At 38.6% G+C, this 90673-nt stretch carries 94 protein-coding genes, 1 other RNA gene and 2 riboswitches; of the genes, 82 read left to right on the top strand and 13 right to left on the bottom strand.

All coding sequences use genetic code 11. From position 1 onward, the window contains the following. Positions 1-240 precede the first annotated feature (240 nt). From CD126_RS06125 to gcvPB, 18 genes are all read left to right on the top strand, one after another. Positions 241-2289 (top strand): peptidoglycan D,D-transpeptidase FtsI family protein, encoded by a 2049-nt coding sequence (locus tag CD126_RS06125; protein ID WP_049405263.1) that lies wholly within the window; start codon positions 241-243, stop codon positions 2287-2289. Positions 2290-2410: 121 nt separating this feature from the next. Then, a complete protein-coding gene (gene rpmG, locus CD126_RS06120) occupies positions 2411-2560 on the top strand; it encodes a 50S ribosomal protein L33 (protein WP_002472489.1) in 150 nt (49 codons plus the stop codon). 461 nt (positions 2561-3021) lie between these two features. Then, a complete protein-coding gene (locus CD126_RS06115; protein WP_103370191.1) occupies positions 3022-3558 on the top strand; it encodes a 5-formyltetrahydrofolate cyclo-ligase in 537 nt (178 codons plus the stop codon). 12 nt (positions 3559-3570) lie between these two features. Beyond that, entirely contained in the window at positions 3571-5010 is a 1440-nt protein-coding gene (locus CD126_RS06110) for a rhomboid family intramembrane serine protease (protein WP_103370190.1), read from the top strand. 1 nt (position 5011) lies between these two features. Then, positions 5012-5206, top strand: coding sequence for a YqgQ family protein (locus tag CD126_RS06105; protein ID WP_049405258.1), 195 nt, complete (start codon positions 5012-5014; stop codon positions 5204-5206). Between the two features lie 4 nt (positions 5207-5210). Then, a complete protein-coding gene (locus CD126_RS06100) occupies positions 5211-6197 on the top strand; it encodes an ROK family glucokinase (RefSeq protein WP_049405257.1) in 987 nt (328 codons plus the stop codon). Next, positions 6197-6523, top strand: a complete 327-nt coding sequence (locus tag CD126_RS06095) for an MTH1187 family thiamine-binding protein (protein WP_002472477.1) — start codon at positions 6197-6199, stop codon at positions 6521-6523. The genes CD126_RS06100 and CD126_RS06095 overlap by 1 nt, the downstream gene beginning before the upstream one ends. After that, entirely contained in the window at positions 6523-7149 is a 627-nt protein-coding gene (locus tag CD126_RS06090; protein WP_049405255.1) for an MBL fold metallo-hydrolase, read from the top strand. Before CD126_RS06095 ends, CD126_RS06090 begins: the two co-directional genes overlap by 1 nt. 66 nt (positions 7150-7215) lie before the next feature. Beyond that, positions 7216-8190 (top strand): competence type IV pilus ATPase ComGA, encoded by a 975-nt coding sequence (gene comGA / locus CD126_RS06085; RefSeq protein ID WP_049405253.1) that lies wholly within the window; start codon positions 7216-7218, stop codon positions 8188-8190. Next, on the top strand, positions 8162-9229 hold the full coding sequence (gene comGB, locus CD126_RS06080; protein ID WP_049405252.1) for a competence type IV pilus assembly protein ComGB: 1068 nt from the start codon (positions 8162-8164) through the stop codon (positions 9227-9229). The genes comGA and comGB overlap by 29 nt, the downstream gene beginning before the upstream one ends. Positions 9230-9242: 13 nt before the next feature. Then, positions 9243-9560, top strand: coding sequence for a competence type IV pilus major pilin ComGC (comGC, locus tag CD126_RS06075; protein ID WP_002472491.1), 318 nt, complete (start codon positions 9243-9245; stop codon positions 9558-9560). Beyond that, complete coding sequence (gene comGD / locus CD126_RS06070; protein WP_103370189.1) at positions 9550-9990, top strand: competence type IV pilus minor pilin ComGD; 441 nt, start codon at positions 9550-9552, stop codon at positions 9988-9990. Before comGC ends, comGD begins: the two co-directional genes overlap by 11 nt. Further along, positions 9977-10264: a hypothetical protein gene (locus tag CD126_RS12120; RefSeq protein WP_088606290.1), complete on the top strand. Its 288-nt coding sequence runs from the start codon at positions 9977-9979 to the stop codon at positions 10262-10264. The genes comGD and CD126_RS12120 overlap by 14 nt, the downstream gene beginning before the upstream one ends. 25 nt (positions 10265-10289) lie before the next feature. After that, positions 10290-10679, top strand: a complete 390-nt coding sequence (locus CD126_RS06060; RefSeq protein WP_169931256.1) for a ComGF family competence protein — start codon at positions 10290-10292, stop codon at positions 10677-10679. Between the two features lie 206 nt (positions 10680-10885). After that, a complete protein-coding gene (locus CD126_RS06055) occupies positions 10886-11359 on the top strand; it encodes a shikimate kinase (RefSeq protein WP_049405250.1) in 474 nt (157 codons plus the stop codon). Then, a riboswitch (glycine riboswitch) is annotated at positions 11356-11459 on the top strand. Its footprint overlaps the gene before it by 4 nt. Positions 11460-11537: 78 nt before the next feature. Further along, entirely contained in the window at positions 11538-12629 is a 1092-nt protein-coding gene (gcvT, locus tag CD126_RS06050) for a glycine cleavage system aminomethyltransferase GcvT (RefSeq protein ID WP_002472490.1), read from the top strand. Between the two features lie 16 nt (positions 12630-12645). After that, positions 12646-13998 carry an aminomethyl-transferring glycine dehydrogenase subunit GcvPA gene (gcvPA, locus tag CD126_RS06045; protein ID WP_002472479.1) on the top strand — a complete coding sequence of 451 codons (1353 nt, stop codon included), beginning with the start codon at positions 12646-12648 and terminating at the stop codon, positions 13996-13998. Further along, entirely contained in the window at positions 13985-15463 is a 1479-nt protein-coding gene (gene gcvPB / locus CD126_RS06040; protein ID WP_103370187.1) for an aminomethyl-transferring glycine dehydrogenase subunit GcvPB, read from the top strand. Before gcvPA ends, gcvPB begins: the two co-directional genes overlap by 14 nt. 64 nt (positions 15464-15527) lie before the next feature. Here gcvPB and CD126_RS06035 read toward each other — a convergent pair whose 3' ends face one another. Next, entirely contained in the window at positions 15528-15914 is a 387-nt protein-coding gene (locus tag CD126_RS06035) for a rhodanese-like domain-containing protein (protein ID WP_049405247.1), read from the bottom strand. A 144-nt stretch (positions 15915-16058) separates the two neighbouring features. Here CD126_RS06035 and CD126_RS06030 point away from each other — a divergent pair, with 144 nt between their 5' ends. Next, positions 16059-16889: a lipoate--protein ligase family protein gene (locus CD126_RS06030; RefSeq protein WP_049405245.1), complete on the top strand. Its 831-nt coding sequence runs from the start codon at positions 16059-16061 to the stop codon at positions 16887-16889. A gap of 54 nt (positions 16890-16943) precedes the next feature. On the opposite strand, the gene CD126_RS06025 is transcribed toward CD126_RS06030, so the two are convergent. Together CD126_RS06025 and CD126_RS06020 are read right to left on the bottom strand one after the other, a co-directional pair. Beyond that, positions 16944-17159: an SA1362 family protein gene (locus CD126_RS06025; protein WP_049405244.1), complete on the bottom strand. Its 216-nt coding sequence runs from the start codon at positions 17157-17159 to the stop codon at positions 16944-16946. A 44-nt stretch (positions 17160-17203) separates the two neighbouring features. Continuing rightward, positions 17204-17782 (bottom strand): hypothetical protein, encoded by a 579-nt coding sequence (locus CD126_RS06020; RefSeq protein ID WP_049405243.1) that lies wholly within the window; start codon positions 17780-17782, stop codon positions 17204-17206. 108 nt (positions 17783-17890) lie between these two features. Here CD126_RS06020 and CD126_RS06015 point away from each other — a divergent pair, with 108 nt between their 5' ends. The 16 genes from CD126_RS06015 to CD126_RS05940 all read left to right on the top strand — a co-directional run bounded on the left by CD126_RS06015 (position 17891) and on the right by CD126_RS05940 (position 33540). Then, on the top strand, positions 17891-18949 hold the full coding sequence (locus tag CD126_RS06015) for a M24 family metallopeptidase (protein WP_103370186.1): 1059 nt from the start codon (positions 17891-17893) through the stop codon (positions 18947-18949). A 27-nt stretch (positions 18950-18976) separates the two neighbouring features. Next, positions 18977-19540: an elongation factor P gene (efp, locus tag CD126_RS06010; protein WP_002472500.1), complete on the top strand. Its 564-nt coding sequence runs from the start codon at positions 18977-18979 to the stop codon at positions 19538-19540. Between the two features lie 303 nt (positions 19541-19843). After that, positions 19844-20317, top strand: coding sequence for an acetyl-CoA carboxylase biotin carboxyl carrier protein (accB, locus tag CD126_RS06005; protein WP_049405241.1), 474 nt, complete (start codon positions 19844-19846; stop codon positions 20315-20317). Position 20318: 1 nt separating this feature from the next. Beyond that, positions 20319-21683 carry an acetyl-CoA carboxylase biotin carboxylase subunit gene (gene accC, locus CD126_RS06000; protein ID WP_103370185.1) on the top strand — a complete coding sequence of 455 codons (1365 nt, stop codon included), beginning with the start codon at positions 20319-20321 and terminating at the stop codon, positions 21681-21683. A gap of 33 nt (positions 21684-21716) precedes the next feature. Further along, a complete protein-coding gene (gene nusB, locus CD126_RS05995; protein WP_002473162.1) occupies positions 21717-22109 on the top strand; it encodes a transcription antitermination factor NusB in 393 nt (130 codons plus the stop codon). A gap of 14 nt (positions 22110-22123) precedes the next feature. Then, positions 22124-23461 carry an exodeoxyribonuclease VII large subunit gene (xseA, locus tag CD126_RS05990; RefSeq protein WP_049405239.1) on the top strand — a complete coding sequence of 446 codons (1338 nt, stop codon included), beginning with the start codon at positions 22124-22126 and terminating at the stop codon, positions 23459-23461. Then, positions 23454-23693: an exodeoxyribonuclease VII small subunit gene (locus tag CD126_RS05985; RefSeq protein ID WP_002473176.1), complete on the top strand. Its 240-nt coding sequence runs from the start codon at positions 23454-23456 to the stop codon at positions 23691-23693. Before xseA ends, CD126_RS05985 begins: the two co-directional genes overlap by 8 nt. Beyond that, complete coding sequence (locus CD126_RS05980) at positions 23674-24552, top strand: polyprenyl synthetase family protein (RefSeq protein WP_103370184.1); 879 nt, start codon at positions 23674-23676, stop codon at positions 24550-24552. Before CD126_RS05985 ends, CD126_RS05980 begins: the two co-directional genes overlap by 20 nt. A gap of 344 nt (positions 24553-24896) precedes the next feature. Continuing rightward, positions 24897-25349, top strand: coding sequence for a transcriptional regulator AhrC/ArgR (gene ahrC, locus CD126_RS05975; protein ID WP_103370183.1), 453 nt, complete (start codon positions 24897-24899; stop codon positions 25347-25349). 20 nt (positions 25350-25369) lie between these two features. Beyond that, the gene (gene recN, locus CD126_RS05970) at positions 25370-27049 is read left to right on the top strand and encodes a DNA repair protein RecN (RefSeq protein WP_049405237.1); all 1680 of its coding nucleotides are present in this window, start codon (positions 25370-25372) and stop codon (positions 27047-27049) included. Positions 27050-27270: 221 nt separating this feature from the next. Further along, positions 27271-28695, top strand: a complete 1425-nt coding sequence (gene lpdA / locus CD126_RS05965) for a dihydrolipoyl dehydrogenase (protein ID WP_103370182.1) — start codon at positions 27271-27273, stop codon at positions 28693-28695. A gap of 15 nt (positions 28696-28710) precedes the next feature. After that, the gene (locus CD126_RS05960; protein WP_049405234.1) at positions 28711-29706 is read left to right on the top strand and encodes a thiamine pyrophosphate-dependent dehydrogenase E1 component subunit alpha; all 996 of its coding nucleotides are present in this window, start codon (positions 28711-28713) and stop codon (positions 29704-29706) included. Beyond that, the gene (locus tag CD126_RS05955; protein ID WP_049405232.1) at positions 29703-30686 is read left to right on the top strand and encodes an alpha-ketoacid dehydrogenase subunit beta; all 984 of its coding nucleotides are present in this window, start codon (positions 29703-29705) and stop codon (positions 30684-30686) included. The genes CD126_RS05960 and CD126_RS05955 overlap by 4 nt, the downstream gene beginning before the upstream one ends. Positions 30687-30698: 12 nt before the next feature. Beyond that, positions 30699-32018: a dihydrolipoamide acetyltransferase family protein gene (locus tag CD126_RS05950; RefSeq protein ID WP_049405229.1), complete on the top strand. Its 1320-nt coding sequence runs from the start codon at positions 30699-30701 to the stop codon at positions 32016-32018. A gap of 76 nt (positions 32019-32094) precedes the next feature. Next, entirely contained in the window at positions 32095-32532 is a 438-nt protein-coding gene (brxB, locus tag CD126_RS05945) for a bacilliredoxin BrxB (RefSeq protein WP_049405228.1), read from the top strand. A gap of 12 nt (positions 32533-32544) precedes the next feature. After that, positions 32545-33540: an aromatic acid exporter family protein gene (locus CD126_RS05940; protein WP_049405227.1), complete on the top strand. Its 996-nt coding sequence runs from the start codon at positions 32545-32547 to the stop codon at positions 33538-33540. A gap of 102 nt (positions 33541-33642) precedes the next feature. Here CD126_RS05940 and prli42 read toward each other — a convergent pair whose 3' ends face one another. Further along, positions 33643-33741 carry a stressosome-associated protein Prli42 gene (gene prli42 / locus CD126_RS12115; protein WP_169931254.1) on the bottom strand — a complete coding sequence of 33 codons (99 nt, stop codon included), beginning with the start codon at positions 33739-33741 and terminating at the stop codon, positions 33643-33645. Positions 33742-34009: 268 nt separating this feature from the next. Between prli42 and CD126_RS05935 the strand changes: the two genes are divergently transcribed. Together CD126_RS05935 and gndA are read left to right on the top strand one after the other, a co-directional pair. Beyond that, entirely contained in the window at positions 34010-35134 is a 1125-nt protein-coding gene (locus CD126_RS05935) for a M20/M25/M40 family metallo-hydrolase (RefSeq protein WP_103370181.1), read from the top strand. 74 nt (positions 35135-35208) lie between these two features. After that, positions 35209-36618 carry an NADP-dependent phosphogluconate dehydrogenase gene (gndA, locus tag CD126_RS05930; protein ID WP_103370180.1) on the top strand — a complete coding sequence of 470 codons (1410 nt, stop codon included), beginning with the start codon at positions 35209-35211 and terminating at the stop codon, positions 36616-36618. Positions 36619-36878: 260 nt separating this feature from the next. Here the strand turns inward: gndA and CD126_RS05925 are convergent, their stop codons facing one another. Together CD126_RS05925 and zwf are read right to left on the bottom strand one after the other, a co-directional pair. Next, positions 36879-37748 (bottom strand): AraC family transcriptional regulator, encoded by an 870-nt coding sequence (locus tag CD126_RS05925; RefSeq protein ID WP_049405222.1) that lies wholly within the window; start codon positions 37746-37748, stop codon positions 36879-36881. A 312-nt stretch (positions 37749-38060) separates the two neighbouring features. Next, positions 38061-39545, bottom strand: a complete 1485-nt coding sequence (gene zwf, locus CD126_RS05920; protein WP_049405221.1) for a glucose-6-phosphate dehydrogenase — start codon at positions 39543-39545, stop codon at positions 38061-38063. A gap of 147 nt (positions 39546-39692) precedes the next feature. On the opposite strand from zwf, the gene rnz reads away from it, so the two are divergent. Beyond that, the gene (rnz, locus tag CD126_RS05915) at positions 39693-40613 is read left to right on the top strand and encodes a ribonuclease Z (protein ID WP_049405219.1); all 921 of its coding nucleotides are present in this window, start codon (positions 39693-39695) and stop codon (positions 40611-40613) included. Positions 40614-40775: 162 nt separating this feature from the next. On the opposite strand, the gene proC is transcribed toward rnz, so the two are convergent. After that, positions 40776-41606 carry a pyrroline-5-carboxylate reductase gene (gene proC / locus CD126_RS05910; protein WP_049405217.1) on the bottom strand — a complete coding sequence of 277 codons (831 nt, stop codon included), beginning with the start codon at positions 41604-41606 and terminating at the stop codon, positions 40776-40778. A 227-nt stretch (positions 41607-41833) separates the two neighbouring features. Here proC and CD126_RS05905 point away from each other — a divergent pair, with 227 nt between their 5' ends. Further along, positions 41834-42604 (top strand): SDR family NAD(P)-dependent oxidoreductase, encoded by a 771-nt coding sequence (locus CD126_RS05905; protein WP_103370179.1) that lies wholly within the window; start codon positions 41834-41836, stop codon positions 42602-42604. Between the two features lie 204 nt (positions 42605-42808). Here CD126_RS05905 and CD126_RS05900 read toward each other — a convergent pair whose 3' ends face one another. Further along, on the bottom strand, positions 42809-43723 hold the full coding sequence (locus CD126_RS05900) for an aldo/keto reductase (RefSeq protein WP_049405213.1): 915 nt from the start codon (positions 43721-43723) through the stop codon (positions 42809-42811). 263 nt (positions 43724-43986) lie between these two features. On the opposite strand from CD126_RS05900, the gene CD126_RS05895 reads away from it, so the two are divergent. The 3 genes from CD126_RS05895 (at position 43987) to xerD (ending at position 45997) form a co-directional block, all read left to right on the top strand. Beyond that, positions 43987-44529, top strand: a complete 543-nt coding sequence (locus CD126_RS05895; protein ID WP_103370178.1) for an NUDIX hydrolase — start codon at positions 43987-43989, stop codon at positions 44527-44529. A gap of 112 nt (positions 44530-44641) precedes the next feature. Beyond that, complete coding sequence (gene fur / locus CD126_RS05890) at positions 44642-45088, top strand: ferric iron uptake transcriptional regulator (RefSeq protein ID WP_002473178.1); 447 nt, start codon at positions 44642-44644, stop codon at positions 45086-45088. 21 nt (positions 45089-45109) lie between these two features. After that, on the top strand, positions 45110-45997 hold the full coding sequence (gene xerD, locus CD126_RS05885; RefSeq protein ID WP_049405210.1) for a site-specific tyrosine recombinase XerD: 888 nt from the start codon (positions 45110-45112) through the stop codon (positions 45995-45997). Positions 45998-46164: 167 nt separating this feature from the next. On the opposite strand, the gene CD126_RS05880 is transcribed toward xerD, so the two are convergent. Next, on the bottom strand, positions 46165-46695 hold the full coding sequence (locus CD126_RS05880; RefSeq protein WP_049405208.1) for a DUF309 domain-containing protein: 531 nt from the start codon (positions 46693-46695) through the stop codon (positions 46165-46167). Between the two features lie 93 nt (positions 46696-46788). Here CD126_RS05880 and CD126_RS05875 point away from each other — a divergent pair, with 93 nt between their 5' ends. From CD126_RS05875 to CD126_RS05850, 6 genes are all read left to right on the top strand, one after another. After that, positions 46789-47526 carry a segregation and condensation protein A gene (locus CD126_RS05875; RefSeq protein WP_049405206.1) on the top strand — a complete coding sequence of 246 codons (738 nt, stop codon included), beginning with the start codon at positions 46789-46791 and terminating at the stop codon, positions 47524-47526. After that, a complete protein-coding gene (scpB, locus tag CD126_RS05870; protein WP_049405205.1) occupies positions 47507-48055 on the top strand; it encodes an SMC-Scp complex subunit ScpB in 549 nt (182 codons plus the stop codon). The genes CD126_RS05875 and scpB overlap by 20 nt, the downstream gene beginning before the upstream one ends. Next, entirely contained in the window at positions 48048-48788 is a 741-nt protein-coding gene (locus CD126_RS05865; protein WP_002473160.1) for a pseudouridine synthase, read from the top strand. Before scpB ends, CD126_RS05865 begins: the two co-directional genes overlap by 8 nt. A 160-nt stretch (positions 48789-48948) precedes the next feature. After that, positions 48949-49674 carry a response regulator gene (locus CD126_RS05860; protein WP_002473172.1) on the top strand — a complete coding sequence of 242 codons (726 nt, stop codon included), beginning with the start codon at positions 48949-48951 and terminating at the stop codon, positions 49672-49674. Further along, positions 49658-51430, top strand: a complete 1773-nt coding sequence (locus tag CD126_RS05855; RefSeq protein WP_103370193.1) for an ATP-binding protein — start codon at positions 49658-49660, stop codon at positions 51428-51430. The genes CD126_RS05860 and CD126_RS05855 overlap by 17 nt, the downstream gene beginning before the upstream one ends. 217 nt (positions 51431-51647) lie before the next feature. Further along, positions 51648-51786, top strand: a riboswitch (FMN riboswitch). A 65-nt stretch (positions 51787-51851) separates the two neighbouring features. Beyond that, entirely contained in the window at positions 51852-52397 is a 546-nt protein-coding gene (locus CD126_RS05850) for an ECF transporter S component (protein ID WP_049405202.1), read from the top strand. Between the two features lie 160 nt (positions 52398-52557). Here CD126_RS05850 and CD126_RS05845 read toward each other — a convergent pair whose 3' ends face one another. Next, positions 52558-52806: a ferredoxin gene (locus CD126_RS05845; RefSeq protein WP_002472145.1), complete on the bottom strand. Its 249-nt coding sequence runs from the start codon at positions 52804-52806 to the stop codon at positions 52558-52560. 199 nt (positions 52807-53005) lie between these two features. Between CD126_RS05845 and CD126_RS05840 the strand changes: the two genes are divergently transcribed. The 4 genes from CD126_RS05840 (at position 53006) to ypdA (ending at position 58002) form a co-directional block, all read left to right on the top strand. Next, positions 53006-53980, top strand: coding sequence for a helix-turn-helix domain-containing protein (locus CD126_RS05840; protein ID WP_049405200.1), 975 nt, complete (start codon positions 53006-53008; stop codon positions 53978-53980). Continuing rightward, positions 53961-55340, top strand: coding sequence for a RecQ family ATP-dependent DNA helicase (locus CD126_RS05835; RefSeq protein WP_103370177.1), 1380 nt, complete (start codon positions 53961-53963; stop codon positions 55338-55340). The genes CD126_RS05840 and CD126_RS05835 overlap by 20 nt, the downstream gene beginning before the upstream one ends. A gap of 138 nt (positions 55341-55478) precedes the next feature. Continuing rightward, the gene (locus CD126_RS05830; protein WP_065428810.1) at positions 55479-56759 is read left to right on the top strand and encodes a LysM peptidoglycan-binding domain-containing protein; all 1281 of its coding nucleotides are present in this window, start codon (positions 55479-55481) and stop codon (positions 56757-56759) included. 256 nt (positions 56760-57015) lie between these two features. Next, the gene (gene ypdA / locus CD126_RS05825) at positions 57016-58002 is read left to right on the top strand and encodes a bacillithiol disulfide reductase YpdA (protein WP_002472172.1); all 987 of its coding nucleotides are present in this window, start codon (positions 57016-57018) and stop codon (positions 58000-58002) included. 138 nt (positions 58003-58140) lie between these two features. On the opposite strand, the gene CD126_RS05820 is transcribed toward ypdA, so the two are convergent. Continuing rightward, positions 58141-59109, bottom strand: coding sequence for an asparaginase (locus CD126_RS05820; protein WP_049405195.1), 969 nt, complete (start codon positions 59107-59109; stop codon positions 58141-58143). Between the two features lie 78 nt (positions 59110-59187). On the opposite strand from CD126_RS05820, the gene cmk reads away from it, so the two are divergent. From cmk to CD126_RS05700, 24 genes are all read left to right on the top strand, one after another. Beyond that, entirely contained in the window at positions 59188-59847 is a 660-nt protein-coding gene (gene cmk, locus CD126_RS05815; protein ID WP_049405194.1) for a (d)CMP kinase, read from the top strand. 251 nt (positions 59848-60098) lie between these two features. Next, a complete protein-coding gene (gene rpsA / locus CD126_RS05810; RefSeq protein WP_002472135.1) occupies positions 60099-61280 on the top strand; it encodes a 30S ribosomal protein S1 in 1182 nt (393 codons plus the stop codon). 210 nt (positions 61281-61490) lie between these two features. Then, on the top strand, positions 61491-62801 hold the full coding sequence (der, locus tag CD126_RS05805) for a ribosome biogenesis GTPase Der (RefSeq protein WP_103370176.1): 1311 nt from the start codon (positions 61491-61493) through the stop codon (positions 62799-62801). Positions 62802-62816: 15 nt separating this feature from the next. Further along, positions 62817-63815, top strand: coding sequence for an NAD(P)H-dependent glycerol-3-phosphate dehydrogenase (locus CD126_RS05800; RefSeq protein ID WP_103370175.1), 999 nt, complete (start codon positions 62817-62819; stop codon positions 63813-63815). Positions 63816-63984: 169 nt separating this feature from the next. Then, on the top strand, positions 63985-64257 hold the full coding sequence (locus CD126_RS05795) for an HU family DNA-binding protein (protein ID WP_002472176.1): 273 nt from the start codon (positions 63985-63987) through the stop codon (positions 64255-64257). Positions 64258-64841: 584 nt separating this feature from the next. Further along, positions 64842-65399: a hypothetical protein gene (locus CD126_RS05790; RefSeq protein ID WP_002472162.1), complete on the top strand. Its 558-nt coding sequence runs from the start codon at positions 64842-64844 to the stop codon at positions 65397-65399. Positions 65400-65416: 17 nt separating this feature from the next. Continuing rightward, positions 65417-66118 (top strand): demethylmenaquinone methyltransferase, encoded by a 702-nt coding sequence (locus CD126_RS05785; protein ID WP_002472155.1) that lies wholly within the window; start codon positions 65417-65419, stop codon positions 66116-66118. A gap of 26 nt (positions 66119-66144) precedes the next feature. Then, positions 66145-67098, top strand: a complete 954-nt coding sequence (locus tag CD126_RS05780) for a polyprenyl synthetase family protein (RefSeq protein ID WP_169931252.1) — start codon at positions 66145-66147, stop codon at positions 67096-67098. A 91-nt stretch (positions 67099-67189) separates the two neighbouring features. Further along, positions 67190-67639: a nucleoside-diphosphate kinase gene (gene ndk / locus CD126_RS05775; protein ID WP_002472168.1), complete on the top strand. Its 450-nt coding sequence runs from the start codon at positions 67190-67192 to the stop codon at positions 67637-67639. 237 nt (positions 67640-67876) lie between these two features. Continuing rightward, positions 67877-69043 carry a chorismate synthase gene (gene aroC, locus CD126_RS05770; protein WP_049405188.1) on the top strand — a complete coding sequence of 389 codons (1167 nt, stop codon included), beginning with the start codon at positions 67877-67879 and terminating at the stop codon, positions 69041-69043. Between the two features lie 18 nt (positions 69044-69061). After that, complete coding sequence (aroB, locus tag CD126_RS05765) at positions 69062-70129, top strand: 3-dehydroquinate synthase (RefSeq protein WP_049405187.1); 1068 nt, start codon at positions 69062-69064, stop codon at positions 70127-70129. A gap of 9 nt (positions 70130-70138) precedes the next feature. Next, positions 70139-71437 carry a 3-phosphoshikimate 1-carboxyvinyltransferase gene (aroA, locus tag CD126_RS05760; RefSeq protein WP_103370173.1) on the top strand — a complete coding sequence of 433 codons (1299 nt, stop codon included), beginning with the start codon at positions 70139-70141 and terminating at the stop codon, positions 71435-71437. A 2-nt stretch (positions 71438-71439) separates the two neighbouring features. Continuing rightward, positions 71440-72684 carry a tetratricopeptide repeat protein gene (locus CD126_RS05755; RefSeq protein WP_049405185.1) on the top strand — a complete coding sequence of 415 codons (1245 nt, stop codon included), beginning with the start codon at positions 71440-71442 and terminating at the stop codon, positions 72682-72684. A gap of 134 nt (positions 72685-72818) precedes the next feature. Continuing rightward, complete coding sequence (locus CD126_RS05750; RefSeq protein ID WP_049405184.1) at positions 72819-73376, top strand: YpiB family protein; 558 nt, start codon at positions 72819-72821, stop codon at positions 73374-73376. A 4-nt stretch (positions 73377-73380) separates the two neighbouring features. Continuing rightward, positions 73381-73995 (top strand): DUF1405 domain-containing protein, encoded by a 615-nt coding sequence (locus tag CD126_RS05745; RefSeq protein WP_103370172.1) that lies wholly within the window; start codon positions 73381-73383, stop codon positions 73993-73995. A 24-nt stretch (positions 73996-74019) separates the two neighbouring features. Then, complete coding sequence (locus CD126_RS05740; RefSeq protein WP_049405180.1) at positions 74020-74718, top strand: zinc metallopeptidase; 699 nt, start codon at positions 74020-74022, stop codon at positions 74716-74718. Between the two features lie 291 nt (positions 74719-75009). Next, positions 75010-75327 (top strand): nucleotide pyrophosphohydrolase, encoded by a 318-nt coding sequence (locus CD126_RS05735; RefSeq protein WP_002472157.1) that lies wholly within the window; start codon positions 75010-75012, stop codon positions 75325-75327. Positions 75328-75366: 39 nt separating this feature from the next. Beyond that, positions 75367-76500 (top strand): N-acetyl-alpha-D-glucosaminyl L-malate synthase BshA, encoded by a 1134-nt coding sequence (bshA, locus tag CD126_RS05730; protein ID WP_103370171.1) that lies wholly within the window; start codon positions 75367-75369, stop codon positions 76498-76500. Continuing rightward, positions 76493-77698 carry a CCA tRNA nucleotidyltransferase gene (locus CD126_RS05725; protein ID WP_103370170.1) on the top strand — a complete coding sequence of 402 codons (1206 nt, stop codon included), beginning with the start codon at positions 76493-76495 and terminating at the stop codon, positions 77696-77698. The genes bshA and CD126_RS05725 overlap by 8 nt, the downstream gene beginning before the upstream one ends. Beyond that, on the top strand, positions 77682-78653 hold the full coding sequence (locus CD126_RS05720) for a biotin--[acetyl-CoA-carboxylase] ligase (RefSeq protein WP_103370169.1): 972 nt from the start codon (positions 77682-77684) through the stop codon (positions 78651-78653). Before CD126_RS05725 ends, CD126_RS05720 begins: the two co-directional genes overlap by 17 nt. Positions 78654-78674: 21 nt before the next feature. After that, complete coding sequence (locus CD126_RS05715; protein ID WP_049405173.1) at positions 78675-81362, top strand: helicase C-terminal domain-containing protein; 2688 nt, start codon at positions 78675-78677, stop codon at positions 81360-81362. Between the two features lie 44 nt (positions 81363-81406). After that, positions 81407-82093, top strand: coding sequence for a DnaD domain-containing protein (locus CD126_RS05710; protein ID WP_049405172.1), 687 nt, complete (start codon positions 81407-81409; stop codon positions 82091-82093). Beyond that, positions 82083-82745, top strand: coding sequence for an endonuclease III (nth, locus tag CD126_RS05705; RefSeq protein WP_049405169.1), 663 nt, complete (start codon positions 82083-82085; stop codon positions 82743-82745). Before CD126_RS05710 ends, nth begins: the two co-directional genes overlap by 11 nt. A gap of 3 nt (positions 82746-82748) precedes the next feature. Continuing rightward, positions 82749-83084, top strand: coding sequence for a YpoC family protein (locus CD126_RS05700; RefSeq protein ID WP_049405168.1), 336 nt, complete (start codon positions 82749-82751; stop codon positions 83082-83084). Positions 83085-83203: 119 nt separating this feature from the next. On the opposite strand, the gene CD126_RS05695 is transcribed toward CD126_RS05700, so the two are convergent. Further along, positions 83204-85492 carry a transglycosylase domain-containing protein gene (locus CD126_RS05695; RefSeq protein ID WP_049406051.1) on the bottom strand — a complete coding sequence of 763 codons (2289 nt, stop codon included), beginning with the start codon at positions 85490-85492 and terminating at the stop codon, positions 83204-83206. Next, positions 85489-86115 (bottom strand): Holliday junction resolvase RecU, encoded by a 627-nt coding sequence (gene recU / locus CD126_RS05690; RefSeq protein ID WP_002472148.1) that lies wholly within the window; start codon positions 86113-86115, stop codon positions 85489-85491. The genes CD126_RS05695 and recU overlap by 4 nt, the downstream gene beginning before the upstream one ends. A gap of 314 nt (positions 86116-86429) precedes the next feature. Between recU and CD126_RS05685 the strand changes: the two genes are divergently transcribed. The 6 genes from CD126_RS05685 to rarD form a co-directional block, all read left to right on the top strand. Then, complete coding sequence (locus CD126_RS05685; RefSeq protein ID WP_103370168.1) at positions 86430-86774, top strand: DUF1798 family protein; 345 nt, start codon at positions 86430-86432, stop codon at positions 86772-86774. Then, complete coding sequence (locus tag CD126_RS05680; RefSeq protein WP_049406054.1) at positions 86767-87327, top strand: SLOG family protein; 561 nt, start codon at positions 86767-86769, stop codon at positions 87325-87327. The genes CD126_RS05685 and CD126_RS05680 overlap by 8 nt, the downstream gene beginning before the upstream one ends. Positions 87328-87643: 316 nt before the next feature. Beyond that, positions 87644-87979: a cell division regulator GpsB gene (gene gpsB / locus CD126_RS05675; protein ID WP_002472140.1), complete on the top strand. Its 336-nt coding sequence runs from the start codon at positions 87644-87646 to the stop codon at positions 87977-87979. Positions 87980-88135: 156 nt separating this feature from the next. Further along, an RNA gene (rnpB, locus tag CD126_RS05670) (RNase P RNA component class B) lies at positions 88136-88512 on the top strand. 135 nt (positions 88513-88647) lie between these two features. Continuing rightward, on the top strand, positions 88648-89772 hold the full coding sequence (locus tag CD126_RS05665; protein ID WP_049406056.1) for a THUMP domain-containing class I SAM-dependent RNA methyltransferase: 1125 nt from the start codon (positions 88648-88650) through the stop codon (positions 89770-89772). Between the two features lie 20 nt (positions 89773-89792). Continuing rightward, positions 89793-90673: EamA family transporter RarD (rarD, locus tag CD126_RS05660; protein ID WP_103370167.1), on the top strand; the 881-nt coding region annotated here is incomplete at its 3' end.

Below are 90673 nucleotides of genomic sequence, written 5' to 3'. Positions count from 1 at the left end.
TATAGAGATATTCGTGCCTTTTTTGGTGTATAAAGAAAATTAACGGCTAGTGATTTTTTATCACCAACCATTAAAAGTGTACAGCCATTTCTCGTCGGCAGTCTTATTTATGTTAGCTGTGCTTTCTAACACAAATCCTTACGTTAAATCTTCTCAAGTTAATTTGACTAAAATGATAGAAAAATCTTTCGTAATCATTTATGCTTTTAAGAGAGAACGATTGAATAGAGGTAGGTTGCGTTGTTAAAAAGATTAAAGGAAAGATCAAATGATGAAAAAATAAGAAACACCATGAATAAACGTATTCGTTTTATCTTTGGTGTGATTGTATTTATTTTTGCCATCATCGTACTGCGATTAGGTTATTTACAAATCGCACAAGGTTCTCACTATAAAGAACAAATCAAAGATAGCGAAAACATAACAGTAAATGAGTCCGTGCCTCGAGGAAGAATTCTCGATCGTAACGGCAATGTATTAGTAGATAATGCTTCGAAAAAAGCTATTACATATACGAGAGGTAAGAAGACATCACAAGGAGAAATTCTTAAAACAGCAAAAAAATTATCTTCTCTCATCGATATGAAAACAGATAAGATTACTAAAAGAGATAAACAAGATTTCTGGATTCAACTTCATCCAGAAAAAGCGCAATCCATGATGAAACGTGAAGAGAATTTACTCAACGATGGCAGTATTTCTCAAGATCAGTTCGACAAAGCACAACACAATAAGATCGGAAAGAAAGAGCTTGATAGTTTATCTAAGAAAGATTTACAAGTACTCGCAATTTATCGAGAAATGATGGCTGGTTCCACATTAAATCCACAAACCATCAAGAATGATGACGTTTCTGATAAAGAATACGCTGCAGTTTCACAAAAACTTTCCGACTTACCAGGTGTAAATACAACTATGGATTGGGATCGTAAATATCCTTACGGCAAAACGTTAAGAGGGGTCTTCGGTGATGTCTCAACACCTGAAGAAGGTATACCGAAAGAGCTAACGGATAAATACTTGTCCAAAGGCTATTCACGTAATGACCGCGTCGGCAAATCTTACCTCGAATATCAATACGAAGATGTGTTGAAAGGTAAGAAGAAAGAGATGAAATACACGACTGACAAATCAGGTGAGGTCAAAGACTCTAAAGTCGTCAACCCTGGTTCACGCGGTGATGATCTCGTCTTGAGTATCGACATAGACTTACAGAAAAAGACAGAAGAATATCTTGAGAAACAAATTAAGAAACTTCGTGGCGAAGGTGCCAAAGATATGGATAAAGCGATGATTGTCGTTCAAAATCCTAAAAATGGAGATATTCTCGCTATGGCAGGTAAACAAATCGATAAAGACGGTAGTCTCACAGATTACGATATCGGCAACTTTACGAGCCAATATGCAGTAGGTTCTTCAGTCAAAGGTGGTACGTTACTTGCAGGCTATCAAAATAATGCAATTAAAGTCGGTGAGCACATGATTGACGAGCCATTGAAATTCAGTGGCGGCTTAACGAAGCACTCATACTTCAACCAACACGGTCGCAAGGATATTGATGATAAAGAAGCGCTCATGCATTCATCCAACGTTTATATGTTCAAGACAGCGTTGAAACTTGCCGGCGATCCATATACACCGAATATGTCTCTACCTAATAACATTACAGAGGCTGGTCAAAAATTACGTAAAGGACTTAACCAAGTAGGTCTAGGAGTTAAGACAGGTATTGATCTACCTAATGAGACAAACGGCCAAATTGAGCCGTTAAATACGAACTCTGGTAACTACTTAGATTTAGCGATTGGTCAGTATGATACTTATACACCAATGCAGCTCTCTCAATATGTTTCAACAATTGCTAATGATGGTTATCGCGTTCAACCTCATATTGGTTTAGAAGTGAGAGATGCAACAAACAAAGATGAAGTCGGCCCACTGAAACATAAGATTAAAGGTAACGTCTTAAACCGTATCAATAATACGTCTGATGAACTTAGCCAAGTTCAAGAAGGCTTCAAGATGACCTTTAATAAGATTGATGGTACAGGCTATCAAAGTTTCCATAATACTGACGTGACTTCAGCAGGTAAGACAGGTACTGCAGAGGTTTACCAAGATGGTCATCCTCGAGTTAACTCCACATATATTGGTTATGCACCTGCTGACAAACCGAAATTAGCGTTCAGTATTGTGTATACGAACCAACCCGTGCCTGAACCATGGCTCAACGGTGGAGACTTAGGTCGCGATGTCATTAATTATTATTTTAAAAATCATAAAGACTGATGATTTGAGAAGAGTAAAAACGGCTTGAAAAAGGGTAGAATGTTAAATAATACTTTTCATTTTCTCTTTGAAGTGGTATCATAAATTAGTCGTATTATGAAGAGATAAGGAGGAACACAACATGCGCGTAGATATTACATTAGCTTGCACAGAATGTGGTGACAGAAACTACATTTCTACTAAAAACAAGCGCAATAACCCAGAACGTATTGAAATGAAAAAATTCTGTTCACGTGATAACAAACACACTTTACACCGTGAAACTAAATAAGAAATTTTCGAGTACCAAGTTCTTCGGAGCTTGGTACTTTTTTAGGAGCAAGACAGAAATCTTTGATTTCGTTGTCTGGCCTCGCACAGTTGACTCGTGTTTGAGGCAGCACCTGCGACCTCAAATGCAGAGAACTTCTGCGCAATTATTGAATTAGAATTAATGGAGCAAATCTTTATAATATAACGGTAAACTTTTAAATATACATAAAGTTTTGATTTCGTCGTCTTGGCTTCCACTAATATCAAAACATTCCAATAAACAAAGCTTACTTTACTCAGACTTGTGAGTTAAATTAATTATAAATTCAACACTTGTAATTATAGTCAGTTCAAGAAAACAATATTTCATTTCATAATTTGTCCTTAAAGTAATTTTATCTACCGTGGTGACAGCCCTGAAATGACATCGCCTCAGAGAAACGTTATAATATATTTAGTTTATATAAAGAAGGTGTAAGCATGTCTAAGAAGTCGTTAAGAAAGGAAACGCTTCAACAAATGAAAGCGTTAGATAAAGAAACCAAACAACGTGCTGATGAAGACTTAGCTCAGCAACTTTATGAAACGGATCAATTCCAACAAGCGCACAAAGTGGGAATCGTATTATCAATGCCACATGAAGTGAACACCACACCTATCATTGAACACATGCTTGAACATGGTAAAGAAGTGTACGTTCCTGAAACAGACTATGCGCACAAGGAAATGAATTTCAAACACCTCCCACACATGGATGCGATAGGCCCAGATGATAAAGGAATCAATCATGTGACAGAGGATACACCGCTATGTAATCATCTTGATTTAGTGATTGTCCCTGGAGTAGTGTTTAGAGACGATGGTTATCGGATCGGCTACGGAGGCGGTTACTTCGATAAATACTTAACCGATCATCAACCTCCAACTTTAAGTTTAATCTATGATATTCAACGCCATGACTTTGCACCTGAAAGTCATGACCAACCAGTCGATCGAATGATTGAAACTACAACTTAAGCGGAGGCACAAATGAATATAGAAAGAAACTATTGGAAACTTATCTATTTATGGATAAAATATAAGAACTATCATCTAGTTCATGATAATAAAGACCATACCGAGATTTGGCTTGCTAATCATCAAACGAAGAAGGTAGCCATCTTTCAGTACGGTGCAAGTTCAACACAAGATGTGCGTTTTATTAAAGAACGAATCGATGAGCACCATTCAGATATTACTCAGTTTCTCAACTTTACACCGAAACAGTATAATGTATTTATACTTACTGACAAAGGTTTCGCGCATGAGAACTTAGATAGTCATCATAGCCATAAATATCGTTTCAAAATATTGCGTGAGAAATCTGATGTTGATCGAGTCACTTCTAGTCTGGGATTACGCTTGGCAAGCCGCTTCGAAGACAAGAAGACGAAATCCCATTATCGAAAGCAAGCATTAAATACTAATCCTATTGAGAAACATATGTTGAAGTTTGCGCCAATTACGTATGGTTTGATTGCGATTAACGTTTTTATTTGGCTCATCATGTTTTTAGTTCTGAATCGTTTTTCAGACTTCAAACTTTTAGATGTGGGTGGATTAGTTCATTTTAACTTTGTTCATGGTGAATGGTATCGACTGATTACTTCGATGTTTCTACACTTTAACTTTGAACATTTACTCATGAACATGTTGAGTTTGTTCATCTTTGGTAAAATTGTTGAGTCTATCGTCGGCCATTGGCGCATGTTAGTGATTTACTTGTTCGCTGGTTTATTCGGTAACTTTGCGTCATTATCTTTTAATACGCATACTGTATCTGCTGGCGCAAGTGGCGCAATATTTGGACTCATTGGTGCTATTTTTACATTTATGTACTTAAGTAAGACGTTTAATCGTAAATTAATCGGTCAATTACTCATTGTATTAGTTATCCTAATCGGTATTTCAATATTTATTCCAAATATCAATATTGTGGCGCATCTTGGTGGTTTAATTGGCGGCATCTTAATCACGCTAATGGGTTATTACTTTGAGCATAATCGTACTGGATTTTGGATTGTCTTGATTATTACACTTGTACTCTTTTTAGCAGCTCAAATCCGAATCTATACCATTCAAGAGAAGAATATTTATAACCATATTATTACCAGTGAAATGTCAGCTGGGCATTATGACAGTGCAGAGAGTATGGTGAAACACACAATTGCGAAGCACTATGATGACGATGAAACCTATTATCTTAAAGGATTAATTACTGCAAGCAAACATTCAAAGACCGAAGCGATTGCAGATTGGCAACGCGGTTTACGTGAACATCCGAACTCAGGTATTTTAAACTATGAACTGGCGATTGCTAGTCGTGCGATTGATAATAAAAGTAAAGCCAAAAGCTATATTAAAAAAGCTGTCAAAGCTGATCCGAATAAGGATGCTTATCAAAGGTTAAAGAAAGAGTTGGATGATTAGTATGCCTAAAGAAATTCAGTCTTTCTATGATGTCTTACAATTGTTAAAGCAGTTTGGATTTATCATTTACTTCAAAGATCCTAACGATTATTTGGAAATGATTGAACAAGAAATTAAGCAGCTTTATCAATATGAGTTGATATCCAATGAACAATATCTTCAATGTAAATTAATTATTAGTCAAAGAAGGAAGTAGAATTATGTCAAAAATCATTTTAGCGGCAGATGTTGGTGGTACAACATGTAAACTAGGACTATTTGATGAGAAGATCAATCAGATTCATAAATGGTCTATTAAAACAGATACAACGGATCCTACAGGGTACAAGCTACTAGAACAAATCTATCAATCTTTCGAAGAACAACTATTTGCGCATGACTACGACTTTGCACAAGTCATTGGTGTGGGTATAGGCGTGCCTGGTCCCGTAGATTTCGAATCAGGTATCGTCGATGGGGCAGTCAATCTCTATTGGAAAGATCGTGTTCACGTACGTGAGATGTTCCAACAATTCGTGGATTGTCCGGTTTACGTCGATAATGACGCTAACGTTGCAGCACTAGGTGAGAAACATAAAGGTGCAGGTAACGAAGCTGACGATGTGGTTGCTATTACACTAGGTACAGGACTCGGTGGCGGTATTATCTCAAATGGAGAAATTGTTCATGGACACAAAGGTTCTGGTGCAGAAATTGGTCACTTCCGTATCGATCAAGATCAGCGTTTCAGATGTAATTGCGGTAAGTCAGGTTGTGTAGAAACGGTCGCATCTGCAACAGGTGTCGTCAATCTCGTTTACTTTTACTATCCGAAACTGACATTTAAATCTTCTATTCTCGAATTAATTAAAGAACATAAAGTAACAGCGAAAGACGTGTTCGATGCAGCTAAAGCAGGCGACCAATTCTGTATCTTTATCACTGAGAAAGTCGCTAACTATATCGCTTATGTATGTAGTATTATCAGTGTAACAAGCAATCCGAAATACATCATACTTGGCGGCGGCATGTCCACAGCAGGACCGATATTGATTGAGAACATTAAGACTGAATACCGCAACATCACTTTCACACCTGCACAACATGAAACGGAAATTGTTCAAGCTCAGTTAGGTAACGATGCAGGTATCACCGGTGCAGCAGGCTTGATTTACACTTATGTGATTGAAAAGGGAGGAGTTAAATAATGGCAATTGTAGACGTAGTTGTTATACCAGTAGGAACTGAAGGCCCAAGTGTGAGTAAATATATTGCAGAAATTCAAACTAAACTCGAGGAATTTAAATCTGAAGGCAAGATAGACTATCAACTTACACCAATGAATACATTAATTGAAGGTGACTTGAAAGACTTATTTGAAGTCGTACAAGCAATTCATGAGCTACCGTTTGATAAAGGACTCGATCGCGTTTGTACCAACCTTCGTATCGATGACCGCAGAGATAAATCTCGTAAGATGAATGATAAACTTGCTTCAGTACAAAAGCACTTATCTAACCAAGGTGATCAATAATGCAAATTTCTCATTTAACTTTAGGTATTGCTAGTACGAATACGTATTTTATTGAAAATGATCATGAGCTCTTACTCGTAGACCCTTCAAGCGAAAGTGAGAAGATCTTAGCACGTCTTAGAGAAATTGATAAACCACTCATTGGGATTATTCTTACTCATGCGCATTTTGACCATATTGGTGCGTTAGATGATATCCTAGCAGAATATGATGTCCCTGTGTATTTAAATGAAGAAGAATTTGACTTCTTAACTGACCCTGAGAAGAATGGTGCTGCTAAATTTAAACAATATGGTTTACCTGAAATTACGAGTCAAGCTCATCCAACAAATCTTCAAGAAGGTTCTACACAAATAGGCGATTTTGCCATAGAGGTTCTACACACGCCAGGACATTCTCCAGGCAGTTTAACTTATGTCTTTGATGAATTTGCCGTAGTCGGCGATACGCTCTTTAATGGAGGTATTGGTCGTACAGATTTATATCGTGGTGATATGGAGACACTTATCGATAGTATTAAATTTAAGTTGTTTGAACTCGATGAAACCTTACCACTTTATCCAGGACACGGACCTTCTACTACTGTTGAGGGTGAGATAGATAATCCCTACTTACTCGGCTTTTAAAAGTTTTTCAAATTCATAAAAGTAAAATCATCACCTCCTACGTGTATATATGTAGGAGGTGATTTTTTGAAACTATTATTCAAAGAAATGATTTCAAGGGCAATTAAGCACGAAGCGTCGGATATTCACTTTATCCCATCAGAAGAGGAAGTATTTGTGAAATTTCGTATCAATGATAACCTGCAGAGTTTTGAATCAATTCAACACGAAACTTATACGAAATTACTAACGTATATGAAGTATTTGGCAGGCCTCGATGTGTCAACCCATATCATCGCACAGAGCGGTCGCTATTTATTCAAAGCTAAGCGACCTTATTATTTACGTATTTCGACATTGCCACTGTCCTTAGGGATTGAAAGTTGTGTTATTCGTTTAATACCGCAATACTTTGAACAGCATTCTGAAACGAAACACGGCGACATTTTGTATAAGTTGATGAATAAGAAACAAGGTTTGATTCTCTTTAGTGGGCCAACAGGATCAGGTAAAAGCACTTTAATGTATCAGATGATTAATTACGCTAAAGATCAATTAAATTTGAATATCATCACTGTGGAAGATCCGATTGAACAAAAAATAAATGGCATTACTCAAATCTCGATTAACGAAAAGGCGGGGATTAACTATGCGAGTTCCTTTAAAGCGATACTACGCTGTGATCCAGATATCATACTTATCGGTGAAATTCGTGATGCTAATGTAGCGAAATATGTGATTCAAGCAAGTATGAGCGGGCACCTTGTCCTTTCAACAATTCACGCGAATGATTGTAGAGGTACTTTACTTCGTCTGTTGGAAATGGGGATATCTGAACAAGAAATTAAGCAAGCGTTGATTAATATTACGAATCAACGTCTCATTCCTATCAGCGATGATAAGCGAGAATTGGTCTGTGAAATGATGATGAAAGAGGATATCGCTTACTTTTTCGAGCACGAGCAAACGATGCCTTATACTTTCCAGAATTTATCTTACATTCTTAAAGAAATGTCGAAAGAAGGTGTTATTTGTGAAGACACCGTCGATCGATATCTCTAAATTGTTCCATCTTAAACCTTTATCTACACTTGATCAAATTGACTTCTTAAAGCGTCTCGCAGATCTATTAGCACACGGTTTCACTTTATCTGAAGCCATACACTTTCTACTACAACACCTTCATATACGTCGACAAGAAACGCGTCAACAGATCACTCAAGCATTACAGCAAGGTTCAGGATGCGCAACGCTTCTAGAACTATTACATTATCCTCAAACCATAGTGATGCAAGTGTATTTTGCTGAGTTATTTGGGGAACTGAATACTTGTTTAATTTCTAGTATTGATTATATGGAAAGACAACGACAAGCGAAACAAAGCTTACTCAAGACGTTGCAATATCCTATTGTACTGCTGTCTATATTTATTGTGATGCTTATTGTCTTAAATCAGACAGTCATTCCAGAATTTCAGAATCTCTACGAAACGATGGACGTTAATTTGTCAGCTTTCCAAAAGGGGCTCACTCAGTTCATCGTTCTATTGCCTCCCAGTCTATTTGTCACTTTTATCATTGGCAGTTGTGTCACATTGCTACTCATAGTATTCTATCAGCGCTTATCACCACCATCTCGAATTCAGTTCGTACTTCACATTCCCTGCCTTAAGCACTATTTCAAGTTATTAAAGACGTATCGTTTAGCAACTGAATTCTCTTTGTTTTATCGTAATGGGATTTCACTGAATAAAATTGTTGAAATTTATACTTCTCAGACGAAAGATGCTTACCTTAACTACTTAGGGCATTATATTTTAGAACACACTGAAGCAGGCTCTCCATTAGGGCAAACTTTAGCGTCACTTAAATGTTTCGAAAGTGAATTAATTACCTTTATCGAACAAGGTCAAAAGAAAGGTAAACTTGATATTGAACTCAAACTCTATAGTTCGATACTTATCGCAAAGATTGAACGTAAAATACTCAAGCAACTCAAATTCGTGCAACCTATTATTTTTGGGTTACTTGCATTTTTAATTGTCGCATTATACCTCGTCATCATGTTACCAATGTTTGAACTTATGCAAACGATTAAATAGGAAAGGAATCACCATGAAGAAACTACACAAACGTTATTTAAAATCGGCTTTTACACTTATAGAAATGTTACTCGTACTCCTCATTATCAGCTTACTCTTAATATTAATCATCCCGAATATAGCGAAACAGTCTCAACACATTCAAACGACAGGGTGTGATGCACAAGTTAAGATGGTTAATAGTCAGATTGAGGCTTATACACTTAAAAACGACCATAAACCTGACTCCATCGACGACTTAATTAGAGAAGGCTATATCAAAGAACAACAGAAGAAATGTAAAAATGGCCAAGCGATAGCAATTCAAAATGGAGAAGCGCGTGCATCTTAACGCCACGAAAGCTTTTACGTACGTAGAGCTGCTATTCGTCCTCTTTATTATCAGTATCTTAATGTATCTCCAAACCCACGCTTCTCTACTCAATACAAATTATACTAAGACTAACCAAAAACGCATGACACAGTTAATTAGTCATTTAAACCTCTATAAATCTAAAGCAATACACGATCAAAAATCAATTATTGTCTTGTTTAAAAAGGGCACCAATCAAATTGAAATTAAAGAACAGGGTGCAACAAAAAAATCTACAATTACACTTCCTAAAGGAACAATTATGAATAAATCAAACCTCGATTATATTAATTTCGATAAAAAGGGCGAAGTGAATCAATTTGGTTCAGTTTACATCTATTATGACAAAGAAATCTATCGTTTAATATTCCACATTGAGAAAGGGCGAATTCGTTATGAAAAAGTCTAAAGTAAAAGGGAGTCTATTAATGGATGGCTTACTATCTTTAAGTACGCTCTCTATATTATGCTTACTATTATTTCCATTGATGTTACGAATGAATCATACACTTCAAGAGAAACACCATACTATGGAGATGAAACGCTTATTAGCAGCACTCATTTCTAGAGAACAAAAGCTAGAATTGATGAAAGGTTTAAAAATCAAGCAATATGAGATCTACTATCAACACAAAGATTTATGTATCTCTGATAAAGAAACTGAAATATGCTATCCGAAATAATTATAAAGCATTCACCTATATTGAATTGCTACTCGCACTAACGATTACAATCATTATTCTAACTATCTTGCCGCTGATCATTAATAGTACGAAATTCTTCGACTACCATCTCAGCACTAATAGTGATATCGAACTTGAACTCTTTGCAAGAGATTTAATAGCGGATTTTTCGACTAGCCCTTCTCTCGACATTGAGAATCACTCGACATCCTCATCAATATTTGATAGCAAAGGTTTATGCAAATATAGTTATAAGAATGGTAAGATCATCAAGACAGTAAATGGTAAAGGCAATGTAACTGTATTAAATCAAGTCACTCAGTTTAAAGTTCGTAAAGTTAAAGCTCATCTTATTGAGGTCGATATTCGTCTTAGGGACAAAGGAGTGATGTATCATAAGCAATTTTACGTATAAAGTTAAAGGCTACATGTATCCTTTTGTGATGGGGGTATTTATGCTATATTTATCAGTAATCTCAATTTACACTGTTCAATATAGTATTAAACTAAAAACGTTAGATAATATCGAACATGATTACGATCGGTTAATCAAAACATCACACTTAAAGGAAGATCACATTGCCAAAAAACATTAGATTACCGCTAATATTAATAGGATTCATGGGAGTAGGTAAGACGACACTCGGTGAATATATTGCTTCTACTTATCAGTTATCATATGTGGATTTAGATCATTATATCGTCGAACAAGAACAAATGACTATTCCCGCTATTTTTAAACAATATGGAGAGCAACACTTTAGACGCTTAGAAGCTCACTATTTACAAGAATGCATTCAACAATTTGAAGTTATAGCTACAGGTGGTGGAATTATAGAAGGTGCCCAATCTATAGAAATCCTTAACAAGCAATCTAACATCGTGTGGTTAGACTGTGATTTAAAGATTGTATATGACAGAATTCGTAACGATCCTAATCGGCCGAATGCTAATAATAAGTCACTTTATGACTTAAAAAACTTGTATTCAGACAGATATTCAAGATATAATGAAATCGCATTCATCAAAGTGAATAGTAATCAATCTCTTAAAGATTTGCATGATGAAATCTTTAATGAGTTATCTTGCGATTGATCAGTGTTAGAGAGAATGATTGTATTCTTTGTTGAATATAATCATCGCCGAAGGTGCAAGTAAATACGAATCTCTCAGGCAAAAGGATGACACTGTGACGCATTCCTGAAAGATTCTGACAGGATAGCTTAGGCTATCCTGTCTTTATTTTTAAAAATAATTAATAGGGGGCTTCAAGATGTCTAATGAACTTAAGAAGACACCACTTTATCAAGCGTTTGTCGATAGTGGTGCTAAGATTGTCGAATTTGGTGGATGGGCCATGCCTGTTCAGTTCTCTAGCATTAAAGAGGAGCACAATGCTGTACGTACAAATAAAGGGTTATTTGATGTCAGTCACATGGGTGAAGTACTCATCAAAGGACCTGAAGCATCACAATTAGTTCAATATTTATTATCAAATGACACTGATAAGTTAGAAATTGGTAAAGCTCAGTATACAGCTCTTTGTAATGAAGAAGGTGGCGTTATTGACGACTTAATCACTTATCAAATCGGTGATAATGAGTATTTACTTGTCGTAAACGCTGCTAATACAGATAAAGACTTTGAATGGATGAAATCACACTCAGATCAATTTGATGCAGAAGTTTCAAATGTTTCTGATCAATACGGTCAACTTGCAATCCAAGGTCCTAAAGCGAGAGATCTTGTACAAGACTTAGTAGATGTAGACGTTTCAGAAATGAAACCATTCGAATTCAAAATGGATGTTACGATTTTCGGTAAAAATGTGATTCTTTCTCAATCTGGTTATACAGGTGAAGATGGATTCGAAATTTATTGTAAATCTGAAGATGCCTTAGATATCTGGAATGGCTTCTTAGAATACGATGTAGAGCCATGTGGCTTAGGTGCGCGTGACACGCTTAGATTAGAAGCTGGTCTACCACTTCATGGTCAAGATTTAACAGAATCTATTACTCCATATGAAGGTGGTATTGCATTTGCAGCTAAACCACTTATCGATGCTGATTTCATTGGTAAATCAGTACTTAAAGATCAAAAAGAAAATGGTTCTAAACGCCGTACAGTAGGTATCGAAATGATCGGTAAAGGTATTCCACGAACTGGTTATACTGTAATGAATAAAGATGGCAAAGAAATTGGTGAAGTGACTTCAGGAACGCAATCACCATTATCTGGTAAAGCTATTGGTTTAGCTATCATTGACCGTGACGAGTTCGAAATGGGCAAAGAAATTGTCATTCAAGTTCGTAAACGTCAAGTTGATGCTAAAATCGTTAAGAAAAATCAAATTAGCAAATAATGAAAGGGTGTAAATCTTGAGTCATCGTTATATTCCATTAACTGAGAAAGATCGTAAAGAAATGTTAGATACTATAGGTGCTGAGTCCATTCAAGACTTATATGGAGATGTACCTAAAGAAGTCTTACTTGGCAGAGAGTTAAACATTCCAGATGCAGAACCTGAAACAAGCTTAATGAAACGTTTAACTCGTATTTCAAATAAAAACATTACTAAAGAAACACACGCTTCATTCCTCGGAGCAGGCGTGTATGATCACTATGCTCCAGCAGTAGTAGATGCTATGATTTCAAGATCTGAATTCTATACTGCTTATACACCATACCAACCTGAAATTTCTCAAGGTGAACTACAAGCTATTTTTGAATTCCAAACATTAATCTGTGAACTCACAGATATGGATATTGCTAACTCATCTATGTATGATGGTATGACTAGCTTTGCAGAAGCTTGTATCCTTGCTTTTAACCAAACTAAGAAGAATAAGATTGTCGTATCTAAAGGTTTACATTACCAAGCACTTCAAGTACTTCACACTTACGTTAAAGTAAGAGACGAGTTTGAAATTGAAGAAGTTGACTTAGATGGTACAATCACTGACCTCGACAAACTTGAAGCAGCTGTAGACGACAACACAGCAGCAGTTGCCGTTCAATATCCAAACTTCTACGGTTCAGTTGAAGATTTAGAAAAAATCCATTCATTCATTGAAGATAAAAAAGCATTGTTCATCGTCTATGCAAACCCATTAGCTCTAGGATTACTTACTCCTCCAGGTAGCTTTGGTGCTGATATCGTTGTAGGTGACACACAACCATTCGGTATTCCAGCTCAATTCGGTGGACCACACTGTGGTTACTTCGCGACAACTAAAAAATTAATGCGTAAAACACCTGGTCGTTTAGTAGGTCAAACTGAAGACGAAGACGGTAACCGTGGTTTCGTATTGACTTTACAAGCTCGCGAACAACATATTCGTCGTGACAAAGCGACTTCGAATATCTGTTCTAACCAAGCACTTAATGCACTTGCTTCATCCATCTGCATGTCAGCATTAGGTAAGCAAGGTATGTACGACATTGCGTTAAGAAACTTCGAAAATGCGAATTACGCGAAAAATCAATTCAAAGAAGCAGGCTTTGAGGTTTCTGAAGCACCAAGTTATAACGAATTCGTAGTTAAATTTGATCAACCTATTTCTGAAATCAACAAAGCGTTAGTTGATGAAGGATTCATCGGCGGTTTCGATTTAGGTGAAGCAAGTTCAGACTTCACTAATCACATGCTCGTTGCCGTGACTGAATTACGCACTAAAGATGAAATCGATTCATTCGTGAAGAAAGCAGGTGAGTTAAATGGTAGTAAGTAAATCTAGGCCTCTAATCTTTGAACGTTCTAGAGAAGGACGTTATGCATATTCTTTACCTCAGAAAGAAGTTGAATCTCAATCAGTAAATGATGTTTTTGATGAGAAGTTTATTCGTAAAGAGAAAGCAGAACTTCCTGAGGTTGCTGAATTAGACCTTGTACGTCATTATACAGAGCTATCAAATAAAAACTTCGGTGTAGACTCTGGTTTCTATCCACTCGGCTCTTGTACGATGAAATACAATCCTAAAATTAATGAAAAAGTAGCGCGTTTAGGTGGCTTCGCTGAGGCACATCCATTACAAGATGAATCACAAGTTCAAGGTTCACTTGAAATCATTCATAGCTTACAAGAAGAACTTAAAGAAATTACAGGTATGGACGAAGTTACACTGCAACCAGCAGCTGGTGCTCACGGTGAATGGACAGCGTTAATGATCTTCAAAGCTTACCATCAAAAAAATGGTCAAGGTCACAGAAACGAAGTCATCGTTCCAGACTCAGCGCATGGTACAAACCCAGCTTCAGCAGCATTTGCTGGATTCAAAGCTGTCACTGTCAAGTCCAACGAACGCGGTGAAGTAGATATCGAAGACTTAAAACGCGTCGTTAACGAGAATACTGCTGCTATTATGTTGACTAACCCTAATACGTTAGGTATCTTCGAGAAAAATATCATGGAAATCCGTGAAATTGTCCACGAAGCAGGCGGCTTACTTTACTATGATGGTGCCAACCTCAACGCAATTATGGATAAAGTACGTCCAGGAGACATGGGCTTCGATGCTGTACACTTAAACTTGCATAAGACATTCACAGGCCCTCACGGTGGCGGCGGACCAGGTTCAGGTCCAGTAGGTGTTGTTAAAGAATTAGCAAGCTATCTACCAAAACCACTCGTAGTTAAAGATGGCGACCACTACCGTTACGAAAACGAAATTGAAAATTCAATTGGACGAGTTAAACCATTCTATGGTAACTTCGGTATTTACCTAAGAGCGTACACTTATATTCGCACAATGGGCAACAAAGGTTTACAAGAAGTTTCAAAAGCAGCTGTGCTTAACGCGAACTATATTAAAGCACGTCTTAAAGATGAATTTGATATTCCATTCGAACAATACTGTAAACACGAATTTGTACTCAGTGGTTCAAAACAAAAAGAACACGGTGTGCGTACTCTCGACATTGCAAAACGCTTGTTAGATTTCGGTGTACATCCACCTACAATTTACTTCCCACTCAATGTGGATGAAGGTATGATGATTGAGCCTACAGAAACTGAATCTAAAGAAACATTAGATTACTTCTGTGACGCGCTCATCCAAATTTCAGAAGAAGCGAAAAATGATCCAGATAAAGTACTTGAAGCGCCACATCATACAATCATTGATCGCTTAGATGAAACGAAAGCTGCGCGTAAACCGGTATTAAAATTTGACGGTTTACACGCTGAAAAAGAATAACTCTGAAATCACTATTTCAGGCATGAAAAAAGCAATCCTCTTCAGGATTGCTTTTTTCAATACATTATTTTTTAGATTTGATTTTACCTGTCCACTTTTTATAGCCGCCTTTAAGCATGTAAATGTCTTTATAGCCATTCTTCTTCAAGATTCTCGCGGCACGATAGGCTGCGACACCATTTGCATCGGCTAAGTAAATAGGCTGGTCCTTTCTCAAACCTTGGAATCTTTGTTTAAACATCGTAATTGGGATATTACGTGCGCCGTTAATATGTCCATAATCATAGTCCACTTTCTCACGCACATCGATGACTTGCGCTTTACGTAAACCTTTATGGAACTCATTCTGATCTAACTCAGTCACAGCACGTTTGTTCCAAATCATTTGTATAACCATGTATAAAATGATGATGACGATGATGATTAACGCAATGTATACAAAGTTACTCATCTTGCATCCTCCCTCATAAATCGCTATTATATATTATAAGACTGTGAATGCAATTTATCAAAATTTTTATTGCATTTTAACGTTGTCGGGCATACTTTAAATCAATTAGAGTCATGCTAATTATATTGGTTAGGGGTTTTAATTGTGGTAGAAACTTGGAATTTCATCAATACAGGTAGTCGTGATCCATACTACAATATGGCAATGGACGAAGCGTTGTTAAACATTGTGTCTCGTGGAGAAATCGATCCAGTTATTCGCTTCTACACTTGGGACCCTCCCACATTATCTGTAGGTTATTTTCAACGTTTAGAGAAAGAAATTGATATCGATAAAGTTAAAGAGAAAGGGTATGGACTTGTCAGACGCCCAACTGGGGGAAGAGGCGTACTTCATGACAAGGAACTGACTTATGCTGTCATTGTCCCTGAAGATCATCCCGAAATGCCGCGTACAGTAACTGAAGCTTACAAAGTTATTTCTCAAGGCTTGCTCGAAGGTTTTAGAAGCCTTGGCTTTGATGCTCACTTCTCTGTCCCGCGTTCGGAAGAGGAGCGTGCTAAATTACGACAACCTCGTAGTGCCGTGTGTTTCGACGCACCAAGTTGGTATGAGCTTGTAGTGGAAGGACGTAAGATCGCAGGAAGCGCGCAAGTACGTCAGAAAGGCGTAATTCTTCAACATGGTTCACTCTTACAAGATGTAGATATCGATGATTTATTCGACATGTTCAAGTTCAAGAATAGTCGTTTGAAAGATAAAATGAAAAAAGCATTTCTTGATAAAGCTGTAGCTATGAATGATATTTCTGATGAGCACATCACTTTGGAACAAATGGAAGATGCCTTTGCTACTGGTTTTAAAAAAGGTTTAAACATCGACTTTAAACCACTACAACTGACTGACGCTCAAGAACAAGAAGTCCAAGAAATTGCTGAAAAATATAGATCTGATGATTGGACGTATCGCAAATAAAAGTAAAACCTTCTGAAGTTGCCAAATAACTTCAGAAGGTTTTTTAACTTCTATTTAATGTTTGTTGCGTCGTTTATATTTACGTTGCGCACGTTTATACTTTCGTTGATCTTCTGTAAGGAAGAAGAAGTAATAAATTAAATAGATAATCACTCCGATGATCGCTAGCGTAATCAATGATCGAATGATGCTATAGAAGAAGACATCAAAATTCATAATCAATCCGAATGCAGCGATGATGATGACAATGTAGAATAATACATTTCTCAAAAATGAACACTCCTATAATACTTAGAAACTAATTTAGCTTGTAATTATTGATCTAACTTAATTTGTGATAATTTCTTTTGGCCACTGGAAATTTTCTTTTTATCTTTTTTACTATAGCCGTCTTGAATATCATCAAAAGCTTTAGTTAAATCTTTATGTAACTTAGAAATTGACTTATCTTTTTTCTTGTCGTCGGCAGACATATCATCTTTATTTAGATTCTCAGTGTAGTGGTCACGGGCTTGATCTAAATCTTCGACCATACCGTTGATTTTCGATTCTACCTTCGAACTATGTTTATTTGCCTCAATGTCTTTTTTCTGATCATGGTATTCGTTTAACACGTCAGTGATATCTTTATAATACTGAGAAGAAGTCTTATAGTTAGAAACCTTCTTATGATTCGACTTCGCTTGCTTCATATTGCTTTTATCTTTCTGCAAAGCTTTAATCTTCTCTTCATGCTGAGATTTTGACTGTTGTAATTCTTGAATCTCTAACTTCATTTTATGATTTTTATCACGTAAATCTGTTGTTTTCTTTTCGAGTTGTGTTAAATTTTGGCTTCCACAGCCTACTAGTAAAGTAGACGCACATAGTACAGCAATTAATTTCTTCTTCATTATTTTGCTCCTATAAAAAATCAATAACTATTCATTTTAAACCTAATTATGCTATCATTTTAAGGTATAAGCAGGAAAAGTACAAACTTAAAGGACGGGGGAATGATCATGGATAGACTAGAACAAGTGAAGCAATTATTGAGCGACAAACACTTAGATGCGCTCGTTGTACTGTCAGATTTCAATCGTCGGTATTTATCTCAATTCACAGGTACGAGCGGGGCATTGATTATCACGTCAGAGAAGAGAATCTTGCTCACTGACTTTAGATATATGGATCAAGCTTCACAACAAGCTACCGAATTTAACTTCATTAATCAGGATGGAAACTTACTTGATGCAATTAAATCACATTTACAAGAGTTAAATGTAGAAAATGTAGGTTTTGAAGGGAATCTTGTCTCATATGATACGTATCTAAAACTCAGTAAAGCACCAATTAGCTTAATTAGCGTTTCAGGTGCCATCGAAGAAATTCGTGAAGTCAAAACTCAAGACGAAATTCAAATTATTCAAAAAGCTGCTGAGATAGTCGATGAAGCATATGACTATATCCTAACGGTTATGAAAGCGGGCATGACGGAACATGACGTTAAAGCGAAACTTGAAAGTAAAATGCTTGAACTCGGGGCTGAAGACACATCATTCGATACGATTGTAGCATCAGGCTATCGTGGTGCTATGCCACATGGTGTCGCAAGTGACAAAGTCATTGAAGATGGTGACTTAATCACTTTAGATTACGGTGCTTACTACAAAGGTTATGCCTCAGATATTACACGTACATTTGCTGTGGGTGAACCTGATGAAAAACTTAAAGAAATTCATCAAATCGTGCTTGACGCTAATCTTAAAGCGATTGAAGCAGCCAAACCAGGTATGAAAGCGAGTGAACTCGACGCAGTAGCCAGAGACTATATCAGTGAGAAAGGCTACGGAGACTATTTCGGTCATTCCCTAGGCCATGGCATTGGTTTAGATGTTCATGAAGGGCCAGCGCTTTCACGTCGCAGTGATAGCACGCTTAAAGTGAATCAATGTGTTACAATAGAGCCTGGTATTTATCTCGAAGGTTTAGGTGGCGTTCGTATTGAGGATGATATCTTAATCACTGAAAATGGTTGTGAACGCTTTACTAAATCATCGAAAGACCTTATTATTTTATAATGAAAGCGTTAATGAGGAGGAAACTGAATGATTTCGGTTAATGATTTTAAGACAGGATTAACTATTTCTGTAGACAATGGAATTTGGAAAGTTGTCGATTTCCAACACGTGAAACCAGGTAAAGGTTCTGCCTTTGTACGCTCTAAATTACGTAACCTTAGAACAGGTGCGATTCAAGAGAAGACATTTAGAGCTGGTGAGAAAGTAGAACAAGCGATGATTGAGAATCGCCGCATGCAATATTTATATGCTGATGGTGACACTCATGTCTTCATGGACAATGAAACATTCGAACAAGTAGAACTTCCTGGCGACTACTTACAAGAAGAATTGAAATTCTTAAAAGCAAATATGGACGTTCAAATTCAAAGTTACGAAGGTGAAATTATCGGAATCGAGCTTCCGAAAACAGTTGAACTTGAAGTAACAGAAACTGAACCAGGTATTAAAGGTGATACTGCTACAGGTGCTACTAAATCTGCTACTGTTGAAACAGGTTACACTTTAAACGTGCCATTATTCGTTAACGAAGGCGACGTACTTGTTATCAACACTAGCGATGGTAGTTATGCATCACGCGCGAATACATGATGCCGAGTAAGCTCACGTATAAAGCATTCTAATTATTTTGGCAAGCGCAACATAATTTATATATTTTACAGGTCCAAGCACGCATCATTGTGTGTCTGGGCCTTATATTTTTGTCGTGTTCACAACCTTAATATCACACTTACTGAGATAGTGCGAAAATCCATCAAGACTGAAACAAACGCATTTTAAACAAATTCTATTTCATTTGAATAAAACTAAAGACGTATACATAGACTTGAATTGAATATTCCACTCAAGTAAAATAGAATAGATAGATGAAACCAAACTGAAGGAGTCAGTAGTATGAATTTTAAAGAAATAAAAGAACTTATCGATATACTTGATCAATCAAGTTTAACTGAGATTAATATAGAAGATAAAACAAATGTTGTTAATTTAAAGAAAGAAAAAGAAACTGAAATTATCACTCCTCAAATTAGTTCACAACAACCCGTACAACAGTATGCTGCACCTACAGAATCTCCAGCTCAACCAGCACCGAGTGCGCAAGATAGTGAAGCGTCTGCTCAAGCAGATGACGATGCTCAAACAATTACAGCACCAATGGTAGGTACATTCTATAAATCACCATCACCAGAAGAGAACCCGTACGTACAAGTAGGTGATAAAGTGTCTAATGATACAACAGTTTGTATCCTAGAAGCGATGAAGTTATTCAACGAAATCCAAGCAGAAATCTCTGGAGAAATCACAGAAATCTTAGTCGAGGACGGCCAAATGGTAGAGTATGGCCAGCCGTTATTCAAGGTGAAGTAAGATGAAGAAGATATTAATTGCTAACCGCGGAGAAATTGCGGTACGCATTATTCGTGCATGTCAAGAGCTAGGATTACAAACGGTTGCTATATACTCAGAAGGCGACAAAGATGCTTTACATACTCAAATTGCAGACGAAGCATATTGTGTCGGGCCTACGCAATCTAAAGATTCCTACTTGAACATACCTAACATACTTTCTATCGCTACCTCTACAGGTTGTGACGGTATCCACCCAGGTTACGGCTTTTTAGCTGAAAATGGAGATTTCGCAGAGCTATGTGAAGCGTGCCAACTTCAGTTTATTGGACCAAGTTACGAATCTATTCAGAAGATGGGGATCAAAGACGTGGCTAAAGAAGAAATGAAACGTGCCAATGTTCCTGTTGTACCTGGTAGCGAAGGTCTCGTTGAAACAATTGATGACGCGAAAGACTTAGTCAAAGAGATTGGCTATCCAGTGATTATCAAAGCAACTGCTGGCGGTGGCGGTAAAGGGATCCGCGTAGCTCGCAACGAGAAAGAGTTAGAAAATGGCTTTAAGATGACACAACAAGAAGCCGAAACTGCTTTCGGTAATGGCGGCTTATATTTAGAGAAATTCATCGAGAATTTCAGACATATTGAAATTCAAATCATGGGTGACAAACACGGTAACATCGTCCATCTCGGCGAAAGAGATTGTACGATTCAACGCCGTATGCAGAAACTTGTTGAAGAAGCACCATCTCCAATTCTCAGCGAAGAGAAACGTGTTGAGATGGGTAATGCAGCTATTCGTGCAGCACAGGCAGTTAATTATGAAAATGCAGGAACAATTGAGTTTATCTATGATTTAGATACGGATGATTTCTACTTTATGGAAATGAACACGCGTATCCAGGTTGAACACCCAGTTACAGAAATGATCACAGGTGTGGATTTAGTGAAGCTACAGCTGAAAGTAGCAATGGGCGAAGAGATTCCATTTAAGCAAGAAGATGTCACTATCAATGGACACGCCATGGAATTTCGTATTAATGCTGAGAATCCATACAAAAACTTCATGCCTTCACCAGGTAAGATTACGCAATATCTTGCGCCAGGAGGATTCGGTGTGCGTGTAGAATCAGCATGTTATACCAATTACACGATTCCACCATATTACGATTCTATGGTCGGTAAATTAATCGTGCATCAACCGACGAGAGATGATGCCATTATGTCTGGTTTACGTGCGTTAAGTGAATATCTCGTGTTAGGCATTGATACAACAATTCCTTTCCATATGAATCTCTTATCGAATGACATCTTTAGAAGTGGGGAATTTAACACGAAATTCTTAGAGAAATACAATATTATGGATGATGACACTGAACATTCATAAGTAGATAAAAAATACATTTTGAAGGAGTTTATCATGAGTCGTAGAGAATCTAGAACACAAGCTTTTCAAACTCTATTTCAATTAGAAGTTAAAAATAATGACTTATCTATAGCTGAAGCTGTGAATTTCATTAAAGATGATAAAGACGAAGATGATATTGATTTAGATTTTATCAACTGGCTCGTTACAGGAGTGAAAGATCACGAGAGTGTCTTAGATGAGAAGATTGCACCTTATTTACAAGACTGGACACTCGATCGTTTACTTAAAACCGATCGCATCATTCTGCGCATGGCGACATTTGAACTTATGAATGGCGACACGCCTGAAAAAGTCGTGATTAACGAAGCTGTAGAATTGACTAAACAATTCAGTGATGACAATCATCATAAATTTATTAACGGGGTCTTAAGTAATATTAAATAAAGCGTGGTGGTGGTATGACAGATTATCTCAGCGTTTCTGCTTTAACTAAATATATTAAGTACAAGTTTGATCAGGATCCACATCTTCAAACTATCTTAATTAAAGGTGAATTATCTAATTTTAAAAAGCATACGAGTGGTCACCTCTACTTTAACGTCAAAGACGACAATAGTGTCATCAATGCGACGATGTTTAGAGGTAACGCATCTAAACTTGGCTTTACACCTAAAGAAGGTGACGAAGTACTGATTGAAGCACGTGTTTCGGTATTTGAGAAGAGAGGAAATTATCAACTTTATGTCAATAAGATGCAGCTAGACGGCATTGGTATTCTTTATCAGAGACTAGCTGAGCTTAAAGAGAAGTTACGTAAAGAAGGCTTGTTTGATGATGTCAATAAAAAGCCAATACCACAGTTTCCTTCAAGCATAGCAATACTCACTGCAAGTACAGGTGCAGCCATTCGAGATATTTATTCTACATTAAACAGCCGCTATCCGTTAGTTAAACAAGAATATATCAGTACATTAGTACAAGGAAAGCAAGCGAAAGATGATATCGTGGCTAAGATTGAACAAGCCGATCAACTCGGTGTAGATGTGATTATCCTCGGTCGTGGTGGAGGTTCAATTGAAGATCTATGGAACTTTAATGAAGAAGAGGTTGCACGTGCAATTTACAACTGCCAAACGCCGATTATTTCTGCAGTAGGTCATGAATCGGACTATACTATTAGCGATTTAGTCGCGGATGTTCGAGCCGCTACACCCACACATGCTGCTGTACTTGCTACGCCAGATCAGTTTGAACTGATGCAACAACTCAAACAAGTACAATTATCTATGACGCGTCAGATACAACAAATCATTAAACAGCAACGCAAGCGCTTAGATTATTTAGCATCTTATTATAAATTTAAGACGCCATCTTTACTTTACGATCAACAAATTCAACGTCGTGATGAGTTAGAAAAGCAATTAAATCTTAATTTAAAAATGCAATTGACACAGGCAAGACAAGATTTACGTTTGGTTTCTCAAAAATTTAATTTGCGTTATCTATTGAACGATATTAAACAATATCAAAGTCATGTAGCGCGTTATCAACAAGTACTTGTTCAACGCTTGCGACAGATGTTATCTCATAACGAAACGCAACTCAAGAATAAAGTAGAATTGCTCAATAACTTGAGCCCAACAAACGTCATGTTACGGGGTTACTCTATCATTAGTAAAGATGATCAAGTCGTAACAAGTGTGGATCAAATTAGTAAAGGCGATCAGTTGAATTTAGCTATGAAAGACGGAAATATTAAAGCTTCTGTAGAGAAAGTGGGTAAAAATGATGAGTGAAGAAAAGCAAAGTTTTGAAGAAATGATGAAAGAATTAGAAAGTATCGTCAATAAATTAGACAATGAGACGGTATCACTTGAAGAGTCTCTCGATTTATATCAACGTGGTATGAAGTTATCTGCCTCTTGTAATGAAACTTTGAAAAACGCAGAAGAGAAAGTCAATGAACTTGTCAAAGACGAGGCGTCAAATAATGAAGGTGATAATAACAATGAATCAACAAATGACTGAGTATATTAACCTCATTAATTCGCATCTTCAAAAAGCAGTAAGTGATACGCATCTGAATACCGATTTAGAAGAAAGCATGCGTTACTCTCTCGACGCAGGTGGCAAACGTTTACGTCCACTATTGGTACTTTTAACACTTCATACGTTAAATGAAGACGTAAATCAAGGGTTAGACACTGCGTTAGCGCTAGAGATGATCCATACGTACTCTCTTATTCATGACGATTTACCAGCAATGGACAATGATGATTATCGCCGTGGACAACTTACTAACCATAAAGTTTATGGTGAATGGAAAGCGATTCTTGCTGGAGATGCGTTACTCACTAAGGCATTTGAAATCATCTCTACTGATTCTAAGTTAGCACCTGAGACAAAGGTTCAACTCCTTGCACGACTATCCAAAGCGAGTGGACATCAAGGTATGGTTGGTGGCCAAGTGCTCGATATGCAAAGCGAGAATGCAGATATTGATTTAGAGACCTTGCAACAAATTCATCGTGCTAAGACAGGTGCTTTATTGAAATTTGCAGTTATGGCTGCTGTTGATATTGCTCAACCTACGACAGAAATCGCGCAAGCGTTAGAAGCTTACAGTGAACATCTCGGCTTAATGTTTCAAATTAAAGACGATTTGTTAGACGTTTACGGAGACCAAGATAAACTCGGTAAAGCAGTCGGTAGCGATGTGACCAATCATAAAAGTACTTATGTCTCTCTATTAGGAAAAGAAGGGGCAGAAGAAAAATTACAGCATGAAGCTGATAGTGCATATCGTAATTTGGAAACACTTCAACCTCAATACGATACGTCACATTTAAATGAAATTATTCAACTTTTTGTACAACGTGATCATTAACATGAAATTAACGTTGATAGACCTAAGTTCCATTTGGGAGCAAGTTGGCTCTCATGGAACTTCTTTTATTGAGACACCAATCAAGTAGAGGTGACAATTCAAGTTCATCTAGTGCTTGTTGAAAGTTTATCCAAAGTGGAATTACATAAACGAGAAAACCTTGTCTATTAATTTATATACATGAATATACTTACAAAGTGTTTACGAATCAACCACAATAATTAATATTTATTATACCGTAGTCCACTCATATCAAACTCTCAATCACTGATACATATAGTAGTGAAATGGGAAGCAATGTGTTAAAATCATTGTATAAATATTCGTTGATAGAGGTGTTATACATGGCGAAAAAGTCAGTCCGTCATATCAAGATACGTGAAATTATCTCTAATGAGAAGATTGAAACCCAAGATGAACTCGTTAAACGTTTAAACCAGTATGATTTAAATGTTACTCAAGCAACTGTGTCCAGAGATATTAAAGAACTTCAACTCATCAAAGTGCCTACGCCAGCAGGACAATATGTCTATAGCTTGCCAAACGACCGAAAATATCACCCACTCGAGAAACTCGGTCGTTATTTAATGGATTCTTTCGTCAACATTGATGGAACAGAGAATCTCCTCGTCTTAAAGACTTTACCAGGCAATGCCCAATCCATAGGGGCTATCCTTGATCAAATCGATTGGGAAGAAGTACTCGGTACAATTTGTGGTGATGATACATGCTTAATCATTTGCCGTAACAAAGACGCGAGTGAGACAATCAAGACAAGAATCTTTAACTTACTATAAGCATAAGGAAGTGAACTTCAATGTTACAAACCTTATCTATTAAACAGTTTGCAATTATTGATACTTTAGAAATTCACCTCTCTGATGGCTTAACGGTGCTCAGTGGTGAAACAGGTGCGGGTAAGTCCATCATCATTGATGCAATTGGCCAACTCATCGGGATGCGTGCGTCTTCTGATTACGTGCGCCATGGCGAGAAGAAAGCGATCATCGAAGGCATATTCGACATAGATGAAAGTAAAGACGCCATCTCCATTCTCGAAGATATGTCTATCGATGTAGATGAGGATTTCTTATTAGTTAAGCGAGAGATTTTTAGCTCTGGTAAAAGTATTTGCCGTATCAATAACCAAGTCGTTACACTGGCAGATTTGCGACGTGTCATGCAAGAATTACTCGATATCCATGGTCAGCATGAGACGCAAACATTATTGAAACAAAAGTATCATCTACAATTATTAGATAATTATGCAGAAGGACAATATGCCAATTTATTAGACGATTATACGTCAACATATGATAAATATATGGCTAAGAAGAAAGAACTATCCGAGTTAGAATCAGCCGATCAAGCTTTGCTTCAACGGCTCGATTTATTAAAGTTTCAAAATGATGAACTTAAAGAAGCACATCTTAGAGAAGATGAAGTTGAAGAGCTAGAAACGGATATCAACCGTATTAAGAACTCTGAGAATCTCAATATTGCTTTAAATAATGCGCATCTTACTTTAACGGATGAGCATGCTATTCCAGATCGTTTGTATGAGTTGAGCAATCAACTTGAGCGTGTCAATGAAATACTGCCTGAGCAATATCAAACGCTCAAAGAAGAGGTTGATCAATTCTACTATACGTTGGAAGATGCAAAGCATCAACTCTATGACGAACTGACGAATACAGAGTTTGATGAACAATATTTAAACGAATTAGAATCACGCATGAACTTACTTAACAATTTGAAGCGTAAGTATGGCAAAGACGTTTCGGAACTCATTAAGTATCAAGCAAAAATTGAAAATGAAATTAATAAAATAGAGAATTACGAAGAAAGCACCTCTCAATTAAGAGAAGAAATCTCAAATTTATATCATCAAGTACTTGATATTGGTCAAAAGCTTTCTAAAGCGCGTCGCAAAGTAGCGCAAACGTTAAGAGAACATATCGTTGATGAAATTCAGAATCTACAAATGAAAGATGCGAATTTAGAGATTTCATTCAAACCACTCGAACAACCGAATCGTGAAGGCATCGAGTTTGTAGAATTCTTAATTAGTCCAAACCGGGGCGAACCGTTAAAGAGTTTAAATAAAATCGCTTCTGGCGGCGAGCTTTCTCGTATCATGCTTGCCTTAAAAACAATCTTTGTGAAATCAAGAGGTCAAACAGCGATTCTCTTTGATGAAGTAGATTCAGGCGTCTCAGGCCAAGCTGCTCAGAAGATGGCTGAGAAGATGAGAGATTTAGCTGAGCATATTCAAGTTATTTGTATTTCACATCTTCCTCAAGTGGCAACGATGAGTGATCATCACTTACTCATCACGAAAGGTACGACAGAGGATGAGCGCACGACGACACACGTTGAAGAGCTTACCGGAGATGCTCGAATAGGCGAAATTGCACGTATGATTTCAGGAGCTAATGTGACTGAACTCACACGTCAGAATGCGAAAGAAATGATTGAACAGAATCAACGCGCATAAGCGATTCAGATCAACTGTGAGATAGGTTAGAACACCAATAGTAACTAACTTATTTCACAGTTGCTTAACGTTGTCTTAATAACTAATAACAATTATGAGTGATTATCATTTTCTATTATGTTGCTTTAAGGTAAAATGTACTGTGGAATAACTTTTGAGCAAACATGTTAACTATAAATAATACCTCACACGCTTAAACCTGTATAGATTGGAGTAAAATTATGGCTGAAGAACAATATGATCTCGTCATACTAGGCGGCGGAACTGCGGGTTATGTCGCAGCGATTCGTGCGTCACAATTAGGTAAGAAAGTAGCAATAGTGGAACGTTCTTTACTCGGCGGCACATGTCTACATCAAGGATGTATCCCTACAAAAGCATTGTTAAAATCTGCTGAAGTCGTACAAACAGTGGCTCAAGCTTCAGAATTTGGAGTGAACGTCGCGTGTTTCGATTTCGATATTTCTGATATGATGAAACGTAAACAAGCAATCGTTGATCAAATGTATCAAGGTGTTCAGCATTTAATGAAACAGAATCACATTGATGTTTATAATGGTACAGGCCGTATTCTAGGCCCATCCATCTTCTCTCCTCAATGTGGTACGATTGCAGTTGAATTTGAAGATGGTGAGTCCACACTTATTCCTAACCAACATGTGTTAATTGCTACCGGCTCGCGTCCAGCAGAATTGCCATTTCTACCTTTCAATCATCAAACCGTCTTATCTAGCGACGACGTATTACAACTCGAAACGTTGCCACAGTCTATAGCGATTATTGGTGGTGGTGTCATCGGTTTAGAATTTGCGTCTTTATTCAATGATTTGGGTGTCATTGTCACTGTCATCGAAGCTGGACCGCGCATTTTACCTAACGAAAGTAAAAGGGTAGCGCAAACATTACGTCGTTCTCTAGCTCAGAAAGGTGTGACTTTCTATGAGAACACAGCCTTAAGTGAAGAAACGGCTTCCACTGATCATTCAAATGGCGTTACGATACAACTTGAGGATACTGAGCAAAGCTTTGACAAATGTCTCGTCGCTATCGGTCGTGTTCCAAATACAGATGATATCGGCTTGAATAATACGAAAGTGCAAACCAATCAACAGCACCACATCCAGACGAACGCTTACCAACAAACGAATGAAAGTCATATCTATGCTGCAGGCGATTGCATTGGACAGTTACAACTTGCTCATGTAGGTTCTAAGGAAGGCATCACTGCCGTAGACCATATGTTTGATGCAGGTCCAATAGCAGTGGATTACAATCAAATGCCACGTTGTATTTATACCAATCCAGAAGTAGCATCTATAGGTTTGAGTGAAGAACAAGCGAAAGAACAGGGTTATGAAATTACTGTGCAAAAAGTCCCATTCGCTGCAATCGGTAAAGCCGTAATTGATACGCCAGACAAAGATAAGGGATTCTGTGAAGTGGTTATCGATAATGCAACCAATGATATATTAGGTCTCGCAATGATTGGGCCTCATGTTACGGAATTGATTAACGAAGTCTCATTACTTCAATTTATGAACGGTTCTGCTTTGGAATTAGGCTTAACTACCCATGCCCATCCATCTCTATCTGAAGTGTTAATGGAACTCGGATTAAAGATTGAAGAACGTTCAATTCACGTTTAAGAAGGAGGAAATAAGATGATTGACTATCGAAGTGTCGGTCTGAACGAAGATGATTTGAAAACGATGTATAAATGGATGGATCTCGGCCGTAAGATAGATGAGCGCATGTGGTTGCTCAATCGCTCAGGTAAGATTCCATTCGTGATTAGTTGTCAGGGTCAAGAAGCTACCCAAATTGGCATGGCCTATGCAATGGAAGAAGGTGACATCTCCTCACCATACTACCGTGATTTAGCGTTCGTTACATACTTAGGTATGACACCATTAGATACGATGCTTTCTGCCTTTGCTAAAAGGGACGACATCAACTCTGGTGGTAAACAAATGCCATCTCATTTTAGTCAAAAATCATTAGGTATACTGTCACAAAGTTCACCGGTAGGAACGCAAATACTCCATGCGGTGGGTGCAGCTTTATCTTTAAAGATGGATAAAAAGCCTAACATCGCTATGAGTACAGTAGGTGAAGGAAGTTCTAATCAAGGTGACTTCCATGAAGGATTAAACTTCGCTGGTGTACATAACCTGCCATTTATTTGTGTTATTGAAAATAACAAATACGCCATCTCAGTTCCAGACAATTTACAATATGGCGCTGAAAAATTATCCGACCGAGCATTAGGATATGGTATGCATGGCGAACAAGTTGACGGCAATGATCCGATTGCGATGTATAAAGCGATGAAAGAAGCACGTGAACGCGCGATTAATGGCGAAGGTGCGACACTTATAGAAGCAATGTGTACTCGTATGACGCCACATTCCTCCGACGATGATGATAAATACCGTTCACAAGAAATTCGAGATGGTCTCAAAGATTTAGACTGTAATCTCCGTTTTAAAAACTACTTACTAGAACAAGGCATCATCGATCAAGACTGGCTAGATGCGCTTGAACAAGAGCACAAAGATATTGTAAATAAAGCAACGAAAGAAGCAGAACAAGCACCTTATCCAGATGCACAAGAGACTTACACGCATGTCTACGATGAAGGGAGCATAGAAGCATGACGAAATTATCATATTTAGAGGCCATCCACCAAGCGATGCATCAAGCGATGGAGAAAGACGACGATGTCTTCGTTCTCGGTGAAGACGTAGGTAAAAAAGGTGGCGTCTTCGGTGTGACACTAGGGCTTCAAGAACGCTTTGGCATCGAACGTGTTATCGACACACCGCTCGCTGAATCTAATATTGTAGGTACCGCAATCGGTGCAGCCATGATGGGTAAACGTCCAGTCGCTGAAATTCAATTTGCTGAATATATCTTACCTGCCTCCAACCAAATTATTAGTGAAGCTGCTAAGATGCGTTACCGTTCAAATAACGGTTGGCAAGCACCTTTAACAATTCGTTCTCCATTTGGTGGCGGTATTCATGGTGCACTTTATCATTCTCAAAGTATTGAAAGTGTCTTTGCTTCTACACCTGGACTGACAATTGTCATCCCATCGTCACCATACGATGCAAAGGGATTGTTACTTGCTTCAATCGAATCCAACGATCCTGTATTGTATTTCGAGCACAAAAAAGCGTATCGCTTATTGAAAGAAGAAGTGCCTGAAGACTATTATACGGTTCCGTTATACCAGGCTGATGTGAAGAGAGAAGGACACGATCTCACTGTCTTTACATACGGTTTATGTGTCAATTACAGTATTCAAGCTGCCGATGCACTTGCTGATGAGGGTATTGATGTGGAAGTCGTCGATTTACGTACGGTTTATCCACTTGATAAAGAAACGATTATTGAACGTGCGAAACGTACAGGTAAAATATTACTCATCACTGAAGACAATCTTGAGGGTAGTGTAATGTCGGAAGTCGCAGCCATTATTGCAGAGAACTGTCTCTTTGACTTAGATGCACCAATCATGCGACTCGCTGGCCCTGATGTTCCGTCCATGCCTTTCTCACCACCATTAGAAGATGAGTTTATGATGAACCCTGATAAGATTAAGAATAAAATGCGTGAGTTAGCAGAATTCTAAGGAGGATGACCTATGGAACTTAAGATGCCGAAATTAGGTGAAAGTGTTCATGAAGGCACAATTGAACAATGGCTCGTCTCAGTAGGCGATACAGTAGAAGAATACGATCCCATCTGTGAGGTAATCACTGACAAGGTAACTGCCGAAGTACCGTCGACTCACGCGGGTACCATCCAATCGATTGATGTCGAAGAAGGTGAAACGGTCTCAGTAGGTTCAGTTATTTGTCATTTAGAGGTAGAAGGAGAAGAAGATTCCAGTTCCGCTTCAACGGAAACTGAGGAAGAGCAAAGTGAAGCATCAGACGTTTCTTCACAAGATCGCGAAGACCAATCAGAACAAACTTCTACGACTCCATCTTCTGCGTCTCAAGTAACCACTTCTCAATCTCAAGCGACATCTCAACCGAAGAATAATGGGCGTTATTCTCCAGTTGTATTCCGCTTAGCTAGTGAACATGACATCGATTTATCACAAGTTGAAGGTACTGGATTTGAAGGTCGTGTGACGAAGAAAGATATTGAGAAAGCGATTCAAACTGGTAACAACAATGTGCATTCTGAACCTTCACAACAGTCACAAGCATCACCAGCACCAGCTCAATCTTCACAAGAAACTGTTGCACCACAAGATGGAGATTCAACGATTCCAGTCGCTGGCGTGCGTAAACAGATTGCGAATAACATGGTTAGAAGTGCGACAGAAATTCCACATGGTTGGATGATGGTCGAAGCTGATGCGACATCATTAGTCAATACACGTAATCAATACAAGGCTGATTTTAAAAAGAAAGAGGGTTACAACCTCACATACTTTGCGTTCTTTATCAAAGCTGTTGCGGAATCATTGAAAGAATATCCACTGCTCAATAGCAGTTGGCAAGGCGACGAAATCGTGGTGCATAAAGATATCAACATCTCTATTGCAGTGGCTGATGAGAATAAGCTTTACGTACCCGTAATTAAGCATGCAGATGAAAAATCGATTAAAGGTATTGCACGTGAAGTTAACGAACTCGCAACTAAGGCGCGTCAACAGAAACTAACAGCTGAAGATATGGTAGGCGGTACATTCACAGTGAACAGCACAGGTACCTTTGGCTCAGTATCTTCAATGGGTATTATTAATCATCCACAGGCTGCGATTCTTCAAGTCGAATCCATCGTCAAAAAACCTGTCGTTATCGATGATATGATTGCCATTCGTCACATGGTTAATCTCTGTATTTCAATCGATCACCGTATTCTAGACGGACTACTTACCGGACGTTTCATGCAAGCAGTGAAAAAACGTGTAGAACAATATTCTATTGAATACACAAGCATCTATTAAGTAAACAGGTATATTGATGTTAGAGACAGAAATTAGTAGAATAAACGTAAGTATTCCAACGGAGGCTGATTAAAACATGGATTTAAACTTTGATCTATATATGAACGATGTAGTTGAACAAGCACGTAACGAAATCGAAGAAGCTGGTTACGAGCAACTCACTACTGCTGAAGAAGTTGATAATGTATTACAACAAGATGGTACGACACTTGTAATGGTAAACTCAGTATGTGGCTGTGCTGGTGGTATTGCGAGACCAGCTGCACAACATGCACTTCACTTTGACAAGTTACCCGACCGCTTAGTCAGTGTCTTTGCAGGTCAAGACAAAGAAGCAACGCAACGTGCTCGTGACTACTTTGAAGGTTATCCACCATCAAGTCCATCATTTGCACTTGTGAAAGATGGCGAAACAAAAGCAATGTTAGAACGTCATCAAATTGAAGGTCACGATATCATGGATGTAATTACACAATTACAGAACTTATTCGATGAATATTGTGAAGAAAGATAGAGGTCGTCACTCATGTTAAGTTTAAATCCATATCGTATTGGATTTAGAACGATCAAGACGGCTGTCGGAATGGCACTAGGTATTATTATCGCCAAACTCATTGGTCTAGATAATTTTGCATCTAGTGCCATTTTAGTTGTCTTGTGCATTAAGCACACGAAAGTGCACTCATTGCAAGCTATCGTTTCTAGATTCATTTCCTGTCTGATCATATTGCTTATTGGTATGCTCGCGTTTAGTATTTTAGGTCAGCACGCACTCGTCGTCGGTTTAATTGTACTCTTGTTCATTCCTTTAACAGTCGTATTAAATGTTCAAGAGGGCGTCATAACAAGTTGCGTCATTCTTCTTCACGTCTTTAATGCTGAGTCCATCGATCTTCATTTATTTATCAACGAAGTGTTGCTCTTGTGCGTGGGTCTCGGAATTGCTTTTATCATGAATCTCATCATGCCAAGTTTAGATCACAACTTAAATCAGTATAAGAAGAATGTTGAAAGCCAATTCCGTAATATTTTTACAACTTTCGGTCATTATCTACTTGCTGAAGATAAAAAATCTTCGATAAACGCTGTAGAAGAACATATCCAACACTTGAAGTTGACGATTAAGAAAGCGAAATCTTTAGCCTTTAGAGATGTTAAAAATCACTTCGTTCGTAATGAGAACTCCTATTATCATTACTTTGATATGCGTGAAGAACAACTTGATTTACTGACGCGTATTTATAGATTGGTTCAGCATATTGAAGGTCATGATGAGACGATTGAACAACTTGCTGGTTTGCTCAGTGAAGTAGGCGAGAATGTCAATAGCAACGATTATACTGTATTGCGTCTTCACTCCTTGTATGATATTCGCCTCAAAGTTCAAGAGGCACCTTTACCGTCGACACATGCCGAACTTGAAACGCGTGCAAGTATCATGCAAATTCTCTACGAACTAGAAGAGTATTTGAATATTAAATCTCACTTTGGTTCTTTAAAAATGCACAGCGAAGTAAGTTAAAGAGAAGAGATATTAAGAAGTAATCGTAAATCCTGAATACAACAAACGCCTTCCTAACTTGATCAGTTACTACATCAAGTTAAGAAGGCGTCTTTATTATTATTAACGACCAACAAGTATAACGAGACTTGTTAGCAACAACGCGAGTACTACTGCAACGAGCATCACGATGATAACTACTCGAAATACTTTATTATTCAATGTGGATCCTCCATCCCAATTTAATATTATATATCGTTATTATAACACGTTGTAATGCTAGATTCTTAATATTTTTGGTATTCCAAATTCCAGGGGGTTAGAAATTTGATGTACAAAGCTCTTCCTATTCGCTTTATTTTACGAAAACATTTTATCCTAAGGACAAAAATTGTAGCGCGCTTCAACAAACATAATAATACTTCTGACCACATTTCAATGCTTCTATATTCTATACTAGAAGTATTAAGGGAAAAGGGGAGCGAAGACAATGATTAATGAACAACGTTTACTCGATACATTTCTAGAACTCGTACAAATCGACTCTGAAACAGGGCATGAAGCAACGATTCAACCTTTCTTAAAGTCTCTATTTGAATCTCTAGGACTACAGGTTGTTGAAGATGAAGCAGGGCAGCAAGAGGGACTTGGTGCCAATAATCTCATATGTACTTTAGCCCCAACTCAAGGTGAAGAAACAATAACCCCCATCTATTTCACTAGTCATATGGATACAGTCGTACCAGGACGCCAAGTTCAACCTCAAGTCAAAGCAGATGGGTATATTTACTCAGATGGTACGACGATTCTTGGTGCTGACGATAAAGCCGGCCTCGCTGCAATTATTGAACTGATTCGTACGTTGCAAGAACAAGACTTCGCACATGGACCGATACAGTTCGTTATCACTGTAGGTGAAGAGTCAGGCTTGCTGGGAGCGCGTGCATTGAATCCAGAACTGTTAAACGCTAAATATGGGTTCGCTATCGATGCGAGTCAACCGGTAGGCACGACGGTGGTAGGTGCACCAACTCAGGTTAAAGTAGATGCGAAAGTTTACGGTGTCACAGCTCATGCAAGTACGCCTAACAAAGGTGTCAGTGCAATTAACATTGCAGCTAAAGCAATTAGTCGCATGAAATTAGGCCAAATTGATGAGGTGACAACAGCTAATATCGGTCGCTTTGAAGGTGGGTCAGCAACGAACATTGTAGCGGATGAAGTTACAATTCATGCTGAAGCGCGTTCTCATGATACAGCTAAGGTTGAAGCTCAAGTTCAACATATGAAAGAAACGTTTGAATCAACGGCAGAGCAACATGGCACATCAGCTCAAGTTACGATTACCACGAGCTATCCAGGATTCAAGATCTCAGAAGATGCGGAAGTCACTCAAATCGCTCGTCGGAGTGCTGAAGCATTAAATCTTGAGTCTCGGACAGTTATAGCTGGAGGTGGTTCAGATGGTAATATCATCAATGGCTTCAGCATCCCAACTGTGATTCTCGGTGTAGGATACGAACATATTCATACTACCTCTGAACGTATCGCAATAGAGGAGTTAAATCGGCTTACTGCACAGTTGATAGAAATTGTGAAGATCGTCCGTCAATAAATTCATTAAGTGATGAATAAGCGGTAGTATGATACAATTATATCGAATATTTTAAGATAAGAGAGGTAAGTAACATGGCACAACAAATTGGTGTAGTAGGCTTAGCCGTAATGGGTAAGAACCTAGCTTGGAATATTGAATCTCGCGGCTACAGTGTATCGGTCTTTAACCGTTCTCCTGAAAAGACTGAACAAATGGTTAAAGAATCAGCAGGTAAACAAATCCATCCTACGTATTCTATTGAAGAGTTTGTACAATCTTTAGAAAAACCACGTAAAATATTATTAATGGTCAAAGCTGGTCCCGCTACAGATGCGACAATCGATAGTATACTCCCACTACTCGATGATGATGACATCTTAATCGATGGCGGTAATACAAATTATCAAAACACAATTCGCCGTAACCGCAATCTCGCAGCGAGCGGTATTAACTTTATCGGAATGGGCGTTTCAGGTGGTGAAATCGGCGCACTAACTGGTCCGTCACTTATGCCTGGTGGTCAACAACAAGCTTACGAGAAAGTGAAACATATCTTAAGTGATATTTCTGCTAAAGCTGATGACGGGGCACCATGCGTTGCTTACATCGGCCCTAATGGTGCAGGCCATTATGTGAAGATGGTGCACAATGGTATTGAGTACGCAGACATGCAACTCATCGCTGAAAGTTATGTGATGATGAAAGACTTGCTCGGCATGTCACATGAAGCAATTTCACAAACATTTAAAGAGTGGAACATGGGAGAGCTATCAAGCTACCTTATTGAAATTACAGGTAACATCTTTACTAAAATTGATGACGAAACGAACGAACCTTTAGTAGAAAAAATTATGGACACAGCTGGTCAAAAAGGGACAGGTAAATGGACGTCAATCAACGCACTTGAACTGGGTATTCCATTGACGATTATCACTGAATCTGTCTTCGCACGTTTCATTTCTTCGCTTAAAGAAGAACGCGTGAATGCGTCTAAACAATTAGAAGGTCCTGAAGCCGCATTCAATGGGGACAAAGAAGCCTTTTTAGAAAAAATTCGTAAAGCCTTATATATGAGTAAAATTTGTTCTTATGCGCAAGGTTTCGCTCAAATGCGTCGCGCAAGCATGGAAAATGAATGGAACTTACAATTAGGCGAACTTGCGATGATTTGGAGAGAAGGTTGTATTATTCGTGCGCAATTTTTACAAAAAATCAAAGATGCGTATGATAAAGATGCAAACTTACAAAATCTCTTATTAGATCCTTATTTCAAAGATATCGTTACAAACTACCAAGGTGCTTTACGTGAAGTGGTTGGTACAGCAGTACAAAATGGTATTGCTACACCAGGCTTTTCTGCAAGCATTAACTACTACGATAGTTATCGCTCAGAGGATTTACCTGCGAACTTGATTCAAGCGCAACGTGACTACTTCGGTGCACACACGTATGCACGTAAAGATATGGACGGCGTCTTCCACACTGAATGGGTAGACGAATAAGAAAGATAGCTGGGCAGTGAAATCAGGTTGGTTTCACTGTCTTTTTTGTAAGATGTGCACGCGTGTTGTGAATTTAAAATGAATATTTCACCGTTAGAAGCTTGAGAAGTCGTAGCTACGCATTTAAGTGATAGACATAAATCATCCTAGCACGACCTGATGCGCACTAAAAAACGTCAATTTCTATAACTAAGATCACCAGAATAATCTTAGAAATATAGAAATTGACGTTCTTTTTATAATATATAGTTATCTAATGATCAATCTTCTTCATTGTATGCATCTTGATCAACAGGTAACCATAATTGAATTTTAGTTAAATCATCATTGAAATCAATATTAAAAGGATAAACCTCTACGTAAAGGCTGTTACGCTCATAAGGTAACGTCATCTGTAGACTCGTTTCAATATAGTACCAAGCTTCGTTCACCACGTAATCCATCGAGCCTTGAAGGTTAAACTTCGCATATTGACGCTCTGGGAGGAAACGGCTTTCTAAGTGGCTTGGATAGCGTTCACTCGGCACACCCACAAATATTTCCATACCATTGTCTAAAGGACAACTAATCACAAACAACTCGTGAGGCGCAATATCGTTATAACGCTGCAAATCTTTAATATATCCCTCTACCAACAAATCCTCAATAAAATCTGGCACTTTGAATGGATTCTCAATATCTTCAGCATCAATAAAACGCGCATGTCCTACGAGTGGGATATCTTTCTGTCGTTCGAGGCGATAAGTATATGGCGCCCGTTCTGTTGTAGATAACTTAATGTAAACTCTCTGTTGCATCTTCAATTCATCTTTTTTTGTATTGACTTGAATAGGAGAGATACCGTGAAAGTCGCTGAAATCATTCGCAAAGTCATTCGCAGAGGCGTAATGATATTTCTTAGCAACATCTACCACGCGACCAGAGTGGGCCATCACATCTTTAGCCGCAAGTGTCATTCTGCGTGCTTTAGCGTATTCGCTTGGTGATTGACCGACTATCATTTTAAAAGACTGATCGAGATGGTAAGGTGAAAGGCCAACGTAATCACTTAATTCTTGTAATTGAAATGATTCTAGCAAATGATCCTCGATATGTATAATAGCTTGTTGAATTTGCTTGATAACGTCCAATACTTTCACTCCTATAAATCTATGCTTGTAAGCAAGCACTATAAACTCAATTAGTTATATTCTACATCATTTTCTTACAAGAAACATCTTTGAAACGACATTTCTTTAGAAATTGATAATTTTCAGCGATTCGCATACTGTTTTACTTTAACACATTCCTTTTTCAGATAAAAAGTAATAATGGTAGTGAGGAAATGAGAGGAGATTCTAGCGTTCACAAGTATCATCCTTTAACAATATGAAAAAGCCTGCAGAAGAATCATTCGTATCCTTCTGCAGGTTCTCAATTGATATCAATATTTATTCCATTGTTTATTGTACATCTTCCCACCAGTGGAAACCGTCTCTACTTAATAATAATTCACTTTCAAGCGGTCCATTGGTACCTGCTTCATAATCCGGGAAATCAGGTGGTGTTTGTGTCCATTCTTCCTGAATTGCATCGACAAATTTCCATGTCGATTTCAATTCTTCCCAATGTGTAAAGTTTGTCGCATCGCCTTTGAGGCAGTCGAACAATAAATTCTCGTAGGCGTCGACTGTATTCATTTTATCTTGAGCACTCATAGAGAATGAGAGTTGTACAGGTTCTGTTTCAATACCTTGCACATTTTTCTTCGCGTTAAGGTGTAGTGACACACCTTCATTCGGTTGGATATTAATCACGAGTAAATTAGAATCTAACTTTTTATCTGTTTCATAATACAGGTTGAGTGGAACCTCTTTAAACTCTACGACGACCTGAATGGTCTTACTCTTCATACGTTTTCCTGTACGAATATAGAATGGTACGCCAGCCCAGCGGAAATTATCAATACGTAATTTACCTGCTACAAAAGTAGGCGTATCAGAATCTTCTGCTACACGATCTTCATCGCGATATTTAGGCACTTCCACACCGTTAATCGTACCTGCATCATATTGACCTCGAACAAAGTTATGGCTAACTTCTTCAGGTTCTAATTTGCGTAACGATTTAAGTACTTTTACTTTTTCAGCTCGAATATCTTCACTTTTAAGACTAATCGGTGGTTCCATCGCTAATAAGGCTACCATTTGCAGCATGTGGTTCTGCACCATATCTTTTAAAGCGCCGGCTGATTCATAATAACCACCACGATCTTCGACACCGAGAATTTCTGAAGAGGTAACTTGGATGTTAGAAATATATTTATTGTTCCAAAGCGGTTCAAACATCGCGTTAGCAAAACGCAACACTTCGATATTCTGAACCATATCTTTGCCTAAATAGTGGTCAATACGGTAAACCTCTTCTTCTTTAAATGAACGGCGAATTTGGTTGTTCAACTCTTCAGCTGAAGCCAAGTCACTGCCGAACGGTTTCTCAATGACTAAGCGTTTGAAACCATCTGTCTGCGTTAGACCAGAAGATTTCAGATAGTCAGAAATGATACCAAAGAATTTCGGCGCCATAGCTAAGTAGAATAACCGATTGCCACCTAGTTCGAAACGCTCATCCAAGTCATTGCTGAACTCGAGCAATTCATCATAACTTGCTTCGTCATTCACATCATGCTCATGGTAGAAGACATGTTCCATGAAATGTTCGAGGTGTTCTGTATTCGTTACATAACGCTCAATTGAAGCTTTCACTTGTTCACGAAAGTCATCATTAGTCAATGAACGACGACCAATCCCAATAATTGCGATTTGTTCGTTCAAATTATCTTGTTGATAAAGATGGAAGAGCGACGGAAAGAGTTTACGATGACTCAAGTCACCAGTAGCACCAAATATCGTAATCAAACATGGGATGTTCTTATTGCTAGTACTCAAGATTAAAACCTCAATTCTTTTTTAATCTTTAATCATTATAAAACAATAGCTAAATTTGTACATACCTTTTTGCTTAATTGTTGAGTTCTAACTATTTATTCTATTTCACTTTGTGATAAAATGTTGTCGAAAAGGAGGCACATGTGCATGGAAATCACATTCTTCGGGACTAGCGCTGGTCTACCTACGAAAGAACGTAATACCCAAGCGATGGCCCTTAATTTAGAACCATATACCAATCATATTTGGCTATTTGATGTAGGGGAAGGTACGCAACATCAGATTCTACATCATTCAATTAAATTAGGTAAAGTAGATCATATTTTTATCACACATATGCACGGTGATCACATCTTTGGATTGCCAGGTCTCTTGACGAGCCGCTCTTTCCAAGGCGGTGAGGGCAAACCGCTCACTATTATAGGACCTAAAGGAATTAAATCATTCGTTGAGACTGCATTAGACTTATCGGCCTCCAAATTAAACTATCCACTCACGTTTATTGAAATAGACAATGAGTTATCCTATCAACACCACGGCTTCGAAGTTACAGCACAAATACTTAATCACGGAATCATTTCATTTGGTTACCGTATTGAAGCCCCATCGACTCCAGGAACCATCGATGTTGAAGCGCTCAAACGAATTGGTTTAGAACCCGGACCCAAATACCAACAAGTGAAATCAGAGGAAACGTTCGAACACGCAGGGCAATTATACGATTCTAAAGATTTTAAAGGACCGGCGAAGCGAGGCCCCATCGTTGCTATCTTTGGTGATACGAAGCCATGTGCCAACGAAACAACACTTGCGCATCATGCAGATGTGATGGTACACGAGGGAACCTATCTAGAAGGGGACCGTACACTCGCGAATAATTATCATCATTCACACGTAGCTGACGTCTTTCAATTAATGGCCAATGCACAGGTCAAACACGGTTTAATCACTCATATCAGCAATCGTTATAATTTAGATGATGTCACAGAGCTTGAAGGTCAATTGCACTTGCAATATCCTGAGCTTCATTTCGATATTGTCCAAGACTTCGATAGCTATCAATTTTAAACTTCGCAGTTAATTTAAGTGAGTAAAATGCTTTCTCATAATGCAACAACACACTTTCAATACCACTATTGTCTCAATAACTAAACTCCCTTCAATAGGTGCCGATTCAACATCTATTGAAGGGAGTTCTATTATTTATAATACTATTAGTTAGTGATGACTTTAATCGTCGTCATCATCGTCGTCATCTTGTGAAGCGAGTTCAACACTACGATCCACAGCAGCTTTTAAGCAATCTTCAAAGATACTTTCTATATCGTATTGAGATAAAGCATCTAAACCTGCTTGTGTTGTACCGCCTTTAGACGTAATATTTTTACGCAATTGATCCATACCTAGTTCAGAACGTTCAATCATCTTACTTGTTCCGATGATAAGGTTACGAATTGACTCTTCAACTTGAGATTTCTCAAGTCCAAGACGTGTACCCGCTGTCACGTATTGTTCAAAGACGTGATATAGGAAAGCTGGACCGCTTCCGGTAATCGCTGTTACTTGATGTAACTGATCTTCTGGCACTTCGATAACAGAACCAAAGGCATTGATTAACTCATGAACTTCCTCTTTAGATTTCGGTCCAAAGTTATTTGAGAAGCTAATGCCAGTTACTGAATGACCGACATGCGCATTGGTATTAGGCATGATGCGAGCATTTGGATTAGACGTTCCAAGTTGTTCTTGAATGTATGAAATAGGTAGTCCTGCCATGATAGAAATGAAACGATTATCCTCATTAATATGCGGTCTAATACGATCTGCAAGATTATCAAAGTCATACGGTTTCGTACCTAGGAAGACATAGTCCGCATCTTTCAATAAAGCCTCGTCGTCATAACTATATTGAACGCCAAGTTCTTCTGCATGTTTCTTTAAAGCGTCTTCATTTGAACGGTTCGTCAAATAAATATTCTCAGATTTCACTACATTGGAATTCACGATTCCAGTAAAAATTGCGTGTGCCATATTTCCAGCACCATAGAATACTAATTTCATAACGTTGTATCACTACCTCCTTACAATATGTTTCTATAGTAACACAGATATTATATTAGGCTAGTGGAAACGTTTACTTAATCTGAGAGAGACGATGAGTTGAAGCATGAGCTATCATATAGAGGACAGGCTTCAACCGCTATTTCTACACAATAATTATTTTAGTTTTCACGCTTTAATAAGTTATGATAAGGGATATAAGATTCAATAGGAAAAGGGGTGTGACAATGCAACAAACATATATTATAACTGGCGCGACGAGCGGACTCGGTCTAACACTCGTGAAACAATTATTACATGATGGGCATAAAGTCATCGCCTTAGTACGCAATATTGAGAAGATGCGCGGACTCAACTTAGAACTGCAAGATGATCAACTTCAAATTGTTCCATGCGACATGTTAGATCCCGACTCAATTAAAGCAGTAGCTTCTCATCTCAACCATACGTCGTTGGATGGGTTCATCTATTGTTCAGGTGTAGGCTATTTTAAAGGAATTGAAGCACATACTAATGAAGAAATGCTTGAGACTTACCAAGTTAATGTGGTGCATTTCAATTTATTATTCCAAACGCTTCAGCCTTTTCTTAAAAACAATGCATCTATCGTAGGTATTGGTAGTCAAGCAGGTTTCGCTACACAAGCCTATGCAGCTCACTATGGCGCGAGTAAAATTGCTTTCTACCAATTAATGAATGCGCTACGTCTTGAATATCCTAACTATCACGTTATGACGGTCAACACAGGTCCGATACGAACACCTTTTCATCAAAAAGCAGATCCCTCCGGACGTTATCAAGAACAATTTCATAAGCTCATGATTGAACCAGAAATATTAACACAAGACATCATCATAGGAATGCATTTAAGAAAAAATGAAATTAACCGACCAAGATGGATGCGCTTACTGTTAAAATTATACAACTTAGCTCCACGATTCATCGAAAAAATAGCAAGTCCATTGTTTAAAAACAAAGGGAGCAAGACAGAAATCTAGGATTTCGTAGTCTTGCCCCCGCAAGGATGACTAGAACTTGAGAAAGCGCTAGCTATCTCAAGTTCAGTTAGCTGCTGCGTAATTGAATAATAAACATACACAGAAGCTGCTATTTTCATATTACTGAAATATTAAATCGGAAATCTATGTTGATTTCGTCGTTTTATTCTCACATAGTTGACTACCATGATTAATAATTGACTATTAACGTAAATGATTAGTATATTCTTCGTCCTTAACGCGATTACGTGCTGCTTTGACCATATCGCGACTGATTTCTTTGGCACGTTCAAAGTTCTTCACGTTTTCATCCACTTGCTCAGGACTGCTTGCACCTACGATGATAGAGCCCATCGGTTTTTGGTTTAGTAAATAATTGAAAGTCAACGCGGTTAAATTGCTTTCAACTTCTTTAATAGAAGCAATCGTTTCACCAAGTTCTTGATAGCTATAGTCAAAGATACCCTCTGCAAACTTATCATCGAGTGCTTGATTGCTATTTGAAGTAAGTAAACCTTTGAATACAGGTCCACGTGCAAGCACTTTTACATCTTTCTGGTTCACATCTTCCATTAATGACTCAGGTCGGTTATCGATAAGATTAAATTGAGACATTAACGTTTCAATATCACTATGTTTAAGGTAATAATCGATAACGTTAGGGCGAATTGAAGAAATACCATAAGCACGGATAATGCCTTCTTGTTTCAATTCATCGAAAGCACTAATCGTTTCATCTAACGGATCATCGATTGTACCTCCGTGAAGTTGATATAAATCTAAATGATCTAGATCTAGACGGCGCAATGATTCTTTGACTTCTGATTTAATATAATCTTTAGAAGGATCCCAGAATGTTGAACCATCTGCTTGACGGTGGTTACCGACTTTGGTACCGATAACGATATCATCACGATTTTGATATTTTTTAAGTGCTTTACCCACAATTTCCTCATTAACACCTTTATCGTAAACATCTGCAGTATCAAAGTAAGTAATACCATTATCTAAAGCACGTTCAATGATACCTTCTGCGTGCTGATAGTCAGTTCCAAGACTCATGCAACCGAGTCCTAATTCTGAAAGTTCAATACCGCTTTTTAAAGTGCGCTTTTGCATATCTACACTTGCTCCTTTCTCATCGTTCCACGAGCGATATGAGAACATCTCCCTTGCTCGCTTTCAGTCATAATGTTCTTATAGCAACGCTACATTATCATTTACCCATTTTACCTTAATATCAATACATTGTATAAGCGTGTGTTTCAGATTTGTAGTTTAAAATAGCTTTCAGGATAGACATTAGTTCTCAAATTGGATTAAAAATGTCTATAATGAGACCATAACAATCGACTAAAGATACTTAAAGGAGGAACACCATCATGGAATTTAATGAAAAAACAACGCATCGCGAAAAGATTTATCAAGGGCAGATTATCGATGTAGAGGTACATAATGTAGAACTGATGAATGGCGACACATCTAAACGTGAACTTGTCTTTCACAACGGTGCAGTGGCTGTATGTGCAGTCACACCTAATAATGAAGTCGTATTAGTGAAACAGTTCCGCAAGCCAGCTGAGAAGCCATTACTCGAACTACCTGCTGGTAAACTTGAAAAAGATGAAGACCGCGAAGAAGCTGCTAAACGTGAATTAGCTGAAGAAACGGGCTATCAAGCACAATCTTTAGAATGGGTCACTGATATGTACGGTTCACCTGGATTCTCAAACGAACGTTTAACGATTTACTTTACTGATCAAGTAGAAGAGGGCGACATGCATCCAGATGAAGATGAATTTCTAGAGTTACACACATTCTCAATCGATACAATTCGAGGAATGCTTCAAGATGGGGAATTTGAAGATGCGAAGACGATCATCGGTCTTCAACACTTACTCCTTAATTATAATCATTCTAAATAAATAATGTTACCAACTTGAAAATATTATCAATTACTGGTATTTTATATATGATGAATCAACACGCGTAGTATGTGTTGAGATTTATTAATAATGATAGAGGAGTGACCCTTCCGTGGAAGAACGTTTAAATCGCGTGAAGCAACAACTACAACAATCATCTTATAAACTAACTCCTCAACGTGAGGCTACATTAAGAGTATTAATTGAAAATGAAAAAGACCACCTCAGTGCTGAAGATGTCTATTTAAAGGTGAAAGATCGTGCGCCTGAAATCGGCTTGGCAACGGTTTACCGTACTTTAGAATTATTAGCCGAATTAAAAGTCGTAGATAAGATAAACTTTGGAGATGGCGTAGCACGTTTCGACTTACGTAAAGAAGGTGCAAAACACTTCCATCACCATTTAGTTTGTATGGAATGTGGAAAGGTTGAGGAGATTGAAGAAGATTTACTACCTCAAGTAGAGGAGAAAGTTGAACGAGACTTTAACTTCAGAATTTCTGACCACCGCCTCACTTTCCATGGCGTGTGTGCTGAGTGCCAAGCGAAAGGTAAATAATACAAGATTTGAGGTATTGTAATGGACGAAATAATCGAAGAATACCTGAAATTTATTCAACTTGAAAAGGGATTAAGTGAGAATACGATTGGCGCGTATCGACGTGATCTGAAGAAATATCAAGACTATCTCGAAGAAGAGAAGATCAGTCACATTGATTTCATCGATCGTCAAACCATTCAAGTTTGTCTGGGTGATTTACATGACAAGGGGGCATCTGCAAAGTCGATTGCCCGCTTTATTTCTACGATAAGAAGCTTTCATCAGTTTGCGCTTAGAGAGAAATATGCAGCCAAAGACCCAACCGTATTAATAGAAACGCCGAAGTACGAACGACGCTTACCTGATGTTCTTGAGGTTGATGAGGTCATCCGTTTACTTGAAACACCTGATATGTCTAAAAATAACGGTTATCGTGATCGCGCTATGCTTGAATTGCTCTATGCAACAGGGATGCGTGTGACAGAGCTTATTAATTTAAAGGTAGAAGACGTGAACCTTATCATGGGGTTCGTGCGTGTGTTTGGTAAAGGGAATAAAGAGCGTATCGTGCCACTCGGTGAAACGATTATCGACATTCTTGAAACGTATATTGAGACAGTCCGACCACAACTCTTGAAGAAGACAGTCACAGATAATCTATTCTTAAATTTGCATGGTAAACCATTATCACGCCAAGCAATTTGGAAGATGATTAAACAAAACGGTGTGAAAGCTGAAATTTTTAAAACGCTCACACCTCATACGTTGCGCCACTCATTTGCAACACATTTGCTGGAAAATGGTGCTGATTTACGCGCGGTTCAAGAAATGCTAGGACACGCAGATATTTCTACAACACAACTCTATACCCACGTATCGAAATCACAGATTAGAAAAATTTATAATCAATTCCATCCACGTGCATAATAAACGAAGTAACCTAAGACCATTGATTTAAAGAGTACGAAAGTGCAGACAGAGATAATCGTCAAATCTCATTTTCGTACTCTTTTTTATAGTTCACTAGCTGACTATATCGATGTCTCACAGCTAAGTAATAGGCATTGTGCGTTCAAGTCTCATCGAACTACTTCCTACTTATTAGAATATGGGCGTTTCACTCGAGCTTGTTGTCTTTCTTGTAATGCGCGTTGTCGTGCACGAACGACTTCAGTGCGATCTCGCTCTATATGATGATGGAGAATATACGGTTTCGTAATCACTTCTGCTGAAAATTGATATTCTGGATAAACTTGGATAATTTCATCTTCCATCTTAGTCGTAAGTGGTAATTGAATGGGTTCAAATAGCTCGCCTTGTTCGAGACGAGTGCGTTCTTCTTGAATCACTTTCTTATAAGAACGCAGATCCAATCCTAGTCTGTCGTCTTGTTCATCGAAAGGTTCAATTACTTTTAAAGCCTTACTAAAAGACTTGCCGGCACCCACGCGATTATCACGTCGATAGTGATAACAAGCGGTTGCAAACAGAATTAAGCTCACGACCGCGTCATTTTTACTATAGTGAGGTTGAGCTTTCCAAGCCTCCTCAAGTATATCGTGGCACAAGAAATAATGTTGTTGATGATGAAAATGATAGTAAAAAGAAATGAGTGCTTGATGCAACTTCAACACGCTCCAAATTTAAATGTCTTTGATATCATGCTATAATATTTGAGTGAAATACGCACATAAGTTGCTAGCGATGAGGAGAATACTATGTATGAGGTAAAGTTAGATGCATTCAACGGGCCCCTTGATTTATTACTGCATCTCATCCAAAAATTTGAAATCGATATATACGATATTCCTATGAAGTCTTTAACGGAACAGTATATGCAGTATATCCATGCGATGAATCAGCTTGAAATCAACGTTGCCAGTGAGTATTTAGTGATGGCTTCGGAACTGCTGATGATTAAGAGTAAATTATTATTGCCTCAACATGATGAGGAAGCAGATATGGAAGACGACCCTCGTGAAGAACTCGTCGGCCGCTTAATCGAATATCAGAATTATAAAGAGTATACTGAGATTTTAAATGATAAAAAGGCAGAACGCGCGTTACTATACTCTAAGCATCCTACTGATCTTAGTCATCTAGAATCGAGTGAACAATGGGATGAGAGCCAAACCATCGATTTAACTGAATTGATTATGGCTTATCAAAAAGTTAAAAACCGTGTCGATTATCAAAAACCAAAGTCCGTTAATATACATAAAGAAACCTTTACGATTCAACAAGCAACAGCAAAGGTGAATGATCGTCTCATCAAAGAAGACTCATTTAATTTCTTTAGTCTTTTTACCTTTAATGAACCTATCGAAATGGTTGTTACGCATTTCTTAGCTATACTGGAAATGTCTAAGACGGGATGGGTGAATATCGAACAAACGCGCAGCTTTGAAGATATCAATATTTGTAGAGGAGTGAACTATCGTCTTGAAGCCAATTAACATACTCGAAGCATTACTCTACGCAGCTGGAGATGAGGGATTGAGTCAGAAACAGCTGACGCAAATCTTGGAGCTCACTCCTGAGTCGCTATCGCAACTCGTCGATAGCTATGAAGCACGTGGACTGACGATACAACAATACGGGGATACATATGTCTTAACGACACCGAAAGAGGCTGCGCAATATATTGAACAATTAGTTGAGCAAGAATCACAAATGAAGCTTTCACAGGCAGCTATGGAAGCCCTCTCTATCATCGCTTACAATCAACCTTTGACACGTAGCGATATCGAAATGATTCGTGGTATCAATAGTGATGGGGCAGTAAAGACGTTGATTGCACGAGGACTCGTCGAAGCGAAATCAGAACCTAACTCTCGTAGTCAGCAACTTTATACAACAGATCTATTCTTAAACGTCTTTGGAATCAAGCATTTAGACGAATTACCTACAACTGAAGAGGAAGACGAAGAAATCGAAGCCTTCTTCAGTAATCTTGTAAACCAAAAAGGAGATAAAGATGAATAAAGCTACAGAACGTTTACAGAAACGCATTGCGAATAGCGGTTATACTTCACGTCGCAAAGCAGAAACACTTATCGCAGATGGTAAAGTTAAAGTGAATGGTGAAACTGTCACAGAACTGGGAACGAAAGTGAAAGCCTCAGATATGGTTGAAGTAGAAGGAGTAAAGATTGAACAAGAAGATAAACTCTACATTCTATTCTATAAACCTACGCAAGTCATTACGAGCGTCTCTGACGACCGTGGCCGCACTGTTGTAACAGATTACTTTAAAGATATTGAGACACGTATTTATCCTGTAGGTCGATTAGACTATGATACATCTGGATTACTTATTCTCACGAATGACGGTGATTTTACTAACTTAATTACACATCCAAGCTACAAGATTCCTAAAAAATATGTAGCGAAACTCAACGGCTATCTCATGCGTGAAGAGGTTAAAGCGCTAGAGAAGGGGATCCAACTGGATGATGGTTGGACGCAACCTGCTCAAGTGAAGATTAAGCGACAAGACAAACAGAAAGAAACGACATTAGTAGAAATCACGATCCATGAAGGGCGTAATCGTCAAGTCCGTCGCATGTTTGAACATTTAGGCTATAAGGTAAATAAATTGCAACGCATTCAAGTCGGTCCATTAACGCTTAAAGGGCTCAATGCTGGTGAAGGGCGTGTGATGACGCCACATGAAGTGAAGACGTTACGCCATCTAGCTGAACATGGTAAATATTAAAAGGGGTTAAGTTAGAGAGGATGAATATCGGCTCTACTTATATTCTCTTGATATATAATTCATTTATGAATTGAAATGAAATAGTTATTGAATACTTTTAACTCAAATCCTATGCTATAATAGAAGTGTAGAGAAATGCAGAAGTGTGGGAGGTAGACAAATGCCAAACGAAATTCTTGTAGTTGACGATGAAGATAGAATTAGACGACTACTTAGATTGTACTTAGAAAGAGAATCTTTTGAAATACAAGAAGCTAAAGATGGTAATGAAGCATACCAAATGGCCATGGAACACGATTATGATTGCATCTTATTAGATCTCATGTTGCCAGAAATGGATGGTATTACTGTAGCTTCCAAATTACGTGAACACAAAGATACACCAATCATCATGCTCACAGCGAAAGGTGAAGAAACAAATCGTGTTGAAGGCTTTGAATCTGGTGCTGATGATTATATTGTGAAACCATTCTCCCCACGAGAAGTTGTGTTACGTGTCAAAGCACTCTTGCGTCGTACACAAGTCAATCACACGGAGCAAAGCGAACCGCATGCCCGTGATATAATAGAATTCACTCATTTAACCGTCGACAATGATGCACATCGTGTCTTAGCCGATGACAAAGAAGTCAATTTGACTCCGAAAGAATATGAACTACTCATCTTCTTAGCGAAGACGCCTAACAAAGTGTTCGATCGCGAACAGTTATTGAAAGAAGTATGGCACTATGAATTCTACGGCGACTTACGCACAGTAGATACGCATGTGAAACGTTTACGTGAGAAATTAAATCGCGTCTCAGAAGATGCAGCAAGTATGATTCAAACGGTATGGGGCGTCGGTTATAAATTTGAGGTATCAGAACATGATGAACCGACTCAATAATGTCGTCATAAAACTGTGGTTAACTATAATTCTTATAGTAACGACAGTTTTAATTTTACTCAGTGTCGCATTAATTACGTTTATCCAATCGTATTTTACTCAAGATACGGAAGAACACTTGAAAGATAATGCTGAACGCATTAGTCACCTCGTAGAACATACCGACGATAAGAAGACAGCGATTGAACACAGTCGTTCTCTTATAGAAGGACCCGTCGGCCTCATCATCATGAAAGATGAGCAAGCTGTAGCGCGTGAACGTGAAGATCAATCAAAAGTGAAGATGCTCAACGCTATCAAGCGGAATAAAGATTATAAGAAAGTCTTTAGCCAAGGTAAGCATATTTCAGAACATGTCACGATTAAAGTCGATGGTAAGCCGCGTACTTATGTACTCATCGGTTATCCGACGAAACATCTCTCGTCTAAACAAGATAATCAAGGACAGTATAGCGGTGTGTTTATCTATCAAGATCTGAAGAGTATTGAGCAAACGACAAATGTTATTGCTGTGATTATCTTAGCTATCGCGGTCATCTTCCTGGCTATAACTACCGTCTTTGCATTCTTCCTATCATCTCGAATTACGAAACCTTTACGACAGCTTAAGACGCAAGCACTGAAAGTTTCTCGAGGTGAATATACGCAAACCTTACCGATTCATACGAAAGATGAGATTGGCGAACTCTCACGTGCCTTCAATACCATGAGTTCAGAGATTCAACAACATATTGAAGCAATTTCATCATCCAAGAACATTCGAGATAGCTTGCTTAACTCGATGGTTGAGGGTGTGCTTGGTTTCAATGATAACAAGGAAATCATTATCTCTAACTCCATGGCAGAGCACATTCTTAAGACGTTAGATGATGTGACGGTCAGTCAACTTGGCGACCAGTATCAACGGACGTTAGAAGAACAACAAACTCAATTCGAGGAGTACGAAATCAACACGCGTTATTATGTCATCATCATGAGTTATATTGATCAAATTCAACCTGATGGACGTAGTGGGGCGGTTGCCATTATTCGTGATATGACCAATGAGCACAATGTAGATCAAATGAAGAAAGATTTCATAGCTAATGTATCTCACGAATTGCGTACACCGATTTCTTTACTACAAGGTTATACAGAGTCGATTGTAGATGGCATTGTGACAGAACCTGATGAAATTAAAGATTCCCTGTCTATCGTGCTTGATGAGACCAAACGCTTAAATCGACTCGTCAACGAATTACTTAACGTCGCACGTATGGATGCGGAGGGCTTGTCAGTTGAGAAAGAATTACAACCCATTGATAATCTGTTAAGTAAGATTCAACAGAAGTACAAACAACAAGCAACGGACTTACAATTGAACTTGAATCTTAATCCAGATACGGACGGACGTCTATGGAGTTATGATTCTGATCGCATCGAGCAAGTATTAACTAATCTCATTGATAATGCAGCACGTTATACAGAACCTCATGATTCAATTACCATTCAAGTGGATGAGAATGAAACCGAAGATATCTTGTACATCACGGATACAGGATCAGGTATTGCGCCTGAACATTTAGAACAAGTATTTGAACGCTTCTATAAAGTGGACGCAGCGCGCAAGAGAGGAAAGCAAGGAACAGGTCTCGGTCTCTTTATCTGTCGAATGATTATTGAAGAACATGGTGGTCAAATCGACGTTGAAAGTGAATTAGGCGAGGGTACAACATTTATCATTAAATTACCTAAGCCAAAGCACAGCGATGCCTAGGTTGCTTTAATAAAATCTACATGAAATAAGCCATTCTATTAGTGTCAGTGAACGACATAGATAGAATGGCTTTTCTAATATAACGATATTAGCGACTTCCTGAACCGCCATATCATTTGGGTCAAAACGGCTATGTTAGTATACGATCTCATCGCTAATACTTTGTCATTGTTTTTAACAGAGTATTGAGCTATGATATAAATGAAAATATTACGTAATTCATCTTCGGGGTAGGGTGCAAGTCCCAACCGGCAGTAAATGTAAGCCTGCGACCCATAGCGAAATATTAGTTTTGCTATGGCTGATCTAGTGAGAATCTAGAGCCGACAGTATAGTCTGGATGGGAGAAGATGGAGGTTTTTTTGTGTTGCAATCATTCCTCCTATTCTTTGTAAGATGAATGAAAGGAGTAGAATATTCAATGCAGAAACAAACGAAACGGCTCATAACGATTAGCATGCTTAGTGCAATCGGCTTTATCCTCATGTGGATTCGCGTTCCATTACCGTTTCTACCACCATATTTAACACTTGATATCAGCGATGTACCCGCTTTACTCGCTACATTTACACTAGGCCCGGTAGCTGGCGTCGTCGTTGAAGCGATAAAGAACATCTTACATTTAATCGTCAACATTAGTGAGCCTGTGGGACCACTGGCAAACTTCCTCGCTGCAGCAAGTTTCATTCTCACTGCATACTTTGTTGCACGCCGTCATGATACTTGGAAGTCAATGATTATAGGTCTAATTAGCGCTACTATCGTGATGACCATCGTGCTTAGTATTCTCAACTACTTTGTGCTATTACCGCTTTACGGCATGATTGTTAACTTAGACGATATTGTTAATAATGTTAAAATCATCGTGTTATCTGGTGTGATACCATTCAACATCATCAAAGGGATTGTCATTTCGATTATCTTCTTATTATTATATAAACGTTTAAAAAATGTACTGAAACCGTAAACACAATAAATTCATTACACAGTAACTGATGAGCTACGTGATCACCTCGATGACGTAGCTTATTTTTAACTATTAAAAGCACTTCAAACATGAAAAAACCTGAGCACATCTATGCTCAGGCATCATCTATGTTTAACAGTCTCAACACTGTTGTTACACTTTATTCAAATTTCAATGGGTCGCCATCAAAGGATTCTTCTTCAATTTTAATAGAATCAGTAGGGCAACCTTCTAAAGCATCTTCCATATCTTCGTATAATTCTTCAGGTACAGGTTCAGTACCTTGGTTGTCATCTAATATGACATAAGCAATACCTTCGTCGTCGTAGTCGTATATATCAGGGGCAGCGGCACCACATGCACCACACGCTATGCAAGTATCCATGTCTACAATTGTGTATTTAGCCAATCTCTTCGCCTCCTTTGATAAAAATGCTAAACTAATGACATAATCTATAAGTAGTCATGGCTTTTGAGTATCATCGTTCACATTAGCCATGTAACTGCTACGATTTCGTTTGATGTTGAATAATACGTTGCTATCTAATATTTTAAGTACAGCATACTTAATTTTCAACGTATCTGTACAAATTCAATGAGGGAGACATATGAAAGCACTAATTTATTACGCCTTAACACATGCCCACCATCATAAGACCGCAAAAAGCATATACAATATTATCACAGGTAAAAAATCTCATCAAACCTTTTTTGATGCCTCTAGTCAACAATTATTGTCATTATATCATAGTTTACCTCATTTAAAATATCCGTCGTTTGAGCGATTTTTTGAGGAATTTCAGAATAATTATGTTGATAATAACCCGACAATCTACATTCATCCTAGACATACTTTCGAAAGTTTAGTGCTGACTTTCAAAGCACTGCAACTTTTCGTACAAACACTCTCACATCACGTGCATGATACTTATCAATTTACGCCAATCACAGAGCAACGCCATATCCAACAACGCGTGAAACACGTCTTTCAAGAAGTACGCGCTCAACATCTCGAAACAGACGCTCAGGCAGAAATTTATAAGCTTTTTAAACAGTTAAACTCAGAAATGACGCACTCTGTACTGAACTATTACTTAACCGGTTATGAAGATAGTATGTATACAAGTCAGCAGGTGAGTCTCATTGAAGGTGAGCTTCTCTCAGACATCAAGCTCCAAGAATACAATGAGTTAGTCCTATGTGTTAAAGCGCTGGAAGATAAGTCTACATATCCTATATTATCCCAGTTCATCATGCTGCACTCATTATCACATAATACATTTAAATCGTTACAACTTTTAAGTAAAGGACAATCGCTCGAACAAATTGCAAACCTTCAAAACGTCAAGCTCAATACCATAGAAGATCATTTACTTGAAATGTTTATCAAAGGCTATTTAAATAATTATTCAACCTTTGTATCTAGTGAAGACCTCGCAGCTTTCAATACATTTTACCAACAAGAGTCAGATGCGAGACTCAAAGTTTATAAAGAAGCATTTCCAAATTTAACTTATTTCGCCATTAAACTTATGATTGTAGGTATAGAAAGAGGGGACGTCAGTGTTAAAGCAAGCACTTAAAGCCTATTTCGGCTTTGAACAATTTAAGCCAGGTCAAGCTGAGGTGGTTCAGTCTATTCTCAACGGCCAACATACGCTAGGCATCTTGCCCACAGGTAGTGGTAAAAGTCTATGTTATCAACTGCCCACGTATATCAAGCAACAACCTACCTTGATTATTTCGCCCTTAATTTCACTCATGGATGATCAAGTGATGCAACTGAAAGCGCAAGGTGAATCACGTGTATGTTACATTCATTCAGGTATGAATGAATCTGAGCGATACCAGAATATAAAGATGTTACCGCATAGTCGATTTATCTTTCTCAGTCCGGAATTTATTCTGCAATCTCACCGAATGAAGTTATTGAAAAATATTCATTTCGGCTTAATTGTTTTAGATGAGGCACATTGTTTATCTGAATGGGGTTATGATTTCAGACCGCATTATGCCTTGATAGGTCAGCTTACTGATCGTTATCCGCAAACGCCTATACTCGCTTTAACAGCAACGGCACCACCAAGTTTAGAGATGGATCTCAAACACATACTTAACCGTCGATTCAAAGTCGTTAAGACAACGATGAACCGTGACAATATTAGTTTTACGCATTTTAACTTTCAAGATGAACAACAGAAGATTGACTGGCTACTTGAGTTTATCGAACATTCAGGACCGACGATCATATATGTCTCGAGCAAGAAGATGTGTTTGCAACTCGCTCGTGCGATTTATCAAGAAGGGTACTTAACAGGCATCTATCATGGCGATTTGAGTTATCAAGAACGTCAAACCGTTCAAGATCAATTTATTCAGAATCATATTCCTATTATCGTTGCAACTAGCGCTTTCGGTATGGGCGTTAATAAACCAGATATTCGTACAGTTATCCATTTTCATCTCTCACCGAGCCCATCCAGTTATCTACAAGAGATTGGTCGGGCAGGACGAGATGGCCAGCCGAGCCAAGCGATCAGTTTATTTCAACCTGATGATGCGTTTCTTCTTGAGACAATTCTGTTTAGCGACGCGATTCTTGAAGAAGATCTTCAGCTTCATCAGCAAGGACAACTTCTCGATGATTTTAAAAGTAACATTATCGAGACTTTATTAATGCGCTATCAATATGATGAAATTAATGAGATTTTTAATACCGCTTCAAAGCGTAAACAATTCGGTTATCAAAAAATGATGCAGTATAAGCATTTAACGTCGTGTCGACGCGCCTTTTTACTCAATTATTTTTCCGAAACGCTTACTCAACGTCCAAGTATTTGCTGTGACAATGACACGAACTTTGAATTTCTATCCATTCTCAACCGTAAAAAGGTAAAAAGACAAATGACATATGTTGAAAAACTAAATAATTTATTTGAATAACATGTTTCCGCTTTGATATGACGGGGTTTAGAGCTATAATACTATTTAGTTAGCATATTTCGTGCTTTTTTATACATATCTCTGTGCACATAGGGTATACAGTATAAACAAGAGATAATAACACACTACATAGAAAGGATGAGACTTGTGTCCAATAACTTTAGAGACGAATTTGAAAAGAATCGTCAGTCTATCGACGCTGACAAACATCAAGACGATGTTAAAGAAACTGTCGAAGACCATAAGGACGATGTTAAAGATCACGCGGACGAACAATTCCCGCCACGTAATGCGCAACGTCGCCAACGTCGTAGAGATAAAGCGACAAATCAGAACGACCATGATGAACACACACAACATGAAGATCATGCTGTAGCTGATGACAAACATGATCGCAATCATGAAAGCTCAGCTCAACAGACACGTCATCAAGGCGCTGAATCTTCTACAGAACGTCAAGATGCAAGTAAGATGACTGATGACAACAGATTAACTGAAGAAGAGAAAGCGCGTCGTGAAGAGAAATCCAATAAAGGTAAGAAAGGTGCCGCTGTTGCTGGTGGTACTGCTGCGGCAGGTGCAAGTGCAGTAGGTGCAAAGAAACTTCACGATAACCATAAAGGTGATAAACATGATGCGAAATCATCAAACAAATCACCTAATGATAAAGGTAGTACTGGTAAGAAAGCTGCTGGAGCGGCAGGCGCTGGCGCTGCGGGTGCAGGTGCAGCTGGAACTGCTAAAGCTGCTTCTAACCACGGTCATAACAAAGATCCTAAGCATAATGATCATCGCGATGGTAAGAAGAAAAAAGGCTTACTTGGTATCTTATTACCAATCATCGCTGCAATTCTGATCTTAGCAGCACTTGCTATCTTTGGTGGTATGGCATTAAATCATAATGATCATAAGAGTCACAATGATAATAAAACAGCCAACCACGATACAAATAAATCTGATAAAGATAAGAAATCTAACGACAGCAAATCTGATAAAGACAGCGACAAAGATAAATCTGACAAGGATAAAGCAGATAAAGATAAGTCTGATAAAGATAAAGCAGCAGGCGACAATGACAGTGATAACAACGCTACTGCTAACAACAACAATGGTAACCAAGGTAATGACCAATCACAAAACAATGGTCAACAAAATGGTCAAGCTACTGCTAACAACGGCCAAAACCAAGGTCAAAATGGCAACTCTAATGGCCAACAAAATGGTCAAGGTCAAAACGGTAGCCAATCTACAAATTCTAATGGCCAACGTACTCACGTAGTACAAGGTCAAAACTTATACCGTATTGCAATCCAATATTACGGTAACGGTTCACCAGAAAACGTTGAAAAAATCCGTAAAGCCAACAACATCCAAGGTAACAACATTCATAACGGTCAACGTTTAGTTATTCCTCAATAATAGATATGAGGCCGAGTGAGATAGAAAGTATCGCGCTTTCTGTCTCACTTTTTTTGTTGAGAAATTATCTCGAGCTATCGTTGCATACACCGCTTTTCATGTAACTCATAAAGTGGTTTGTCCGTTCTTCAATTAACTGGCATTATCGCAACTGAGCTCCTTTCAATTACATATCTATATTGTTCACAAATCAATCATTTGGTTTTAATAAATGTACTGGTATAATAGATGAGTGGTAAAAGGAGGGCTAACTGTTATGGAAACAGTAGAAAGTATTATTATCGGTGGCGGCCCTTGTGGTCTAAGCGCTGCAATTGAACAAAAGAAAAAAGGTATCGATACACTTGTCATTGAAAAAGGCAATGTAGTTGAAGCTATTTATAATTATCCTACACATCAAACATTCTTCTCATCTAGTGATAAATTAAGCATAGGCGATATTCCGTTTATCGTTGAAGAAAGTAAACCACGTCGTAATCAGGCGCTCGTTTACTATCGTGAAGTAGTCAAACATCACCAATTACGCGTCAATCCATTTGAAGAAGTATTGAAAGTCAATAAAGTGGACAACCGTTTTACGATTACAACAACGAAGGGCGTTTATCAGTCTCGCTTCTTAACTGTGGCAACAGGTTACTACGGTCAACATAACACGCTTGAAGTCGAAGGAGCAGAATTATCTAAAGTCTCTCATTACTTCAAAGAAGCGCATCCATTCTTCAACCAAGATGTTGCCATTATCGGTGGTAAGAACTCAGCAGTCGACGCAGCACTCGAACTGGAGAAAGCTGGCGCGAATGTAACGGTTCTATATCGTGGTGATCATTATCCTAAAGCGATTAAACCATGGATCTTACCTAACTTCGAATCTCTCGTAAGACATGAGAAGATCGACATGCACTTCAACGCCAATGTGACACGTATCACTGAAGATAGCGTGGTTTACGAACAAGAGGGCGAAACACACGAAATTCCTAACGATCATGTCTTTGCGATGATTGGTTACCATCCAGACTATGATTTCTTACAATCTATCGGCATTGATATTCATACTAACGAATACGGTACAGCGCCTGTTTATAACCGTGAAACGTTTGAGACAAATGTTGAGAACTGCTTTATTGCTGGTGTTATCGCAGCAGGTAACGATGCCAATACGATTTTTATTGAAAATGGTAAATATCACGGCGGCATCATCACTCAAAGTATTTTAGCTAAAAAGCAAACGCCGCTCGAATCATAATTTCTCAACTTATAAAATAAGCCATAAGCTAAGTGACTTTGCGCACTTCAGCTTATGGCTTTCTTCGTATCATATTGTTGTTAACAGTGCGAGTTATTATACTCTGACACGCATTTTATCTTCTAAAACCTAAAACCGTTAACTATTAAAATATGTAGTAAGACTGTCATAATCAAGGTGATTGCTTAAACCAACCAATAATTTGAGTCGAGCTTTAGGGCCATTCAAACCGTTAGAGAATATGACACCTCTTTGTTCTAAATCAACGCCGCCACCTTCGTAACTATAAATAGGCGCAACGATACCTTTCGTTGAACGAGAGACCAACACGATTGGTATGTCTTGAGCTAAGCAAGCATCTATACCAGCTAGCGCACTCGGAGGTAAATTACCTTGGCCTAATGCTTCGATTACTATGCCATCTACCTTACGTTCAGCATAATAGTGTAAGACATCACTCGGCATACCCATGTAAGCCTTGATTAAAGGTACATTCAACTGACTATTGATAGACGGGTATACATGTTGCTGATAAGGCGTATGAAAGAACTGCACACTTGTCTTTGTCACCATACCCAAAGGGCCATGACTCGGACTTTGGAACGTATTTGTATTTGAGGTATGTGTTTTAGTCACATTGCGTGCTGTGTGAATTTCGTCATTAAAAACGACCATCACACCTTTATCATAGGCATCATCATTCGCTGCGACACGTATCGCACTCATATAATTATATAAGCCGTCTGCACCGATTTCGTTTGAAGAACGCATCGCTCCAGTAAGTACAATGGGTTTGGAAACATCTAATGTCAAATCGAGTAAGAAAGCGGTCTCTTCTAACGTATCTGTGCCGTGAGTGATGACATAGCCATCATATTTCGCGTCTTGTTCAGCTTGAATAATCATATCTTTGAGTTGACTCACGTATTCCGTATTCATGTGTGGGGAAGGGACGTTAAAAGGCATCCGTTCATCAATTTGTGCGTAACGACGAATCATTTCTTGTTGACTTGAAATAGGGTTTACGTCATTCGTCGTAACCTGATTCGCTTCATTCTGGGACATGCTAATCGTACCACCAGTGTGGATAACAAGAAGTTGCTTCATGTGGGTATTCCTCCTATAAATAACTTACCTTAATATGATAGAATATTATCTATAATTCAACAAGAAAGGGTTATATTAATGGAGAGAATCAATATTGCTTTAGATGGTCCAGCAGCTGCTGGTAAAAGTACAATCGCAAAACGTGTGGCTGCTCAATTATCTATGATCTATGTCGATACAGGAGCGATGTATCGTGCAATTACTTATAAATATCTTCAACAAGGGCAACCTGAAGATTTCGCAGCGTTAGTTAACGAAACGACACTGGAGCTTACTTATGATGGAGAAAAAGGGCAACTTGTTCTTTTAGATGGCAATGATGTCACAGATTATCTACGTGAGAATGATGTTACACAACACGTTTCCTATGTTGCTTCTAAAGAACCTGTAAGACATTTTGCGGTAAATAAGCAACAAGAGCTCGCACGTCAAAAGGGCATCGTGATGGATGGCCGCGATATCGGTACGGTGGTACTTCCAGACGCTGAATTAAAGGTTTATATGGTTGCTTCTGTAGAGGAGCGTGCGCACCGTAGACAATTAGACAACGAAGAACGTGGTATTGAATCAACATTAGAACAACTCAAACGTGAAATTGCTGAACGTGATGAGTATGATATGAATCGTGACATCTCACCGTTACAAAAAGCTGAAGACGCAATCACACTTGATACTACAGGCAAATCTATCGAAGAAGTCACTCAGGAAATCCTACAATTAGTTCATGACATTCAATAAGTTAGTCGAAATAGCGAATTAATCTCCCAAAAGACGTTTATAGACGTGTCAAAGTGGGGTATATGATATAAGTAAAGGTGTGGAAATTGAGTCATAGAATTCATTATTAAATAATTTGAGACAGCATTCACACATAGATCATAATTTATAAATGCGCTAGCATAGAATTCCCGCGATAAAGGGGAATTTCTTGACAATTCTGTCTGATTATAAGATGTTATAACTATGTAGTGTATAAGGAGGCAGACAAGATGACTGAAGAATTCAATGAATCGATGATTACAGACATTAAAGAGGGAGACAAGGTTACTGCTGAGGTACAAGAGATTGAAGATAAGCAAGTAATCGTACATGTGAACGGTGGTAAATTTAATGGTATTATCCCTATTAGCCAATTATCTACACACCGTATTGATGACCCTAAAGAAGCAGTTAAAGTAGGCGACGAAATTGGTGCTTACGTAACTAAAATCGAAATTGACGATGAGAACGAAACAGGTGCTTATATTTTATCTAAACGTCAATTAGAGACTGAAAAATCTTATGAGTTTTTACAAGAAAAACTTGATAACAATGAAACAATTGAAGCAGAAGTTACTGAAGTAGTTAAAGGTGGCTTAGTTGTAGACGTAGGCCAACGTGGTTTCGTACCTGCTTCATTAATTTCAACTGAATATATCGAAGATTTCTCAGACTATGAAGGTCAAACTTTAAAATTAAAAGTAGAAGAACTTGACCCAGCAAACAATCGTGTAATCTTAAGTCATAAAGCTGTAGAAGAGCTTGAAAATGCTGAGAAAAAAGAAAAATTATTTGATTCGCTACAAGAAGGCGACGTTATCGACGGTAAGATTGCTCGCTTAACTAACTTTGGTGCATTCGTTGATATCGGTGGCGTTGACGGTTTAGTTCACGTATCTGAATTATCTCATGAGCATGTTGAAAAACCTGAAGATGCCGTATCTATCGGTGACGAAGTTAAAGTTAAAGTGAAATCTGTAGATAAAGAGAACGAACGTATTTCTCTATCTATTAAAGATACGTTACCAAGTCCATTTGAAGCGATTAAAGGACAATTTAACGAAGGTGACACTATCGAAGGTACTGTAGTACGTCTCGTTAACTTCGGTGCATTCGTTGAAATCAGTGCTGGTGTACAAGGCCTTGTGCACATTTCAGAAATCAGTCACAAACACATCGGTACTCCAAGCGAAGTATTAGAACCAGGACAAGCTGTTTCAGTGAAAATCCTTGGTATCAATGTAGATGAAGAACGTATTTCACTTTCAATTAAAGCAACTCTCCCAGCTGAAGACGTTATCGAAAGTGATGAAGAAACTACTGAAAGTTACCTTTCAAGTAAATCAGAAGACGAAGACAATCCTACAATCGGTGATGTCTTCGGAGATAAATTGAAAGACTTTAAATTCTAATGTTGAATGATTTATAGCTCTGTAAAGCGGTTGGTGATGATGTCACCAACCGTTTTTTGATATTCCGCTATTTTGCCTTCTAGATACTCAAGGAGCTATATTTATCTTAAATCCAGATAATTAATGAGGCGGACGTACTTCTAGTATTTCTTTAGCTTTACTACACGTTATGATAGAATGATATAGATTAAAGTAGAGAGGAAGTTCCATATGACGAAACCTGTTGTAGCTATTGTAGGCCGTCCAAATGTCGGCAAGTCTACGATTTTTAATAGGGTTGTGGGCGAACGTGTATCGATTGTTGAAGATACACCTGGCGTAACCCGAGATCGAATTTATGCTAGTGGAGAATGGCTCACTCATGAATTCAATCTTATCGATACAGGCGGCATCGAAATTGGCGATGCACCTTTTCAAACACAAATTAGAGCACAAGCTGAAATAGCGATTGACGAAGCTGACGTCATAATCTTTATGGTCAACGTACGTGAAGGTCTTTCTCAAAGCGACGAAATGGTAGCTCAAATGCTTTATAAATCTAAGAAACCTGTCGTGCTAGCAGTGAATAAAGTGGATAACCCAGAAATGCGTAATGATATTTATGATTTCTACGCACTCGGCTTCGGCGATCCTTATCCTATTTCAGGCTCTCATGGATTAGGCTTAGGTGACTTGCTAGATGAAGTCGTGAAGCATTTTCCTAAAGAAGAACCGGAACCTTATGATGAAGATACCATTCGCTTATCTATCATCGGCCGTCCGAACGTTGGGAAATCTAGCTTAATCAACGCGATACTCGGTGAAGAACGTGTCATCGTTTCTAATGTAGCAGGTACGACACGAGACGCAGTTGATACAGAATATAGCTATCAAGGTCAAGATTACGTCTTAATTGATACGGCAGGTATGCGTAAAAAAGGGAAAGTGTATGAATCCACGGAAAAGTATTCTGTATTACGTGCGCTGAAAGCCATTGAACGTTCTAATGTGGTCCTCGTTGTGCTTGATGCAGAGCAAGGCATCATTGAACAAGATAAACGTGTCGCTGGCTATGCTCACGAAGAAGGTAAAGCGATTGTCATTGTCGTGAACAAATGGGATACCGTTGAGAAAGACAGCAATACGATGAAACGTTTTACAGATAAAGTACGCCAAGAGTTCCAATTCTTGGACTATGCGCAAATCGCTTACGTTTCAGCTAAAGAAAGCAAACGTCTAACAACGATCTTCCCTTATATCAATGAAGCAAGCGCTAATCATAAGAAACGTGTGAAGAGCTCAACGCTTAACGAAGTCGTTACTGATGCGATTACGATGAACCCAACGCCTACTGATAAAGGCAGACGACTTAACGTCTTCTACGCAACACAAGTGGCTATCGAACCACCCACTTTCATCGTCTTCGTTAACGATGTCGAATTGATGCACTTCTCTTATAAGCGTTATTTAGAGAACCAAATCAGAGATGCATTTGGCTTTGAAGGTACACCCGTACACATTATACCGAGAAAGAGAAACTAAGTAGGAGGGGTCGAGATGTCTAATGTGACAGTATTTGGAATGGGCAGTTTCGGTACAGCATTAGCTAACGTGCTAGCCGAGAACGACCATAGTGTCCTCATGTGGGGAAAGAATGAGCAATCCATTTCTGATATTAACGAACGTCATCAGAATTCACGTTATTTAAAGGAAGCACAACTTAATCCAGCTATACGTGCGACAGCAAACCTTCAAGAAGCTGTTGACTTTGCGGATATCTACTTAATCGCATTACCTACCAAAGCGATTCGTGAGGTCGTGGGTCAAATTGACGGCTTAGTAAATGGTAAGAAGACATTTATCCACGTGGCGAAAGGTATCGAGAATGATACGTTCAAACGTGTATCCGAGATGATTGAAGATACATTAACGCCTGAGCATAATGGCGGTATTGGTGTGTTATCAGGTCCAAGTCACGCAGAAGAAGTCGTGATTAAACAACCGACAACTGTTGCTGCTTCTTCCAAATCTTCAGAAGTAAGTCAACTCATTCAAGATTTATTTATGAACAACTATCTACGTGTATACACTAATGAAGATTTAGTCGGCGTAGAACTTGGGGGCGCTTTAAAGAACGTCATTGCTATTGCTAGCGGTGTCGTAGCTGGCATGGGTTACGGCGATAATGCGAAAGCAGCGCTTATCACTCGAGGTTTAGCTGAAATTAGTCGTCTGGGCGAGCAGCTTGGTGCTGACCCAATGACATTCTTAGGTCTTGGAGGCATTGGTGATCTCATCGTAACTTGTACATCCACACATTCACGTAACTTCACGTTGGGTTATAAGTTGGGTCAAGGTTTGACTTTAGATGAAGCTCTAAACGAAATGAATATGGTCGTGGAAGGGATCTACACAACCAAATCCGTACACGATCTTGCCGAAGAACAACATGTAGATATGCCAATTACGAACGCGCTATATGGCGTATTGTTCGATGATGAGCCGGTTGATCAAAGCGTGGCTTACTTAATGGGTCGCGATAAAAAAGCAGAATAATTTAGCATAATTACACTTTTGATAAAATTAAGGTTCACTTTTAATAAAATTCTTATAAACAGGGCCTATTTTGCGTATAAATCATTGCAGTGACAGTGATGCGTGTGTTAAAGTCATAGCATAATGATATTAAGGTATCATTATCAATCCTAGGGGAGGTGAACTTGTAATGAATAAGACAGATTTAATCAATGCTGTAGCAGAACAAGCTGATTTAACTAAAAAAGACGCTAACGCTGCTGTAGATGCAGTATTCGAATCAATTCAATCTTCACTTTCTAAAGGTGAAAAGGTACAATTAATTGGTTTCGGTAACTTTGAGGTACGCGAACGTGCTGCACGTAAAGGTCGTAACCCTCAAACAGGTAAAGAAATTGATATCCCTGCAAGCAAAGTTCCAGCATTCAAAGCTGGTAAAGCTTTAAAAGACGCAGTTAAATAATTCTTTACTTACCAAGAAGAGGTAGGGGCTAACGCTTATGAAGTTGATCATGATAAGAGACGAGTATCGTCTATTGAGATTCATAGTGCTAACCCTACCTCTTAATCTTTGTTAAGCGTAAGTGAAGTGTTTGATCGTGGGGGAGAAGTTCTTTGTGATTACTTGTGAAGACTTCGCGCCCCTTGTTCAAACCAGTTACCATTGAACATACATAGCTCACTATCAGTTTCACGCGCTTATCGTTCGGTGAGATATCTCTAATCACAACTATTTGTGTGAAGATATCTCACTTTTTATTGCATCCATTGTGGTCATGTTCAACTCTTTAGATAAAATGGTTAGAGACTCGCTGTGACACGCATTCTCACTTTAGCTATACTATTTGCAATGCATTGATATAGGCGTACCATTGTGTACGACAGGGTCTCCATCATTTTCCACTTAGGATGATCAAATGAGAATATCTTCCCACTTGAGTTAAAAAATATAAATTCCTACAACCCACTAGAGATTTGAGTTACACTGATTTAATTTTTAAGCGTATAATGTTAACATGTATAGTGATACTAACGTGAGGTGTAAGCATGGATTCTACATACAATATACTCGATCAACAAATTAAAGAACGCCTTAAAGGTGTGAATACATATGAACCCATCGATTATAATCGAAGTTTGGGCCAACTTTTAGACCAGTACGATATTCCAGTTCAAGCTAAATTAGCTTGCCTCGCTATCGATACTGCGATGCGTCACTTAGATTCGATAACGAATAAACATTTATCGAAAAATGCTATTCTCATAGGTGATCTATTAAGTGCGCATTTCTACACGTTATTAGCTGAACTCAACGAACCCCAATTTCAACAACAAATCAGCTCAGCTATCGTTAGAATCAACGAATTGAAATCATCGATTCATCAACGTGTGCTTTCCAACGAAGCATTGCTTCAAGCCATTTTAACTATAGAAAGCGAATTTCCGATGATTACTTTAAAGTACTTCTCACCTCACGTCGATTACGAACAGGTTAATCAACAAATCGTTACTGACTTGAAAGCATACCATCCATCTTATCTATCGCAGTATTCTCGTGAAGAACTCGATGCTATGTTGCAAGAATTAGAAGCAAGACATATTTAATAAATGAGGTAGACTATATGACTGAAAATAAAGCTAAAAAAGAGCAAGTGCATCATGTGTTTCAGAATATTTCTGGTAAATACGATCGCTTGAATAATATTATAAGTTTCGAACAACACAAATTATGGCGTAAAAGTGTGATGAAAGAAATGAACGTCAAGAAAGGGAGTAAAGCCTTAGATGTTTGTTGTGGTACGGCAGACTGGACGATTGCGCTCAGTAAAGCTGTAGGGCCTACTGGTGAAGTTACTGGACTCGATTTCAGTGAGAATATGCTCGAAGTAGGTAAGAAGAAGACAAAAGATATGACGAACATCCATCTCGTGCATGGCGACGCTATGAACTTACCATTTGATGACAACGAATTTGATTATGTCACAATTGGTTTCGGCTTACGCAATGTTCCTGATTATTTAGCAACATTGAAGGAACTCCATCGTGTGCTTAAACCGGGTGGCAAAGTCGTTTGTTTAGAAACAAGTCAACCGACTGCTCCAGGCTTCAAGCAACTGTATAAACTTTATTTCAAATTTGTGATGCCAATCTTTGGTAAAGTCTTTGCTAAGTCCAAAGACGAGTACGAATGGCTTCAACAATCTACATTTGACTTTCCTGACAAAGAGAAGTTGAAACGACTCTTTAGTCAAGCAGGCTTCTCACATATTAAGATTCGTAGCTTTACAGGTGGCGTTGCTGCAATGCACCTTGGCTATAAGTAAATATTCTAACTCCAAAGGTGATCGATGTGGCAAAGTTAAACATGAACAAAGAAATCAAGTATATTGAAAAACGGCTCAAAAAGGCCATAGTAAGTAATGATGCTGTGCTCGAAGCAGCTTCAAATCATCTTCTTACTTCTGGTGGTAAACGTGTACGTCCAGCTTTTGTCGTTTTGAGCAGTCAATTTGGAAAATCTATGAGTGAAGATACGTATCGTGTAGCTGTAGCACTCGAACTCATCCACATGGCCACACTCGTACACGATGACGTGATTGATCGCAGTGATAAACGACGCGGAAGATTAACCATCGCTAAGAAGTGGGATCAAAATACTGCTATTCTCACAGGAAATTTCCTTCTTGCACTCGCTTTAGAACACATGTCTGAAATTGAAGATGTTCGTGTTCATCGTGTGATTTCTAGCGCGATAATCGATGTATGTAAAGGAGAACTCTTCCAATTTCAAGATCAATTCAATAGTCAACAGACGATGACCAATTATTTACGCCGTATTAAACGAAAGACAGCTCTACTTATTCAACTAGCGACTGAAGTGGGTGCTATCACTTCAGGTGCTGATGATGAAACGGTACGTAAGTTAAAGATGATTGGTTACTACATCGGAATGAGTTTCCAAATTGTTGACGATATTCTTGATTTCACAAGTTCTGAGAAGCAACTCGGAAAGCCTGTAGGCAGTGATTTACTCAATGGCCATCTCACTTTGCCAGTGTTACTCGAAATGCGTCACAACGTTACCTTTAAATCTCAGATAGAAGCATTGAGTCCTGAGAGTCCTGCCGAAGATTTCCAGACTTGTATTACGACAATCCAAGCATCTTCTTCTATCCAAACAGCTCAGGAAATCAGTGATAAATATTTAGCCAAAGCGGAACACTTAATTGAAACGTTGAACAATGAACACCCGAAATCACTTTTCAAAAAACTCATTCAAAAAATGAGTAAACGCAGTACTTAAGCCCGAAAAAACGTTGAATGCCTAGGGTGAAACTGGTATGATTTAGGTTAGTCAGAAAATTATTTCTATACATATTAGGAGGCAAACGATTATGGAAAGAACATTTCTTATGTTAAAACCAGATGCTGTACAACGTAACCTTATCGGTGAAGTCGTATCACGCATCGAACGTAAAGGATTAAAGCTTGTAGGTGCTAAATTAATGACAGTACCTCGTTCATTAGCAGAAACACATTACTCTGAACACCAAGGTAAACCTTTCTATGAAGGTCTTGTATCATTCATTACTTCAGCACCAGTATTCGCAATGGTTGTTGAAGGTGAAGATGCAGTAGACGTTTCTCGTCACATTATCGGTGAAACAAATCCTTCAGAAGCTGCACCAGGTACAATCCGTGGTGACTTTGGTTTAACTATCGGCCGTAACATTATTCACGGTTCAGATTCAACTGAGTCTGCTGATAAAGAAATTAACTTATGGTTCAATCCAGAAGAATTAAGTGACTACACTGCAAATAATGAAGCTTGGTTGTACGAATAATCACATCAACTAACTTGTTGTGATATGTTAAGAAAGGCTTACAACGTTGTCCATAACAAGCCACTTCTTAGCAAGTTATACTTTTATCTAATAACTACAACTCAGGCTCAAGCCTAGTCATCTGGGTGAGACGTTTAACCTGTACAGGGTCGCCGTCTCGCCCTTTTTTCTATTCCAACTCACTATATGGTAAGATAAAGGTTAACGCGAAAGTTTATCGAATGAGGTGACATAACGATGAGATTTCTAACATCTGGTGAATCCCACGGTCCACAACTTACAGTGATCATCGAGGGAGTTCCTGCAAATTTACAACTGAAAGCAGAAGATATTAACAAAGAAATGTTTAAACGCCAAGGCGGTTATGGTCGAGGGCGTCGCATGAAGATTGAGAAAGACGCGGTGGACATTGTCTCAGGTGTACGCAATGGTTACACACTGGGAAGCCCGATTACTATCGTCGTGACTAATGACGATTTCACACATTGGCGTAAAATTATGGGCGTCGCGCCGATTAGTGAAGAAGAACAAGAGAATATGAAACGTGTCATTACGAAACCAAGACCCGGTCATGCAGATCTCATCGGAGGAATGAAGTACAACCATCGCGATTTACGTAACGTCCTTGAACGTTCTTCCGCTAGAGAAACAGCTGCACGTGTAGCAGTAGGTGCTGTAGCTAAAATATTATTATCACAATTAGGAATTCATTTATATAGTCGTGTCGTCGAAATTGGTGGAGTAGCAGACCAATCACTTTATGACCTCGAAACTTTAAAAGAAGGTGTCGACCAAAACGATGTACGTGTCATCGACGAATCGATAGCGCAGCAAATGCGTGATAAGATTGACGAGGCGAAGAAAGCTGGTGACTCTATCGGCGGTGTAGTACAAACTGTTGTAGAGGGCATGCCAATTGGAATTGGTAGTTACGTTCACTATGACCGTAAACTAGATGGGCGCATCGCTCAAGGAGTAGTGAGCATTAATGCTTTCAAAGGTGTGAGCTTTGGCGAAGGTTTTGACGCAGCTCGTAAACCAGGTAGTCAAATTCAAGATGAAATCCTATATAGCGAGCAAGAAGGCTTCTATCGCGGTTCTAATCACCTTGGAGGACTCGAAGGAGGCATGTCCAATGGGATGCCAATCATCGTTAATGGCGTCATGAAACCCATCCCTACACTCTATAAGCCACTCAATTCTGTGGATATTAACACTAAAGAAACATTTAAAGCGTCTATTGAACGCTCAGATAGTTGCGCAGTCCCAGCAGCAAGTGTGGTAGCTGAACATGTAGTTGCATTTGAAATTGCGAAAGCGATTCTCGAGGAATTTCAAGCCAACCATATGTCTCAACTCCTTGATCAAATTCAAGAACGTCGTCAACTTAATCAAACCTTTTAAAGTAAAGCAGGTGACACTATGCAATTAACTACGACTTACCCTGATCGCAATTATCCTATCGTGATCGCACATCACGTACTCAATCAACTTGGTGATTACATTAAAGATTATAAAACTGTCTTTTTATTTGTGGATGACCATATTTACCGTTTATGGTCAGAACGTATTCAGTCTATTGCTAAAAAGTGGGATATACAGGTTTACCCATTACCAGCAGGCGAAGAAATGAAGACGCTTGAGCATTATAATCAAGTGATCGAATCTTTATTAGCGCATCAAATCACGCGTAACACGTGCATTCTTGCGATGGGTGGGGGTGCTACAGGTGATTTTTCCGGCTTCGTTGCATCGACGCTATTGCGCGGTGTCGATTATATTCAAATTCCGACGACACTTTTAGCGCATGATTCAAGTATCGGTGGTAAAGTAGCGATTAATTCGAGTCACGGTAAGAATTTGATCGGTGCATTTTACCGACCAAGTGCAGTGCTGTATGACTTAGACTTTCTACAAACGCTACCGTATAGCGAAATATTGAGTGGCTATGCTGAAGTGTATAAGCATGCGTTGTTAGACAGTACACAGGCAGTTCAAGATGTGGAAAATGCGTATCCAAATCAACAGGCGTTAGCTGAAATGCAAGACATCGACAAGTATTTGTACAGCGGTGTGGAAACGAAATTAAAGTTCGTCATTGCGGATGAGCGTGAAAGTGGTGTGCGGCAATATCTTAACTTAGGCCATACATTCGGGCATGCGGTAGAATATCGCTATCATCTTCCACACGGTCATGCTGTAGCGATCGGTTTACTCTATCAATTTATCATGTCTAATCTTATATGTGACTCAGGGTTTGATATTACGCATTATGTACGTTATTTCCAACAGTTAGCGTACCCGCTTCAACACATCAACGAGTTTGAATTCGAACCGCTTTATCAATTGATGCTCGTCGATAAGAAAAATAATGATCAAGGTGTTCAAATGGTGTTGCTCAAAGCCGTGGGTCAACCGACGACACATCATGTAACGAAAGCTGAACTTGAACAAGCATTCGCTGAATTGCAGAAAGTAACTAAAGAGTAGGTGAGGAACGTGGCAGATAATGAAACGATAAATATTAAAGGGCCTTTAAGAGGTGATCTCGAAGTTCCAGGAGATAAGTCAATGACACATCGCGCGATGATGCTCAGTTCTCTGGCACAAGGTGAGTCAACTATCTATAAGCCGTTATTAGGCGAAGATTGTCTTCGGACGATGAAGATCTTTCAGCAGCTCGGGGTTGATATTGAAGTTAAGAAAGATCGCTTAGAGGTGAATTCCAAAGGTTATGCACACTTCCATACGCCTCATCAGGTTCTTTATACAGGTAATTCTGGCACGACGACACGTTTAGTAGCAGGATTATTATCAGGGTTACAAATTGAAGCCGTGCTATCGGGAGACGCTTCTATAGGTAAAAGGCCCATGGATCGTGTTATTAAACCGCTTTCCCAAATGCAAGCGCGTATTCACGGCGTGGACAATAACTTTACGCCATTAATCATTCAACCGGCAACCTTATCAGGCATTGATTATGAAATGCCTGTAGCTAGTGCTCAAGTTAAAAGTGCTATCCTATTCGCTGGATTATTTGCACAATCAGCGACTCAAATTACAGAAAAAGCTTTGACACGTAATCACACTGAGACGATGTTCACACATTATCATATACCGATAGAAGTCAATGGTAAGGTGATAACTCTACCATCTCAAGCCATTCAGCACATTCAAGTAAATGATTTCCATGTGCCTGGCGATATTTCATCAGCTGCATATTTCATAGTCGCAGCTTTAATTATTCCAGGAAGTGATATCGTCATTCACAATGTTGGTATTAACTCGACACGTTCCGGTATCATCGATATCGTTCAACAAATGAAAGGAAACATTGAACTTTTTAATATTACTGAAGGACCAGAACCTACTGCGAGTATTCGTGTCCGTTATACTGAATCTTTACAAGGCATAGATATTCAAGACAGTATGATTCCTAGAGCAATTGATGAAATACCCATTATTGCGTTATTGTGTACGCAAGCACAAAGCACGAGCCGCATACGCAATGCTGAAGAATTAAAAGTCAAAGAGACAAATCGAATCGATACGACGGTTTCTGAACTCAATAAATTGGGCTTTGATTTAACGCCAACAGAAGACGGAATGATCATTCGTCCATCTCGACTCATTCACAACGTTCCAGTGGATAGCCATACAGATCATCGTATTGGTATGATGCTTGCTATAGCATCATTATTGACCGACGAAGCATTGACGATTGAACGTTTTGATGCCGTTAACGTGTCTTTCCCTGACTTTTTAACACACTTACAAAACTTGAAGAATGAGGGGTAATTATGCAAGAGATTTACAAACTAATTGATGATATCAATATGCAGAAGCTTGATAATTTAGATTCAAGAGTGAATGAGGTCCTAACAACTTCAAACGATGATGCATTGTTTATCCTAGGTGAAACACTTTACAATTTCGGGCTGACACCTCAAGGGTTAGAAGTCTTCCGCACACTCTATCATAAATATCCTGACGAAAGTGAAGTCTTAATCTACTTTATCGAAGGTTTAATGGCGGAAAATGAAACGGATGAAGCGCTCGAATATTTAACTGAAGTTGAATTGTCCCCAGAACGTCTGATGTTGGAAGCTGACCTCTATCAACAAATCAACATGATTGAAGTAGCGATTGATAAGCTAAATCAAGCGATTGATCTTGAGCCTAACGATCCAATCATCCATTTCGCTTTAGCAGAGCTACTCTTTTATGACGGTCAATATTTACGCGCAACGAGCGAATACGAAACTGTACTTGAAACAGGGGAGTATGAAGTCAATCATGTGAATCTCTTCTCACGTTTAGCAGTATGTAGTTTACAAAGTGGTAACTACACAGATGCGATTGAACTCTTCGATGAGATGAGCGAAGAAGAAATGGATTCTGAGGATTACTTCAAGAAAGCTATCGCTTATGAGAAAAATGATTTAATACAAGAAGCGACGAAACTCGTGCGTACGTTATTATCTAAAGACCCTGACTTCATGCAAGGGTATCTCTACTTACAACATTTATATTCAGAAGAAAAGAATTATCCAGATGCCATTGAAATCGGAAACGAAGGCTTACGTTTGAGTCAGTTCTACAAAGAATTGATGGTGGCAACAGGTACGTTAGAATTAGAACACGGTGATGCCAATGACGGCGTTGAACACTTAATTCAAGCATTGGAAGTAGATCCTGCATATCACGAACCTGTGCTTGTACTCAGTGACTTTTACCGTCAAGAAGAAGATTATGAATCTATCATTAACCTCTTATCCTATGTGGACGAAGAGGATCTTGATCCAGTGTTTGAATGGCATCTCGCAGTGGCGTACGGTCATGAAGAGCGTGACAAAGAAGCACAACATTTCTTCAAACTGGCTTATCCAACACTTAAGACGCAATCCGCATTCTTAGGCGATTATTATTTCTATCTTATCGAAATCGGTCATGTAGAAGAGGGTCGTGAAATTCTAAATCGCTTACTCGAGCTAGATCCAGCGAATGAAACTTGGCACGAGGAAGCTGAGCGCATACAACAGTAATAGTTGATAGAGTGACGTGTGCGTAAAAAAACAAAGTTTAAGAGATCCAGCAACAAGTAAGGCTATGTCTATCATAATTGCGCAATATAGGCTGCTCGATAGTTGAGCTGTTTCGCAATAAAGGAGGTGTGGGTATGAATCAATTAACACGGTTTAAAGTCAATTACATTGAATATTTGCTGTTTAACTATCACTTCAAATCACGAATCAGTGTATGGGTGCTTAACTATATCAAAGCAACGCCAGAGTTACTTAGCCAAGTACACTTCGTGGATGAAATGATTCCGTCTCATCCCACCCTTGAATTAAGTATGGAAGGTGCAGATGATCAAGGGATTCGTTTTTCAAATGATTATTCTACGCTCATTAATACGAACGAAATCTTTTACGAAATCACTTCGGAGCTAGAGTCATTTGATATCAAACTCCATTTCCCACAAGATGCAGTCAGGGACTTACGGTTAGATGAGTTACTGTTACAACAGCTCTTACACTCACCGCATTATCAATCCTATACTCAAGATATTCAACGCTTGAATTTGACTACACAACGAGAGCAATTGATCATTGATTACTTGAAAGATAATATTGATTTAAGTTTACAATTAAACGAACGTGAACTCTTTTTCCAATTCTCACATTTACTCAACCAATTCTCTTTACGTTCACTCAATTCGTCATCAGGAGACTAATATTATGGTTTATCAAACGATTTGGTTTCATCTACTGTATTCTAAACGCATGCTTGGGTTGCTATTCATCTGCAACTTAGCTGGGACCATTTATGGCTATATTTGGTACAAAGATCAACTTGCGCACGCACCTTGGTTGTTTAAATTATTTGTGCCAGACAGTCCAACAGCTACTTTATTTCTGACTCTCATGCTTGGCCTTTATCTGTTAGGAAAAAGGTCTACCGTCGTCGAAGCGCTTGCTTTTACAAGTTTATTTAAATACGGTATATGGGCAGTAGCCATTAATTTGATACTCATGATTAATTACGATATGTGGACGATTACTGGTATGTTGTTGATGCTATCACACGGTATAATGGCGCTTGAAGCTATACTGTTGAGTCCGAGGATGCGCTTTAGTGGGTTAGGTCTTATCATTGCAGTATTTTGGCTATTCCATAATGACGTGATTGACTACGTTTTTTTACAATACCCGGTTTATCCATTTATCGCTTCACACTTAAATCTGATTGCTTATTTCACATTTTGGTTAAGTGTCAGCGCTATCATTCTATACATTGTAATGACGCGTTACGTAGGGGAGCAATTAGTTGACCGGTTTAAAGGAAGTCAGTAAAATAATGATTAAGGAGTGAGTATTTTGTCTTTTATTTATATGATTATATACTTTATCGTCCTGATGGTTATTCCATTATGGGCACAACACAAAGTGAAGTCGAACTACGAAAAATACGCGCAAGTGCGCTCAACTAGTGGTAAGACAGGTCGTGAAGTCGCACTCGAAATCCTTCACGCCAGTGGTATTTATGATGTCGAGGTTGCGAGAGGAGAAGGCTTCCTAACTGACCATTACGATCCAAGTAAGAAAGTCCTTGTCTTATCTCCACAGAACTATGATCGCCCATCAGTAGCTGGTACAGCGATTGCGGCCCACGAAGTCGGTCACGCTATTCAACATGCGGAAGGTTATTTCTTCTTAAAATTCCGTTCAGCGCTCGTACCACTTGCGAATATCGGTAGTAACTTCGGTTATTTATGTATCCTTGCTGGTATCATTTTAACTGCCTTTGTACATTCACCACTCGGTTCAACAGCAATGTGGATCGGTGTGGCATTGTTCTCACTCGCGGTACTCTTCTCAGTGATTACATTACCAGTTGAATTTGACGCAAGTAATCGTGCGATGAAACAAATTCAACGCTTGAACATTGTGAATGAGAAAGAGCACAAGCACGCGAAGAAAGTACTATCTGCTGCAGCAATGACTTACGTTGCATCAACTGCTGTAGCTATGGCCGAACTCGCAAGATTTATCTTAATGGCGCGTAATAGTGAATAACCTTAAATAGCTTATCAATGAATACTGAGCCGTCCCGTTCCTTAGCGTTCTGGGACGGTTCTTTTTTATCGTTCAATGCGGCGCATTTTCAGACGTGCTCTATCTACATTTCTTTTTTAAATTCCACATATAGTTCTTCGTAAAATGCAAACCTACTAACCAATCTCACCTGAAGTGCCTATATTTTCGAACCTTAATATACCCTTAAAGTCATTGCATGAATAATGCATCGACACTCGTTTTAAGCTATACTAGATAAGAAATCTGTATTAAATCAAGGAGCGAGTTTACATGAAGACGATGTCAGAAATGCAACAGGAAGTGGATGAGTATATCAGCCAATTTAAGACCGGTTATTTCTCACCACTCGCACTTCAAGCCCGTCTCACTGAAGAGGTTGGAGAGTTAGCTAGAGAGATCAATCATTATTATGGTGAAAAGAAAAAGAAATCGACAGAAGAAGAGAATACGATCGAAGCTGAACTAGGTGATAACCTGTTTGTCTTATTATGTATCGCCAATTCACTAGGGATCGATATGACACAAAGCTTTGATGAAACGATGAAGAAATTCAATACTCGTGATAAAAATCGTTTTGAACGTAAATAATATGTAGAGCCGTTAAGAGAGATAAAGGAGGGCCCGCGTATGAAGATAGGTATCACATGCTATCCTTCGATGGGTGGTTCAGGAATTATAGCAACTGAATTAGGAATTAAACTTGCCGAACGAGGCCATGACGTGCATTTCATCACGTCTAACATACCTTTTAGAATACGTAAGCCGCTTCCAAATATTACATTCCATCAGGTCGAAGTGAATCAGTATGCCGTCTTTCGCTATGCACCGTACGATATCACCCTCAGTACTAAAATCGCTGAGGTCATTGATGAATACGATCTAGATATTCTGCACATGCACTATGCTGTGCCTCATGCAGTTTGTGGTATATTAGGCAGACAAATGGCGAAGAAGAAAGATGTTAAGATTATGACCACCTTACACGGTACTGATATCACCGTGCTCGGTTATGATCATACGTTGCGAAACGGCATTAAATTCGGTATTGAACAAAGTGATCTCGTTACCAGTGTCAGCAATGCTTTAGCACAACAAACCTATGATATCGTACAACCTGATAAAGACATAGTAACAATCTATAATTTCGTTAGAGAAACGGAATTTGAAACGAAACATGACGATTCGTTGAAATCATATTATAATATTCATCCTGATGAAAAAGTACTGATCCATGTATCCAACTTCCGGAAAGTAAAGCGTATCGATACGATTATTGACACTTTCGCTAAAGTCAGAGCAGAGCAACCAGCTAAATTACTCTTACTCGGCGATGGACCAGAACTCATGGATATGAAAGCGAAAGCACATGAGATGAATCTCCAAGATGACATTCTATTTTTAGGTAAGCAAGACTGGGTAAGCGCGTTCTATCAAATGGCTGATTTAGTATTATTACTCAGTGAGAAAGAAAGCTTCGGTTTAACTTTACTTGAAGCTATGAAGACAGGTGTGGTACCTATAGGATCTAACGCTGGCGGTATCAAAGAAGTGATTAAACATGGCGAAACTGGTTATATCGTCGACGTAGGTGACAGTGATGCAGCGAGCCGTTATGCGTTGAAACTCCTTAACAATCCAGAGTTATATCAACGTCTGCAACACAATATGTTGGCAGATATCGAACAGCGCTTCGGTTCTGAACTCATCACAGATCAATACGAACATTATTATCAACAGTTAATCGAGGGAGTTTATGACTAATACGTTATTTGAACAAGCGAAACCACTTTTAGAACAGTTAGAACATCACGGCTACCAAGCTTATTACGTTGGTGGCTGTGTTCGTGATTATTTAATGGAGCGTCCTATTCATGATATTGATATCACGACAAGCGCTACACCTGACGAAGTCGAAGTACTATTTGATAAGACCATTCCTGTAGGCAAGGAACATGGGACGATAAATGTCGTTTATCAAGGTGAGAATTATGAAATCACAACCTTTAGAGCCGAAGCTGAATACACTGATCACCGTAGACCCAGTGAAGTGTATTTCGTGCGCGAGTTGTACGAAGATGTCAAACGACGTGATTTCACAATGAATGCACTTGCGATGGATACAGATTATCAATTGCATGATTACTTTAACGGGCGTACAGATATCCATCACAAGCTGATTCGTACAGTAGGAGAGGCGCAAGAACGTTTTGATGAAGACGCATTACGTATACTTCGCGTATTGCGTTTTCAAGCACAGTTAGGTTTTGATATCGAACAAGCAACTTATACTGCAATGAAGGCGAATTGTTCATCTCTTGAGTATCTTTCTGTAGAACGTGTGGTCGTCGAGTTACGTAAGTTGTTATCAGGTGATGAAGCGTCGAGAGGTTATCGCAATATGGTAGGTATGAAAGCTTTCAATTATCTGCCTTATTTTAACCATTATGATATGGACAAGATGCAAGTCGTTGAACCTTTAGCATTCACTACATTTCTAGCGATACTGAATGTACAGCAACCGCTTGAGATACCGCTTGCACATCTTAAAATAAGTAATGACGAGAAAAAAGAAGTTGCAAAATTAACAGCTATGATTCAAGCACTCCCGTCACTAACTACGAAGAAACAACTTCGTACATATATTTATGATTATGGCGCCAAAGAAGCTAAGATGTGTTTCCTTTTACAAGAATCACTCATAGCCAACGATATCGCTGCCGCTTCGCCACTCATATTTAATATGCAAACGATAGAAGAGATTGCACAACAACTTCCAATTCGCCAACGTAACGAACTTGATGTAACAGGTAAAGATTTAATGTCTCATACAGAGCTTAAAGGTGGTAAATGGGTGAAACATGCACTCAGAGAATTAGAACTCGCTGTAGTTAATGAACAGGTCATCAATCAACAGAAAGCATTATTAGAATGGATGGATCAACATGTCAAAATACAGTAAAGATGTTATACAAATGTTATACGTACACCAATCAGAATATATCTCCGGTCAATATATCGCAACACAACTCAGCATTTCACGTACAGCTGTGAAGAAAGTCATTGATCGTTTGAAAGAAGAGGGATGCCACATCGAATCAGTCAATCAGCGTGGGTATCGCTTAATTGATTTACCAGACAAATGGTATAGTGGAATTGTACTTCCATTGATTCAGCAACAAGATTGCTTCGACCACATTGAAGTTCACTCAACCGTCGATTCAACTCAATTACTCGCGAAACAATTGTTAGTCGGCAACAATGATTCCTATCTCGTGTTAAGCGACGAACAAACGAAAGGACGCGGGCGTTTCAACCGCCCTTGGAACTCGTCGAAAGGGAAAGGACTATGGATGTCACTCGTCTTGAGACCTCAAGTGCCATTCTCAATGATCACGACTTTCAATTTATTTATTGCTTTAGGTATAAGAGATGCGATTCAACCTTTCTCACTCGATCCAGTAACGGTAAAATGGCCGAATGATGTCTATATCAATGGACGTAAAGTCTGTGGTTTCTTAACAGAAATGGTTGCGAATAATGATGGTATTGAAGCTGTGATATGTGGTATTGGGATTAATATGAACCATCATGCTGAAGATTTTGAGGACGAGTTGAGCACTAAAGCCACAAGTATGCGCCTACACGCGAATGAGAAGATTAATCGCTATGCATTCTTACAACGTTTAATCACACAAATTAATTATCGCTACAATCAATTTGTGAAACAACCCTTCAGCGATATTCGAGAAGAATATATCAAAGCTTCAAATATTTGGAATAAATCTTTAAGATTTACAGAAAATGATGAAACAATTGATGGACGAGCAATTGATATTGATCAGGATGGTTTCTTAATCATCGAAGATCAACAAGGCCAACAACGTAAATTAATGAGTGCAGACATAGAGCTTTAACACAGAGAGGAGGGACACTCTATGCAACCTTGCTATGCCGTGGTCGATTTAGAGACGACCGGAAACCAGCTAGAGACGGATGCCATTATTCAAATTGGAATCACTTTCGTTCGTAATAATGAAATTATCGATACGTATCATTCAATGGTCAATACGAATATTGAGATTCCTCCTTTCATTCAAGCTTTAACAGCCATTGAACAAGAAATGATTGATCAAGCACCTTATTTTAAAGATATAGCTCAAACGGTACATGCGAAGTTGCAAGATTGTATCTTCGTGGCACATAACGTTGCCTTTGACTTGAACTTTATTCAACGCGCTTTTAAGGACTGTCATATCACTTATAAACCTAAGAAAGTGCTGGATACACTTGAACTATTCAAGATTGCTTTTCCTACAGATAAAAGTTATCAACTAAGTGAGCTTGCTGAAAGACACAATATCGCCTTGGCGCATGCACATCGTGCGGATGAAGACGCAACGACGACAGCTCAACTGATGATTGCTGCATTTCACAAACTAGAGCAGCTCCCTGTCGATACGTTAAAGCAGATTTATTATTTAAGTAAAAATCTCAAATACGATTTGCACGACATCATCTTTAACTTGGTCCGTCATAGCAATCAAACTACGATTTCCAAAGACTTTGAGCAATTCGAGCAAGTTCTATATCGTAAGCAAGTGGATTTCAAAGCACCTTCAAAGCCTGCGATCCACTCGCTCAAATCGTTATATGAACAAGTGACTGCAGCTTTAGATTTGACTTATCGACCTCAACAATTATATTTAACAGAGCTCATCTTAGAGCAGCTCATGCATAGCGATAAAGCGATGATTGAAGCGCCACTCGGTAGTGGAAAATCCCTCGCTTATTTATTAGCGGCTTTAATGTACAACTTTGAAACAGGTCAACATGTAATGATTTCTACAAATACGAAGTTGCTGCAACATCAATTATTAGAAAAAGATATACCTAAACTTAAAGAAGCGCTAAATTTAAAAATTAATGCGTCTATGATTAAAAGCAAGAAAGATTACATTTCTCTTGGTTTAATCAGCGAAATTTTAAAAGAACCGTCAACGAACTATGAAGTGAATATTTTAAAAATGCAACTTCTCATCTGGGTTACTGAGACACAAACAGGGGATATTCACGAGCTCAATCTCAAGGGTGGTCAAAAGATGTACTTTGATCAAAAGATTGAGACGTATGTACCTGTTAAAAATGACTTACATTATTACAATTACATCAAACGTAATGCGCATAATATTCAAATCGGTATTACGAATCATGCTCATCTTATTCACGCATCTCAAGATAATGCCATTTATCAACTTTTTGATGATTGTATCATCGACGAAGCACACCGCTTACCTGAGTATGCATTAAATCAAGTCACAACGACGCTAAGTTATGCTGATGTGAAGTATCAACTCGGTCTAATAGGAAAGACAGAGAATGAGAAGATGCTTTATGATGTGGATCAACTCGAGCAACAACGCATACTAGAGAAATTAGATATTCCACCGATTGATGTCTTTGGCTTGAAAACTGATATTAATGAACTTCATGAGTTAAATGAGGCACTTTTCACAGAAATCTATAATTCGATACTTCCAGAGCACATGTATGACGATGAAACACAGAAACTGCACTTCGTTTATGAATTTGATACAGAGTCAATTCAAGAGAAGATTAAGCTCATCATTCATAAACTGAATATGACTCTAGAATATTTTAACGGCATGAGTCATAAGATCATTAAGAACTTCCGTAAACAACTTCTGTATATTAACGATCAATTTAAAGCGATTTATCAAAGTTTGAAAGATCAACACACTTGTTATCTGTCGCTTAAAAATAAATATGAAAAATCAACAATTCAGCTGCATGTTAAAGACTTTGCAGTGAAAGATATCTTGAAATCTCAAGTTCTTGATAAATTTAAAGCTTTAACATTTATATCTGGTACACTGACATTTAATCATTCGTTTAAGCATTTTCAACAGTGGTTTAATACAGACAAACCGATGAAAAGCTATGAAATAGACGCACCTGCGTTGTCTTCGAAGAAACGTCCGACTGTCTTCATACCCAATGATGTAGCAAGCTATAATCCTCAAAGTACTGAAGATTATATTCACTCCATGATTAACTACATCGTGTCTTATGTCACACAAGTAGAATCTAAGTGTCTCATACTATTCACCAGCTATCGTATGATGTATGCGGTTTACGAAATGCTCTATGATTTACCAGAATTTGAGGACTACATTCTGCTCACTCAACAGCAGAATCAGAACTACAAAGTGGTACAGCAGTTCAACAGCTTTGACAAAGCGATCTTACTTGGCACAAATACGTTCTTTGAAGGATTTGACTTTCAAGCGAACGGGGTAAAATGTGTGATGATTGCCAAACTACCATTCATGAATCAACACAGCACGCGTTATTGGTTAATGCAATCTGAATTTGACTCACCATTTAAAGACTACATTCTGCCTGATGCAGTAACGCGTTTTAGACAAGGTTTAGGCCGCTTGATCCGTAGTGAAGATGATCAAGGTATTATCGTATCGTTCGATAATCGCTTAACAACGAGCAACTATCGTAAATTCTTCACACAGGCGTTAGAAAGCTACCATCAACGTCAGGGCAATATTAAACAGTTTGAAAAAATTCTATCAAAGTTAAGGAATAAATAATAACTTTAAGATAAATAGTGCGCCGAGAAAGGAGGGAGATAAACGTGGATAAGTACCAATTAAGAGAGCGTCCTGTTGTGATACACAAAGCATTGTTAGATCATTACAACGAGTTAGGTATCAATGAAACGGATTTCGTCATACTCATTAAGTTATTGTACGCTGCTGAAACGTCAAATAAGCAACCTTCAATCGAAGTCTTACAACAAGGTACTACTTTAGCTGCTAGAGAAATCACGGCTATTATTCAACGCTTAATACAATGCGAACTTCTTGAGTTAAACGTAAATAAAAATGAAGAGGGTAAGTTCACAGAGTATATGAATCTCGATCCATTTTACGATAAGCTCAGTCAGGTGATCGAAGCCACGCAACTTACTCAAGCTGAAGATGAAGCGAAATTGCAATTTAATACGCTCTTTCAACGAATTGAACAAGCCTTTGGACGTCCATTATCTCCTTATGAAATCGAGACGCTGAATCAGTGGATAGATATTGATCAACACAATTTAGAAATTATTCAAGCAGCGTTAAATGAGGCTGAGAGTCATGATAAGCTCAGTTTCAAATATATGGATCGCATATTACTCAATTGGAAGAAGAAAGATGTTAAGACTGTGGAAGAATCTAAAAAGGTGAGTCAACAGTATCGACAGCCTCAAATGACCCACAAAGTTAAAAAAATACCGAAGTTTGATTGGTTAAATGGAGAGAGTAAAGATGGTAAGTAATAAGAAAGCGTTACAAATGATAGATGTCATTAGCGACATGTTTCCTAATGCTGAATGCGAACTGAAACATGACAATCCATTTCAGCTGACGATTGCAGTTCTCCTTTCAGCTCAAACGACAGATAATTCCGTGAATAAAGTCACAGCAAAGTTATTCCAAAAGTATCATACAGCTGAGGATTTCTTACAAGTGCCTCAAGAAGAGTTAGAGAATGATATTCGTACTATTGGACTTTATCGCAACAAAGCGAAAAACATTCAAAAGCTATGTCGTTCGCTTCTTGATAAGTTTAATGGGGAGATCCCGCGAACTCATAAAGAGCTCGAAAGTCTTGCCGGTGTGGGGCGTAAGACAGCCAATGTCGTGATGAGTGTTGCCTTCGACGAACCTTCCTTAGCCGTGGATACACACGTTGAACGTGTCTCTAAACGTCTTGGTATTTGTCGTTGGAAAGATAATGTGCGCCAAGTTGAAGAGAAACTCTGTAAAGTCGTGCCGCGTGAACGTTGGAATCGCACGCATCATCAACTCATCTTCTTTGGTCGCTATCACTGTCTTGCTCGTACACCCAAATGTGATGTATGTCCTTTATTTGATGATTGTAGAGAAGGGCAGAAACGCTATAAAGCGAAGTTAAGAGAGGCGAAATAAAGTATGATTAAGAAAGCGGACTTCGAACAACTTGAAGCGCAAATCGACCCCTACGTAAAACAGAAACAACTGAAATCTTCTGAAGCTCAACAATATTTAGATCAGTATTTAGAGTTAATCCTGTCGTTTTTTAAAATGATTAATGAGGTCGACGCTATCGACTTTGACCACTTAGAGGATTATCCTGTCGTTCCTATGAACTTCAAAGAACGTTATGATTATATTCAAATGCGTAAATACCACTTTATGGGTTATCGTCAAATGAAGACGATGAAAGATGAGCTCATCAAAATGAATGCGTCGTATCAAATTCGTCGCAAGAGAGAGAAAAAAGAATAGCATGCTTATGTAATTTGAAGTTAAGTAGCTTAATAGAAAAAGTTCACAAACTAAAAAATAACCCTTCAGTTATTTCAATTAAGAATTAACTGAAGGGTATTTATTATGCTCTCATTTAATTATGATGCTTTGAAGAAATCAAAGACTGAATTTAAATGGAACAATCTTGTTAGTGCATTGCCACCGTTGTTACCAGTTTGTTGACCTGTCTGTTGTTGATTACCTTGTTGTTGCTGACCTGTCTGTTGTTGACCTTGGCGATTAGAGCTATTTGAGCTATTAGAGCTGCTTGAGTTGCTAGAATTACTATTGCTACTAGAACTACTGCTACCTTGGCCGTTTGGTTTCTGACTAGTTGTATTACCGTCAGGATGGTTTGCAACAGAAAGGCTATCTTTAGAGTCACCAGATACAGAGCTAGGTTTCTTAAAGTCTTTGCCATCTTTAGGTGAAATGTCACTCATAACATCACGTAAGAGGAATTGTGGATATTCTTGCTCACTGTGACCAACGAATGAGTTCGTACCACCTTGTTTAATTTTATTGAAGCCCATCCATACAGACATGCTGTATTTTGGAGTGAAACCGTTAATCCAAGTATCAGGTGCTGCGTTATCTGGTAAACCATATTTCGCTTGAATATTAGGGTCGTAGTTGTTTGTACCTGTCTTAGCAGCAAGGTTAACACCGTCTACACCATGATTGTAAGCTGAACCGTATGCTTCGAATGTACCTTTCAGCATTTCAGCTAACATGTAAGACGTGTAGTCTTGCATTGCTTTATGACTTGTATGGTCGTATTCGATCGTATCACCATTCTGCTTAACGACTTTCTTGATTGAGTGTGCGTTGTTGTATTCACCGCCATTAGCTAATGCTGCGAATGCAGAAGCTAATTGAGTAGGTGAGAATTCTGAAGACGCACCACCAAGAACGTCTGGCGCAGTTGGATTCTTCTCATAATCAAGTCCGACTTTAGATGCAAAATCTTTCGGAGCACTTTCACCGGCATTCTCTTTCGTTTGTTGCCAAGCTTTAAGCGCTGGGATGTTGAAACTTTGACGTAATGCGTCATACATCTTCACGAGACCGTGACCATTCGTGTCATAGTTTCGGAATGTCGTACCATCCACTTGATAAGAAGATTCGTCTTGGATACCGTGATTTGTTGCCCATTGCATGTTTTCAATTGCTGGTCCGTAAGCTAAGAATGGCTTAAGTGATGAACCAGTAGGGTGAGCATCTGTCGCTTGGTTACGATCAACGATATCTTTGAAATGACGTCCACCTGAAATAGCGACTAGGGCACCAGATTGGCTGTCTACGATAGAAGAACCAACTTGTTGGTCATCGTTCTTGTAGTAATTACCGTTATCAATACGGTTCTGTAACGATTTCTGTACGTCGGCATCCATGTTTGTATAGATCTTAACGCCACTGTTTAATACATCACCGAGGTTTTTACCTTTGAATTCTTTGTTGTTCATTAACTCAGATTTCACAAAGTTGATGTATGAAGCATACTCTGGATTCTTATCTTCGTCTTTAACTTGACGATCCTCTGCACTACGTTTAACCAAGTTCTTCTGTAGTGACGTTTCTTGTGCTTCTTTCTTCTCTTTATCAGAAATTCTATGGTGACGAGCCATGAGATATAGCACAACGTCTTTACGATGTTCCGCTTGTTTAGGATGATCGTAAATATTGTTAGAGTTTGGAACTTGTGGTAAACCTGCGAGGTAAGCTTCTTCAGCTAAGTTTAAGTCCTTCAAGTCTTTGTTGAAGTAGTATTTAGCTGCTGCTTTGATACCAGTTACACCATCAGAGTAGTAAATCTTGTTCAAGTACATTTCGAAGATTTCATCTTTACTGTACTCTTGTTCAAGACGATAGGATAGGTATGCCTCTTGCGCTTTACGACCAATTGTCTTCTTATCAGTTAAGAAGGAACGTTTCACAACCTGTTGCGTTAAGCTGGAACCACCTTGGGCACCAAAGCCACCAGTGACGTTACTTAACGCCGCTTTGACGAAACGTTTATAGTCGATCGCACCATGTTTGTAGAAGCTGTTATCTTCTGTTGCCAGAACAGCGTTACGCATGTTCTCTGGAACATCATTCAACTTCACGTGTGCACGACGCTGACCATTATCCAAGGTCTTCATCAGATTGCCATCTTTATCATAAATCTTCGCTGGGATATCATCTTGCAGTTTCGATTCGGTAAAAGCAGGTGCTTTCCATGCATAGTAAGCAAAAAGCAAGATACCTACGAGTGCTAGGATGATAAACGCGATGATGATAAAGCCGATAATCTTGATAATCGTTCTCTTGATGTTTCTATTCTTTTTTTGATTGGACTTCCCATTGTTCTTATTAGATTGAGAAGTCCCTTTCTTTTCCGTCATACGCGGTCCTCACTTTCATCTAATATCAACTTATCTACAGCTTCGAGGTAATTCAATCTCGGTTGATACTGATACGGAATATAGTAACTATTTTCACGCATTTCTTCAACCTTAATCGACTTTTTCACTCCATTTTTATATCTCTCCCAGAAGTATTTGAACTTCGAGAAAGGTAGGAGATAGACCTCGTTAAGCGTCTTAAAACGAATGAGTAAAAACACCAGACCATGTTGTAAATAACACGCCTGCATATGATCAACTTGGTGGTCGTGAATATTACTTAATGGAAAGGAAGTCTTGTTCTTTGTCTCTTTCGCTTCAAAGTCAATATAATAACCTTTATAGATTCCATTGTAATCTGTGGTTGACGGTGTTCTGAAATAAGCTTCGTTAATCACAGCCTTACTACGCTTAGGATAATGAACATTGACAATTTGAACGGGCGTCGGTTTCTTATGTATTACCGCACGACCTTCACGCAAATAGTATTTGTTCGAACGTTCAATATCCTTCTCAAGCGTCATACCTCGGCCACCATAGTCAATGTTACTATGTTGCTTAGGCTTAGAACGTCCGTCTTGAGTCTTATTTCTCAAAAATGGCTTCCCATTTGGATAATTCATCATTGTCACCACTTTTAATAGTTAATCAAAACTTTACTTATTATACATTAAAAATGCGTGTTTTCCAAATCATCTCGCCATACCACACTTAACAAGGACGATGCTTACGCTATCTCTGTAATTCAATGGTGAGTTTAAATTAACTATATTTGAGATGAATCATGTCTTAGGTTGAGCATTCTCAGGTTGTTGCGACGCATCTCCTCTCATTATTTTACCTTTAAAATCAACTTTAAACAAATACATCTCGGCCTAGAGTGCGACATGACGTGGAACTGAGGAATGTGATAAATTAAATGAAGTAGGTGATTTAATTGTACGAACTCATCAATCAATTTCTTGATGAACTCCAATACATGGAACAGCGTTTCAATACAGTGAAACATGAGCAGGAAGAGGATTCATTCTATAGTATAGTGTTACCGTACGCTGAACATATTGATGCACTCATAGCAGACTTAAAAACGTATCAAAATGTAATTACTCAGAAGGTGAATTACTTTAATGAATCCAAATTCTCTTTACTCATTTCAAATCTTCAAGACTTGTCAGTAGAGTGTCACTTCGCACGAACAAGCCGCAAACTCTTTAATGAGAAATTAAAGGCCGTGCGCTATGATTTAAATCAAATTAAACGAAATGGTGAATGCAATGATTAAGACGATTTACGTAACAGGATATAAATCATTCGAACTAGGCATCTTCAAAGATGACGATCCGGCAATTTATTACATTAAAGCATTCCTTGAACGTCGTCTAACTGCGTTGATAGAGGAAGGTTTAGAGTGGGTATTGATTCAAGGTCAAATGGGAATTGAGCTCTGGGCAGCCGAAACAGTCATCCAACTTAAAGAGACGTACCCAGAGGTGAAACTCGGTATTGTCACGCCATTTGAACACCATACCGAGCGTTGGAATGAGACGAATCAACTCAAGTACATGCAAATCACTGAACAAGCAGATTTCGTCGATAGCGTGTTTCATGAGGGATACCAAGGCCCATATCAGTTTCAACGCACAGATCAGTTCATGTTAGATCACACAGACATGACACTTCTAGTTTATGATGATGAGAGAGAGGCCACACCAAAGTTTTTCAAGAAGAAGTTAGTTGATTTTATGGATAAAACGAATTATACTTGTAACATTGTTACACTCGACGATTTGAGCGAGTTCGTGAACGATTTGCAATGGGAACAAAGCGATTTTTAACAGTGGAATAGACCGTAGCAGAAAGGTCGTCGATTCCATTGCATGGCTCGATTATGTGATAAAGATAAGGTATGAGGACAAGCATACTTTAAAAGTGAATGGGTAATATAATGTTATATGCAATTTAATATTAGGACACACCTATTTAGCGACATGCATGAAAGCATACGTGGAACGTTCAACTCTACATCATCTTTATTCGATGTATATTGACATTTCGCGTGAGAAGATCTCGCTAAAGTAAAGCTATATAAATGAGAAATAGATAACAAGGTGTCCTAATTTTTTGATGAATATTATAAATGAGGTGAGAGATATGTCAGATGTATCTTTAAAGCTTACTGCAAAGGATATTTATGAAAAGGACTTCGAAAAAACAATGACACGTGGTTATCGTCGTGAGGAAGTGGATGCTTTCTTAGACGATATCATCGCTGATTATCAAAAAATGTCTGATCTTAATAGTGAAGTCGTTAAACTTTCAGAAGAAAATCATAAACTAAAGAAAGAACTTGAAGAATTACGTTTACGCGTTGCTACTTCACGTCCACAAGAGAATAAAAGTTTCTCTTCAAATAGTGGCAATAACAACGTGGATATTCTTAAACGTTTATCTAATTTAGAAAAAGCAGTCTTTGGACAAAAGAAATAATACTTATGTGAACCAGGTTAGTTACGTACAGTAAAACATGCATAAACGCGAGTCTAAGTGCAATCAAATCTAGTGATTGTCGTAGACTCGCATTTTATCTGATTGATGTATGTCTATTGTGAGTGACCCAGTGAAATGGTATAATTTGAAAGATGGTATTTAGGGTAATCGCTATAGCAATATAGAGGAAAGTCCATGCTCACACAGTCTGAGACGACTGTAGTGTTCGTGCTTGATGAAATCATAAGTCAAGGCAAATAATTGACGGCAACGAAATAATCTAAGTCGACAGATAAGATTAGAATAGTTTGAAAGTGCCACAGTGACGTAGCTTTTGTGGAAACACAAAAGGTGGAACGCGGTAAACCCCTCGAGTGAGCAATCCAAATTTGGTAGGAGCACTTGTTAAGCGGAATTCAACGTATTAACGAGGAGATGAGTCATATACTCATCTCAGACAGATGATTACCACCGGAGTACAAGTGTAACTAGTGCACGTAGCAGTACGATGGTACAGAACATGGCTTATATAAATACCATCACTAGTTGATCGCTCTCCTGTATGCTCAGGAGAGCTTTTTTACATATAAGAATAGCTATTATCGCATATTCAATCCCCGTCACATTTGATAATATAACTATACAAGAAGAGATAAAGGAGCGAAATCATGTACCAATTATTAGCAGTCTGTCCGATGGGTCTTGAAGCTATCGTCGCACGCGAAATTCAAGATTTAGGTTATGAGACGACAGTGGAGAACGGACGTATATTCTTTGAAGGTGATGAAGAAGCGATCGCGAAGTGCAATTTATGGTTGCGTACTGCCGATCGTATCAAACTTGTCGTAGGGCGTTTTAAAGCTACCACATTCGAAGATTTATTTGAAGCTACTAAGGCATTACCTTGGGAAACGATCATCGAAGAGGGCGGTCAATTCCCGGTACAAGGTCGTAGTGTGAAGTCTACATTGCACAGTGTTCCAGATTGCCAGGCGATAGTTAAAAAGGCTATCGTAGAACGTTTAAAGCAAGCATTTAATATTAAAGGCTGGATCGATGAAACAGGTTCTAAATATCCTATTGAAGTCGCTTTGTTGAAAGATGAAGCCTTACTCACGGTCGATACTTCTGGTTCAGGCTTGAATAAAAGAGGTTATCGTGTCGCGCAAGGTGAAGCGCCACTGAAAGAAACGTTAGCTGCAAGTCTAGTGAAACTCGCGAACTGGACAGGTTCAACACCTCTCATCGACCCATTCTGCGGTTCGGGAACTATTGCAATTGAAGCATGCTTGATTGCTCAAAATATTGCACCAGGCTTCAATCGTGAATTTGTCTCTGAATCGTGGGAATTTATGCCTGACGATATGTACGACAAACTCAGGGCTGAAGCAGATCAAGCTGCAGATTACGATAGAGAAGTTGAAGTGTATGCTTATGATATCGATCCAGAAATGGTCGAAATCGCTAAGCGAAATGCAGAAGAAGTGGGGCTTTCTGAAATTATTCAATTCAAAGTTAAAGATGTTAACACGCTATCTATCGATCATGACGACCCCGTCGCTTTAATAGGTAATCCACCCTATGGTGAACGTATCGGAGATCGTGAAGAAGTAGAAACGATGTATCGTTACATTGGAAAGCTAATGAAAGCTCATCCACATCTTTCTGCCTATATCTTAACGAGTAATAAAGAATTCGAACATCTTGTAAACCGTAAAGCTACAAAGCGTCGTAAGCTCTTTAACGGTTATATCGAATGCACATATTACCAATATTGGGGTGCTAAAAAGTAATCATTTAAAGGAGGGCCTATATGCACAATAACGAAATGAAAAAGGGCATATTCTTTGCACTATCTGCCTATGTTTTATGGGGCATCTTGCCACTCTATTGGCATTTAATTCACGGTATAGGACCTTTTGAGATTCTCGCATTTCGTATCGTCCTATCGATGATTTTCATGCTCATCGTTGCGATTGTCTCCAAACAAACGCATTTCGGTTCAGATGTGAATCAACTTTTCAAACATCCTATACAACTCATAGCGATTATCGTCGCGGGTTACGTGATAACGATTAACTGGGGGACATTTATTTGGGCCGTCAACAACGGGCACGTCTTACAAACGAGTCTCGGATACTATATCAATCCTCTCGTGAGCATCTTACTCGCGCTCATCTTCTTGAAAGAGCGCTTTAATAAGTTTGAGTGGTTAGCCATCATTCTCGCGTTCGTTGGCGTCGTTTACATGACAATTCAAGTCGGCGAGTTCCCATTGATATCTTTATTACTCGCTTTCTCATTTGGCTTTTACGGCTTGATTAAAAAGGTAGTACCGATGAACGCTATCAGTAGTATCACTATCGAATGTATCGTGACTGCGCCGGCAGGTCTCATTTATTTATGGGTGATCTGGCAACAAGGTCATATGACATCTGGACTCAACATGCCAACATTCTGGTTATTATTCTCAGGTGCCATAACAGCAATTCCACTCATCTTATTCTCTGCAGGTGCACAACGTATCCCGTTGTCATTAACAGGATTTATTCAATATGTAGGTCCAACGTTAATCTTTATACTCGGTATCTTTGTGTTCAAAGAACCGTTCGATATTCATCAGTTCATCACCTTTGTCTTTATCTGGGTCGGTATTATCGTATACAGTATCTCCCCTGTCTCTTATACACATCT

This window comes from Staphylococcus pettenkoferi, from assembly GCF_002902685.1.
Taxonomy (GTDB): Bacteria; Bacillota; Bacilli; order Staphylococcales; family Staphylococcaceae; genus Staphylococcus; species Staphylococcus pettenkoferi.
This window is presented reverse-complemented; position numbering and strand designations above follow the sequence as displayed.

What these genes read in the sequence shown, in the direction of transcription:
- rpmG (WP_002472489.1), top strand. Translation starts at nt 2,411, where the DNA reads ATGCGCGTAGATATTACATTAGCTTGCACAGAATGTGGTGACAGAAAC.
- CD126_RS06115 (WP_103370191.1), top strand. Translation starts at nt 3,022, where the DNA reads ATGTCTAAGAAGTCGTTAAGAAAGGAAACGCTTCAACAAATGAAAGCG.
- CD126_RS06110 (WP_103370190.1), top strand. Translation starts at nt 3,571, where the DNA reads ATGAATATAGAAAGAAACTATTGGAAACTTATCTATTTATGGATAAAA.
- CD126_RS06105 (WP_049405258.1), top strand. Translation starts at nt 5,012, where the DNA reads ATGCCTAAAGAAATTCAGTCTTTCTATGATGTCTTACAATTGTTAAAG.
- CD126_RS06100 (WP_049405257.1), top strand. Translation starts at nt 5,211, where the DNA reads ATGTCAAAAATCATTTTAGCGGCAGATGTTGGTGGTACAACATGTAAA.
- CD126_RS06095 (WP_002472477.1), top strand. Translation starts at nt 6,197, where the DNA reads ATGGCAATTGTAGACGTAGTTGTTATACCAGTAGGAACTGAAGGCCCA.
- CD126_RS06090 (WP_049405255.1), top strand. Translation starts at nt 6,523, where the DNA reads ATGCAAATTTCTCATTTAACTTTAGGTATTGCTAGTACGAATACGTAT.
- comGC (WP_002472491.1), top strand. Translation starts at nt 9,243, where the DNA reads ATGAAGAAACTACACAAACGTTATTTAAAATCGGCTTTTACACTTATA.
- CD126_RS12120 (WP_088606290.1), top strand. Translation starts at nt 9,977, where the DNA reads ATGAAAAAGTCTAAAGTAAAAGGGAGTCTATTAATGGATGGCTTACTA.
- CD126_RS06055 (WP_049405250.1), top strand. Translation starts at nt 10,886, where the DNA reads ATGGGAGTAGGTAAGACGACACTCGGTGAATATATTGCTTCTACTTAT.
- gcvT (WP_002472490.1), top strand. Translation starts at nt 11,538, where the DNA reads ATGTCTAATGAACTTAAGAAGACACCACTTTATCAAGCGTTTGTCGAT.
- gcvPB (WP_103370187.1), top strand. Translation starts at nt 13,985, where the DNA reads ATGGTAGTAAGTAAATCTAGGCCTCTAATCTTTGAACGTTCTAGAGAA.
- CD126_RS06035 (WP_049405247.1), bottom strand. Translation starts at nt 15,914, where the DNA reads ATGAGTAACTTTGTATACATTGCGTTAATCATCATCGTCATCATCATT.
- CD126_RS06020 (WP_049405243.1), bottom strand. Translation starts at nt 17,782, where the DNA reads ATGAAGAAGAAATTAATTGCTGTACTATGTGCGTCTACTTTACTAGTA.
- CD126_RS06015 (WP_103370186.1), top strand. Translation starts at nt 17,891, where the DNA reads ATGGATAGACTAGAACAAGTGAAGCAATTATTGAGCGACAAACACTTA.
- efp (WP_002472500.1), top strand. Translation starts at nt 18,977, where the DNA reads ATGATTTCGGTTAATGATTTTAAGACAGGATTAACTATTTCTGTAGAC.
- accB (WP_049405241.1), top strand. Translation starts at nt 19,844, where the DNA reads ATGAATTTTAAAGAAATAAAAGAACTTATCGATATACTTGATCAATCA.
- accC (WP_103370185.1), top strand. Translation starts at nt 20,319, where the DNA reads ATGAAGAAGATATTAATTGCTAACCGCGGAGAAATTGCGGTACGCATT.
- nusB (WP_002473162.1), top strand. Translation starts at nt 21,717, where the DNA reads ATGAGTCGTAGAGAATCTAGAACACAAGCTTTTCAAACTCTATTTCAA.
- xseA (WP_049405239.1), top strand. Translation starts at nt 22,124, where the DNA reads ATGACAGATTATCTCAGCGTTTCTGCTTTAACTAAATATATTAAGTAC.
- CD126_RS05985 (WP_002473176.1), top strand. Translation starts at nt 23,454, where the DNA reads ATGAGTGAAGAAAAGCAAAGTTTTGAAGAAATGATGAAAGAATTAGAA.
- CD126_RS05980 (WP_103370184.1), top strand. Translation starts at nt 23,674, where the DNA reads ATGAATCAACAAATGACTGAGTATATTAACCTCATTAATTCGCATCTT.
- ahrC (WP_103370183.1), top strand. Translation starts at nt 24,897, where the DNA reads ATGGCGAAAAAGTCAGTCCGTCATATCAAGATACGTGAAATTATCTCT.
- recN (WP_049405237.1), top strand. Translation starts at nt 25,370, where the DNA reads ATGTTACAAACCTTATCTATTAAACAGTTTGCAATTATTGATACTTTA.
- lpdA (WP_103370182.1), top strand. Translation starts at nt 27,271, where the DNA reads ATGGCTGAAGAACAATATGATCTCGTCATACTAGGCGGCGGAACTGCG.
- CD126_RS05960 (WP_049405234.1), top strand. Translation starts at nt 28,711, where the DNA reads ATGATTGACTATCGAAGTGTCGGTCTGAACGAAGATGATTTGAAAACG.
- CD126_RS05955 (WP_049405232.1), top strand. Translation starts at nt 29,703, where the DNA reads ATGACGAAATTATCATATTTAGAGGCCATCCACCAAGCGATGCATCAA.
- CD126_RS05950 (WP_049405229.1), top strand. Translation starts at nt 30,699, where the DNA reads ATGGAACTTAAGATGCCGAAATTAGGTGAAAGTGTTCATGAAGGCACA.
- brxB (WP_049405228.1), top strand. Translation starts at nt 32,095, where the DNA reads ATGGATTTAAACTTTGATCTATATATGAACGATGTAGTTGAACAAGCA.
- CD126_RS05940 (WP_049405227.1), top strand. Translation starts at nt 32,545, where the DNA reads ATGTTAAGTTTAAATCCATATCGTATTGGATTTAGAACGATCAAGACG.
- CD126_RS05935 (WP_103370181.1), top strand. Translation starts at nt 34,010, where the DNA reads ATGATTAATGAACAACGTTTACTCGATACATTTCTAGAACTCGTACAA.
- gndA (WP_103370180.1), top strand. Translation starts at nt 35,209, where the DNA reads ATGGCACAACAAATTGGTGTAGTAGGCTTAGCCGTAATGGGTAAGAAC.
- rnz (WP_049405219.1), top strand. Translation starts at nt 39,693, where the DNA reads ATGGAAATCACATTCTTCGGGACTAGCGCTGGTCTACCTACGAAAGAA.
- proC (WP_049405217.1), bottom strand. Translation starts at nt 41,606, where the DNA reads ATGAAATTAGTATTCTATGGTGCTGGAAATATGGCACACGCAATTTTT.
- CD126_RS05905 (WP_103370179.1), top strand. Translation starts at nt 41,834, where the DNA reads ATGCAACAAACATATATTATAACTGGCGCGACGAGCGGACTCGGTCTA.
- CD126_RS05900 (WP_049405213.1), bottom strand. Translation starts at nt 43,723, where the DNA reads ATGCAAAAGCGCACTTTAAAAAGCGGTATTGAACTTTCAGAATTAGGA.
- CD126_RS05895 (WP_103370178.1), top strand. Translation starts at nt 43,987, where the DNA reads ATGGAATTTAATGAAAAAACAACGCATCGCGAAAAGATTTATCAAGGG.
- xerD (WP_049405210.1), top strand. Translation starts at nt 45,110, where the DNA reads ATGGACGAAATAATCGAAGAATACCTGAAATTTATTCAACTTGAAAAG.
- CD126_RS05875 (WP_049405206.1), top strand. Translation starts at nt 46,789, where the DNA reads ATGTATGAGGTAAAGTTAGATGCATTCAACGGGCCCCTTGATTTATTA.
- CD126_RS05865 (WP_002473160.1), top strand. Translation starts at nt 48,048, where the DNA reads ATGAATAAAGCTACAGAACGTTTACAGAAACGCATTGCGAATAGCGGT.
- CD126_RS05860 (WP_002473172.1), top strand. Translation starts at nt 48,949, where the DNA reads ATGCCAAACGAAATTCTTGTAGTTGACGATGAAGATAGAATTAGACGA.
- CD126_RS05855 (WP_103370193.1), top strand. Translation starts at nt 49,658, where the DNA reads ATGAACCGACTCAATAATGTCGTCATAAAACTGTGGTTAACTATAATT.
- CD126_RS05850 (WP_049405202.1), top strand. Translation starts at nt 51,852, where the DNA reads ATGCAGAAACAAACGAAACGGCTCATAACGATTAGCATGCTTAGTGCA.
- CD126_RS05840 (WP_049405200.1), top strand. Translation starts at nt 53,006, where the DNA reads ATGAAAGCACTAATTTATTACGCCTTAACACATGCCCACCATCATAAG.
- CD126_RS05830 (WP_065428810.1), top strand. Translation starts at nt 55,479, where the DNA reads ATGAGACTTGTGTCCAATAACTTTAGAGACGAATTTGAAAAGAATCGT.
- ypdA (WP_002472172.1), top strand. Translation starts at nt 57,016, where the DNA reads ATGGAAACAGTAGAAAGTATTATTATCGGTGGCGGCCCTTGTGGTCTA.
- CD126_RS05820 (WP_049405195.1), bottom strand. Translation starts at nt 59,109, where the DNA reads ATGAAGCAACTTCTTGTTATCCACACTGGTGGTACGATTAGCATGTCC.
- cmk (WP_049405194.1), top strand. Translation starts at nt 59,188, where the DNA reads ATGGAGAGAATCAATATTGCTTTAGATGGTCCAGCAGCTGCTGGTAAA.
- rpsA (WP_002472135.1), top strand. Translation starts at nt 60,099, where the DNA reads ATGACTGAAGAATTCAATGAATCGATGATTACAGACATTAAAGAGGGA.
- der (WP_103370176.1), top strand. Translation starts at nt 61,491, where the DNA reads ATGACGAAACCTGTTGTAGCTATTGTAGGCCGTCCAAATGTCGGCAAG.
- CD126_RS05800 (WP_103370175.1), top strand. Translation starts at nt 62,817, where the DNA reads ATGTCTAATGTGACAGTATTTGGAATGGGCAGTTTCGGTACAGCATTA.
- CD126_RS05795 (WP_002472176.1), top strand. Translation starts at nt 63,985, where the DNA reads ATGAATAAGACAGATTTAATCAATGCTGTAGCAGAACAAGCTGATTTA.
- CD126_RS05790 (WP_002472162.1), top strand. Translation starts at nt 64,842, where the DNA reads ATGGATTCTACATACAATATACTCGATCAACAAATTAAAGAACGCCTT.
- CD126_RS05785 (WP_002472155.1), top strand. Translation starts at nt 65,417, where the DNA reads ATGACTGAAAATAAAGCTAAAAAAGAGCAAGTGCATCATGTGTTTCAG.
- ndk (WP_002472168.1), top strand. Translation starts at nt 67,190, where the DNA reads ATGGAAAGAACATTTCTTATGTTAAAACCAGATGCTGTACAACGTAAC.
- aroC (WP_049405188.1), top strand. Translation starts at nt 67,877, where the DNA reads ATGAGATTTCTAACATCTGGTGAATCCCACGGTCCACAACTTACAGTG.
- aroB (WP_049405187.1), top strand. Translation starts at nt 69,062, where the DNA reads ATGCAATTAACTACGACTTACCCTGATCGCAATTATCCTATCGTGATC.
- CD126_RS05755 (WP_049405185.1), top strand. Translation starts at nt 71,440, where the DNA reads ATGCAAGAGATTTACAAACTAATTGATGATATCAATATGCAGAAGCTT.
- CD126_RS05750 (WP_049405184.1), top strand. Translation starts at nt 72,819, where the DNA reads ATGAATCAATTAACACGGTTTAAAGTCAATTACATTGAATATTTGCTG.
- CD126_RS05745 (WP_103370172.1), top strand. Translation starts at nt 73,381, where the DNA reads ATGGTTTATCAAACGATTTGGTTTCATCTACTGTATTCTAAACGCATG.
- CD126_RS05735 (WP_002472157.1), top strand. Translation starts at nt 75,010, where the DNA reads ATGAAGACGATGTCAGAAATGCAACAGGAAGTGGATGAGTATATCAGC.
- bshA (WP_103370171.1), top strand. Translation starts at nt 75,367, where the DNA reads ATGAAGATAGGTATCACATGCTATCCTTCGATGGGTGGTTCAGGAATT.
- CD126_RS05725 (WP_103370170.1), top strand. Translation starts at nt 76,493, where the DNA reads ATGACTAATACGTTATTTGAACAAGCGAAACCACTTTTAGAACAGTTA.
- CD126_RS05720 (WP_103370169.1), top strand. Translation starts at nt 77,682, where the DNA reads ATGTCAAAATACAGTAAAGATGTTATACAAATGTTATACGTACACCAA.
- CD126_RS05715 (WP_049405173.1), top strand. Translation starts at nt 78,675, where the DNA reads ATGCAACCTTGCTATGCCGTGGTCGATTTAGAGACGACCGGAAACCAG.
- nth (WP_049405169.1), top strand. Translation starts at nt 82,083, where the DNA reads ATGGTAAGTAATAAGAAAGCGTTACAAATGATAGATGTCATTAGCGAC.
- CD126_RS05700 (WP_049405168.1), top strand. Translation starts at nt 82,749, where the DNA reads ATGATTAAGAAAGCGGACTTCGAACAACTTGAAGCGCAAATCGACCCC.
- CD126_RS05695 (WP_049406051.1), bottom strand. Translation starts at nt 85,492, where the DNA reads ATGACGGAAAAGAAAGGGACTTCTCAATCTAATAAGAACAATGGGAAG.
- recU (WP_002472148.1), bottom strand. Translation starts at nt 86,115, where the DNA reads ATGAATTATCCAAATGGGAAGCCATTTTTGAGAAATAAGACTCAAGAC.
- CD126_RS05680 (WP_049406054.1), top strand. Translation starts at nt 86,767, where the DNA reads ATGATTAAGACGATTTACGTAACAGGATATAAATCATTCGAACTAGGC.
- gpsB (WP_002472140.1), top strand. Translation starts at nt 87,644, where the DNA reads ATGTCAGATGTATCTTTAAAGCTTACTGCAAAGGATATTTATGAAAAG.
- CD126_RS05665 (WP_049406056.1), top strand. Translation starts at nt 88,648, where the DNA reads ATGTACCAATTATTAGCAGTCTGTCCGATGGGTCTTGAAGCTATCGTC.